103 protein-coding genes and 1 pseudogene (1 of these 104 cut by a window edge) are annotated in these 114436 nt (G+C 70.2%); 49 read left to right on the top strand and 55 right to left on the bottom strand.

Annotated elements, in window-relative coordinates:
- Positions 1–329, bottom strand: the 5' end (the start) of a protein-coding gene (locus tag ABD810_RS09880) for a HalD/BesD family halogenase (RefSeq protein ID WP_344937063.1). The gene continues 484 nt to the left of window position 1, outside the view; 329 of the gene's 813 nt are visible here — the first part of the coding sequence; the start codon lies at positions 327–329; its stop codon lies off the left edge, out of view.
- A gap of 161 nt (positions 330–490) precedes the next feature.
- Here ABD810_RS09880 and ABD810_RS09875 point away from each other — a divergent pair, with 161 nt between their 5' ends.
- Both ABD810_RS09875 and ABD810_RS09870 read left to right on the top strand, forming a co-directional pair.
- Positions 491–1444, top strand: coding sequence for a LysR family transcriptional regulator (locus ABD810_RS09875; RefSeq protein WP_344937061.1), 954 nt, complete (start codon positions 491–493; stop codon positions 1442–1444).
- Between the two features lie 37 nt (positions 1445–1481).
- On the top strand, positions 1482–1799 hold the full coding sequence (locus tag ABD810_RS09870; RefSeq protein ID WP_344937059.1) for an aromatic amino acid lyase: 318 nt from the start codon (positions 1482–1484) through the stop codon (positions 1797–1799).
- Between the two features lie 89 nt (positions 1800–1888).
- On the opposite strand, the gene ABD810_RS09865 is transcribed toward ABD810_RS09870, so the two are convergent.
- Positions 1889–4876 (bottom strand): DUF7824 domain-containing protein, encoded by a 2988-nt coding sequence (locus tag ABD810_RS09865; RefSeq protein WP_344937056.1) that lies wholly within the window; start codon positions 4874–4876, stop codon positions 1889–1891.
- The gene (locus ABD810_RS09860; RefSeq protein ID WP_344937054.1) at positions 4873–6222 is read right to left on the bottom strand and encodes an SWIM zinc finger family protein; all 1350 of its coding nucleotides are present in this window, start codon (positions 6220–6222) and stop codon (positions 4873–4875) included. The genes ABD810_RS09865 and ABD810_RS09860 overlap by 4 nt, the downstream gene beginning before the upstream one ends.
- 193 nt (positions 6223–6415) lie before the next feature.
- Here ABD810_RS09860 and ABD810_RS09855 point away from each other — a divergent pair, with 193 nt between their 5' ends.
- Positions 6416–7195 (top strand): DUF72 domain-containing protein, encoded by a 780-nt coding sequence (locus ABD810_RS09855; protein WP_344937052.1) that lies wholly within the window; start codon positions 6416–6418, stop codon positions 7193–7195.
- Positions 7196–8065: 870 nt separating this feature from the next.
- Here ABD810_RS09855 and ABD810_RS09850 read toward each other — a convergent pair.
- Entirely contained in the window at positions 8066–8440 is a 375-nt protein-coding gene (locus ABD810_RS09850) for a hypothetical protein (protein ID WP_344937050.1), read from the bottom strand.
- A gap of 108 nt (positions 8441–8548) precedes the next feature.
- Between ABD810_RS09850 and ABD810_RS09845 the strand changes: the two genes are divergently transcribed.
- Positions 8549–9304, top strand: coding sequence for a GntR family transcriptional regulator (locus tag ABD810_RS09845; protein ID WP_344937048.1), 756 nt, complete (start codon positions 8549–8551; stop codon positions 9302–9304).
- Positions 9305–9457: 153 nt separating this feature from the next.
- Here ABD810_RS09845 and ABD810_RS09840 read toward each other — a convergent pair whose 3' ends face one another.
- Positions 9458–9709, bottom strand: coding sequence for a helix-turn-helix domain-containing protein (locus ABD810_RS09840; protein WP_344937046.1), 252 nt, complete (start codon positions 9707–9709; stop codon positions 9458–9460).
- Positions 9710–10372: a DUF2975 domain-containing protein gene (locus tag ABD810_RS09835; protein ID WP_344937044.1), complete on the bottom strand. Its 663-nt coding sequence runs from the start codon at positions 10370–10372 to the stop codon at positions 9710–9712.
- A gap of 159 nt (positions 10373–10531) precedes the next feature.
- Here ABD810_RS09835 and ABD810_RS09830 point away from each other — a divergent pair, with 159 nt between their 5' ends.
- The gene (locus tag ABD810_RS09830) at positions 10532–10849 is read left to right on the top strand and encodes a hypothetical protein (protein ID WP_344937042.1); all 318 of its coding nucleotides are present in this window, start codon (positions 10532–10534) and stop codon (positions 10847–10849) included.
- Positions 10850–10880: 31 nt separating this feature from the next.
- On the opposite strand, the gene ABD810_RS09825 is transcribed toward ABD810_RS09830, so the two are convergent.
- Positions 10881–11603, bottom strand: a complete 723-nt coding sequence (locus ABD810_RS09825; protein ID WP_344937040.1) for an ATP-binding protein — start codon at positions 11601–11603, stop codon at positions 10881–10883.
- Positions 11604–12022: 419 nt separating this feature from the next.
- On the opposite strand from ABD810_RS09825, the gene ABD810_RS09820 reads away from it, so the two are divergent.
- Positions 12023–12844 carry a helix-turn-helix domain-containing protein gene (locus ABD810_RS09820; RefSeq protein WP_344937038.1) on the top strand — a complete coding sequence of 274 codons (822 nt, stop codon included), beginning with the start codon at positions 12023–12025 and terminating at the stop codon, positions 12842–12844.
- On the top strand, positions 12835–13047 hold the full coding sequence (locus ABD810_RS09815) for a DUF397 domain-containing protein (protein ID WP_344937037.1): 213 nt from the start codon (positions 12835–12837) through the stop codon (positions 13045–13047). The genes ABD810_RS09820 and ABD810_RS09815 overlap by 10 nt, the downstream gene beginning before the upstream one ends.
- A 360-nt stretch (positions 13048–13407) precedes the next feature.
- Here the strand turns inward: ABD810_RS09815 and ABD810_RS09810 are convergent, their stop codons facing one another.
- Positions 13408–14313 carry a helix-turn-helix domain-containing protein gene (locus ABD810_RS09810; RefSeq protein ID WP_344937035.1) on the bottom strand — a complete coding sequence of 302 codons (906 nt, stop codon included), beginning with the start codon at positions 14311–14313 and terminating at the stop codon, positions 13408–13410.
- A gap of 140 nt (positions 14314–14453) precedes the next feature.
- Positions 14454–14690: a DUF397 domain-containing protein gene (locus tag ABD810_RS09805; RefSeq protein ID WP_344937033.1), complete on the bottom strand. Its 237-nt coding sequence runs from the start codon at positions 14688–14690 to the stop codon at positions 14454–14456.
- A 263-nt stretch (positions 14691–14953) separates the two neighbouring features.
- On the opposite strand from ABD810_RS09805, the gene ABD810_RS09800 reads away from it, so the two are divergent.
- From ABD810_RS09800 to ABD810_RS09785, 4 genes are all read left to right on the top strand, one after another.
- Positions 14954–15499 (top strand): ATP-binding protein, encoded by a 546-nt coding sequence (locus ABD810_RS09800; protein ID WP_344937031.1) that lies wholly within the window; start codon positions 14954–14956, stop codon positions 15497–15499.
- Positions 15500–15643: 144 nt separating this feature from the next.
- Positions 15644–16468 (top strand): SAM-dependent methyltransferase, encoded by an 825-nt coding sequence (locus tag ABD810_RS09795; protein ID WP_344937029.1) that lies wholly within the window; start codon positions 15644–15646, stop codon positions 16466–16468.
- Between the two features lie 194 nt (positions 16469–16662).
- Positions 16663–17898 (top strand): multidrug effflux MFS transporter, encoded by a 1236-nt coding sequence (locus ABD810_RS09790; protein ID WP_344937026.1) that lies wholly within the window; start codon positions 16663–16665, stop codon positions 17896–17898.
- 355 nt (positions 17899–18253) lie between these two features.
- Complete coding sequence (locus tag ABD810_RS09785; protein WP_344937023.1) at positions 18254–19015, top strand: sirohydrochlorin chelatase; 762 nt, start codon at positions 18254–18256, stop codon at positions 19013–19015.
- 27 nt (positions 19016–19042) lie between these two features.
- On the opposite strand, the gene ABD810_RS09780 is transcribed toward ABD810_RS09785, so the two are convergent.
- Both ABD810_RS09780 and ABD810_RS09775 read right to left on the bottom strand, forming a co-directional pair.
- Entirely contained in the window at positions 19043–20500 is a 1458-nt protein-coding gene (locus ABD810_RS09780; protein WP_344937021.1) for a glutamate-cysteine ligase family protein, read from the bottom strand.
- 69 nt (positions 20501–20569) lie between these two features.
- Positions 20570–24082 carry an indolepyruvate ferredoxin oxidoreductase family protein gene (locus ABD810_RS09775; RefSeq protein WP_344937019.1) on the bottom strand — a complete coding sequence of 1171 codons (3513 nt, stop codon included), beginning with the start codon at positions 24080–24082 and terminating at the stop codon, positions 20570–20572.
- A gap of 289 nt (positions 24083–24371) precedes the next feature.
- On the opposite strand from ABD810_RS09775, the gene ABD810_RS09770 reads away from it, so the two are divergent.
- From ABD810_RS09770 to ABD810_RS09755, 4 genes are all read left to right on the top strand, one after another.
- The gene (locus tag ABD810_RS09770) at positions 24372–25493 is read left to right on the top strand and encodes a hypothetical protein (RefSeq protein WP_344937016.1); all 1122 of its coding nucleotides are present in this window, start codon (positions 24372–24374) and stop codon (positions 25491–25493) included.
- Positions 25494–25775: 282 nt separating this feature from the next.
- Entirely contained in the window at positions 25776–26618 is an 843-nt protein-coding gene (locus ABD810_RS09765; RefSeq protein WP_344937014.1) for a hypothetical protein, read from the top strand.
- Between the two features lie 137 nt (positions 26619–26755).
- Positions 26756–28480 carry an L-arabinonate dehydratase gene (gene araD, locus ABD810_RS09760; RefSeq protein WP_344937012.1) on the top strand — a complete coding sequence of 575 codons (1725 nt, stop codon included), beginning with the start codon at positions 26756–26758 and terminating at the stop codon, positions 28478–28480.
- A gap of 93 nt (positions 28481–28573) precedes the next feature.
- Positions 28574–29260 carry a GntR family transcriptional regulator gene (locus tag ABD810_RS09755; protein ID WP_344937010.1) on the top strand — a complete coding sequence of 229 codons (687 nt, stop codon included), beginning with the start codon at positions 28574–28576 and terminating at the stop codon, positions 29258–29260.
- 80 nt (positions 29261–29340) lie between these two features.
- Here ABD810_RS09755 and ABD810_RS09750 read toward each other — a convergent pair whose 3' ends face one another.
- A complete protein-coding gene (locus ABD810_RS09750) occupies positions 29341–30087 on the bottom strand; it encodes a ribonuclease activity regulator RraA (RefSeq protein ID WP_344937008.1) in 747 nt (248 codons plus the stop codon).
- Complete coding sequence (locus ABD810_RS09745) at positions 30084–30989, bottom strand: dihydrodipicolinate synthase family protein (protein ID WP_344937006.1); 906 nt, start codon at positions 30987–30989, stop codon at positions 30084–30086. The genes ABD810_RS09750 and ABD810_RS09745 overlap by 4 nt, the downstream gene beginning before the upstream one ends.
- Before the next feature lie 105 nt (positions 30990–31094).
- Between ABD810_RS09745 and ABD810_RS09740 the strand changes: the two genes are divergently transcribed.
- The 7 genes from ABD810_RS09740 to ABD810_RS09710 all read left to right on the top strand — a co-directional run bounded on the left by ABD810_RS09740 (position 31095) and on the right by ABD810_RS09710 (position 38310).
- Positions 31095–32180 carry a LacI family DNA-binding transcriptional regulator gene (locus ABD810_RS09740; protein WP_344937004.1) on the top strand — a complete coding sequence of 362 codons (1086 nt, stop codon included), beginning with the start codon at positions 31095–31097 and terminating at the stop codon, positions 32178–32180.
- Between the two features lie 49 nt (positions 32181–32229).
- On the top strand, positions 32230–33444 hold the full coding sequence (locus tag ABD810_RS09735; RefSeq protein WP_344937002.1) for an extracellular solute-binding protein: 1215 nt from the start codon (positions 32230–32232) through the stop codon (positions 33442–33444).
- Between the two features lie 31 nt (positions 33445–33475).
- Entirely contained in the window at positions 33476–34582 is a 1107-nt protein-coding gene (locus ABD810_RS09730) for an ABC transporter ATP-binding protein (protein WP_344937000.1), read from the top strand.
- Complete coding sequence (locus ABD810_RS09725; protein ID WP_344936998.1) at positions 34582–35481, top strand: ABC transporter permease; 900 nt, start codon at positions 34582–34584, stop codon at positions 35479–35481. Before ABD810_RS09730 ends, ABD810_RS09725 begins: the two co-directional genes overlap by 1 nt.
- Before the next feature lie 52 nt (positions 35482–35533).
- The gene (locus tag ABD810_RS09720; protein ID WP_344936996.1) at positions 35534–36385 is read left to right on the top strand and encodes an ABC transporter permease; all 852 of its coding nucleotides are present in this window, start codon (positions 35534–35536) and stop codon (positions 36383–36385) included.
- 81 nt (positions 36386–36466) lie between these two features.
- The gene (locus ABD810_RS09715) at positions 36467–36952 is read left to right on the top strand and encodes a DUF732 domain-containing protein (RefSeq protein WP_344936994.1); all 486 of its coding nucleotides are present in this window, start codon (positions 36467–36469) and stop codon (positions 36950–36952) included.
- 179 nt (positions 36953–37131) lie between these two features.
- A complete protein-coding gene (locus ABD810_RS09710) occupies positions 37132–38310 on the top strand; it encodes a TIGR03118 family protein (protein WP_344936991.1) in 1179 nt (392 codons plus the stop codon).
- A gap of 378 nt (positions 38311–38688) precedes the next feature.
- Here the strand turns inward: ABD810_RS09710 and ABD810_RS09705 are convergent, their stop codons facing one another.
- The 4 genes from ABD810_RS09705 to ABD810_RS09690 form a co-directional block, all read right to left on the bottom strand.
- On the bottom strand, positions 38689–40005 hold the full coding sequence (locus ABD810_RS09705; protein WP_344936989.1) for an extracellular catalytic domain type 1 short-chain-length polyhydroxyalkanoate depolymerase: 1317 nt from the start codon (positions 40003–40005) through the stop codon (positions 38689–38691).
- 343 nt (positions 40006–40348) lie between these two features.
- Entirely contained in the window at positions 40349–41386 is a 1038-nt protein-coding gene (locus ABD810_RS09700; RefSeq protein WP_344936986.1) for a LacI family DNA-binding transcriptional regulator, read from the bottom strand.
- Positions 41387–41732: 346 nt separating this feature from the next.
- Positions 41733–42335, bottom strand: a complete 603-nt coding sequence (locus ABD810_RS09695; RefSeq protein ID WP_344936984.1) for a hypothetical protein — start codon at positions 42333–42335, stop codon at positions 41733–41735.
- Positions 42336–42337: 2 nt separating this feature from the next.
- Positions 42338–43105, bottom strand: a complete 768-nt coding sequence (locus tag ABD810_RS09690) for a bestrophin-like domain (RefSeq protein WP_344936982.1) — start codon at positions 43103–43105, stop codon at positions 42338–42340.
- Positions 43106–43422: 317 nt separating this feature from the next.
- Here ABD810_RS09690 and ABD810_RS09685 point away from each other — a divergent pair, with 317 nt between their 5' ends.
- Genes ABD810_RS09685 through ABD810_RS09675 form a run of 3 tightly spaced genes read left to right on the top strand, consistent with a single transcriptional unit; the run spans position 43423 to position 45837 of the window.
- A complete protein-coding gene (locus ABD810_RS09685) occupies positions 43423–44661 on the top strand; it encodes a sensor histidine kinase (protein ID WP_344936980.1) in 1239 nt (412 codons plus the stop codon).
- Positions 44652–45293, top strand: coding sequence for a response regulator (locus ABD810_RS09680; RefSeq protein WP_344936978.1), 642 nt, complete (start codon positions 44652–44654; stop codon positions 45291–45293). Before ABD810_RS09685 ends, ABD810_RS09680 begins: the two co-directional genes overlap by 10 nt.
- 16 nt (positions 45294–45309) lie before the next feature.
- Positions 45310–45837, top strand: a complete 528-nt coding sequence (locus ABD810_RS09675) for a hypothetical protein (protein ID WP_344936975.1) — start codon at positions 45310–45312, stop codon at positions 45835–45837.
- A 117-nt stretch (positions 45838–45954) separates the two neighbouring features.
- Here ABD810_RS09675 and ABD810_RS09670 read toward each other — a convergent pair whose 3' ends face one another.
- From ABD810_RS09670 to ABD810_RS09610, 13 genes are all read right to left on the bottom strand, one after another.
- Positions 45955–47433 (bottom strand): PQQ-dependent sugar dehydrogenase, encoded by a 1479-nt coding sequence (locus tag ABD810_RS09670; RefSeq protein ID WP_344936973.1) that lies wholly within the window; start codon positions 47431–47433, stop codon positions 45955–45957.
- Positions 47434–47696: 263 nt separating this feature from the next.
- Positions 47697–50999 carry a PQQ-dependent sugar dehydrogenase gene (locus tag ABD810_RS09665; RefSeq protein ID WP_344936971.1) on the bottom strand — a complete coding sequence of 1101 codons (3303 nt, stop codon included), beginning with the start codon at positions 50997–50999 and terminating at the stop codon, positions 47697–47699.
- A 104-nt stretch (positions 51000–51103) separates the two neighbouring features.
- Positions 51104–52252 (bottom strand): sugar phosphate isomerase/epimerase family protein, encoded by a 1149-nt coding sequence (locus ABD810_RS09660; RefSeq protein WP_344936969.1) that lies wholly within the window; start codon positions 52250–52252, stop codon positions 51104–51106.
- A 429-nt stretch (positions 52253–52681) separates the two neighbouring features.
- Positions 52682–53476, bottom strand: coding sequence for a GntR family transcriptional regulator (locus ABD810_RS09655; protein ID WP_344936967.1), 795 nt, complete (start codon positions 53474–53476; stop codon positions 52682–52684).
- A gap of 90 nt (positions 53477–53566) precedes the next feature.
- Positions 53567–54331, bottom strand: a complete 765-nt coding sequence (fabG, locus tag ABD810_RS09650) for a 3-oxoacyl-ACP reductase FabG (RefSeq protein ID WP_344936965.1) — start codon at positions 54329–54331, stop codon at positions 53567–53569.
- A gap of 9 nt (positions 54332–54340) precedes the next feature.
- Positions 54341–55342 (bottom strand): phosphotransferase enzyme family protein, encoded by a 1002-nt coding sequence (locus ABD810_RS09645; protein WP_344936963.1) that lies wholly within the window; start codon positions 55340–55342, stop codon positions 54341–54343.
- Positions 55343–55350: 8 nt separating this feature from the next.
- Complete coding sequence (locus tag ABD810_RS09640) at positions 55351–56079, bottom strand: microcompartment protein (protein WP_344936961.1); 729 nt, start codon at positions 56077–56079, stop codon at positions 55351–55353.
- The gene (locus tag ABD810_RS09635) at positions 56072–56356 is read right to left on the bottom strand and encodes a BMC domain-containing protein (RefSeq protein WP_344936959.1); all 285 of its coding nucleotides are present in this window, start codon (positions 56354–56356) and stop codon (positions 56072–56074) included. The genes ABD810_RS09640 and ABD810_RS09635 overlap by 8 nt, the downstream gene beginning before the upstream one ends.
- A 52-nt stretch (positions 56357–56408) precedes the next feature.
- Positions 56409–56657, bottom strand: coding sequence for a EutN/CcmL family microcompartment protein (locus ABD810_RS09630; protein WP_344936957.1), 249 nt, complete (start codon positions 56655–56657; stop codon positions 56409–56411).
- Positions 56657–57166: a hypothetical protein gene (locus ABD810_RS09625; RefSeq protein ID WP_344936955.1), complete on the bottom strand. Its 510-nt coding sequence runs from the start codon at positions 57164–57166 to the stop codon at positions 56657–56659. Before ABD810_RS09625 ends, ABD810_RS09630 begins: the two co-directional genes overlap by 1 nt.
- A complete protein-coding gene (locus ABD810_RS09620) occupies positions 57163–57786 on the bottom strand; it encodes a BMC domain-containing protein (RefSeq protein WP_344936954.1) in 624 nt (207 codons plus the stop codon). The genes ABD810_RS09625 and ABD810_RS09620 overlap by 4 nt, the downstream gene beginning before the upstream one ends.
- Before the next feature lie 2 nt (positions 57787–57788).
- Positions 57789–59414, bottom strand: a complete 1626-nt coding sequence (locus ABD810_RS09615) for an aldehyde dehydrogenase family protein (protein WP_344936952.1) — start codon at positions 59412–59414, stop codon at positions 57789–57791.
- Positions 59411–60676 (bottom strand): class-III pyridoxal-phosphate-dependent aminotransferase, encoded by a 1266-nt coding sequence (locus ABD810_RS09610; RefSeq protein WP_344936950.1) that lies wholly within the window; start codon positions 60674–60676, stop codon positions 59411–59413. Before ABD810_RS09610 ends, ABD810_RS09615 begins: the two co-directional genes overlap by 4 nt.
- A gap of 359 nt (positions 60677–61035) precedes the next feature.
- On the opposite strand from ABD810_RS09610, the gene ABD810_RS09605 reads away from it, so the two are divergent.
- From ABD810_RS09605 to ABD810_RS09595, 3 genes are all read left to right on the top strand, one after another.
- On the top strand, positions 61036–62556 hold the full coding sequence (locus ABD810_RS09605; protein ID WP_344936948.1) for an APC family permease: 1521 nt from the start codon (positions 61036–61038) through the stop codon (positions 62554–62556).
- A gap of 124 nt (positions 62557–62680) precedes the next feature.
- Positions 62681–63427, top strand: coding sequence for an SDR family NAD(P)-dependent oxidoreductase (locus tag ABD810_RS09600; RefSeq protein WP_344937573.1), 747 nt, complete (start codon positions 62681–62683; stop codon positions 63425–63427).
- A gap of 203 nt (positions 63428–63630) precedes the next feature.
- Positions 63631–64896 carry a C39 family peptidase gene (locus tag ABD810_RS09595; RefSeq protein WP_344936946.1) on the top strand — a complete coding sequence of 422 codons (1266 nt, stop codon included), beginning with the start codon at positions 63631–63633 and terminating at the stop codon, positions 64894–64896.
- A gap of 62 nt (positions 64897–64958) precedes the next feature.
- On the opposite strand, the gene ABD810_RS09590 is transcribed toward ABD810_RS09595, so the two are convergent.
- The 13 genes from ABD810_RS09590 to ABD810_RS09530 all read right to left on the bottom strand — a co-directional run bounded on the left by ABD810_RS09590 (position 64959) and on the right by ABD810_RS09530 (position 80839).
- On the bottom strand, positions 64959–65783 hold the full coding sequence (locus ABD810_RS09590) for an HpcH/HpaI aldolase/citrate lyase family protein (protein ID WP_344936943.1): 825 nt from the start codon (positions 65781–65783) through the stop codon (positions 64959–64961).
- Positions 65783–66955 (bottom strand): CaiB/BaiF CoA transferase family protein, encoded by a 1173-nt coding sequence (locus tag ABD810_RS09585; protein WP_344936941.1) that lies wholly within the window; start codon positions 66953–66955, stop codon positions 65783–65785. Before ABD810_RS09585 ends, ABD810_RS09590 begins: the two co-directional genes overlap by 1 nt.
- On the bottom strand, positions 66952–68811 hold the full coding sequence (locus ABD810_RS09580; RefSeq protein WP_344936938.1) for an SUMF1/EgtB/PvdO family nonheme iron enzyme: 1860 nt from the start codon (positions 68809–68811) through the stop codon (positions 66952–66954). Before ABD810_RS09580 ends, ABD810_RS09585 begins: the two co-directional genes overlap by 4 nt.
- A 943-nt stretch (positions 68812–69754) precedes the next feature.
- Positions 69755–70630 carry a ribokinase gene (gene rbsK, locus ABD810_RS09575; RefSeq protein ID WP_344936935.1) on the bottom strand — a complete coding sequence of 292 codons (876 nt, stop codon included), beginning with the start codon at positions 70628–70630 and terminating at the stop codon, positions 69755–69757.
- A 234-nt stretch (positions 70631–70864) separates the two neighbouring features.
- On the bottom strand, positions 70865–72256 hold the full coding sequence (locus ABD810_RS09570; protein WP_344936933.1) for an ADP-ribosylglycohydrolase family protein: 1392 nt from the start codon (positions 72254–72256) through the stop codon (positions 70865–70867).
- Entirely contained in the window at positions 72253–73410 is a 1158-nt protein-coding gene (locus ABD810_RS09565; RefSeq protein WP_344936931.1) for an ADP-ribosylglycohydrolase family protein, read from the bottom strand. Before ABD810_RS09565 ends, ABD810_RS09570 begins: the two co-directional genes overlap by 4 nt.
- Complete coding sequence (locus tag ABD810_RS09560) at positions 73407–74378, bottom strand: ADP-ribosylglycohydrolase family protein (protein ID WP_344936929.1); 972 nt, start codon at positions 74376–74378, stop codon at positions 73407–73409. The genes ABD810_RS09565 and ABD810_RS09560 overlap by 4 nt, the downstream gene beginning before the upstream one ends.
- A gap of 149 nt (positions 74379–74527) precedes the next feature.
- Positions 74528–75490 (bottom strand): ADP-ribosylglycohydrolase family protein, encoded by a 963-nt coding sequence (locus ABD810_RS09555; RefSeq protein WP_344936927.1) that lies wholly within the window; start codon positions 75488–75490, stop codon positions 74528–74530.
- Positions 75487–76803 carry an ABC transporter substrate-binding protein gene (locus ABD810_RS09550; RefSeq protein ID WP_344936925.1) on the bottom strand — a complete coding sequence of 439 codons (1317 nt, stop codon included), beginning with the start codon at positions 76801–76803 and terminating at the stop codon, positions 75487–75489. Before ABD810_RS09550 ends, ABD810_RS09555 begins: the two co-directional genes overlap by 4 nt.
- A 43-nt stretch (positions 76804–76846) precedes the next feature.
- Positions 76847–77665, bottom strand: coding sequence for a carbohydrate ABC transporter permease (locus ABD810_RS09545; RefSeq protein WP_344936923.1), 819 nt, complete (start codon positions 77663–77665; stop codon positions 76847–76849).
- Position 77666: 1 nt separating this feature from the next.
- Positions 77667–78599, bottom strand: coding sequence for a carbohydrate ABC transporter permease (locus ABD810_RS09540; RefSeq protein ID WP_344936920.1), 933 nt, complete (start codon positions 78597–78599; stop codon positions 77667–77669).
- Positions 78596–79609, bottom strand: a complete 1014-nt coding sequence (locus tag ABD810_RS09535) for a LacI family DNA-binding transcriptional regulator (RefSeq protein WP_344936917.1) — start codon at positions 79607–79609, stop codon at positions 78596–78598. The genes ABD810_RS09540 and ABD810_RS09535 overlap by 4 nt, the downstream gene beginning before the upstream one ends.
- 273 nt (positions 79610–79882) lie before the next feature.
- Positions 79883–80839: a GNAT family N-acetyltransferase gene (locus ABD810_RS09530; protein WP_344936915.1), complete on the bottom strand. Its 957-nt coding sequence runs from the start codon at positions 80837–80839 to the stop codon at positions 79883–79885.
- A gap of 109 nt (positions 80840–80948) precedes the next feature.
- Between ABD810_RS09530 and ABD810_RS09525 the strand changes: the two genes are divergently transcribed.
- Both ABD810_RS09525 and ABD810_RS09520 read left to right on the top strand, forming a co-directional pair.
- The gene (locus ABD810_RS09525) at positions 80949–81293 is read left to right on the top strand and encodes a spore germination protein GerW family protein (RefSeq protein WP_344936913.1); all 345 of its coding nucleotides are present in this window, start codon (positions 80949–80951) and stop codon (positions 81291–81293) included.
- Between the two features lie 47 nt (positions 81294–81340).
- Positions 81341–82306 (top strand): magnesium transporter CorA family protein, encoded by a 966-nt coding sequence (locus ABD810_RS09520; protein WP_344936910.1) that lies wholly within the window; start codon positions 81341–81343, stop codon positions 82304–82306.
- Here ABD810_RS09520 and ABD810_RS09515 read toward each other — a convergent pair.
- Positions 82284–83459 carry an ROK family transcriptional regulator gene (locus ABD810_RS09515; protein WP_344936907.1) on the bottom strand — a complete coding sequence of 392 codons (1176 nt, stop codon included), beginning with the start codon at positions 83457–83459 and terminating at the stop codon, positions 82284–82286. The genes ABD810_RS09520 and ABD810_RS09515 overlap by 23 nt on opposite strands.
- 113 nt (positions 83460–83572) lie before the next feature.
- On the opposite strand from ABD810_RS09515, the gene ABD810_RS09510 reads away from it, so the two are divergent.
- From ABD810_RS09510 to ABD810_RS09490, 5 genes are read left to right on the top strand one after another with little or no spacing between them, the layout of a single operon-like run.
- Positions 83573–84517 carry a glutamate ABC transporter substrate-binding protein gene (locus tag ABD810_RS09510; protein ID WP_344936905.1) on the top strand — a complete coding sequence of 315 codons (945 nt, stop codon included), beginning with the start codon at positions 83573–83575 and terminating at the stop codon, positions 84515–84517.
- Between the two features lie 13 nt (positions 84518–84530).
- Positions 84531–85175 carry an amino acid ABC transporter permease gene (locus ABD810_RS09505; RefSeq protein WP_344936903.1) on the top strand — a complete coding sequence of 215 codons (645 nt, stop codon included), beginning with the start codon at positions 84531–84533 and terminating at the stop codon, positions 85173–85175.
- Between the two features lie 31 nt (positions 85176–85206).
- Positions 85207–86082 (top strand): amino acid ABC transporter permease, encoded by an 876-nt coding sequence (locus ABD810_RS09500; protein ID WP_344936901.1) that lies wholly within the window; start codon positions 85207–85209, stop codon positions 86080–86082.
- A 49-nt stretch (positions 86083–86131) separates the two neighbouring features.
- Entirely contained in the window at positions 86132–87070 is a 939-nt protein-coding gene (locus ABD810_RS09495) for an asparaginase (RefSeq protein ID WP_344936899.1), read from the top strand.
- A 27-nt stretch (positions 87071–87097) separates the two neighbouring features.
- Complete coding sequence (locus tag ABD810_RS09490; protein ID WP_344936897.1) at positions 87098–87844, top strand: copper homeostasis protein CutC; 747 nt, start codon at positions 87098–87100, stop codon at positions 87842–87844.
- Positions 87845–87905: 61 nt separating this feature from the next.
- On the opposite strand, the gene ABD810_RS09485 is transcribed toward ABD810_RS09490, so the two are convergent.
- Positions 87906–88586 carry a TetR/AcrR family transcriptional regulator gene (locus ABD810_RS09485; protein WP_344936895.1) on the bottom strand — a complete coding sequence of 227 codons (681 nt, stop codon included), beginning with the start codon at positions 88584–88586 and terminating at the stop codon, positions 87906–87908.
- A 189-nt stretch (positions 88587–88775) separates the two neighbouring features.
- Between ABD810_RS09485 and ABD810_RS09480 the strand changes: the two genes are divergently transcribed.
- Positions 88776–89147 carry a DoxX family protein gene (locus ABD810_RS09480; RefSeq protein WP_344936893.1) on the top strand — a complete coding sequence of 124 codons (372 nt, stop codon included), beginning with the start codon at positions 88776–88778 and terminating at the stop codon, positions 89145–89147.
- Between the two features lie 31 nt (positions 89148–89178).
- Here the strand turns inward: ABD810_RS09480 and ABD810_RS09475 are convergent, their stop codons facing one another.
- The 5 genes and pseudogenes from ABD810_RS09475 to ABD810_RS09455 form a co-directional block, all read right to left on the bottom strand.
- Positions 89179–89610, bottom strand: coding sequence for an SRPBCC family protein (locus ABD810_RS09475; RefSeq protein ID WP_344936891.1), 432 nt, complete (start codon positions 89608–89610; stop codon positions 89179–89181).
- Between the two features lie 94 nt (positions 89611–89704).
- Complete coding sequence (locus ABD810_RS09470) at positions 89705–89911, bottom strand: SAM-dependent methyltransferase (RefSeq protein ID WP_344936889.1); 207 nt, start codon at positions 89909–89911, stop codon at positions 89705–89707.
- Positions 89912–89914: 3 nt separating this feature from the next.
- A pseudogene (locus ABD810_RS40990) lies at positions 89915–90047 on the bottom strand (SAM-dependent methyltransferase); the annotation flags it as partial.
- A gap of 67 nt (positions 90048–90114) precedes the next feature.
- Entirely contained in the window at positions 90115–90348 is a 234-nt protein-coding gene (locus ABD810_RS09460) for a hypothetical protein (protein WP_344936885.1), read from the bottom strand.
- A 47-nt stretch (positions 90349–90395) separates the two neighbouring features.
- Positions 90396–90527 (bottom strand): hypothetical protein, encoded by a 132-nt coding sequence (locus ABD810_RS09455; RefSeq protein ID WP_344936883.1) that lies wholly within the window; start codon positions 90525–90527, stop codon positions 90396–90398.
- A gap of 438 nt (positions 90528–90965) precedes the next feature.
- Between ABD810_RS09455 and ABD810_RS09450 the strand changes: the two genes are divergently transcribed.
- Positions 90966–91535, top strand: coding sequence for a hypothetical protein (locus ABD810_RS09450; protein WP_344936881.1), 570 nt, complete (start codon positions 90966–90968; stop codon positions 91533–91535).
- Between the two features lie 592 nt (positions 91536–92127).
- Here the strand turns inward: ABD810_RS09450 and ABD810_RS09445 are convergent.
- From ABD810_RS09445 to ABD810_RS09435, 3 genes are all read right to left on the bottom strand, one after another.
- Positions 92128–92691: an MBL fold metallo-hydrolase gene (locus tag ABD810_RS09445; protein WP_344936879.1), complete on the bottom strand. Its 564-nt coding sequence runs from the start codon at positions 92689–92691 to the stop codon at positions 92128–92130.
- 220 nt (positions 92692–92911) lie between these two features.
- Positions 92912–93115 (bottom strand): DUF397 domain-containing protein, encoded by a 204-nt coding sequence (locus ABD810_RS09440; RefSeq protein ID WP_344936877.1) that lies wholly within the window; start codon positions 93113–93115, stop codon positions 92912–92914.
- Entirely contained in the window at positions 93081–93929 is an 849-nt protein-coding gene (locus tag ABD810_RS09435) for a helix-turn-helix domain-containing protein (RefSeq protein ID WP_344936875.1), read from the bottom strand. The genes ABD810_RS09440 and ABD810_RS09435 overlap by 35 nt, the downstream gene beginning before the upstream one ends.
- A gap of 173 nt (positions 93930–94102) precedes the next feature.
- On the opposite strand from ABD810_RS09435, the gene ABD810_RS09430 reads away from it, so the two are divergent.
- The 6 genes from ABD810_RS09430 to polX all read left to right on the top strand — a co-directional run bounded on the left by ABD810_RS09430 (position 94103) and on the right by polX (position 103754).
- Entirely contained in the window at positions 94103–94549 is a 447-nt protein-coding gene (locus tag ABD810_RS09430; protein WP_344936873.1) for an ATP-binding protein, read from the top strand.
- Between the two features lie 307 nt (positions 94550–94856).
- Positions 94857–95831 carry an aldo/keto reductase gene (locus tag ABD810_RS09425; protein ID WP_344936870.1) on the top strand — a complete coding sequence of 325 codons (975 nt, stop codon included), beginning with the start codon at positions 94857–94859 and terminating at the stop codon, positions 95829–95831.
- A gap of 159 nt (positions 95832–95990) precedes the next feature.
- Positions 95991–100262 carry an nSTAND1 domain-containing NTPase gene (locus ABD810_RS09420; RefSeq protein ID WP_344936868.1) on the top strand — a complete coding sequence of 1424 codons (4272 nt, stop codon included), beginning with the start codon at positions 95991–95993 and terminating at the stop codon, positions 100260–100262.
- A 284-nt stretch (positions 100263–100546) separates the two neighbouring features.
- Positions 100547–101599 carry a hypothetical protein gene (locus ABD810_RS09415; protein WP_344936865.1) on the top strand — a complete coding sequence of 351 codons (1053 nt, stop codon included), beginning with the start codon at positions 100547–100549 and terminating at the stop codon, positions 101597–101599.
- 99 nt (positions 101600–101698) lie between these two features.
- Positions 101699–101986, top strand: a complete 288-nt coding sequence (locus ABD810_RS09410) for a hypothetical protein (protein WP_344936862.1) — start codon at positions 101699–101701, stop codon at positions 101984–101986.
- 82 nt (positions 101987–102068) lie between these two features.
- Positions 102069–103754 (top strand): DNA polymerase/3'-5' exonuclease PolX, encoded by a 1686-nt coding sequence (gene polX, locus ABD810_RS09405; protein ID WP_344936860.1) that lies wholly within the window; start codon positions 102069–102071, stop codon positions 103752–103754.
- A 237-nt stretch (positions 103755–103991) separates the two neighbouring features.
- On the opposite strand, the gene ABD810_RS09400 is transcribed toward polX, so the two are convergent.
- Positions 103992–104762, bottom strand: a complete 771-nt coding sequence (locus ABD810_RS09400; protein ID WP_344936858.1) for a FadR/GntR family transcriptional regulator — start codon at positions 104760–104762, stop codon at positions 103992–103994.
- Between the two features lie 143 nt (positions 104763–104905).
- Between ABD810_RS09400 and ABD810_RS09395 the strand changes: the two genes are divergently transcribed.
- The 4 genes from ABD810_RS09395 to ABD810_RS09380 all read left to right on the top strand — a co-directional run bounded on the left by ABD810_RS09395 (position 104906) and on the right by ABD810_RS09380 (position 109214).
- A complete protein-coding gene (locus ABD810_RS09395; RefSeq protein ID WP_344936856.1) occupies positions 104906–106183 on the top strand; it encodes an ABC transporter substrate-binding protein in 1278 nt (425 codons plus the stop codon).
- Positions 106184–106346: 163 nt separating this feature from the next.
- Complete coding sequence (locus ABD810_RS09390) at positions 106347–107174, top strand: carbohydrate ABC transporter permease (RefSeq protein ID WP_344936854.1); 828 nt, start codon at positions 106347–106349, stop codon at positions 107172–107174.
- A complete protein-coding gene (locus ABD810_RS09385; protein ID WP_344936852.1) occupies positions 107174–108001 on the top strand; it encodes a carbohydrate ABC transporter permease in 828 nt (275 codons plus the stop codon). Before ABD810_RS09390 ends, ABD810_RS09385 begins: the two co-directional genes overlap by 1 nt.
- Position 108002: 1 nt before the next feature.
- Positions 108003–109214: a mandelate racemase/muconate lactonizing enzyme family protein gene (locus ABD810_RS09380; RefSeq protein WP_344936849.1), complete on the top strand. Its 1212-nt coding sequence runs from the start codon at positions 108003–108005 to the stop codon at positions 109212–109214.
- 11 nt (positions 109215–109225) lie between these two features.
- Here ABD810_RS09380 and ABD810_RS09375 read toward each other — a convergent pair whose 3' ends face one another.
- Positions 109226–110701, bottom strand: coding sequence for a lectin (locus ABD810_RS09375; protein ID WP_344936847.1), 1476 nt, complete (start codon positions 110699–110701; stop codon positions 109226–109228).
- A 590-nt stretch (positions 110702–111291) separates the two neighbouring features.
- On the opposite strand from ABD810_RS09375, the gene ABD810_RS09370 reads away from it, so the two are divergent.
- A complete protein-coding gene (locus ABD810_RS09370) occupies positions 111292–112680 on the top strand; it encodes an extracellular catalytic domain type 1 short-chain-length polyhydroxyalkanoate depolymerase (RefSeq protein ID WP_344936845.1) in 1389 nt (462 codons plus the stop codon).
- Positions 112681–112873: 193 nt separating this feature from the next.
- Positions 112874–114325: a lectin gene (locus ABD810_RS09365; protein WP_344936841.1), complete on the top strand. Its 1452-nt coding sequence runs from the start codon at positions 112874–112876 to the stop codon at positions 114323–114325.
- Positions 114326–114436: the final 111 nt, after the last annotated feature.

Here is a 114436-nt window from a genome sequence, read left to right as displayed (position 1 = left end):
ATCCGGTCCCAGGCGATGGCGTTCTTGGAGGAGTGCTGGAGCAGGGCGTGCTCCGGGCGGGTCTCGTCGATCGCCTCGAAGTAGACGTTGTGCACATCGTCGGTCCGGTAGGCGATGTCGCGCTTGCCGGTCGCCTCGGTGACGAGCCGGTCGACCGCCTCCTGCCGAAGGAAGCCGGGAAGCTGGCAGGCACCCCGCGCCCGAAGGTCCGCGCGAATGGCGTCGAGCATCGCCCGGCCTTCGGAGCCGTCGAGACGGTCGATCGGGTAGCGGTCCAGGTCGATGATGCCGGCGGGGGTGAGCACGTTCGCGGTGGCGGCGGGGGTCACGGCGTTCCTCCTTCGTGGGCGTGCGGGCACGACCCTGAATGTGGGTGTCCTGGCACGGCCCTGAAACTCAGGGCTTACCTGGCACGACTGTGAACGACCACCGTCTATTACGACAAATCCAGCTATTTCTAGGTTTCATAAGCGAATGACATAGTTGCACCATGTCGTCATGGAGCCGCATCGAGCTGCGCTACCTCAGCGCGCTGGCCGCCGTCGCGCGGGAGCGGTCGTTCAGCCGTGCCGCCGAGACGCTCGGCTACACGCAGTCCGCGGTGAGCCAGCAGATCGCCCGGCTGGAACGGATCGTCGGGCAACAGCTCGTCGAACGACCCGGCGGGCCGCGGCCGGTCTCTCTCACGGCCGCCGGCGAGCTCCTGGCGCGGCACGCCGAGTCCATCGTCGCCCGTCTTGCCAGCGCCGCCGCCGACATCGACGCGCTCGCCGAGGGACGCTCCGGCGTGCTGCGGGTCGGCTGCTTCCAGAGCGTCGGCGTGCGGATCCTGCCCAAGGTGCTGCGGCGGTTCTCGGCCGCCTGGCCACAGGTCGAGGTACGGCTCACCGAACTGCCGGACGACGGCGGCCTGCTGGCCCAGGTGGAGCACGGCGACCTGGACCTGACTTTCATGACGTTCCCGCTGGTCCCTGGGCCGTTCGAGGCGGTCGAGCTGCTCGACGACCCATACGTCCTGGTCATGCGCGCCGGCTCCGAGCCTGCCGGCCGGTCCTCTCCCCTGCCACTCCAGCTGCTCACCGGACTGCCGTTGATGACGTACAGCCCGCTTCGGGAGGCGAACCTGGTCGAGAACCGGCTCGGCCGGCCCGACCTCCGGGACCAGATCGTGTTCAGGTCGAACGACAACGGCACCCTGCTCGGCCTAGCGGCCGAAGGGGTGGGCGCGGCGCTGATGCCCTCGCTGTCGGTCGACCCTGAGCGACCGGGCATCAGCGTCCTGGACCTTGACGGCGTGCCACCTCGCGTCGTCGGTGTCGCCTGGCACCGCGACCGCTACCGGATCCCCGCCGCCGACGCCTTCGTCGGCTTCTGCCACGCCGTCGCGGCAGAGGAGCGGCACGCGCGGACCCCCGCGGGCGGCTCACGGCCGCCCCACGCGTAGCGGCAGACGGCGACCAGATGCTGAGAAGTCCCGGCCGGTGTGCAACACGGCGTACCCGGCCGCGCTGGGCCATGCCGTCCTTTCCCGTGGCGTGGAGGAGCACGCGAGCTTCGCCTCCCAGTCGGCCCGGCAGACCCTGCAGGCGGCGACCTCCTACCGTCTGGTGCTGGCCTGCGAACTGGTGGCGGTCGTACGGGCGCTCCGCCAGCGGGGCCTCACGCCCGCCCCCTCCTCCCCCGTCGGCGCGGCCTTCGCCCAGGCGGCCGCACTGCTCGACCCCCGCGACGAGGACCGCCCGCTGACGGACGACGTCCACACCGCCGCTGCCCTCCTGGACACCCTCGCCGCGACCTGACCGGCCTCGACGTCCACACCGCCGCCGCCCTCTTGGCCAACCCTCGCCGCGATCGACCGGCCTCATGGTCCCCGGGCGGGAACGAAGGGTCAGGAGCGCGTGAGGTGGTCGTGCAGGCGGCCGCATTCCCGGGCGAACATGCTGGTGGTCCTGCGACCGGCGACCGCCGCGACCTCGGGGATGGCGCCCCGGACGCCGGCCCGGGCCGCGACCGTGGTGGCCAGCTCGACGAGCTTGACCAGGCCGCCGCGCGCATGTTCCCCGTCCCGGGGAAGCAGGGCGGGGAGCAGCGTTCGCAGGACCTGCCAGACCTGCTGGTGCGCTCCCCGATCGGCGGCCTCGGCGAGCGCGTTCACGACATGCTGCCGCTTGAGCCACGTCCACCTGACGAGCAGCCCGAGCTGGACGCCCAGCGTGGACGCCGGGAGATCGCCGCGCGCCGCCATCGTCAGGAAGACCGACACCGCGTCGCCGGGCTTCTTCTGCGCCAGGAAGTACGCCAGCACGAGCGCGGTCGCCTCCCCCGCCGGACCGTCGGCCGCGGCGAGCATGGCGGCGTGGCCGGGATAGACGCCGGGCCGGTTCCACTGGTACAGCAGGTGCGGCAGCAGGTTGACGGCCACCACCTCGCGGTGTGACGGCAGGATCGACGGCCACCAGCCCATGTGACCGCCGTGGTCGTCCCAGCTCCACTTCGCCGGTTCACGGAGCAGCTCGTCGATCAGGTGCAGTCCGGTCGGTGCGGCCTTCAGCCGCGGGACCAGACTTACCTGGCCGACCTGGGCGGGCGGGCGCTCGTCGATGTAGTGCTCTTTCATGCCTTCGCTGTAACTCCAGCGGACCCCGGCTTCCGGATCCGGCAGGCCCCCGTCGGCCAGCCACCGGGCCGCCGTGCGACCCGCCTCGGAGGTCAGCCGCTCCGCCCGGGCCGCCGCCTCGGGGTGAGCCCCGCGCGGCAGGCGCAGCAGCGCTTGCTGCAGGTCGGCGGGGAGGGGCACCGCGTGCGCCGCCTCGCACTCCTCCAGCCGGGAGACCAGGACGTCCGGGTCGAGCGTCCCGGTGGAGAGCGTGGGTGTGGCCAGCAGGACCGGTGGCAGCGTCCCGGATTTCAGCGCGTCCAGGATCTCCGCGCACCTGCGCAGCAGGAACAGGTGCGGAGGCGACACCTTCCGGGGGCTCGGCAGCCGGTCTCGTGGTGCCTCGGGGACCGGCCGGGGCTTGCGGGAGCGGAACGGCGAGGCGTACCCCGTCCAGGAGAAGGACACCAGGCGGGTCTCCTCGGTGTCGTACTCGGCCGGCGGATCGCCCGCGCGCGCGGCGTGCGCGGACGTCATATTACCGGCCTGTTCGAGCCCGCCGAAGATCTGCCCATGAAGCCCGGCGGGCAGGACGGCGGACGTGAAGCCCTCGTCGTCCTCCTCCACGATCTTCTCTTCGCCGTCTCCTTGGTTCCCCTCGGCGTTGCGGGCCATCGCGGCGAAGAGGACCGCCGCCGATGAACGTCTTCCCTCGTGGTACGGCTCGGGTCGCTCGACCGGGACTCCGGGGTCGGTTCCCGGCGTGATCAGCTCTCTGGCCATCGCCGCACGCCAGTAGTCGACGCTGGTCCACGTGCGCATGTCGTACAGCTGGGAGTAACTGGAGCCGAACGCCGCGCCGAGCGCGACACGCAGGCCCCGCACGTCCTGTCCGGCGAGACGGACGAAGCCGGCCAGCCATCGTTCGCCGTCCTGCCATTCCCAGGATGTCCAGCCGAGTGCCTCCATCGCGGCGGGGGTGGCCGGGACGGCCGCGAACGCGCCGACCGCCGGTGGCGCGGGGAGAGGCGGGGGGATGTAGGGCGGGGTGGTGGCCGGGACGGCCGCCGCACCGCCGAAGACCGTGACAAGCCGCTCGCCCAGCGCTGGGGGCAGCGCCGGGACGGCATCCCTGATCGTCTCGGCTCCCAGCGGGCTGAAACGGCCGGCGTGCTTGAGCGCCAGCATGGCGGCCCTGTGCTGAACGTCGTAGGACTCGTGGTGGAAGGCGGTGACCAGCGCGGGCGCCAGGTCGTCGGCCTGCTCCGGCGCCTGCCGCGCGGTCTGGTCGAACCAGGTCAGGCCCGCCCGCACCAGCGTGGCCTCGGCACGGAACAGCAGCCCTTCGAGCGCCTCGGCCACCTCGGCGGGATTGTGGGCTTCCAGCCGCCGAACATGGCGCAGGGCGAGTTCGGCGACCGGCCCCGGCGCGGCGGGCAGCAGCCGCAGGTAGTCGCGGCGCCGCGCCTTCACCTCGGCCGCGGACGGCTCTAGCAGCCCGTGGAGGCGGACGAAGAACCGGAGGTCCTGTGCGTTCCCCCCACGCAGGAAACGGCCCAAGCAACCGTCGAGCAGCGACGCCCGGCCGACCGCACCGGACTCCGACAGCTCCCGCATCGTGCGCAACCAGGGCGAGATCGGGTCGGTCCGCTCGTGCTGCAACGCCCTGCCGACGCCCTCGGCCTCGAAGATCCGCGGTAACAGTGCCGGCAGCAGCGGGTCGGGATCGGAGCCCACCCCGGCCGACACCCAGGCCACCACCAAAGGGTCGTGCTGAGGCGGCTCCACCCCGGTGTGCCGCAGCATCGCCAGCGCGAGAGGGACCCCGGCGTCGCGAGGTCCGCGAAGTTTGACGGCGAGCCGTTCGGCGAGCTCGGCCTGCCACTGCGCGGGGCGGTGGGCGAGGAGCCGGACGACCGGCGCGGGGTCGCCGAACCCGGGGCGGCGGGCGAAGATCCGCCAGGTCGTGAGATCGCGGCGGGTCACCCACGAGGCCACCGCGGTGACGGCGCTCAGCGTCCCGGCGCCGGCCAGCCGCATCAGATCGGCCCAATCCTGCCAAGGCTCGTGCTCAGGCTCGTGCCGGCCGCGCCGCCTGCGCTCCTCTCTCCATCGTTGCTGCTGGAGGGTCTCGGCGCGGGCACGCAGGAAGGGAATGTGGCCGCGCAGCTCCCCGGCGACGAGCTTCCGCTCATGGTCGTCCAACTCGACGAGCCGGTCGATCAGCTTGCCGGCGTCCCCGGCGTCGATGAGGACGCGGATCTCGTCCCAGGCGGTCATCGCAGGGCTCCTTCGGTGTCGTGTACGGCGATGCGGGCGGCCAGCACGTGCTTGCAGGGGCCCCGGGACCCTCGGCGATCGAACCACCAGGGACAGGTGCACGAGCCGGTCTCCAACCCGACCTCGTAGACCCCGCCACCGGTGGTCACCCGCGCCGTGCCGGAACCGGCGAGCCGTACGGAACCGGCGGCCACCAGCGCCCGGGCGGCGGCCAGGCGCGGGTTGAGGGTCTCGACGTGCTCGCGGTCGTAGGGCAGCTCGCGGTGGAAGTGGCCCGCCTCGGCCAGGTCGTACCCGACCTTGCCGGCCGTGCCGAGCTGGGTCAGCGCTGCCCTGACCCGGGCGGGGGTCAGCCCCGACCGGTCGGCCAGCAGGCCTGTCTCCACGGTGGGCTCGAAGTTGAGCAGCATGCCGATCACGTCCGCGTCCGCCTCGGCGTCGTCGCCGGACAGATCGGCCAGCACCGCGCCCTCGCCGGAGAAACCCCGCCAGGCCTGCGGCGACAGGACCAAGGTGTACCGCATGCCCGGCAGTTCGAGCTCCCACGCGCTGGAGACGACCTGATCCTGTACGGCGGGGCCGTACACGCGCAGCTTGGTGGCGAAGCGCAACAGCGGGTGCAGCGTGGCCAGCCGCCCGACACCGGCCAGGCACACCGCGCCTCGCGCCGGGGCCGTGGTCACCCGCAGCTCACGGCCCGACGGCACCACCCAGACGCCGGCCGTGGCCTTCTTGGGCAGGCCGCGCAGGAAGCGGACGGCCGCCATGCCGGCCGGCTCGGCGCGCAGGTCGAACCCGGACGCGATCACCTGGACCTCGGCGAACCCGCGCAGCCACCGCTCGGGCAGCGGCACCTTCTTCTCCACCACCGCGCCGTTGAGCGTGGTGACGGCCAGCTCGTCGGCGCCTACGCCGAGGTGCAGCGGGTCACGTCCGCCGACACGGGCCAGCGCCTCGCGTAGCGGGCCGTTGACGTCGACGTTGGTCGCGCCCCGGTCGAACACCTCGCCGTCGAGCGCCGCTCCGAGCAGGTCGAGCCGGGCGTACACGCCGCCGCAGGCGGAGAACGACTCCAACCGCAGCCGCTCACCGTCGCAGGTGATCACCGGATCGCGCGTCCGGCCGCTTCCCGCCGCGCGCGGCTGGTGGTAGCGCGCCAGCGCCACATCGGCCACGGCCAGCAGCGCCGCCGCGGCCGGAGCCGCCTGGGTGACCACCCCGCTGAAGAACCTGGGGCGGCCGGCCAGCCCCGTGGCCGTCCGCCCGCCCGAGGTCGCCAACCCCAGTCGATCCCCCACCAGCGTGGAGGGCCCGGCGTAGGAATACGCCTGTACCGTGTTCGTCATGGCACGGACGCTAGAGATCCACACCGACAAAGCCGTGGACCGTCGGAGTCCCCCCGGCCTGTCCGGGAACACGCGCCAGGCGAGAGGGCCGGTCAACCGCTCGGCTCGCGGTACCGACGTGTGAGAAAGGCAGCATGACCGGCACCCCGCCGGGCATGGCCCTTGGGGAGCGGAGTCGAGGGGCGGAGCTCTCATGTTGCTCGTTGGGACGTCGGGCTGGCAGTACCTCCACTGGCGGGACGTGCTCTACCCGGCCGGGCTGCCGCAGAGGCTGTGGCTGGAGCGGTACGCCGAGTGCTTCGACACGGTCGAGAACAACAACGCCTTCTACCGGCTGCCACCCCGCGAGACCTTCGAGAGCTGGCGCGAGCGGACGCCGGACGGCTTCGTCATGGCGGTCAAGGCGAGCCGTTTCCTGACCCACATCAAGCGGCTCAAGGAACCTGAGGAGCCGGTCCAGCGGTTGATGGCCGCCGCCGAAGGTCTCGGTCCCAAGCTCGGGCCCATCCTGATCCAGCTCCCGCCGAACCTGCGGGCGGAGCCTGAGCGGCTCGACGCGTGCCTGCGGTGTTTTCCCCGCCACGTGCGGGTCGCCGTCGAGCCGCGGCACCCCTCCTGGTGGACCGACACCGTCCGGCAGGTGCTGGAGTCGCATGGCGCCTCCCTGTGCTGGGCCGACGTCCTCGGCCGGCCGCGCACCCCCTTGTGGCGGACCACAGGTTGGGGGTACATGCGATTCCACCAGGGGCGCGCCCGGCCCTGGCCGATGTACGGCGACACCTCGCTGCGGTCCTGGCTGCACCGCATCGGCGAGGAATGGGACCGCGACGACGACGTGTACGTCTACTTCAACAACGACCCCGGCGGCGCCGCCATCCACAACGCCGTACGCTTCGCCGAACTCGCCCGCGCGGAGGGCCGGCCAGTGAGCCGGACACCGACAGACCTGCCCGAACCCGAGGATCCGGCCTGACCCTGATTCTCGGGTTGTGCGGTATCCGGCCCGTGGTCATGGTCCTCGCCTAGGCTCGGACTGTCAGGCGTGGGCGGCCTGTTGAGACGCGGATTACTACCGAAGCATTGAAAATGGCCGATGCTTGACATGATCGAGGCGGTGCTGAGTTCAGGCCATCCCGATCGCGTTTCCATGAACGAACTTGCCACGCTGGTGCCCGAACCGATGCGCGCACGAGTTCACCGGCTCCTTGGTCCCCAGCCCAGCCCCCGGATCGCGCGGCTGCCACGGTGGACCCGGCAGGAAGCGGAAGCGCTGACATCTCCCGGCACACCGGTTCCGCAACTCCGGGAGATGGACGACGGCACTTCACAAAGAGCCCTGGTCCAACCCCAAAGCAGACCGCCGCCCGCCGGAACGATCAACCTTGTCCCGGTACGAGCACGGCCGACCGTACGAGGGCGTCATCGGCACCGGCCGCGCAGGCAGGGGTACGCGGGGCGCGAGCCCCGGCCGCGCGGGCAAGGCTTCCCGGGGCACGAGCGCCGTTGGTGGCCGTGGGCGACGCGCCCATGCGGACCGCTCGGCCTGGAGCACAAGGTCGCGCCGCTCGGCCTCACGCATGAGGTCGCCCACCTCGGCCTCCCGCATGCGGTCGCGCAACTCGTCGGCGGTGCCGGCCTGAACCATCAGGGGCTCGCACGCGGCCCAGACCGCGGCGGCATAGAAACGACGCGCACCGAGCCCATACCAGACGGCCCAGGCGGGCTCCATCTGGTCCAACTGCCGCGCGGCGGCCCGCTCGGCCGGATCCCAGCACCTCGGGCGAACGCGAATCACGGTCCCGCTCCGCCGGTGCCGTCGCGCTGTCCCGTCCTGGTATCGCGATCAGTCATGCGAAGCCCGTCTCGGGGGGAGAAGAACCCAGGCGATGTGTCCTTGGCCCGCGATCTGCTTGCTGCCGAACTCGGCGACTTCCTGGGAGAGGTCGGCCCATGAGGTACGGGCGGTGCCATCAGAGGCTGGAGCGCCCGGATCACGAATCTCGATGACGAGATTCGTCGCCAAGGGAATGACACGAAGGTGCAGTTTCTCCGATGCGGGGGTGTGCCGTATGGCGTCGGCCATCAATTCTCTCGTGATCCGTACGGCGAGTTCTGCCTGGTCAGGCTGGACACTGCCGATGATGGCGCTCATCCAGGCGCACGCGGCGTCAACAGCCGCCGGTTCACCGGGCAATGACTGCTGGAACGGCTCGATCACGAGACTACCGCCATGCTTCCTAGGCAGATTGATAGCTTCATGCACAGCTTGCAACCTGCATAGGCAACCCGTCAAGCTACTCGGGTGGATCACGAAACCGATCGGCCTGTGTACGTGCGCATCGCCGACGCGCTAAGGGCTCGCATCCTTTCCGGCGAGCTCACCGAGGGAGATCGGCTGCCTTCGTCGCCCGAGATCGCCAAGGTGTACGGAGTGGCGCGCAACACGGCATCCGACGCCTTGGGCCTGCTGGTCACCGAGGGGTTGGCGGTCGCACGTCCGGGGTCGGGTACCTACGTCCGCGCCCGGCCACAGCGACGCCGACTCGTGCGCAACTGGCACCGGAACGCGGTGGGCGGCAGTCCGTTCGCCCAGTCGATGACGGACTACGCGCAACGCGGGTCGTGGGACTACGAAAGCCGCACCTCTCGCGCCTCGGTCGACGTACGCGAACGCCTTGCGCTGCCCACGCCGCAGAACGACGAGCCGGACGTGATGTTCACCAAGTATGTGTTCCGTGGTGACGGTGAACCCGTGCAGCTCAGTAGCAGCTGGGAGCCGCTGGCGTTGACACGCGGTACACCGATCGTGCTGCCTGAAGACGGCCCCCACGCCGGCCGTGGAGTGGTGGAACGCATGCGGCAGATAGGGGTGAACATCACGCACGCGGCCGAGGTGGTCTCGGCTCGTCAGGTGCTCGCCGAGGAGGCCTCAGCGCTCGACATCGCACCAGGGGCGATCGTGCTCACCATCGAGCGCACGTACTACGCCGACGCGCGCCCGGTCGAGACCGCCGACATCGTGATCCCCGTCGACCGGCACCAGGTGGTGTACGGCACCTCGATCTGGGACAACCCCCAATAAGTGGCATGCACGCTGCCGAGCGTGTTTCACCTACGCAAGACCCAGGAGAAGCCCGTAGGCCACCACGGGCTTCTCCTCGTACGAGTCAAGGCCGGAGGCGGTGACCGGAAGCCGGACGAGGGACCGGATGCCGTTCAACCCGGAGAGGTCGCGCTACTCGCCGGGGATCCCGCCTCCTCCGTTGGAGGTGTAGCGGAGGAGATCGCCGGGCTGGCAGTCCAGGACCTCGCACAGGCGGGTCAGGGTGGAGAACCGGATGGCCTTGCCCTTGCCGGTCTTGAGGATCGACAGGTTGGCGATGGTGACCTCCACCCGATAGGAGAGCTCGGTCAGCGTCATGCCACGGGCGGCGAGCAGCTCGTCCAGCCGCACCTCGATGCCTCCCGCCGACTCTCCTGGTGGCACTCAGATCGTCCCTTGCAACTCGTCCAGCATCTCCAGGCCCCGCCGGATCACCTCGGCCACGACGAACCCCCCGACACCGGCCGCTAGCCCGAACAACGGCGAAACGATCGTACCGGGGATCAGGTAACGGTCCTGGAGCAGGATATGGGCGGCCGCGGTCTTGGCGACGAAGTCGAGCGCGACCGCCACCAGGGACCCCAAGACGAGCACCTTGCCGATACGGCGCAGAAGGATCACCGTCCTGAAGGAGAACAACGCGTTGTCGCGGAAGCCGCCTGGAAGGGTGATCCGCGACAGCCAGAACAGCGCGAGGAACACGGTCAGGGCCGTGGGCAGCCACGTGAGGACGAACAGCGCCGCGATGGTGACCCTGTCACCGGGGTTGTATGCCGTCACCTCGACCATCGTCCGCACGACCTGCGTGCCGGGGGTCAGCCCTCCGTCCAGATCGGCCTCGACCTCGGCCGGCCACAGACCCGGGAAGCCGTAGTCGACGTTCGTCCCGCCGCCCTGCAGTGCCAAGACGACCGTCGCGAGGAGCCCGCTGAGCAGTGCCAGGCCACTGCCGATGAGCAAGAGTACGACGACGCCGTGCAGGCGCCCGAACCACCGGTTTCCCGCCACCACGGCGGGCACCCCGCTCCGACCCGGCGACACGTTCACCCGAACCGCCCCCTTTCATCGTTTATCAATGAACTCCATTCAAGGTAGACATCGAAAAACGATAAGACAAGCCCCCCGTGGACACTCCCGACCACTCGCTGAACGATGAGCCCGACGTATACGGTTCGCCGGTCCGTGTACGCCGGGACAATCTCCGGCATGGAAGCGAAGGACATGGGGTCGCGTATCGACAGGTCCCTCTTTCTGATGACGATCTTCTGGCTTAGCGCGCCACTCTGGGCAGCGCTGAGCCTGTGGCTGTTCGTCGGCAGGGTCAGCGCCGGCCACTCGCCGGGCCCCGACGTTCACGAAGTGCTGCTGAGGCTGACCACGTTGGCGGTGGGTGTGGGCATCCCGGTCATCGGACTGCTCGTGGCGCTGAGGGGCAGAAGAAGGTCATACGCCGTCCTGTTCGCGGCGGCTCTGCTCGTGACCTTCCTTGCCGCATGCGTCGTCACGCTGCTGTTCGTCGTCTGACTCGCGCACCGCGACGCCGGGCGGGGAAGACTTACGGGGAAAGGTGCCACCGGGCCCATACGATCTTGCCGGGGGTGCGGACGAGTTCGGTGACGCCGCATTCGTGGGCGAGCGCCGCGACGATGACCAGGCCGCGACCGTGGACGGCGTCCGTGCCCAGGTCGAGTAGGCGCGGTTGCCCGGGGCCGTGGTCGGTGACCTGGACGCACAATCGGCCGGACTCGGTGCTGATGGAGATGGCGACCGGGGGCCGCCCGTACGCGATGGCGTTGGCGAGCAGTTCCCCCACCACCAGGACGACATCGTCGGCAAGGTGCCGGAGGGTCCAGCCGGTGAGCGTCTCGTTGACCATGCTCCGGGTCTTGCCGACCATCGACAGGTCGCAGGGCACGTCCCAGCAGACGACACGGGAGCCGTCCGGCGTTTGTGGCATGGTGGCTCCTCCGAGGGGATGCGGTGCTCGCAGAGGTGGGTGGGGGTGTCGCCCGTGCCCTTCGGCCTCGCGCATCAGGCCACGTAGCTCGTCAGTGGTACGGGCCTGAACGATCAGGGGTTCCGGCACGGGCCCGATGGCGATGGCGTAGAAGCACCGCGCGCCAAGGCCGTACCAGACGGCCCAGGCGGGCTCGATCTGGTCCAACTGCTGGGCGGCGGCTCGCTTGGCCGGATCCCACCGTCGCGGGTGGACATGAGTCGCGGTTACGCCACGCCGGTGCCGCCCGCGCCGCCGTGTCTCGGTATCGCGCCCGGTCATGTCATGACCCCGCCCGGGTACGGCTGGCGCCCGCCGTACGAGATCCGCGCACTCGGCAGCCGGCCTCGCCGGTACGGCACGGTGACAGCCGTCGCGGGGTAGCGGAGGGGTGACATGTCCGTGTCCGGCAGACGGAGGGGCCGATCGTCGTGGCGATGCTTTTCCGCTCTCTTGACGACCATTCTTATCCCCTCTTATCCAGACATAGCTGACGCTTTTTGCCACAGGACCACGGCACTCTCATCAATACGTGTGAGAGAGCACCTTCGGCCCTTCACCTGCTCTCGAAAACCCTTCACAGAGTGCCTCCGACCAGCTACCTTGTGCACCAAAAGGCGGAGCACATTGCGGGACAGTTTGTACTGCCGGTGTGCTCGCTGTGCTGAAGGAGTAGCGATTTCTCGCCGGACGGAGCCAGCATGTACGCACCCCCCGAGCCCGACCCGGGCGTTAAGCCACTGGTTTTTCTGGGCGCCGAGATGCGCAAGCGCCGAATACGGGCGAATTTGACCCAAGACCGCCTGGCCGAAATCATCCAGTTCAGCCAGAGCCTGGTCGGCTTCATCGAACGCGGCGAGCGCACGCCGAGTCAGAACTTCATGCAGCGCTACGACGACGCCCTCAACGCGGGCGGCGAGCTCGTCCGCCTGTGGGCGCACCTGACCCGGGGCGCGAGCCCCAGATGGTTCCGCGACTGGCTGGAAGTCGAGCAGGAGGCCCACACCTTGCATAGCTGGGAACCGCTCGTCGTACCAGGCCTTCTACAGACGGAGGACTACGCTCGGGTGGTCATCAGCGGTGAACCTGGGATAGCAAGTGAGCAGGTGGAAAACGCTGTGCGGGCCCGAATGGAACGCCAAGCGATCTTGTCTCGCTCTACCCGGCCGATGCTTTGGGTTGTGTTGGACGAAGGCGTCTTGCACCGCCCGATCGGCGGTGGGGATGTCATGCGTCACCAACTCGAACGTCTCTTGGAGGCGATCGAGTCGCCACGGACGGGCATCCTGGTAGTACCCCTGGTTCTCGGAGCAACTACGGGAGTCTCCGGAGGATTTATTATCGCGCAACTTCCAGGAGGCACGGATACGGTATATATCGAATCCGCGACCCACGGGCACGTGACGAATCGGCCGGAAGATGTCGAGGCCATCCGCGCTAGGTACGACAAAATCCGAGCCGAGGCACACCCGCAGCATGTCTCGATCAAGTTGATCAGAGAGGCGCAGAAATCATGGACCTGAGCGAAGAACTACAGACGGCGACCTGGCGTAAGGCCACCAAGAGCGCATCAAACCAGGGCAACTGCCTGGAGATTGCTCCGCTGTCAGGTGGACGGGTTGCTCTGCGGGACACCGAGGCCCTAGAGAAGGCGCCCTTCGTGGTGAGCGCAACCGTCTGGGACGCCTTCATCGACGGGGCGAAGAAGGGCGAGTTCGACTTCTAGTCCTACTCCAGTCGTGCGGGAAGCCCGTCGGCCCCTGCCACGGGCTTCTCGTTCTAATGAGCATGCGATGCCACGGATGTTCACCGGGCCGGCACCGTACAACGGCGACGACTTCGCCGCACCCCACCTCACCACCGGCACTCGACACCAGGGTCCCCCGGACTCACGTGCGACCTTCACAAGTCGACACGGATCACGCGGGACCGGATCACGGTAGGAATATCGGCGCGGGTATCGGATCAAGCGACCGTCGTGGGCATCTGCTCCGACAGCTACATCAGTGGCCTGTCGCCGGCCGACTGCGTCTTCGTGGCCACACTCCTCCTCGCGGGGAGAGGGCGGCCACGCAGGGCGCCGGGGTCAGAGTTCGCCGAGGATGCGGGTGAGGGCCTTCTTGGTGTCGGACACCGGGATGGCGTCGATGCACAGGCGCTCCATGACCGCCTGGTAGCGGTCGAGGTCGTCGCGCTTGTCGAGGTAGATGGCGCTGGTGAGCTGCTCGAGGTAGACCACGTCGGGCAGGTCGCGCTCGGAGAAGCGCAGGATGCTGAACGGCCCGCCCGCGGCCGCGTGACCGCCGGCGCTGAACGGCATCACCTGCACGGTGATGTTGGGGGAGGCGATGACCTCGATGAGGTGCCTGATCTGGCCGCGCATGACCTCCGCACCGCCGAGCGGGCGCCGCAGCGCCGCCTCGTCGACCACGGCCCACAGGTGCGGGGCGTTCGCCCGGCCGAGCAGCTTCTGCCGGGCCATCCGCAGGTCGACCCGTCGCTGGAGCTCCTCCTCGGTCCCGTCGGGGTGGCCGAGCAGGACGACCTCACGGGCGTACTCCTCGGTCTGGAGGAGGCCGGGGACGAACTGCACCTCGTAGCTGCGGATCCGGGTGGCGGCCTCTTCGAGCCCGACGTACGCCTCGAACCAGTTCGGCAGGACGTCGTCGTAGTTGTGCCACCAGCCGGGGCGGTTGGCCTGGGCGACCAGGGACAGCAGCGCGTCGCGCTCGCTCTCCTCGGTGACGCCGTAGAGGGTGAGCAGGTCGGCCACGTCGCGCGCTCGGAAACTGACCCGTCCGAGCTCCATGCGACTGATCTTGGAGTGTGAGGCCCGGATGGAATGACCTGCCGCTTCGAGGGTGATGCCGCGGTTCTCACGCAGGCGGCGGAGCTGTGATCCGAGGAGGATCCGCAGGACCGTTGAGCTGCCTCGTTCCCGAGCCATCATGTTGAGCGGGGTCTCGTCCCCTTCGGCTCGGGCTGTGATCATTTTCATTCCTTAGACGAGCGGTACGGTCTCACTTCTCGCGGTCACAGAGAAGTTCACGATACCCCCGAACCCCTAATCCGGATATACCCCAATATCACCCTTAGGCTACGATTTCCCACACTCCGTAGCTGTTCTATCCGTCAAAGTGCCAGGTCATCGAAGTCGCCGTTCTTGGCCGCCTGGATGAAGGCGGCAATTTCCCCACGGCTGTAAATCAGGGCCGGACCTGCCGGATGCCGGCTGTTCCTGACGGCGACGTCCCCGCCCGGCAGGGGCGCCACCTCGACACAGTTGCCGCTCGGATTGCTGTAGGCGCTCTTACGCCATCGCGCTCCCTCGATCGCGGACGCGGCCATGCCGTTGGAGATCTCGTCCATCTCGTCTCTTCACACATCCCCGGAAAACGACGAACCCTGACATCCGTCTCCACAGGCCTCTCACTGGTGCGAGGACCCCAGACAGGTGCTTCCACCCTCAAGCGTCAGCATACCTCTGTGCGTTTGCACGTGCATCGGTACTTGCACCTGCACACTAAAAGGGAGCAATATGGTCAAGCAGTTCACTCCACCTTGGGATCGACCTAACCTCACAAGGCTCACCTATGACTGGGTACGGGACACATCGGACTAAACCCACACGGGTGGGCGACGACACGTGGGAGGGCTGGCTGGCGGCGCTCGACCACGTGCTCTCCCCGGCCGGTCCCTGGGCGGTCGAGGGCGGCGACCAGAACCCCGAGCGGCTGCAACTGGCGCTCTGCGAGCTCCGCCACGACCGGTACGCGGCCCGCACCGCACGCGGGTTCACCACCACCACACTGCGCAGCTGGGGACTGGACGAGCTGGTCGACGACGCCGAGCTGGTCATCGGCGAGCTGGTGATCAACGCACTCCGGCACGGGCTCGGCAACCGCGCCACCGTGTTCTCCGGCCACCCCGTCCGGATCATCCTCGCCCTCACCGACGAGTCACTGATATGCGTGGTCACCGACCCCAGCGACGAGTGCCCGACGCCACGCGACCCCGACTTCGGCTCCGAGGGCGGGCGCGGCCTGCAGGTCGTCGCGGGCATCAGCCACCGATGGGGATGGGCTCCCCTCGGCTCCCCCGGCAAGGCCGTCTGGGCCGGTTTCACCCTCCCCGGCAGCTCGCCCCACCCGGTGAGGCACCTCGAGATTTGCTACTAACGCCATCGAACCCGTACGGCAGCGTGCAGACTGTAATCAGTTCGTACCGCTGAAACCGTCGCCATCCGAGCCGGCGCTCCGTGAAAGACGGCTATCGTCTCCCCACCAGCGCGCACATTCGGCTTCCGGCGGAACGGGGGGATCATGATGGCCCACTCCAAACTCGAACGTCTCGGTTTCGATCCGACGATTCCCAACGAAGCCCGGATGTGCGACTACTTCATCGGCGGCAAGGACAACTTCGCCGCCGACCGCGAGGCCGCGCGACGGGCGCTCGAGCTCGCGCCTGAGCTGCCCATGATGTGCCACGAAGGCCGCCGGTTCCTCAGCCGGGCGGTGCGCTACCTGGCCGGCGCGGGCATCCGGCAGTTCATCGACATCGGCTGCGGCCTTCCCACCCAGGGCAACGTCCACGAGATCGCCCAGGAGGTGGCCTCCGACTCCCGCGTGGCGTACATCGACAACGATCCGGTCGTGGTCGTGCACGCCCAGGCTCTGCTGGAAGACGACAAGCAGACGGCCGTCATCGAGGCCGACGCGCGCGACCCCGATCAAATCCTTGGTCACCCTCGCCTGAACAACCTGATCGACCTGCGCGAACCGGTCGCGGTCCTGCTGCTGTTCACGCTGGTCACCATCCCCGAGGACGAGCTGGCGGCCCACATCGTGCGGCGCTTCCGTGACGCGGTCGTCCCCGGCAGCCACCTGGCCATCGCCCACAGCGTCTCCGACCTGCGTCCCGAGACCACCGCCAAGCTCGCCGCCCTCTACCAGGACGACGGAGTCGTCTCCGGCCCCCGCCGCGACCAGCTCCGCAGCAAGGCCGACATCGAGCGGCTGTTCGAGGGCCTGTCCCTGGTGGAGCCCGGCGTGGCCTACCTTCCGGAGTGGCGCCCGGACCCCGGAGAGACGTACACCGGACCCGGGACGATCTGGGCCGTCGGCGGCATCGGCCGCAAGGACGCCTGAGCCGCGTCCCGCCCCATCACCCCTCCGCCCCGCACCGGGCGGACAGCCGGCACCGCGGCGCGAGCCGCGCCCGCCTTCCGGTCGTCCCAGGTCACAGGCGTAGCCTGACAGGAACACGGCCCTGGAGACCACGAAGGCCCCCGCCGGTACCAGCGAACCGGCGGCGCTCGTCCCACCGCCCGATGGGAGCCGTCATGTCCGCTACCACCACCGTCAGCGCGCCCAGAACGACCGCCATCTCCCCCGTGCTGATCACCGTGCTGGGCCTGCTGTCGGTGTTCCCGCCGTTCGCCCTCGACATGTACCTGCCGGCCTTCCTTCCCATCGGCCGCGACCTGCGCGCCTCCGCCACGGGGGTGCAGCTCACGATCACCGGCCTCCTTCTCGGGATGGCCGCGGGCCAGTTCGCGGCGGGGCTGCTCTCCGAGCGCTTCGGCCGGCGGACGCCGCTGCTGGTGTGCCTCGCCCTGTGCACCGCCGCCGGGGCCCTGTGCGCCATCGCCCCGACCATCGGGGTGCTGGTGGCCGCGCGGTTCGTCCAAGGGCTCACCGGCTCCGCCGGAATCGTGATCGGCCGTGCCATCGTCTCCGACACCGCGCGCGGGCGCGAAGCCGCACGTATCTTCGGCCTCCTGATGGGCATCCTGGGCGTCGCGACGGTCGTGGCCCCGCTGGCCGGCGGCGTCCTGACCGGCCTGGTGGGCTGGCGCGGCGTGTTCACGGCGCTCGCCCTGCTGTCGCTGCTGATGTTCCTCGCCGCTCTGGTGGCGATTCCCGACACGCTGCCCGAGCACCGGCGCGGCGCCGGGACCGCCCGGGTGGTGCGCGGCCTGCTCCTCGACCGTGGCTTCCTCGGGTACGCCCTGGCGTTCGCCCTGGCGTTCGGCGCCCTCATGGCCTACGTCGCCGCGTCCCCCTTCGTCCTGCCGAACCTTCTCGGCCTGTCCACGGCCACGTTCTCGCTGGCCTACGCCCTCAACGCGCTGGGGCTGCTCATCGTGAGCACCCTCAACGCCAGGCTGGTGTACCGCTTCTCACCGCACCGCCTCCTGCGGACCGGGCTGGCCATCCTGTTCGTGGCCGCCGCCGCGCTGGCCGTGCTCTCCCTCACCGGACGGCTCACCGAGGCCACGTGCCTTCCGCTGCTGCTGGTCGCCGTCTCCTCCCTCGGGCTGGTGCTGGGCAACGCCTGCGCCCTCGCGCTCGGACGCGCGCCCGAGGCCGCCGGGGCGGCCTCGGGGCTCATCGGGACCCTGCAGTACGCCTTCGGGGCGCTCGTGGCACCGGCGGCGGGCGTGCGCGGCGACCGGAGCGCGCTTCCCATGGCCCTGATCATGGGTGCCTGCGCGCTGCTGGCACTTGTCGCACCGGCGTTCATGAAGGGGTCGCCGGCGGCGAGACCTGGCCGTTCGAGGGTCTTCGAGGACTGACGACGCCGGCCGCCCACCCGCCGAGAGAGGTCCGAGGCGAAAAACTTTTCCCGATCCCCGGCGCGAATATGTCAGCGGTCCACCGCACCGGGGCACCCGGAGGTGGGCCGACGGCCCCACGATGATCTCGAACGATTACGGACCGTTCGTACTCGGCCGCTGACAGAGACCAGATATGTCAGTGATGTCAGCGGAGGCTGATCAGTATCCGCCCGCGCGTCGCAGCAAATCGGACTCATCTTTTGCCACATACCCCGTAAAATCCGCCGATGTGAACGATGGTCATCACGCTCCACAGGAGCTCCCGGTCCGTGAACGCTCGTTCCGGACCAGCTCCGGCCGGCACCGGCGGCCGGTGCCGGCGCAGTTACCTCCGGACGCGCCCGCGCTCGTGCTCGCCGCGCCGGGCACCGCCGGCGACGTTCCCGCGGCCATCAAGACCATCGTCAGCGTCGATCATCCCCAGCTCGACGTGCGCCTGATCCATCTCGGCGACGCCAAGACCAGCCTGGCCGAGACGCTCACCGAGTGCGCCGCCGACCGCCCCAAGGAGGCGCCGGCCGCGATCGTGGTGCCCCTGGTGACCGGGCCGCACCAGCAGGTGTACCGCGCCATCCGGGAGGCCGTCGCCGAGAGCGACGTCATGACGACCATCGCCGACCCGCTCGGGCCGCATCCCCTGCTCGCCGAGGCGCTGCACGTCAAGCTCTCCGACAGCGGCCTCGCCCGGGCCGACCGCATGCGCCTGTTCAACATCGCGGCCCCGGTGGACGGGATCATCGTCGCCACCGTCGGCGGCCAGGAGGCGGTACGCGCGGCGGACGCGACGGTCGTCCTGCTGGCCGCGCGGCTCACACTCCCCGTGGTGGCCGCCTCGCTGGACGCCTCGCCCGGCGTCGGGGACGCCGCCCAGCGGCTGCGCAACATCGGCGCCTCACGCCTGGCCCTCGCCCCGTTCCTCATCGGCCCTGAGATCGACCTCCACAAGATCACAGCGGCGGCGGATTCGGTGGGCGCGGGATGCGCCGAGCCTCTCGGCGCGCACAGCGCGGTGGCCCAGCTCGTCGCGCTGAGCTATGGAAGCTCCCTCACGAGCGTCGACCCCGACCACCAGTAGATCCGTCCGGCGCCGCCGTCCCCGCCCCTAGGAGGGGTCGGGCCAGGTGTGCACCGGCTCCTGGGTAAAGGCGAGCTCGCGGTAGCGCGTCAGCATGGCCGCACGCGCCCCCGGCTCCCCCTCCAGCGAGGCCAGCGCCCTGCGCTGCCAGATCGCGCCCGTGCGGCCCAGCCGCACGCGCGACTCGATGATCGAAAGGAGCCGGGACGCCTCGGCCTCCTCCACCCCCGCCGACGCCAGTCCCGCGCGGGCCACCGGCAGCAGGTCGACGATCAGCTCGGCGGCCGGCACGCTCTCCGTACGGCCCGGCCAGGCGAGCGTCGCGTCCAGCCCGTTCCTCGCGGCACGGTAGAAGTTGCGGTAGGCGTCGGCGAAGGAGAACCCGCCGATCCATTCCGGCACGGCCGCCATCGCCACCACCAGGCCCAGCAGGAACGCCGCGTTGGCCGTCATGTCGACGCAGGTGGGGCCGGCCGGCAGGGCGCGCAGCTCGACGCGGAGATGGCCGCCGTCCGCGGGATCGTAGACGGGCCGGTTCCACTGCCACACCGTGCCCTGGTGGAGCCGCAGCTCCGCCAGCCGGGGCACCCCGCCGGCCCGTACGACCGCCAGCGGGTCCTCGTCGTCCATCACCGGCATGACGGGCTCGTACTCGCGGACGCTGTGCTCGAACAGCTCTTCGGCGCCGCTCACCCAGCCCGAGCCGAAGCACACCCGGCCGTCCACGCGCCACGGGCGTTCCATGTCGCGGTCGTCCGCCGATGCCTCGAACAGCGCGATGCGGGTCTCCTCCCACAGGTCACGGCCGAGGAAGGCCGGGGAGTTGCCGCTGACGGCCAGCACGGGGCCGATGGCGAGCTGCGCGGCGTTGTAGACGCGGGCGAAGTCCGCCGGAGGCGTGCGCAGGTGGATCTGCCAGGAGGTGTTGGCGCTCTCCAGGATGACGTCCTCGACCTCCAGCTCCAGGCGCTCGACGCCGTGGATCTGGACGCGGAACGGCTCGGCGCGGACCCGCCGGATGCCGGCGCTGAGTGCCCGGTAGCGGGTCTCGTCGCTCATGGCGTCGCGGGTGAAGTCGAACTCGGTGAGCGTCGGCAGGATTCCGATGGGCACCACGTGGCCGCCCTGCGAGCGCGCGGCCTCGTCGACCATGAGCATCATGTCGCGCGCCTCGCACTCCAGCGCCGTGAAGGGCCGGCCGGCCAGCGGCAGAGGGGTCAGGTTCACTTCGAGGTTGAAGCTGCCGAGCTCCAGGACCACCCGCTTGTCGGCGGCGGCCGCGCGGACCTCCTTGTTGCGGCGGAGCGGGCGGCCGTCCTGATCGATCAGGAACAGCTCCAGCTCGGCGCCGATGGTCGCGGGTCCGGCACCGAATCCGGGCCTGCCCAGCAGCTCGCGCAGGGCCGCGACGGAGTCGTTCAGGCGCTCTCCGAAACGCCCGTACTCCGCCTCGGAGAACCGCTCCTTGGCTACTTGCTGTCCCATCGTGTCGTCCCCCACAGGTGGTGGTCTCGATTTTCCTCCTCCCTGTCCTGGCGGGCCGGTTTCATGCCTCTACCTCGCCTCCAGCGGCGGCGCGCCCTCGACTCCGTGGCGGTCCGGGGGGCGGCGGAGCTCGGCGAGCCGCTGCCGGTAGCGGGCGACGCTCGCCAGCTTCACCTGTTCGTACCCTCTGACCAGGTCGGGCAGCGTGGCCAGCTCCACCGCGAGCGCGTGGGTGTCCGGGGCCAGCCCGGCGAGACACTCGTCGACGGCGGCGACGTACTCCCCGGCGAGCTCCCTCTCGACTCTACGGACCTGGGCACGGCCGAAGGGATCCCAGGGGGTGTCCCGCAGGCCGCGCATGGCGTACAGGAGCCGGAACGCCGGGCGGAACCAGGGCCCGAGGGAGATCTTGCGGCGCATCCCGAGCGCCCGCAGCAGGGGCGGGTGCAGGCGCCAGCGCACCTTGGCCCCCGCGCCGAAGCGCTCCTCGACGCCGGCGCCCACCGCCGGGTCCAGGCAGAGCCGCGCGACCTCGTACTCGTCCTTGTACGCCATCAGCTTGTGCAGGTGCCAGGCGACGGCCTCGGCGAGCGTGGTGGCGTCGGTGACCGCGGCCTCGGCCTCCCGGACCCGTGCGACGACTTCGGCGTACCGCGCCGCGTAGCGGAGGTCCTGGTAGGCGATCAACTCGGGCACGCGCACGGTGAGCAGCCGTTCGAGCTCGCTCCCCGGCTCGGCCTTGACCAGATCGATCAGTGCACGCGCCCGGCCGCCGGCCGCCTCCGCCCCGGCACCGGGCGTGGTGGCCGCCTCCGCCGGGGTCGCGGCCGGCGGATCGGAGGCGGCGGGGAGACCGTGGACGGCGTGCCTGCCGAGCCGGAAGGCCCGCACGTTGGCCGCCACCGCGACGCCGTTGAGCTCGATCGCCCGCTCCAGCGACGCGGCGGACACCGGCAGCGCCCCGGCCTGGTAGGCGGCGCCGAGGAGCAGCAGGTTGACGTACTGGTCGTCGCCGAGCAGCCGCGTGGCGAGGGCGTGCGCGTCCAGCACCACCGAGGCCTCGCCCCGGGATCGCGCCAGGACGCGCCGCACCACGCCGTCTGGCTCGGGGAAGGCCAGGCCAGGGTCGGCGACCATCCGCCCGGTGGGGACCTCCGCCGTGGACAGCACCGCGATCGTCCGCTCCGGCGACGCCACCGCGAGGTTGGCGGCGTCCCCCGCGACGAGCAGGTCGGCGCCGAGGTAGAGGTCGCAGCCCCGTTCGGCGATCTTGTTGGACTGTTCGACCGGCTCGGCGGTGATCGTCAGGTCGGAGACCACCGCTCCGCCCTTCTGCGCCAGGCCCGTCTGGTCGAGCCCTCTCACGTGCTTGCCGTCCAGGGTGGCCGCGACCGCGATGATCTGCGCCAGCGTGACCACGCCCGTGCCGCCCACCCCGGTGATCTTCATGGCGAACCGGTCGGCGGGGACCCGCGCCGCGGGCTCGGGCGGCTCCTCCCGCGCCCAGCTCTCCGCGTCCCGCACTCGGGCGGCCGTCCCGCCGCGCGAGGCGCCCCGCGCCGGGGTGACGGTGAGGAACGAGGGGCAGTCGCCGTCCAGGCACGAGTAGTCGACGTTGCAGCTCGCCTGGTGGATGCGCGTCTTGCGGCCGAACTCGGTGTCCACCGGCTGCACCGACAGGCAGTTGGACTTCGCCCCGCAGTCGCCGCAGCCCTCGCAGACCCGCTCGTTGACGACCACCCGCGTGGCCGGGGCCACCGCCTGCCCGCGCCGCCGCTTGCGCCGCTTCTCTGCCGCGCACTCCTGGTCGTGGACGAGCACGGTCACGCCGTCGACCGCGGCCAGCGTCTCCTGCGCCTGGACCAGCAGGTCGCGGTGCCATACCTCGGCACCGGGCGCGAGCCGCACACCGCGGTACCGGGCCGGGTCCTCGGTCGTGACAATGATCTTCCGTACGCCTTCGGCGGCCAGCAGGCGGGTGATCTCGGGTACGGGCATCCCGCCGACGGCCCGCTGCCCGCCGGTCATGGCGACCGCGGAGTTGTAGAGCAGTTTGAAGGTGATGCGGCTGCCTGCCGCCACCGCCGCCCGTACCGCGAGGCTCCCGGAGTGCAGGAAGGTGCCGTCGCCGATGTTCTGCACGAGATGGTCGCGGTCGAGGAAGGGCGCCATGCCGATCCACTGCGCCCCCTCGCCGCCCATCTGGGTGAGCCCGCCGACCTCCCCGGCCTGGGCCTCGTCCATGAAGACGACCATGGTGTGGCAGCCGATCCCGGCGCCCACCAGCGTGCCCTGCGGGACCTTGGTCGAGCGGTTGTGCGGGCAACCCGAGCAGAAGTACGGCGTGCGCGCCATCAGCGGGATGGTCTCCCGGCTCGCGCGCGGCGGCGGCTCCACGCCGAGGCGGGGGGCCAGTCTCCTGGCGATCAGGTCGGGCCCCAGTTCGCCGCCTGCGGAGAACAGCGGGCGGCCGGTCTCGCCCGTCTTGCCGAGGACGGCCGGCCGGTCGGGAACGGCGTACAGCAATTCCTTGATCTGCTGCTCCACGAACGGGCGCTTCTCTTCCACGACCACGATCTCGCGGAGCCCGGCGGCGAACTCCCTGACGGTCCGGCCGTCGAGGGGCCACGGCATGCCCAGGCGGAGCAGGCGGACGCCCCGGCGCGCCAGTTCCTCGTCGTCCAGGCCGAGGATGGCGAGCGCCTGCCGCAGGTCGAGGTAGGTCTTCCCCGCCGCCACCAGCCCGATCTCGTCCCCGGGCCGTCCTGCGGTGACGCGGTTGAGCCGGTTCTCGTGCCCGTAGGCGCGGGCGATCTCCATGCGGGCGTAGTAGGCGGAACGCTCGAGCTCCAGCGGCACCGGGGTGAGCATGCGGGCCGTCGGCACGTGCCGGTACGGCCGGCCGTCGAAGAGCACCTCGGGCAGCACCGGCTCCGGCCTCATGGCCGGCAGGTCCACCGTCGCCGACCCGTCCGCCACATTGGTCACGATCTTCATGGCCGTCCAGAGGCCGCTGTGCCGGGACAGGGCGAACCCGTGCAGTCCCAGTTCGAGGATGTCGGCCGGGTCGGCCGGGTACAGGACCGGCAGGAGCAGGTCGGCCAGCGCCGCCTCGGACGCGGAGGCCACGGTGGAGGACTTCGACACCGGGTCGTCCCCGACGAGCGCGACCACACCGCCGTTGCGATGGGTGCCCGCCAGGTTGGCGTGCCGGATGGCGTCGGTCGCCCGGTCGAGCCCCGGCGCCTTGCCGTACCAGATCCCGAAGACCCCGTCGTGGCGGAACCCCGCCAGGGTGGCGGCGATCTGCGTCCCGCCGACGGAGGTGGCGGCCAGTTCCTCGTTGAGCCCCGGCCGGTGGATGACGCCGTGCTCCTCCAGCAGCGCGCGGGTGCGTCCCAGTTCGAGGTCGTAGCCGCCCAGCGGGGAGCCCTGGTAGCCCGAGATGAATCCGGCGGTGTCCAGCCCCGCGCCCCGGTCGCGGCGCCGCTGGTCGAGCGGCAGCCGAGCCAGTGCCTGGATGCCGGTGAGATGGACACGGCCCTCCTCGCGGCCGTACCGGTCCTCGAGCCGGAAACTCACGTGCGCCTCCTTGTATCCGCTACACCCACCATCCTCCTGGTCTGCCCGCGGGCGAATCGGATGATCCACAGAAAGGTACGCGCTTCTTGGAGCCGAAGACCCCTTGACAGGCCGACGACCCGGCGAGCGGAACCCGTTCCGGTGCCTGGTCGGCGCCGGAACCGCCCCGCGCCGCGGTCCGCACGCCACAGTGGCGGCCACTCGGGCCATTGACTCCGCCCAGCCGAGTCGGTATGCCTGGACAACGCCATTTGTTGGGTGAGGGCCCCTCGTGCGGAGGCGATGGCAAATGCGGGTGCTCGTGCACGCATACCCGTGGGACGTGATCGGCGATCCGCTGTTCACCGGACGGGTGCAGGCGCTGGGCTGCGACGGGGTGAACCTCGCCGCCGCCTATCACACGGTACGGGCCGCGACGCCCTGGCACCCCGAGCGCGCGTATCTCGACGCACGGCATTCGGCCCTCTACCGGCCGCTCCGCGAGGAGGCCTGGGCCGGCAGGCGCCTGGCGCCCGCAAGGCCCGGCTGGATGGACGACCCCGACTCCTTCGGTACGGCCGCGCGGACGCTCACCGACGCGGACATCCCGGTGACGGCCTGGATCGTCCTGACGCACAACTCCCGCCTTGGCGAGGCGCACCCGGACGTGAGCGTGGTCAACTGCTTCGGGCAGCCGTATCCCTGGGCGCTGTGCCCCTCGCACGCCGAGGTGCGCGACTACGCCGCCACGCTCGCCGCCGAGGCCGTGCGCGACGTTCCCCTGGCCGGGGTGCTGCTGGAGGCCTGCGGGCAACTGGGGGCCGACCATGGGGGCCACCACGACAAGACCGACGGCGCCTACGACGCGCGGGCGCGGCGGATGCTGTCGGTCTGCTGCTGCGCGGCCTGCCAGGCGTCCTGGGCGGCGCGTGGCCTCGACCCGCGGCGGGCGGTGCGCGACCTGCGGGCCGCCGTGCGCTCCCGTGAGCACGACCTCGACCCGGCCATGGCCGCCGCGCTCCTCGCCGTACGCCACGAGGCGGCGGACGAGCTGCGCCACCAGGTCATCGGCGCGGTGCCGGGGCGGCGGGTCAGCCTGCACGCCTCCCCGGACCCCTGGGCCACCGGCGCCAACCCCGGGCTCAGCCCGAACGCCGGCAAGGAGGTGGACACGGTCGTCGTGCAGTGCTGGCCCACGGGGCCGGAGTCGCCCGACCGGGTGCGGCTGGCGCACCACATGTTGCCCGACCAGGTCGCGGTGGGCGCCTACGTGACCGTGCTGCCGCCGGTGCGGCCGGAGGAGCCGGCGCCGCACGTGCGGCGGCTCGTCGAGGCGGGGGCGAACGAGATCCACCTCTACCACGCGGGCCTGGCCGGCCCCGCCCGCCACGGCCTCCTGGCCGACGCCGTACGCGCCGCCACCACTGCCTGACTCCGCCACACCGGACGGGACCCGCGAGGCCGCGGGGGCCCGAAATTCACGCCGGGCGCCGAGATCCCTTCTTCAGCATGTGACAGCCCCGGTGAGCTGGCGGAAGACCGCGAGCCTCGCCCCATGGGCCCTATGAACGCGGGCGGCCGCCCCGAATCGGCCGAGAAGAAGTCAGTGCCCGGGGTGTGATGACCCGCGCCAACGGGGTATGGCAGGACACTCCCATGTAACACCGACAAACCAGCAGGGACACAAATCAGCCTCAATTAGATGGAGGACCTGGTGACGTCACCAACCCCCGACAAGCCGAACGAACGATCGTCGATCGGATCGGGCAGGTCACGCGGCCGCGTCCCACGCCCACTGATCGTGGCCACCACCGTCGCGCTGCTGACCTCAGGCGGCATCGGTCTGGCCGCCGCGGCGGCCGCGACGCCCACGCCGCCTCCGACCGGGACGCCGACCCCTACGCCGACGATCAGCGAGACGCCCACCGACATCCCCACCCCGACCCCGACCGACACCTCCACCGAGCCTCCGGCCGAACCCCCCGCTCCGGCCCCCACCGTGGTGCCGCCCCTGGGGGCCTGGGCGTTCACCGGAGCGCTGCACGGCGACCTCGTCGTGCCGGCGAAGCCGCGCTGCACCTTCGTCACGCTGTTCGTCCAGACCGGGGAGGCGACCGCCGTGGCGGAGGACTCGGTCACCGTGCGCAGCCAGGACGGCTACGAGAGGACGTACACGATCGCCGAGTCCACTCGCACCATCGCGGGCCGGTGGGGGAACAGCGAGGTCCGGCAGGGTGACTGGGTGTCGGTCAGCGCCCTGACCGAGGGCGAGACGGCGACGGCCGCCTACATCATCGATCTGTCACGGCCCAGCAGGAACATCTGGCGGGGCCACGGCTACTGGTACTCCAAGCAGTGGCCCGTGGGCACGGCGAAGTGGCGTACCCCCAAGCCCTGCCCGACGCCGACCCCGACCATCACGCCGACCCCCAGCGTCACGCCCACCGTGACGCCCACCGACACCGTGACGCCCACGGTGACCCCGACCGAACCGACCACCGAACCGACGCCCACGGTCACCCAGACCGTGACCGCCGACCCGACTCCAACCCCCTGAGCGCTCGGCGCACCCTTCCGGGCCGCTAGCGCCCGGAGAGCCGGGGTCCGGCGCCTTCGCCGAACCCCGGCATCCCAGATCCGCGCCTCACCAGTCTCTTTCGCTATCGTGATATATCAGGATATCGAGGAGGACTCGTGCAGCGTCTGACCCCTGAGCAGTTGCGAAGCCATCGCTGGTACGGCACCGAGAGTCTCCGGTCCTTCAGCCATCGCGCGAGGACCCGCCAGCTCGGCCTGTCCGCCGAGGAGCACCTGGGCCGGCCCGTCATCGGCATCCTGAACACCTGGAGCGAGCTCAACCCCTGCCACATCCACCTGCGCGAGCGCGCGCAGGACGTCAAGCGCGGTGTCTGGCAGGCGGGCGGCTACCCGGTGGAGCTTCCGGTGATGTCGCTCTCGGAGACCTTCCAGAAGCCGACGACCATGCTCTACCGCAACCTGCTGGCCATGGAGACCGAAGAGACCCTGCGGTCCTATCCCGTGGACGGCGCGGTGCTCATGGGCGGGTGCGACAAGACGACGCCCGCCCTTCTCATGGGCGCCATCAGCATGGACCTTCCGGCCATCTTCGTACCGGCGGGCCCGATGATCCCCGGCGCCTTCCGCGGCGAGGTCCTCGGCAGCGGCAGCGACATGTGGCGCTACTGGGCCGACAAGCAGGCGGGCCTGGTCGACGAGGCCACGATGAGCGGGGTGGAGGAGGGCATCGCCCGCTCCCCCGGCCACTGCATGACGATGGGCACCGCCTCCACCATGACCTCGGTCGCCGAGGTGCTCGGCATGACCCTGCCGGGGGCCGCCTCCATCCCCGCCGTGGCCTCCGCCCACAACCGGATGGCCGCCGCGAGCGGCAGGCGCGCCGTCGACATGACATGGGAGGACCTGCGCCCCTCCCGGATACTGAACGCCGAGGCCTACGCCGACGCCGTCACGGCCGTCCTCGCGCTCGGAGGGTCCACCAACGCCGTGATCCACCTCATCGCCATGGCCCGCCGCAGCGGCGTGGACCTGACCCTGGACCACTTCGACGCGGCGTCGCGACGCGTTCCCGTGCTCGCCGACCTGCGGCCGAGCGGGGCGTACGTCATGGAGGACTTCTACCTGGCCGGCGGCCTGCCCGCGCTGCTGCGCCGGATCTCCGACCTGCTCCACCTCAACCGGCCGACCGTGACCGGACGAAGTCTGGGTGAGGCGATCGAGGGAGCCGAGGTGTACGAGGACAAGGTCATCCGCACGCGGGACGACCCGCTGTCCGCCGAGGGCGGTCTCGCGGTCCTGCGCGGCACCCTGGCCCCGGGCGGCGCGGTCATCAAACATGTCGCCGCCGAACCGCGCCTGCTCAAGCACACCGGCCCGGCGGTGGTGTTCGACGGGCACCGCGACCTGATGCGGCGCCTCAACGACGAGAGCCTGCCGATCACCGCGGACTCGGTGCTGGTGCTGCGCGGCGCGGGGCCGCGCGGGGGCCCGGGAATGCCCGAGCACGGCATGCTTCCCATCCCGAACCGGCTGCTCAAGATGGGGGTCCGCGACATGCTGCGCATCTCCGACGCCCGCATGAGCGGCACCAGCTACGGGGCGTGCGTGCTGCACGTCACCCCGGAGTCCCACATCGGCGGGCCGCTCGCCCTCGTCCGCGACGGAGACCCCATCACTCTGGACGTCGAGGCCCGCCGCCTGTCCCTTGAGGTGCCCGAGGAGGAACTGGCCCGGCGCCGCGCGGCCTGGCGCGCCCCCGAGACGGTGTTCCGCCGCGGCTACGGCACCCTCTACGACGCCCACATCCTCCAGGCGGACGAGGGCTGCGACTTCGACTTCCTGGCCGGCGCGGGAGGCGCTCCCGAGCCGGACACCGAATAGGCGGCCGCCTTTACAATGTAGATCATACGACCGGGTTGTGACTCGAATGACCGATGCGAGCGGCGGGTGCGCGAAGATATACCGGTGTACAGCATGTCAGAGGAGCCGGTCCTGCGGCCGGTCGCGCGGTCGACCACGCGCACCGATCTCGTCTCCGACTCGATCCGCGCGGCCATCCTGTCCGGCGGGATCAAACCCGGCGAGACCCTGGTGGAGCGCAGGCTCGCCGAGCAGCTCGGGGTGTCCAAGACGCCCGTGCGGGAGGCCCTGATCGGGCTGGCCTCCACGGGGCTCGTGGTGATCAGCCCCAACCGGGGGGTGAGCGTGCGCGTGCTGGGCGTCGCCGACCTGCGCAAGGCCCAGGAGGTGCGGCTGCTGCTGGAGCCCTGGGCGGTGGCGGGATCCACCCGGCTGGGCCGTCCCGAGACCGTCGAGGACGCCCGGGTGGCCCTGGAGGAGGCGCGCGAACTGCTGTCGGGAGAGGACCCGACGGCGCTCAGCCTGGCCAACCGCCGCTTCCACCGCGCGCTCTACTCCGCCTGCGGCAACGAGCTGGTCACCACCCAACTCGACAACCTCCAGGACCTCACCGCGCTCGGGACCGTCACCGTGCTCTGGCGGCACTGGCCGACGTGGCGCGAGGAGTTCGCCGAGCACGAGAACATCCTCGCCGCCGTGGAGGCGGGCAACGCCTCCCTGGCGGAACGGCTGACCAGGGCGCACGTCAAGCGCTCCGTCACCCATCTGGCGCGCAACCCCGAGCAGGCGCCCCAGCACTGACCGCGAGCAGGCACGCCGGCGCCGGCCACGAGCGTTCCCCCGGGTGCGCCGTGCTCGGGCGGCCGGTCGTGCCCCCGGCGTCAGCCCGGGTTCTGGTCCCCGCCGGCCGAGGAGCGGTAGCGGCGCAGCGTCTCCTCGTCGGGGGGGTAGGTGCCGCGCAGCGGGGCGCCGGCCTCGACCTCCCGCTGGATGAAGTCCTCCAGCCGCTCCTGCTCCAGCGCGTCGCGCGCCACCTCCGCCGCGAGATGGCGCGGCACGCAGACGACGCCCTCGGCGTCCGCCACGATGATGTCACCGGGGTAGACCGGCACCTCGGCGCACCCGATGGGCACCTGCAGGTCGACCGCGTGGTGGTGCGCGAGGTTGGTGGTCGCGCACACCCCGGCGGCGAAGGCCGGGAGCTCCAGCTCGGCGAAGAACGGCGAGTCGCGTACCGCCCCGTCGGTGACCAGGCCGGCCGCGCCCCGCCGCAGCAGGCGGGTCGCGAGGATGCCGCCGATCGAGGCGGCACGGGTCTGGCCCCGGCAGTCCATGACCAGCACCTGGCCCGGGCCCACCGACTCGACCGCGAGCCGCTGGGGATGGTCGTAGTCCTTGAAGACCGACAGCACGTCGAGGTCCTCACGGGCCGGGATGTGGCGCAACGTGAACGCCTCCCCCACCATCCGGGTACACCCCGGGTTGAGCGGGCGCAGCCCCGCCAGGAAGGTGTTGCGCAGCCCCCGGCCGAACAGCTGGGTGGTGACCGTCGCGGTGGACACCCGCCGCAGCGCGTCGAGGACCTCCGGCCCGACGACCTCGCGTCCGGCGCCGCCCTGGGGCGTCACGCGGCACCGACCGGCAGTCGCAGGGAGCGCAGGACGGCCGTGACCTCGTCTCGCTCGGAGTCCGGCAGCGGTGAGATCGGCGGTCGCACGTCCCGGCGGCAGACGCCGAGCTGGGCCAGCGCCTCCTTGAGCACCGACACGTTGTTGCCGTTGCCATGCCGGGCCCGGAGGTCCTCGATGGGCTTGAGCAGCCGCCAGAGCTCCATCGCCCCGCCGGTGTCGCCCGCCTGGAGCCGGTCGAGCAACCGCAGCGACAGCTCGGGGAGGATGACGACCAGACCGGAGGTGTAGCCCCGCGCCCCGCCTGGCCAGTAGAACGGGGCCCAGCTCTCGGCCAGCCCGCAGACCCACGTCACCTCGGGAACCTCGGCCGCCATCTCGGCGAACCGCACCGGGTCGGGCACCGCGTACTTCACGCCCACCACGTTGGGGCACGCACCCGTCAGGTCCTTCAGCGCCTTCGCGGTGATCAGCGGGGAGCGGAGGTAGCACACGACGCCGAGCCCGGGCACCGCCTCGGCGACGGTCCGGTGGTAGTCGACCCAGCCCTGCTGCGACTGGTAGGGATGCACGGGCTGGTGCACCATGACGGCGTGCGCCCCGAGGCCGGCCGCCTCGGTCGCGAGCCGGGCGGCCCGCGCGGCGTCGTGCCCCACACCGGCGATGACGGTGGCCCCGCCCGCCGACTCCACGGTCAGCGCCACCACACGGTTCAGCTCGGCGTCGGACAGCGAGTAGAACTCGCCGGTGTTCCCGTTCGGCGTGACGGCGCCGATGCCCGCCGAGACCATGCGGGACACCACCGCGGTGAAGGCCGGCTCGTCGACCCGCCCGAGCCCGTCGAACGGTGTCACCGGCACGGACACCACCGACGCGAGCGCCTGCCTGACGTCATCGAGCATCGAGATCTACTCCCTCGTGAGCGGCTACTGAGATCTGGTATATCAGTACATCGTCGTGCTGACCTATTGACATATTTCACAATCGTTTTCATTCTGGTGTGCGCCATGACTGACGCGCCCGAGTCCCCCGTCGCCCCCCGGCCGAGCACGATCCATGCGGTCGCGGCCCTGGCCGGGGTGTCCCCCTCGACGGTCTCCCGTGCGCTCAACTCCCCCGACATGGTGCGGCAGGCCACTCGTCAGCGCGTGCTCGCGAGCGTCGAGCGGCTCGGTTACCAGCCGAACCGTGCCGCCCGGTCGCTGGTGCTCGGCAGGACCGCCACGCTCGGCCTGATCGTTCCCGACATCGCCAACCCGTTCTACGCCCCGTTCGTCAAGGTCGTGCACAGCCACGTGCGGGAGGCCGAATACGCCCTGTTCCTCGGCGACACCGACGAGGACCTGGCCACCGAGGTCGCGCTCGCGCGCGCCATGGCCAGGCAGGTGGACGGGCTCCTGCTGTGCTCTCCCCGCATGCCGGGAGCACGGCTTCGGTCGATCGCCGCCACGGTCCCCCTCGTCGTCGCGAACCGGCTCAGCCGTACGGTCCCCTCGATCGCGATGGACTTCGGGCCCGGGATCGGCCAGGCGGTCATGCACGTCCACGCCCTGGGCCACCGGCATTGCGTGTTCCTGTCCGGGCCGCGCGACTCGTGGTCCAACCAGCAGCGGTCGCGCACGTTCGCCTCGGCCTGCCATCGGCTGGGCATCGAGCTCACGGTGCTCGGGCCGTACGAGCCGTTCTTCGGCGGTGGTTACCGCGGCGCCGACGAGGCGCTGGCCACCGGGGCGACCGCGATGTTCGCCTACAACGACCTGGTGGCCCTCGGCGTCATGTCGCGCCTCGCCGCGCGCGGTGTCCGGGTGCCAGAGGAGATCAGCGTGATCGGCTTCGACGACATCCCCATGGCGTCGATGACGTCTCCGCCCCTCACCACGGTGGTCATGCCGATCGCCGCCGTGGCCAAGGCCTCCGCCTCCATCCTCCTCTCCCTCCTGGCCGGCACCGTTCCCCGGCGTCCGGCGGGCAAGGAGCTGGCGACGCGCCTCGTCATCCGCGATACGACCGGAACCGCCGCCGTCCCGTCCACGCGCAGCGTGGTCCCCGGGCGCGGCGGGACGGAGAGAGGGACCGCACGACCCCGATCGTGAACATCCGCTCGCGGCACCGCCGCGGCGTGTCGAAGGAGGATCACCCCCCATGAGATCTCCCAGATCATCCGTCCTCACCGGCTGTCTCGTCCTGGGAATCGTCACCGCATGCGGCGCGCCCGAGGCCGGCGGCGGCTTCGTCCCCGAACCCGCCGCCGGTGACGTGAAGATGCCCGGCGAGGCGGTGACGCTCAACATCGTCGACGTCGCGGGCAACCTGCAGCTCACGCAGCAGATCTTCGACAACTACAAGGCCCAGCACACAGGCACCGTCAGCAAGATCACTTATACGAAGGTGACGGCCCCCGAGCTGGCAGGCAAGGTGAAGGCCCAGCAGGACGCCGGCAGCCTCGACATCGACCTGGTCCTCACCGGCACGGACGGCCTGGCCGCCGGCCTGGAGCAGAACCTCTGGGTCGACCTGGCGGGCAAGTACCAGGACAAGCTGCCCGATCTGAGCACCTACCTGGAGCCGGCCGCCAAGATGCAGGAGCTCGCCCAGGGCAAGGGCGTCATCGTGACGTACTACCCCTCCGGCCCGCTCATCGAGTACAACCCCGCCACGGTGCCCAACCCGCCCAAGACGGCCGAGGAACTGCTCGCCTGGGCCAAGGAGCACCCGAAGAAGCTCGAGTACGCGCGGCCCGCGAACTCCGGACCCGGCCGCACCTTCCTCATGGGGCTGCCCTACATCCTCAAGGACAGCGACCCGAAGGACCCGATCGCCGGGTGGACCAAGACCTGGAAGTACCTCAAGGACCTCGGCGAGAACATCGAGTACTACCCCACCGGCACCTCCCAGACGATGAAGGAGCTGGGTGAGGGGACCCGCGACATCATCCTCACCACCACCGGATGGGACATCAACCCGCGCGTGCTCGGCCAGGTGCCGAAGGACTTCAAGACCCAGACGCTGGAAGGCTTCACCTGGGTGACCGACGCCCACTACATGGTCGTCCCGAAGGGCATCTCCGGTGAGAAGCTGGCCGTGGTCCTCGACCTGATGAAGTTCGCGCTGACCCCGCAGCAGCAGGCGATCACCTACGACAAGGGCTACTTCTACCCGGGCCCGGCGGTGAAGGGCGTGACCATCGACATGGCCCCGCCGGAGAGCCGGCAGGCGATCAAGGACTTCGGCAGGCCCGAGTACGACGAGCTCATCGAGCAGAACCCGAAGGCCGTCCCGCTGGACGCCAAGGCGCTGGTCGCCGCGTTCGACCAGTGGGACAAGGAAGTCGGCGGCGACAAGGTCAAGAAGTCGTGAACCAGCGAGCCGGCACCCCTGCGAGGACCAGGTGACACACGAAGCCGTACTCCCCGGCAGGCCGAACGGCGGCTTCCAGGCGCTGCGGATGGACGGGGTGTCCCGGCGGTTCGGATCCACCACGGCTCTGGACCGCCTGGACCTCACGATCGAGGGGGGCGAGTTCCTCGCCCTTCTCGGGCCGTCGGGCTGCGGGAAGTCGACCGCCCTGAACTGCCTCGCGGGGCTGCTCCCGCTGACCGGGGGCAGCATCTGGCTGGACGACGAGCGCATCGACGGCCTGCCCCCGGAGAAGCGGGGTTTCGGGATGGTGTTCCAGAACTACGCGCTCTTCCCGCACCTCACCGTGCGCAAGAACGTGGGGTTCGGGCTCGCCATCAGGGGCGTCCCGAAACCCGAGATGACCCAGCGCGTGGACGAGGCACTCGCGCTGGTGGAGCTGGCCGACCAGGCGCACAAGCTGCCCGGCCAGCTCTCCGGCGGACAGCAGCAGCGGGTGGCCATCGCGCGGGCCGTCGTCATCCGTCCCCGCCTTGTGCTGATGGACGAGCCGCTGTCGAACCTCGACGCCAAGCTGCGCCTGCAGATGCGGACCGAGATCCGCAGGCTCCACCAGTCGCTCGGCCTCACGACCGTCTACGTGACCCACGACCAGGAGGAGGCGCTGGCGCTCGCCGACCGGATCGTCGTGCTGCGCGGCGGCCTGGTGGAGCAGATCGGAACCCCCGAGCAGGTGTACACCTATCCGCTCAACACCTACGTCGCGGGCTTCATGGGCTACCGGAACCTGCTGGAGCTGCCGGTGGCCGCCCACGAAGGCGATGAGGTGGTCCTGGCCGAGCCGGGCCTGCGGCTCACGGGCCGGGCGCAGGAGCGGTTCACCGGCACCTCCGCCGTCGCGGCCATCCGGCCGGACGACTTCACGGTCGGCCCGCGCCAGTCCAACACGGTACGCGTGAGCGTCGAGGTCGCGGAGTTCCACGGGCGCGAGATGGCCGTCGAGGGGATCACCGAGTCGGGGAGGGTCATCCACTTCCGCGTCTCTGACCGGGTGCGTCCGGGCGAGAAGGTGGAGCTCGGCGTCCCGCCCGACCGCGTCCTGGTCTTCGGCAGCGGCGTCCCGGACGGCCTGACGTGATGGCCACCGCGCAGCCCGCGACCCTCGTGCTGCGGCACCGGCTGGCCGAGCGCGGCATCGACCGGGTGCTGCTGCTCCTGATCCCGGCCGTCCTCGTCCTCCTCGCGCTGTTCCTCTACCCCATGCTGTACGGGGTGGGGCTGTCGCTCCAGCCGCGCGCCGGGGGCGGGATGCTCGCCAACTACCAGGCCTTCTTCCTCGACTCCTATCAGAGCGGGACGATCTGGAAGACCATGCGGCTGGCCCTTCCCGCCGCCCTGATCAACGTGGGCGCCGCGGTGCCGATCGCCTACCGGCTCCGCGGCCGGTTCCGGGGGCGGCGGCTGCTCACCGCGATCCTGGTGCTGCCGGTGACGCTCGGCACCGTGCTGGTCGCCGACGGCCTGCTGCGCTACCTCGGCCCCAAGGGCTGGTTCAACCGGGTGCTCCTCGACCTCGGCATCGTGGACGAGCCGGTCCGGCTGATCTACAACTACTGGGGCGTGCTGTTCTCGCTGCTCATCACCGGCTTCCCGTTCGCCTTCCTGCTCGTGCTGTCGTACATGTCCGGCATCGATCCGACGCTGGAGCGGGCGGCGGCGACGCTGGGCGCCGGACCGTGGCAACGGGTCAGGCACATCACGCTGCCCCTGCTGGCGCCCGGCCTCGCCACGACGTTCATCCTCGCGTTCGTGCTCGCCTTCTCGGTGTTCCCGTCCGCCAACCTCGTCGGCGAGCCCGCGAACGAGACCCGTGTCATGGCGATCGCGGCCTACCAGGCGGCGTTCGAGAAGTACGACTACTCGATGGCCGCGACGATCGCCGTCCTCATGGGCGTGTTCGAGCTGCTGGTGATCGCCCTGGTGCTGCTCTGGCGCGGGCGCTTCTACACCGGGACGACGGGAGGCAAGGGATCATGACCGTTCGGGCCCCGCACCGCTCCGGCAGGCGATCGAAGGGAGATGGGGGCGCGTGACCGTACCGACGCCGCACCGCGCCGGGTGGCGGCAGCCGTACGCCTGGATCGTGTGGGGCGGCGTGGCCTTCTTCCTGCTGAACCTGGCCGCGCTGATCCTCTCCGTCCTGGTGAACTCCTTCGCCGTGAACTGGTTCGGCACCTGGTTGCCCTCCGCCCTCACCACCGCCTGGTACGCCGACGCGTGGCAGGAGTTCGGGCTGGCCGACGTGCTGCAGGTGACGCTGCTGGTCGCCCTGGCCGTGGTCGGGCTCGCGCTGCTCCTCGGGGTCCCCGCGGCGTACGCGCTGGCGCGGCGCGACTTCGCGGGCAAGCGGCTGGTGATGCTGCTCCTCCTGCTCCCTGTGCTCCTGCCGCCGATCACCTATGGCATCCCGCTGGCGACCGTCCTCTACAAGTTCCACCTCGCGGGCACGATGTTCGGGGTCATCGCGGCCAACCTGGTGCCCGCGCTGCCCTTCGTGGTGCTGGTCATGACGCCGTTCATCGAGCAGATCGACACCAACATCGAGTCGGCGGCCCGCATGTGCGGCGCCCGCACCCGGCAGGTCTTCGCCCGGGTGCTCGTGCCGCTGCTCATCCCGGGCATCCTCGCCGCCGGCATCCTCGTCCTGGTCCGCACGGTCGCGATGTTCGAGCTCACGTTCCTGGTGTCCGGTCCCGACAGCCAGACGCTCATCGTCGCGCTGTACAGCGCGGCCTTCACGCCGGGCATCCGGGCCGCGCAGGCGATCGACGCGATGGCGGTCGTCTACACGCTGCTGTCCTCCGCGCTGCTGGTGCTGGCGCTCATGTTCGTCAACCCGACCCAGATCGTCGCCCAGGTCAAGGAGGTGACACCCGAATAGGGCCGTGGCCTTCAGCGGTATGCCCCCATATTCCCCCATTTCATGGGGAAGGTGGAGAAGATCCGCGTACCGTGATGAGGCATGCGTACCGAGGCCCGCCGGGAGTGGCACGGGGACCGGGAACCGCCGCCGGGCGCCGCGGTGAGCCGGCGCTTCGCGGCGGGGCTGGCGGCCCTGGGCACCGCGGTCGCGGCCGTCGTCTTCCTCGCGGTCACCCTGGCCCTGAAGCCGGCGGCGCCGTCGCCCGCGCCCGAGGGCTCCCCGCCCAGCACGACGGAGCCCGCCAAGGTGACGCAGGTGACCGAGCCGGTCAGGCACGAGCGACGAGCGTACCTCGCCGCCCTGCGCAAGATCAATCCCCTGTTCGTGCGCGGCTACGGGGACGAGGCGGTCCGCCGGGGCGTCGCCGTCTGCCGCGACATCGCCAGGGGCCGGTCTCGCGAGGTGGTGTACGCGAACACCGGGAAACGGTTCACGACGGGCGCGTTCGTCATCGGCGTGGAGCAGATCCCCCTGATCGTGACGGCGGCCAACAAGTTCATCTGCCCCCGCCTCAGCCTCCGGTAGGGCCCCTGCGGGCACGTGCTGAGCTGGCTCTTCACCGGCGGCGCCGGGCGCTTCCCCTCTGGCGGAGGCCCCGGCGCCGTCCCGCTTCTCACGAACGGATTACAAATCGCTTTGAACCGGGTCTCGGGGTGCCGCGTACCTCCGTCCGTACGCACATGCAGACGACATTTGGAGGCCTGATGCGGCCACGCATCGTCACGCTCTGCGCTGCGGCACTCGTCCTGGGCATTTCCACCGGCACGATCCCGGCGCACGCTGAGTCCCCGCAGTCCAAGGAGTCCACCAAGACCACCAAGACCACCAACACGCGCTTCACCGAGATCCCCCTCATCTCGGACGTGGCCGGCAAGGCGGACGTCACCGACCCCAAGCTCGTCAACCCTTGGGGTCTCGCCATGGGCAAGACTCTGTGGGTCTCCAACGCGGGCACCGGTTCGGCGACGGTGTACTCGGGCGGCGCGAGCCAGCTCACCAAGGAGAAGACCGAGGTCGCCATCCCGGGCGGCACACCGACGGGCCAGGTCTTCAACGGTGAAGAGGGCTTCGAGATCTCGAGCAAGGGCGTGTCCGGCCCGGCGACGTTCATCTTCGCCAGCCCCAGCGGTGCCATCACCGGCTGGAACGCCGAGGTCAACCCGAGTAGCGCCATCATCGCGGCGTTCACCCGCAAGGCCGACTACAAGGGCCTCGCGATGATGCGGACCAACCGCGGGTCGTTCCTCCTCGCGGCCGACTTCGCCCACAACCGCGTCCATGTCTTCGACGACGACTTCAGCCGCGTACGGCTGTCGAGGTGGGCGTTCCGCGACCGCGGGCTGCCCAGCGACTACCACGCCTTCAACGTCGAGATCGTCGGGAACGCCGTCTACGTCGCCTACGCCAAGTGGGACCCCGAGACCGGCAAGTCGATCGCCGGCAAGGGCCTCGGCTTCATCAGCCGGTTCACCCCTTCCGGCCGGTTCGCCGGACGCGTGGCCGCCCGAGGCGCCCTGAACGCCCCGTGGGCGATGATCAAGGCCCCCCAGGGCTTCGGCAACTACGCCGGAGCGCTCCTCGTCGGCAACTTCGGCGACGGCACGATCAACGCCTACAGGAACGGCCGCTGGCTCGGCCCGCTTCGCAAGGCCGACGGTAAGCCGGTCTGGGCCGAGGGCCTGTGGGACCTGGAGCGCGGAACCGCGGAGAGCGGCGGCGAGAACGCCATCTGGTTCTCCGCCGGCATCCAGAAGGCCCAGCACGGCCTCGTCGGCCTGATCATGCCGGCCGACGCCGCCAACGGAACATCGACGCCGCGCCCCTCCTCGAGCCCCACGAGCTCGGCCAGGCCGACCGAATCCGCTCCGAACTCGTCTTACTGACCGAAGGGAGGTGGGCGACCACCGAGCTCCTCGACGCGAGGGCTCCTTCCAGCCGAGGATTCACCATCGTTCCTAGAGAGCAGTACGACCCGCCCGAATGAGCGGAAGTCGGCTGCGGGGTGGCGCGCCCCGCAGCCGGCTTTCGGTTGTTCGGACATCCCGCCCCGCAGGTGTCCGACCCACGAAACGGTGACCTCTCCTAAGCCGCGCGGCTCGCCAAACGGTGACCTCTCGTAAGCCGCCCGGCTCGCCAAACGGTGACCTCTCGTAAGCCGCGCGGCTCGCCAAACGGTGACCTCTCGTAAGCCGCCCGGCTCGCGAAACGGTGTCCTCAGCCGAGGGCCCGGATCGCGAAGCCGTAGTGGTCCTGGGCCGCCGTCAGCCGACGGTGCAGTTCGTACCGTTGAGGCTGAAGGAGGCCGGCCTGCCGGTGCCGCCGGTGTGGGTCGCCTGGAAACCGAAGCTCGCCGAGGTCCCCGGGGCGATCGTCGCGTTGTGAGCGACGTTCCTGGCGGTCACCTGGCCGCTCGCCGGCGAGATGGTGGCGTTCCACGCCGAGGTGACCGTCTGCCCGGCCGGCAGGGTGAACTGCAGGGACCAGGTGTTGACGGTGGAGCCGCCGGTGTTGGCGACGGTGACCGCGGTGGTGAAGCCGTTGTTCCAGGTGTTCATCGTGTAGGTGACCCGGCAGGCTCCGGTCCCCGGCGTCGGGGTGATCGACGGGGTCGGTGTCGGAGTCGGGGTGATCGACGGGGTCGGCGACGTGGTGGGGCCGCCCGTCAGGCCGAAGAACTGGATGGCGGCCGCGGCCATGCCGCTCGTGGGGAGGCTGTGCCCGACGCCCTGGATGCTGATGGCCTCGACGGCGACATTGGTGCCGGTGCCGCCGTAGCGGGTGCGCGTCCAGTTCGACTGCGGACGGTCGGTGAAGCTGGGGGTCTGGCTGAGCCCGTGGACGTTGGTCCACTGCTTGATCTCTTCCTGGAAGTTCGGATAGCGCAGCGTGCTGTCCTCGGTGCCGTGCCACACCTGCATGCGAGGACGGGCGCCGCTGTATCCCGGGTAGGCCGCGCGCACGAGGTCCCCCCACTGTTGCGGGGTCCTGACGATCGTGCCGTTCGCGCAGGCGCTGTTCCAGCTGGAGCCGTCGGTGGTGGCGAAGCATCCGAACGGTACGCCCATGAACGCCGCGCCGGCCTTGAACACGTCCGGATAGTCGCCCAGCAGGACGTTCGTCATCATGGCGCCAGAGGACGCGCCGGTGACGTACACGCGACCGGGATCGGCGTTGTTGCGCTGCAGAACGTACCTGACCATCGAGACGATGCTCACCGGGTCGCTGCCGCCGTCATGCCGCAACGCCTGCGGTGAGGAGACGTCGAAGCAGGAGCCGCTCCTGGTGGCGGACGGGTAGATGACGATGAAGCCGTACCGGTCGGCGAGGGACGCGAACTCCGTCCCGGAGTAGAAGGCCGGGCCCGAGCCGGTGCAGTAGTGCACGGCCACCACGATCGCCGGCCGCGCGGCCACCGTGTCCGGTACGTACAGATGCATCCTTAGGTTGCTGGGGTTGGTACCGAAGTTGGTCACCTCGGTCAGCGACGCGGGCGACGCCGGGGACGCGGTGACGAATCCCGCGATGATGAACATCGCGACGGCTGCGACTGCGCCCAGCAGCGTGGTTCTCATCCTCATACGATGTCCTGCTCTCCGTCGTGGGCCGCATGTCGGCTACGACCCGTTGAAACATTCCGGAGTATCAGCCGGAATGTTTCAACGCACAAGCGCCTGGCAAGACCGCCCGGGAGACAGGGCGAGGACCAGCAAGGCACCGGGAAGGTAGCGGGAGAACGTTGAAAGTTTCGGCGGCAGGCACGTCATATTCCTGGCGCGGCCGTGGTGTTCCTGGCGCGGCCGTCGTCTCCTCGGCGCGGCCGTCGCGTGCCTGGCCGTCGCGTGCCTGGCCGTCGCGTGCCTGACCGTCGCGTGCCTGACCGTCGCGTGCCTGACCGTCGCGTGCCTGGCGTGCCCGGGTCGGTCAGACCTGGGAAGGCGGGGCCGTGCTCTCCCGGACGACGAGCGTGGTGGCCAGCTCGACACGGTGCTGATCGGAGGGTTCGCCGTTGGCCAGGGACAAGATGAGCCTGGCCGCGGTGGCCCCCATCTGGACCAGCGGCTGCCGCACGGTCGTCATGGGCGGCCCGGCCCACCGCGTGAACGGCAGGTCGTCGAACCCGACGACGCTCAGGTCGGCGGGTATCCGCACGCCGGCCCGCCTGGCGGCCTCGTACACGCCGAACGCCTGGAGGTCGTTCGCGCAGAAGATCGCGGTGGGCGGGTCCGGCAGGCGAAGCAGCTCACCCCCGTCGTGCAGCCCGCCCTCGACGTACAGGGTGCTGACCCGTACGAGATCGGGGTCCACCGGCACGCCCGCGGCGTCCATGGCCGCGCGGTAGCCGTCGAGCCGGGCGCGGCAGCACGGCCACTGGACCGGCCCGCCCAGCATGGCGACGCGCCGGTGGCCGAGATCGAGCAGATGCCGCGTGGCCGCCATCCCCCCGCTCCAGTTGGTCGCGCCCACCGACGGGGTCTCGTGCAGTGGCTCGCCGGTGGGATCCAGCACCACAAGGGGGATCGAGCGGGTGGCGAGCTGGGACTGCTGCTGGACGGTCAGCTCGGAGAAGACCGCGATGACACCGGTCGGGCGCCTGGCGAGGACCTGCTCGGTCCACGCCTTGCCGGGCGTGAGCCGGCCCTGCATCTCGGTGAGCACGACGGCCAGCCCCTGCTCGCGCGCGACCTGTTCGACACCGCGGATGATCTCGAGCGCCCAGAGGCTTTCGAGCGCATGGAAGACCAGCTCGAGAATCGCTATGGACGGGCTGCTCTCCCGCCGGCGGTAGCCGTGTTCGCGCAGGACGGCTTCCACCCGTTGCCTGGTGCTGAGAGCCACACCGGTCTTGCCGTTGATGACCCTCGACACGGTCGGAGGGGACACACCTGCCAGATGGGCGATCTTCACGACGGTGAGTTCCTGCCGCTCCGCCCCTTCCCTGCCGAGGCTTCCGCCCGTCACGGTCATCGCCTCAGTTTAGGGAAGGAGCGGACGCAGGGCACGGGCGATGCCGATGGGATCGTGGACGACCTCACCGATCAGGGTGGTAACACGGTTCGGCGTGCCAGGCGGGGCCTCACCGAGGAACAGCCACGCGCCTCACCGGACCGCCGGCCACGAAGGGCACCAAGGACACCAAGGACACCAAGGACACCTGGCCTGGTCACCTGGTCACCTGGTCACCTGGTCACCTGATCACCGTGTCACCTAGGTCCCTTAGATCACTCGGGTTAGATCACTTCGGTCACCTAGGTCACCCAGGATCACTTGGGTCACTTGGGTCACTTGGGTCACTTAGTCAGTTGGGTCACCGAATGGTGCCGAACGCCAGGCCCGCGGCGAGGGCGATCACCAGCGACAGGACGACCATGACCATGACCGAGGCCATGGGGCTGCTGCGGCGGTGCGGCGCCTGCGCCCGCAGCTCACGGACCAGGACGGTCGGCGTGACGGCCGACGGTGCAGGACGGTGCTCCACCGGAGGTCGCGCCGGCTCGGCGGTCCGCGGCGCCTCCGGCGGCCTCTGCGCGGCCGGGACGACGGGAACCGCCGGGCGGACCGGCGGCGACGGCGCCCGGGTGGGGGCCGGTGCCGGTGCCGCTTTCGTCGGCGCCGGGCTCGGGCTGGACGGGGGCGTCGGCGTGGGAGTGGGGGTGGGCACCGGTGCGGGTGCCGGCGGTGGATACGCCGGCCGCCGGCAGATCGGCGGGTACCCCCCGATGCTGATCCCGACGCGCAGGCTCACCACGACCTCCACGTCGAGACAGACGGTGATGCCGGGTACGACGGCCAGACGTTGCGGCTCGGGATCGGGGACCGCCGCCCACGCGGGCGCGCTTCCCACGACACCCGCCAGCGACAGGCCCGCGAGGGACGGCGCCAGGAGCGCCGCCAGGCGAGGAACGGCCACGGTCACCCGCTCCAGGGGATCCGCTGGAACTCCGTCAGCGCGGCCCGGAAAGCATCGGGCTCGACCGACAGACCACTGGCGAACACATGGGAGATCTGCCAGGTGAGGAAGATCCCGAACCCGAGCATCGCCGACATCACCACCAGGGGCACGAGGGTCTTACCGCGCGGCCGGGCGCCCGCCAGGAACGGGTAGAGCAGGACGATCAATCCCGTAAGGATCGTCAGAGGGAGCACGCCCGCCGGAGGCGTGGCCTGCGCGTCCGCCCCTCTCTGGCGGCGGGCCGCCGACAGGGCCTTGACCTCCTCGATCACCTCGCTCTTGGCGGCCTTCTCCTCGTCGCCCTTCACGACGAGCCCCGCCGTCTGTGTGCGCAGCGAGTCCAGGCGCGTCGCGCCTTCCAGGCTGAGCTGGCCGGAGGCCATGAGCGGCCATTCCTTGGTGAGCACGAACCCGACGTAGTCGCGCACCTGCTGCTGGACCTGGGCGCCGGCGGGGGCGGGCAGCCGGGCGGCCGACCAGTATGCCTCCACGGCCGCCTGGCTCTCGGTGTAGGTGTTCTGGCGCGCGGCGTCGGCCGTGGTCCACGGCACGACGATCGCGATGGCGAACACCAGCAAAAACAAGGACGAGAGCATCGACCCCGCATGGCCCGCGGTGGGACCGTTCGGCGCCAGGTCCTCGGTGCCGCTGCCGAGCCTGCGGAAGATAAAAGCGGCTGAGGCCACCACGCCGACCGCCGCTGCCACTGCGAGTACGCAGACCAGCATGACCATCTCCATAGCTTCGTATTGACAGGGACGCCCTGCCATTGCCGATCGCATGCCGTCACATAGCTATCACATTAAGTAATCACCATGGGAGCGCATTCGACAGATGTCCGTGAATTGCGGGAGACCCCCGGCCACGGAAGACGGAACCCGGGGACGACGGAGCCCGAGGGGCGGAGGATGCTGCCCGGGACCGGAGGGTGGTGGAGGGTTTGGGGGGTGGGCTGGTCGGGAGGGGTGGGGTGGGGTTTACCCCACCCCCGTTCGGGGTGCCTTACCCATGTCACCCGACATGTCGTGATATCTACCGTGGTCTCATGAGCAACGCCGTGGTGCACACCCCCTGGGACAGGATGCGGGCCCACTGGTCGGCGCGATCCTGGCTTCGCACTTTCCATGTGGTGACCGGCGTCCCGGTCGCCCTGCCGGCCTGCTGCGCGATCGTCGCCCTTTTCACGGTGTCGGTACTGCTGATCTGGACGATCGTGGTGCCGTTGATCGGGCTGCTGCTGATCTTCTGGTCGGTGCCGCTGTTCACGGCGTTGCAGCGGGGCAGGTTCGCCGCGTTCCTCGGCGTGGACATCCCCCCGGTGCCGCGCCGTCCCGGCACCGGCAATCCCATGAAGCGGCTCCTGCTCGACGTGCGGTCGAGGAGCACCTGGCGGCAGCTCGCCTACCACCTGCTCGCGCCGCTGATCAGCGTGATCGGGTTCCTCGGGGTGGTCCTCGCCTGGTCGGGGGGCCTGGTCGCGGCCGCCTTCGCAGTGCGGCTGTGGGCCGTCGGCGGCACCTGGCGGAGCGCGCCCCTCGCGCTGCTCGCCCTGGCCCTGTTCGTGGCGGGGCCGTGGCTGGCGCAGGCGACCGCCACACTCGACCTGATCGCCGCAGAGGCCCTGCTCGGCCCGAGCCTCAGCGAGCAGCTCGCCCAGCGGGTCGAGACCCTCCAGGAGAGCCGCGCCGAGGTGATCGACGCCGCGGACGCCGAGCGCCGCCGCATCGAACGCGACCTGCACGACGGCGCCCAGCAACGGCTGGTCTCCCTCGCGATGAACCTCGGCATGGCCCGTGCCGCGTTCACCGACCTGCCGGCCCCCGCCCGGGAGGCGATAGCGCAGGCGCACGAGGAGTCCAAACAGGCGCTGAAGGAGCTTCGCGACCTTGTGCGCGGCCTGCACCCCGCCGTGCTGAGCGACGAGGGCCTGGACGCGGCGCTGTCCGGCCTCGCCACGCGGGCCCCCTTCCCGGTACGGCTGCGCGTCCAGGTGCCAGAACGCGCGTCTCCCGTCATCGAGGCGGTGGCGTTCTTCGTGATCTCCGAGGCGCTGGCCAACGTCGCCAAGCACGCCCAGGCGTCCGGAGCCGAGGTCACGGCCCGCCGTGACGGTGACCTGCTGCGTCTGGAGGTCGTCGACGACGGCCGCGGCGGCGCGGAGCCCGGCGGCGGGACCGGGCTGCGCGGCCTGGCCCAGCGCGTCGGCTCGGTTGACGGGAGACTGAGCATCCACAGCCCGCGCGGCGGGCCGACGACGATCAGCGTGGAGCTGCCGTGCGCGTAGTGCTCGCCGAGGACTCCGTCCTCCTGCGGGAAGGGCTTGTGTGGATGCTCGGCTCGGCGGGGATGGAGGTGGTGGCCGCGGTCGGCGACGCGGAGTCGTTGCTGCGCGCCGTCGACGAGCACCTGCCTGACCTGGTGGTCACCGACGTGCGCATGCCGCCCACCCACTCCGACGAGGGCCTGCGCGCCGCCCTGGTGCTGCGCCGCCAGCGGGCCGGGCTGCCGATCGTCGTGCTCTCGCAGTACGTCGAGGAGCGGTACGCCACCCAGTTGCTGTCCACCGAGACCAGCGGCATCGGCTATCTGCTGAAGGACCGGGTGGCGGACGTCGCCGAGTTCGTCGGCGCGCTGCGGCGGGTGGCGGCGGGCGGCACCGCCCTGGACCCCGAGGTCGTGGCCCAGCTCCTGCTGCGCCGGCACAGCGACCCGCTCGACCGGCTCACCCGCCGTGAGCACGAGGTGCTGGCCCTGATCGCCGAGGGAAGGTCCAATACCGGGATCGCCGATGCCCTGGTGATCAGTGAGGGAGCGGTCGGCAAGCACATCAACAACATCTTCACCAAGCTCGAGCTGTCGGGCGCCGACGGGGACCACCGCAGGGTGCTGGCCGTCCTGCGCTTCCTGAACATCTGAAAGAGGCCGCGAATCGATGCGCAAGACCATCCGGACCTGCTGGATCGCCACGGGCGGGATGCTCACCACCCTGGCGGTGGGGGGCATGGCCCTCGGGGCGTGGGCCACCATCGACCTGCCTCGCGACTACGACTTCACCTTCCCCGGCTCCTACGACTCCGCCGACCTCGGCCGCCAGACGATCGAGACCTCCACCGTCACCTACGCGATCACGACGCCACTGGTCATCGTGGACGCCACCGGAAGGGTCGAGGTCCGGGCGGCCCCCGGCGTCGCGGGACGGCTCACCGTCCGGCGGGAGCTCACTTGGCACGACGGCGACCGGGAGTTCAGCGAGACCTGGCAGGACGGCAGGACGCTGCGCGTCAGCCTCGCCTGCCGCGGTCCGGACCTGCCCGCCGAGCCCTGGTGCAAGGCCCGCTACACCCTCGCCGTGCCGCCGGGGGTCAAGCTCATGCTGGCCACCCCCCGGGGACTCGCGCCGTGCCCGCTCACGACGTCCGAGGCCGGCTGTGACCCGCCGACGCCCCGGCCGGTCGGCTGACCGGCGTCAGCGGCCCGGACGGAATGGGCCGGGCGGAATGGGCCGGGCGGAATGGGCCGGGCGGAATGGGCCGGGCGGCCGCCGTCCCGTGCCGGACGGCGACCGCGGGACGGTCGGTCAGGTGGCGGTGCAGGTGATGCTGGACGGCACCGTGTTCGTCCCGTTCGCCGTGAACCCGGCGGTGGCCGTGGCGTTCTGGGCCAGCGTGCCGTTCCACTCCGCGTTCCGTATCGTCACGTTGGCGCCCGACTGGGTGTGCCTGCCGCCCCACAGGGAGGTGATCTGCTGGCCGCCGGGGAAGGCGAAGGTGACGGACCACGACGTGATTCCCGCGGTCCCGCTGTTGCGTACCGCGATCTCCGCCTGGAACCCGCCCGACCACTGGCCGGTGATCCGGTAGGTCGCCGTGCAGGCTCGCGGTCCGCCGGTCGGGGTCGGCGTGACGGTCGGGGTGACCGTGGGGGTGACGGTCGGGGTGACGCTGATCGTGGGCGACGCGGTGACCGTGGGGGTCGAACCCCCCGCCGGGGGGACGCGGATGATGCGGTCATCCGAGGAGGCCGGGGTGCCCCTGCCGTCACGGTTGCTGGTCGCCACCCACAGCCATCCGTCCGGCCCGACCGCGACGGTGCGCAGCCGTCCGTACACGCCCTGGAACTCGGCGACCGGTGTGCCCGCCGTGCCGCCGGAGGTCACCGGCACGGCCCACAGCCGCGTGCCGCGCAGCGCCGCCGCGAACAGCGTGCCGTTGGCGTACGCCAGCCCGCTGGGCGACGCCTCGGCCGTCGTCCAGACCACGATGGGGTTGCGGAAGGACGAGTTGGTGCACATCCCCTCGCAGGTCGGCCAGCCGTAGTTCCCGCCCGCGACGATGAGGTTGATCTCGTCCCAGGTGTTCTGGCCGAACTCCGTGGCGAACAACCGGCCTTGCTGGTCCCAGGCCAGTCCTTGGACGTTGCGGTGGCCGTAGCTGTAGACGCGCGAGCCGGAGAACGGGTTGCCGGACGGCACTCCGCCGTCGGGGAGCATGCGCAGGATCTTGCCGCCCAGGCTGTTCAGGTTCTGCGCGTTGGCGGTGGTGCCGGCGTCGCCGGCGGACACGTACAGCATGCCGTCCGGGCCGAAGGCGATGCGCCCGCCGTCGTGGAACGAGGCCCGGGGGATGCCGGACAGGATCACCTGCTGCGTCTGCGGGGCGTTCAACCGGAACCGCACCACCCGGTTGTCGGAGGAGGTGGTGAAGTACGCGTACACCCACTGGTCCTGGGCGTAGGTGGGCGAGACCGCGATGCCGAGCAGCCCGCTCTCCCCGTTCGGTGAGACGCCGGGCACCGTCGCGACCGCCACCGGCGAGGATCCGGGGCGCACCTGCATGATGCGGGCGGTGTTGCGCTCCGAGACCAGGGCGCTGCCGTCGGGGAGGAACGCCATCCCCCACGGCACCTGCAGGCCGGTGGTGGCGACCTGCGCGCGGGTGAAGTCGAAACCGCCGGTGACCTGGGCGACGGCGGCGGGCGAGTTGGCCACGACGAGCGCCACCGCCGCGGCGACGGCGGAGATGACCACGGCCAGAGCCGAGATGAAGCGCTTGCGCATCACACTCTCCCTACCAAATGTAAGGACCGCTGTCAGATCCAGACAAGCCCGACCGTATCGACCGTCCTTCCGCCGGGGCAAACATCGGCGGCGACCGGAAGGGCGGGCCGAGCCCGTGGCCTGGGCATCAGGCCGCACGGAGGTGCGTACGGGGATCGGCCCGTGAGGAAACTTTCATCGAGGGACGGGTCTGACGGCGCCCGCCCGGTCGGGGTGCGGGGGTGAAGCACGCCGGCCTCTCCCCCGCACCGCTGTCAGGTCGGTCAGCCGCGCAGCCGCGCGATCAGCGCCTGCGCGTCGCGGACGAGCACGTCGCGTACCGCCTTGTCGGTTACCCTGCGCCGGTCTCGGGCGAGGTCGGCGAACCGCTCGAGCGCCTTGATGGCGCTCTCCGTCCTGCCCCTGTCCGCCTGCTTCTTGGCCTCCGCCAGCTGCGAGGCGAGCGAGTCGCCCTTGACCGTGCCCGCCGCCTTGAAGGTGGCGAGGAGCGCGCTCACATCGGTGAAGGAGGTCGTGACCTGGAAGGTGACGGTCTGCGTGGTCGTCTGCCCGGCCTTGTCCTTTCCTGTGACGGTCAGCGTGTGCTCGCCAAGGGCCGGCCGCCACAGGGCGAACGGCTCGCCGGAGGTGAGCTGCCGGTCGCCGATCGCCGCCGTCACGCCGGCCACTCCGGACGTCGCGTCGGACGCCGCGAAGACCGGAGTGATCGACGCGGAGTCGCCGTACGTCTTGGGCTCCACCCCGCTCAGCGACACGGTCGGGGCGGTCTTGTCGATCCGCACCGTGACCGTGCCGGCCCGCGAGACGTTGCCGCCGTTGTCGGTCGCCCGGTAGCGCACCTCGGTCGTGCCCTCGGTGGCCAGGGTGATCGCGTTGGCGGCGTTCGACCAGGTGGTGCCGCCGTCGAGCGAGTACTGCCGGCTCGCCACCGTGCCGTCGTCGGTGGCCGTGACCGTCAGCGTGACGTTGCCGGTGTACCAGCCGTTGTCTCCGTTCGGCTGGGCCGGGGCGAGCGTCGCGGTGACGGTCGGCGGCGTCGTGTCCCCGGCCCCGTCACCCTGGAAGGTGAACGCGTCGACGTCGGCCCCGCCGGTCGAGGTGACGTAGAGCTTGCCACTCCCCTCAGGCGCGTTCTCGAGCGCGGTGTCGACGGTCTGCCAGCCCGCTCCCGCCGGCACGGCGACCGTGGCGAACGGGTCCGCCGTCGGGGAGTTCCACCGCAGGGACAGCGTGCCCTCGCCGGAGGCGCGGGTCCGCACGGCGGTGATGTTGGTGAAGTCGACCGGGTCGTAGGCGATCCAGTCTCCGGCGTCGAACGAGGTGATCTTCGCCAGGGCCGACGCGCTCTCGTCGGCGGTCCTCGTGACACCACTGCTGGTGTCCGCGTGCTCGGCCTGCAACTGGTTCGGGTTGAGGATGAGCGTGGCCTCCCCGAGCGCTCCCGGGATGGCGCCGGCGCCGTTGTCACGGTAGCTCACGACGACGACGCCGAAGATGTTCTCGGTCTCGCCGTGTTCGGGGGCGTTGACCGGCGTCGGCCACGCCCCGGAGCAGCCCGTACCGGTGGTCTCCGGGTGGGCGTGGACGTCGTGGCCGAGGCCGAACGTCCACTGGACCCGGCTGCACACGGGGGTGTCGCCGTCCTCCGCGTCAGAGACCCTGATCTGGAATGGCACCGCGTCGCCCCAGGTGAAGAAGGCGCCGTTCCCGGGGGTCTGGATGGTGACCTCCGGTGCGGTGTTGCCCACGGTGATCTCGATCGAGGTGAGCCCGAACCTGCCGCCCGCGTCGGTGACCCGGAGGCGGGCGGTGTACTGGCCGAGATCGGTGTAGGTGTGCGACGCCGTCACGCCTGTGGCGTCGAAGGTCCCGTTCCCGTCGAAGTCCCACTCATAGAGCAGCGTGCCCGGCTCGGAGTCCCTGGACGACTCCGCGCTGAACTCGACGGTGAGGGGAGCGGCGCTGCTCGACGTCCGATCGACGGTGATCTTGGCTTGGGGCGTCTTGTTCCCCTCGGCGTAGTCGATGCGGTAGAGCCCGGCGTCGGGGTTGGCGCGGAAGAAGCCGTCGCCGTAGTCGAGCACGTACAGCGAACCGTCCGGGCCGAATTCGATGTCCATGGGACTGTCGGTGATCGGCATCACCATCGACTTCAGCGCGCTGTTCGGCAGGAAGTGCTCGAGCTTGGTCACGGGCCCGTCCGGCGCCGTCACCGTGAACGCGGCGAGGTAGTCCTGGGAGAACTCCGCGAAGAAGAACTTGCCGTCCCAGTACTCCGGGAACTTCGTGGACGAGGGGTTCGCCGGGTCGTAGTGGTAGACGGGGCCGCCCATCGGACCCTGGCCGCCCTGCGTCTCGAAGTCGGTGAGGCCGGCCCACTCCGCGGGCTGGTGCGTGTTGTTGTCGCCGTAGTACAGATCCGCCGGGGTCGCGGGCGGCAGCGTGTCCACACCGGTGTTCCACCGGGAGGTGTTGGCCGGTCCCGCCGCACAGTCGAACCACGCACGCGGGGTCGCGGTCGCGAAGTTCCAGTCGTTGTAGTTGAAGTTGTTCCCTGTGCAGTACGGCCAGCCGCTGTTCATCGGCTTGTCGATGGGCGTGACGTTCCATTCGACGTAGCCGAGCGGCCCCCGGGCCGGGTCCGGCGCGCCGGCGTCCGGGCCGTAGTCGGCCCACGACACCGTGCCGGTCTGCGGGTCGACGTCCATACGGAACGGATTGCGGACGCCGGTCACGAAGATCTCCGGCCGGGTCCTGGCGGTTCCCTGGGGGTACAGGTTGCCGTCGGGGACCGTGTAGGTACCGTCCTCCGCCACCGTGATCCGCAGGATCTTGCCGCGCAGGTCGTTGCTGTTGCCGGCGCCCCGGCGCGAGTCGAACCCGGGGTTCATCCCCGGCGCGTCGTTGTTGGGCGCCATGCCGTTGGCGCCCGGCGTACCGGCCGGGGTGTTGTCGCCGGTGGCGAGGTAGAGATTGCCGTCGGCGTCCCAGTCCATGTCACCCGCGACATGGCAGCACTGCCCGCGCTGTGTCTCGACCTTGATGATGACCTGCTCGGTGGACAGGTCGAGGGCGTCGCCGGTCCATCGGAACCGGGACAGCTGGTTGTAGCCCTTCCACTGGTTCCAGTACGTGTCGTCCGCTCCGGCGGGCAGCGAGTTCGGCGCGGACCCGGTCGGAGTCGTCTGCGGGTACGGCGCCGTCATCGTCTTCGGCGCGTAGTAGAGGTAGACCCACTTGTTGTCGGCGAAGCCGGGGTCGAGCGCGATCGTCTGCAGACCGTCCTCGGAGTTCGCGTAGACGGGGATCGTGTTGATGATCTTCGTGACGCCGGTGGCGGCGTCGGTCAGCCGTATGTCGCCGTTACGCGCCGTGTGCAGGACTCGCTTGTCGGGGAGGACGGCCAGGTCGATCGGTTCGCCGACGTTCTTGGTCAGTGTGATCTTCTCGTAGTTCGACCAGTCGGTGGGGGCGGCGGCATGGGCGGGTGCGGCGCCGAGCCCCGCCAGGGGCTGTAGTAATAGGGCGGCCAGGAGGCCGCCGAGCATCGTCCGAGTACGCTTCACTTTCCTGCGCCTCTTCTTGGGGGGTGTCGGGACGAGGCGGGCCGCCACGCGTGTCGTTGCAGTGGGTGCCGATCACGTGGCGGTCCGCCGAACTCTTCGAGTCCTCAGCCGCGCAGTGCGGCCATGTTGTTGTAACTGAGCTCGGCGTACTGCAGTGACTGGCCCGGGTTGGCCGTGCCGCCGGGGGCGTTGTCCTGCTCGTACATCGGGTTGTGCGAGCCTCTGGCCCCCACGCATCTGAAGAACGTGGCGTAGTCGATATCGCCGGTGCCGAACGGCACCATGTCGTAGCCGTTGGCCGTCGCAGGGTTGGACTTGCCGTCCTTGGCGTGGAACAGCGGGAAGCGCTTGGTGTTCGGCCGGACGACCGACAGCGGGTCGAAGATGTCGGTCTGCACCGAACCGTCGGGCGCGGTGAAGGTGCGGTGCTTGTACTGGGCGACGTGCGCCCAGAAGATGTCCATCTCCAGGAAGACGGTTCTGCGGTCGCTGATCTGGAGGAAGTACTCCAGCCTGCGGATCCCCGACGAGCGGGTGGGTCTGCCCTGCGCGTCGAGCGGGCCGCTGTCGAGCAGGAAGCTGTACGCCACGTCGTGGTTGTGCGTGTAGAGCTTGATGCCGGCGTCGCGGGCGATCGCGCCGAGCTGGTTCCACTTGTCCGCGGCGACGTCCCAGTCGGCCTTGTAGGCGCTGCCCGTGGGGTCGTTGCCGGTGCCCATGTGCTCCATGCCGAGAATCTGGGCGATTTCCAGGTGCTGCTTGAAGCGGTCGAGGTCGGGCTGGGTGAAGGGCCACGAGCCGGGGATGAAGCCGTGGTTGCCCTGAGCTCTGAGACCGTTGTCGTCCAGCCAGCCGCGCAGCAGCCGGGCGCCGTCGACGCTCTCCAGACTCGCGCCGCCCTCGGAGTTCGCATGCTGGTTGTAGCCGGCGAACTCGACCTGGCGGTAGCCGATCCGGCCGAGCTCCTCGAACACCCGGCGGAACCCGGAGGGCAGGGGCGTCGAGTTCGGGTCGCGCGAGATCGCGTCCCGAACGGTGTAGAGGATGATGCCGCGCCTCCGCGGCGGTATCAGGACGCCGTTCGGGTGGTTGCTCGTGGCCGCGTGAGCCGCCGGCCCGATCGCCCCTGTGGCGGTCACGGCCGCCACCGCCGTCGCGACCCCCGTGGTGGCCGCGAGGAACTGGCGCCGGTTCAGCCCCAGCCCACGGCGCAGGGCACCGCCGACCTCGATCTCTTCTTCGTATGCGCTCATCTTCTGTACCGCCGCCTTCCACGCGGGTGTTCATGCAGGGCGTGATCCCTGTGTCACGGCGGAGCTGGTGATCGACTCCCTTCCGTCGCGCGGCGGCAGGCCCCCGCGGCGTCCTGCCGCGGGATGCCGCCGAATCGGCTAACTCCGGCCGCTTGGAACTGTGCAGAGAACCTGGCGTGAAGTTACGCGCCTTTTGCCGCCTTTGGAAGACCTTTTCCTGGTATGTACCGCGACTTTCTCTTATGAGTGGACAAAGTCCCTGCTAGAAGCCGTCGGCCATCACTCCGGCGACCATCTCGCCTCGCCCGGAGCGCATGTTTCGCCGTCCCGGCATCGGCTTTTGCCGGTCTTTCGGCAGAAGTTCCGCTCACCACAGAAGGCGCCGCCGGCTGGACGGGTGCCGCCGCGATGGACGACGTGCCGGTTCTCTCAGCGGGGCATGTGGTGCAGGTCGATCAGGCGGCCCCGGCCGCGGGCGGAGTCGGCGGTGCCGGCCGCCCCCTGCGTACGGACGAGGATCCTCGTACGGTCCGCGCGGAACAGGTCGTGGGAGAACTCGAAAGGGCTGCCCGACCCGTCGAAGGTGGTGCGGGTGATGGCGAGCAGCGGTATGCCGAGCGGCACGTCCAGCACCGCGGCCTCGTCGGGGCCCGCGGGCACCGCCTCGATGCTCTCGATCGCCTCCACCGGGCGCACGCCGTACCGCTCGGCGAGCAGGTCGTAGATCGAGCCCCCAAGCGGAAGCTCCAGCAGGCTGGGGAACCGGAGCGCGGGAAAGCGGGCGTTCTCCAGGGACAGCGGCTGCCCGTCGGCCAGCCGGATGCGCACGATCTCGGTGACCAGGTCGCCGGGGTCCACGGCGAGCGAGGCGGCCGTGGCGTCGTCGGCGGCGACGATGCCGGCGCTGACCACCCGCGAGCCGGCGGTGAACCCCTGCTCGCGAAGCAGCGCGGGCACGCCGATGACGCTGGACAGATCTCGTTCGATCTTGGACTTGCTGACGAACGTGCCGCCGCCGCGGCCGGGGACCCTGCGGACGGCCCCGAGCCCTTCCAGCGCGCCGAGCGCCTGGCGCAGGGTCGACCGGCTCACGCCGAGCCGGGCGGAGAGCTCGCGCTCGGAGCCGAGCCGCCGGCCCGGCTCAAGCTCGCCCGCCGAGATGAGGGCGAGGAGCTCCCGCCTGGCGGCCTCGACCGCGCTCTCATCCCCCTGGTCCCGTGACACCTCATCACCTTTCTGACCATGGCTCCGAACCAGAGCACGTCTCGCCATGGGGCCGTACCAGACCAGAGCCTGGAGGATCGCCCGATTAGATCACATGACGCTCAGCGACTCCTGCGATTCGGGGAGGATCTGACCGCCGTCCACCACCAGGGCATGGCCGGTGATGTAGGCGGCCTCCTCGGTGGCGAGGAACAGGCAGGCGTTGCCGATGTCCTCGACGGTGCCGAGGCGCCTCAGCGGGATCGCGGCCTCCATCCCCCGCAGGTACTCGTCCCCGTGCTCGACGAGGCTCTCGGTCAGGATGTTGCCCGGCAGGACGGCGTTGACCGTGATGCCCTTGGGCGCCAGCTCCATCGCCGCGCTGCGCATGAAGCCAAGCTGCGCGGCCTTGCTCGCGCCGTAGTGGGACCAGCCGGGGTACCCGGTGACCGGCCCGGTGATCGAGGAGGTGAGGATCACCCTGCCACGCCCGGAAGCCTGCAACGGGGCGAGGCACGCTTGCACGCACAGCATGGTGCCCTTGACGTTGACCGCGAGGACGTGGTCGATGTCGGCCTCGACCATGTCGGTGAGCCGCTTGTCGGGGAAGATCCCCGCGTTGGCGCACAGCACGTCCACGCCGCCGTGCCGCTGGACCGCGGTCCTGGCGATCCGCACGCAGTCGTCCGGCCTGGAGACGTCCGCGGCCAGGTGGGAGACGCCCAGCTCCTCGGCGGCGGCCCTGGCGGTCTCCTCATCCCTTCCCACGATCAGCACCTTCGCGCCGGCCGCTTTGAAGACCTTCGCGATGCCCTTGCCGATGCCCTTGGTGCCGCCGGTGACGATGACCGAACGTCCGGCCACTGAGGTGAACATGGGACTCCTTTAAAGTGATCCGGTGAGATAGCGTTCGGCCAGCTCGCAGCTGCCCTCGGTGTAACCGGCCCCCAGCTCGCGGGCGACGTCGACCGCGGTGTGGGAGCCGATCCAGGCGACGAGCAGCAGCCGGCGGAACATGACGAAGGTCCAGATCTCGTCCTCGTCGTCCCTGGGGAGGTCGAGGACGGTCCGGTAGCCGTGGACCCAGGAGTCGATCATCTGGGGCACCTGCGGGTAGTGCTCGATGAAGCTGACGGCGGCGCCGAGGTCGTACAGGTACCAGCCGAGACCGCAGTCGTCGAAGTCGATGACGGTGGTGCCCGCCGTGCCGTCGACGAGCAGGTTGGCCAGGCGCAGGTCGGCGTGGATGAGGCCGTAGCGCTCCGGTCCCTTGCCGAACCGGGCCAGCCGGTCGCGCAGGGTCCGCTCCAGCCGGGACAGCACGGCGGCCGCCTCGCGGTCGACCCCGACGCCGTCCTGCCACCGGCCCCAGCGGGGCGCGGGCCCGAACGCGGCCTGGTCGTCCCAGTGGAAGCGGGTGAAGGCGGGCGGGCGTGGCCAGCGCCTCGCGTGCAGGTGCATGCGGGCGGTGATGGCGCCGAGCGGTCCGAAGTGCTCGACCAGGCGGTCCTCACCGGGCTCGGCGCCCGGGACGAACTCGAACATCACGCAGTCACGCGGCGGCGCGCCCGGGTCCTCGACGGTGACGATCCTCGATCCGTCGAGCGCGGGCAGCACGGCCGGGGTTCGCACGCCGGCCTCGTCGCGCAGCGCCGACAGCCAGTCGAGCTCCGAGGCGATCGCCTCGGGCGAGTGGTAGCCCAGCCGGTGGACCCGCAGGACCGTACGGGCGCCCGCGTCCGTGACCAGGAAGGTGGCGTTCTCCGACACGTTGATGAGCGCGACCTGCGCGTCCGGCGAGACGTCGTAGTGCCGCAGCGCCCGCCGCGCGACCCGCTCGACGCGGGCGAGCACGTCGTCGCCTCCGGAAAGGTCGTGGGCCTCCATGAGTTCTCCTACTGGTCACGGCCTTCGACCGCCGAAAGCACGCGGGTGATGGCGTCCCGCGCGGTACGTACCGACTCCGCCGGGCCGCTGAGGTAGAGACGGCCCGCGGATCCGATCATCTGCACGTCCACGAGCGTGATGTCCGGGGCCGCCTTCTCCGCCTCGTTCGCCGCCACGGTGGCGAACAGCGCGGGGGTCATCTCGCAAACGAGGAGCGTCTCCCCCGGAAGGACCATCGAGGCCTGCCGGTTGCGGTTGACCAGCACCGCGTGCTGGTCGGTGATGTCCTCGATGACGTCGGTGTAGAGGACGCGGGGTTTGAGCTGGTCGGCCGGTGACGCGCCGATGCCGTCGAGGATGGCCCGCCCCGCCCGGCGCACGTCCTCCAGCGAGGAGCCGTGGACCTCCAGCACGCCGAACTGCCGCTCGACGAACAGGATCCCCGGCTCGACGGATGGCACCGAGCGCAGTGCGAGGTCGATGACCCGCTCGATCGCGAGGCCGGGGGCCACCTCGACGATGAGGGCGTGCTGCCCCTCGTACGGCGGGTACCCGCGGGCCCGCGTCGGCGCCGCCATCGCCGCCGTGAACTGCCGCCGGAGGTTCTCGATGAGCAGGTAGACCCGCAGTTCCGCCGAACGGCGTCCCTCGGATTCGCCTGCGGCGGCGGGGACGGGCTTCGCGGCACGGGAACGTGACCGCGTCGGGGTGCTCACCGGCCGGGGGGTGTTACTCACCGGCCGAGAGGTTGAAGCCACGTGCCAGGTCGGCGTGCGGGCGCGGGATGACGTGCACGGAGACGAGCTCGCCGATGTTGGAGGCGGTCTCGGCCCCGGCCTCGGTGGCGGCCTTGACCGCACCGACGTCACCGATCACCGTGACCGCCACCAGGCCCGCGCCCACCTGCTCGCGGCCCACGATCGTGACGTTGGCGGCCTTGACCATGGCGTCGGCGGCGGCGAGCGCGGCGACGTACCCTCTGGTCTCGATGAGGCCGATCGCATTGTTTGCCATTACTGCTCCTTGTATCACTTATGCGGGGATATGTCGGGGTATGCGGGGAAGATCATCCCGGGATGTCGTCGATCGAGCCGATGATCAGGGCGTCGATCGGCGGGGACTTCGCCCCGGGGAACCAGGACGCGGCCACCGAACCCTGGACGACCAGGACCCGCTCGCCGATACCGCTGCCGAGCACGTCGAAGGCGATCAGGCGCGAACCCCCGTCGAGCTCGACTTCGAGGAACGCGCCACCGGGGATCCCCTCGATCCGCCGGGTGGCCCAGACACTGGATGTCACCGTGCCGCGCAGCATCAGCCCTCCCTCTCCACGACGACGCCGCACGCTCGCACCCGTTCCTTGGCCAGCGGCGTGAGCAGGGCCCGGCGTCCGAGGACCAGCCGGGCGCCGGCGGCCGCGGCCTCGGCGACATGCCGTTCGGTGACGGCCCCCTTCTCATGCCGGCGCACCGCCCCCTCCGCGCCCGCGTGTACGGACGGCGCGGCGCCGGCCGTACGCTCCACGTAACCGGGAGGGGCGCCGGCCGTGCGCTCCACGGCGATGGGAGAGGGGTCGAGGCGGAACCTCAGCCGCCCCTCCCGCAGGTCGGTGGCGCGCCCGGGATCGCGGGCGAGGTCGAGCACATGCAGGGCGAAGGCGTTGAGGTCGTCGTCATCTCTGATCGCGACCGGTCGCGCGCCCTCCCCGGCCCGTACGGCGTCGCGCAGGGCCGGAAGCAGGTCGCGCACGACCTCGCGGACCAGGGCACGCAGCTCGTCGTGGGGAACGCGAGCGTCGTCCGGGTGATCTCGGGTCGTGCTCATGCGCGGCTCCAGGATGAGGCGGCCGCGCCGTCCAGGGCCCGGCGGGCGGCGTCGGCGGCCTGCCGCACATCGGACTCGCGGCCGGACAGGTAGACCCGGCCGGTCGCGCCCATCATCCGGTAGTCGACGACCTTGATCTCGGCGGCCTTCTCGGCCTCGTTGACCGCGAGGATGGCGTACGAGGCGGGCTGGCACTCCAGCACGAACAGCGACTCGCCCGGCAGCGCGAGCGACCCTAGCCGGTTCCTGTTGATGAGGAAGGCGTGCTGGCCGTCCAGGCTGGACACGATCTCCGAGGCGAGGATGCGCGGGGGCACCGCGTCGGCGGCGGTGGCGCCGAGCTCGCCCAGCACCGCCTCGGCGGCGGCGCGCACCTCGCCGATCGGCCCGTGGAACTCCAGGTAGCCGAACTGCCGCTCGACGACCAGGATCCCCGCCTTCACCTCGGCGTGCTTGAGCGCCACGTCGGTCAGCGGTTCGATGTCCAGGCCGGGGGCGATCTCGATGATCTGGGCGGCCTGGTTGAGCCGTGGCAGCGCGCCGCGCATCCAGGTGCCGAGGTAGCACATGGTCTGCGGCTGCAGTTGGTCGATGAAGATGAAGGAGCGCAGCTCTGCCATGGTCAGGGCCTCACCAGGGTCGCGAGCTCTTCGAGGATCAGCCGCCTGATCTCGTCACGCAACCGGTCGTCGCCCGCGCCGGGCGACGCGGGGCCCGTACCGGCCGGAGCGGGCCGTGCGGAGGGGGCGGGAGCCGTGCGGGCGTTGGACGCCCGCGGGTAGGCCGGGACCTGGCCGCCGGGCGGTGACCACGGACTCAGCCTGTCGAAGTCGCCGAACGGCGCGTCGACGTGGTAGGCGACCTTGGTCCAGTTGACCAGGTTGCCCGGCTGGAGGTTCTCCCCCGCCGACGAGCCGCCGACGAAGCCGGTGCCGATGGTCATGGAGATCGGCAGGTTGGTGTCGATCCCCGAGGCCCCCGTGCTGTTGCCCGCGTTCACCGAGATCCGCAGGACCGGGACGGCGGCGCCGAACTCCATGATCGTCGCGCTGTCGGTGCTGTGGACGGCCGCCGAGTGGCCCGCTCCGGAAATGCGCAGGACGGCCCGCGCGGCGTTGATGCCGCGCCGCGCCGAGGGGACGCGCAGCAGGGCGAGCACCGGGCAGAGCTTCTCGTGGGCCAGCGGTTCCTCGGGAACGGCCAGGTCGATGGGGGCGAGCAGCACCTTGGTCCCGGCGGGCACCCGGACCCCGGCCTGCTGGGCGATCCACGTCGCGTCCCTGCCCACGAAGCGGGTGTCGAACGCGCCGCCGGGGAACAGCGCCTCGCGCACCCGGTCGCGCTCGTCGCCGGACAGCAGGTGGGCGCCGCGCATGAGCGAGACCAGCCGGTCGGCGATCGCGTCCTCGGCGATGAGCACCGACTCGTTGGTGCACAGGATCGAGTTGTCGAAGCTCTTGCTGGCCACAATGTGGCGGGCGGCCGACTCCAGGTCGGCCGTGCGGTCCACCAGCACCGGGACGTTGCCGGGGCCGACGCCGAGCGCCGGGTTGCCGGACCGGTAGGCTGCGCGGACCACCGGCGACCCTCCCGTCGCGACGATCACGTCCACGCGGGGATCGGCCATCATCTGCTCGATCATGGGCAGGGCCGGCTCCTCGATGACCTGGATCACCCCGTCGGGAGCGCCCGCGGCGACCGCCGCCGCGGCCAGCGTGCGGGCGGCGTCGGCGCAGCACCCCTTGGCCATCGGGTGCGGGCTGATCACGATCGCGTTCCTCGTCATCAGCGCCAGCAGGATCTTGAAGTAGACGGTGGCGACCGGATTGGTCGAGGGGGTCAGGGCGAACACCACGCCGGCCGGCCGGGGGATCGACAGGATCCTCTCGGCGGCGTCGGCTCGCGGGGACACGTAGTCGTGACCCGCGTAGGCGCCGGCCAGGCCCGCCGAGCAGGCCATGTTCTTCAGCGCCTTGTGCTCGGCCACGCCGAAGCCGGTCTCGCGCACCGCCCACTCGGCGTAGCGGACGGCGTTGTCCGCCGCCACGCGGGCGACCGCCGCGACGATCCTGTCCACCGAGGGCCTGTCGTAGCGGGCGAACGCCCGTACGGCCCACCGGGCGCGCTCCAGCATCACCGGACCCTGACCGGCCGAACGGCTCGCGCCGGTGTTCACGGCGCCGTCCGCGGGCCGGTTCACGGTGGCGTTCGCGGTGGCGTTCGCCGGGTCGGTCACCGGGCGGTTCACCGGGCCTCCTTCGCGGCCCGCGCGATGGCGACGGCCGTACGATCGAGCAGTTCCTCGGCCAGGGACGGGTCGAGCAGGATGCCGGGCTTGTACTGCAGCACCCGGGGATCGAGGGTCGAGAAGATCGCCCAGACGCCGTTCTCGTACAGGTGCCTCATGACGTACTTGGCCCCCTCGGGATGGTCGAACTCCAGGCCGATGACCAGCCCGTTCTGCCGGATGCCGGTGAACCAGCCGGGATCGTCGGCCTGGATGGCCGCGAGGCCCCGGCCGACCAGGTCGCTGATGTAGTGCACGATCGAGCGCGTCTCCGGGCGATTACAGATCTCCAGCGTCTTCAGCGCGGTCACGCAGCCCAGTTCGGCGCCGCCGAAGGAGGCCATGTGGGCGAATCCGTCCTCGGTCAGCCATCTCGCGCAGCGCTCGCTGACGAGCACGGCGGCGATGGGGTAGAGGCCGCCGGAGATCCCCTTGCCGGTGACCAGGATGTCGGGCCGGATGCCGTGCTTGGTGATGGCCCACAGCTCGCCGGTCCGCATGAGCCCGGTCTGGACCTCGTCGGCGATGTACAGCGCGTCGTAGGTCTCGCAGAGCCGCTTGACGCCCTCCAGATAGCCGGGATCCGGCAGCGGGAAGCCGTACGTCGCGGGGATCGTCTCCATGATCACGGCCGCCACGTCACGGTCCCGCAGGGCGGCCTCCATGGCCGCCAGGTCGTTGAACGGCACGTGGACGAACTCCTCCGGCCGGTCGGACAGGAAGAGCTTGGAGAACCGGTCGTCGCCGGTGCCGACGGCGAGCCCGGTGTGGCCGTGGTAGGCCTTGACGATCGAGACGATCTTGCGCTTGCCGGTCGTGTGCCGCGCGGTCTTCAGCGCGATGTCGATGGCCTCGCCGCCGCCGCTGGCGTAGATCACCTTGCTCAGGCCTTCAGGCCCGGTGGTGATCAGCGCCTCGGCGAGGGCGGTACGGGCAAGGGACGGGAAGTGGTGGTTGCCGATGTCGAAGTGGTCCATGGCCTGCCTCAGCGCGGCGAGGACCTCGGGGTTGCGGTGGCCGACGTTGTAGGTGCCGCCGTTGAGGTGGACGTCGATCAGGCGCTTGCCCGAGACGTCGTACAGGAAGTAGCCCTCCCGGCGGTCGATGACCAGGGGCACTCCCGAGTCGATCCAGAATTGGGTCTTCCCCGGGTTCCAGTACGCCGAGGACTTCTGGAGAACCTCGTCCTTGGACGCGTAGGAGAACAACCCGTAGTCGAGCATCCTGGTCCCATCGATTCGGTCTATCAATCGGTAGGACCGAATACTTTCCCAGGCCGACCTTAAGCGTCAATGGTTGGACTAGTGAGGTTTTGGAAACCCGAAAGGTATTGCTTGGGCTAGCCGATAAATGGCAGCATTTGCGCATCTCGCGTGACTTCACCCACGTCGAGGGCACCATCAGCAGGAGGCCCACCGGTGCGCATGGCCGACGAGAGACCACCGCGTCCCGCGTTCCTCGCCGTCCGACGCCCCGGATCAGGCTCATTCGGTCTGCTCACGGCCTTCCTGCGCGGCTGTCCTCCCCTACGCCGGCCCTCGCCATCCCTGTACGACGCTGGTTCCCCCCGGAAGGCACAGCCTTGAGCACCACTGAGAACAGAGCCGCGGGCCCTGAGGCCCCCGGCGTGAACCGCCTCCGCAAGAACGCCGTCGGCCTGCTCGGCGTCATCTTCATGGCGGTGGCCACCGCGGCCCCCATCACCGCCATGACCGGTAACGTCCCCATCGCGCTGGGCTTCGGCAACGGCCTCGGCGTCCCGGCCGGCTACCTCGTCGCCACCATCGTCCTCACCGTGTTCTCGGTGGGGTACGTGGCGATGGCCAAGCACATCACCTCGGCCGGCGCCTTCTACGGGTACATCTCCCACGGTCTCGGCCAGGTGGCAGGCATGGTCGCCGGCCTGCTGGCCACCATGGCGTACGTCGTCTTCGAGGCCTCGATCATCGGCTTCTTCGCCTACTCGGCCAACGACACGTTCAAGACGCTGGCGGGCGTGGACGTCCACTGGCTGTGGTTCGCCTTCCTCGGCCTCGCGCTGAACGCCGCCCTCACCTACTTCGACATCAACCTGACCGCCAAGGTCCTCGGCGTCTTCCTCATCACCGAGATCCTCATGCTGGGACTCACCGCCACCGTGACGCTGTTCCACGGCGGCGGCCCCGACGGGCTGATGGCGAACTCCCTCAATCCGGTCGGCGCCTTCGGCACCAACGGCCTGGCGGCCGGCGCCGTCGGGCTCGGGCTGTTCATGTGCTTCTGGTCGTGGGTCGGCTTCGAGTCCACCGCGATGTACGGCGAGGAGTCCCGCGACCCCAAGAGGATCGTCCCCAAGGCCACGCTGGTCTCGGTGGTCGGCATCGGGCTGTTCTACACCTTCGTCTCGTGGATGACCGTCGCGGCCGGCGGCGTCAAGGCCCCCGAGATCGCGGCCAAGGAGTTCGCCGGGGTCTTCTTCAACCCCACCAGGGACCTGATCGGCGAATGGGCCGTCGACCTGTTCAAGATCCTGATCATCACGGGGTCGTTCGCGTGCTCGATGGCGTTCCACAACTGCGCCTCGCGCTACCTGTACGCCCTCGGCCGCGAGGACCTGATCCCCGGCATGGCCCGCACCCTCGGGCGCACCCACCCGCGGCACGGCTCCCCGCACATCGCCGGTTTCGTGCAGACGGCCATCTCCGTCGTGCTGGTCCTCGCGTTCTTCTTCGCGGGCATGGACCCGTACGTCCACATGTACACCCTGCTGGCGGTGCTGGGCACGCTGGCGATCCTGATCGTGCAGTCGCTCTGCTCGTTCTCGGTCATCGGCTACTTCCACGTCAAGAAGAAGCACCCGGAGACGGCCAACGTGTGGCGCACGCTGGCCGCGCCGCTCGCCGGTGGCCTGGCGATGCTGTACGTGGTGTTCCTGCTCTTCCAGAACCAGGAGGCCGCCGCCGGGCTCGCGTCCACGAGCCTGCTGTTCAAGCTCATCCCATGGATCGTGCTCGCCTTCGCGGCGCTCGGCGTGGGCATGGCCCTGTACTTGCGGGCCAAGAACCCGCTGAAGTACGACATCATCGGCCGCATCGTGCTGGAGGACACCGTCGAGCGCGACTGACCACACACCCTCGGACCAGAAGCGGATGACCGTCTCGTACGACCCCGGCGCCGGCCCGGCCGGCCTCGCGGCGACGCCACACTGCCCCATCTCACCGGCCCTGCCGCCTGCTACGCTCCGGCGGATGAGCGGACGAGCGGTGCTGGTCACCGGCGCATCAAGGGGCATCGGGCGGGCCATCGCGACGGCCTTCGCCACCGGCGGCGACCGGGTGGCCATCCACCACCGCGGCTCCGCGGACCTGGCCGGCCGGCTCCTCGCCGAGCTTCCCGGAGAGGGCCACGTCGTGGTCCAGGCCGACATCGCCGACCCTGCCCAGGTGCGGCGTATGGCCGACGAGGCGGCGGAGGCCCTCGGCGGCCTCGACGTGCTGGTCAACAACGCGGGCGTCTTCTTCCACCACCCGATCACCGAGGTCTCCTACGAGGAGTGGCAGGCCGCGTGGCGGGAGACGCTGGACACCAACCTGGTGGGCGCGGCCAACCTCACATGGTGCGCCGTGCGGCACATGTCCCGTGGCGCGAGGATCGTCAACGTCTCCTCGCGCGGCGCCTTCCGCGGGGAGCCGGACGGCCCGGCCTACGCGGCGAGCAAGGCGGGCCTGAACGCCCTCGGCCAGTCGCTGGCCATCGCCCTGGCCTCCCAGGGCATCGCCGTGGGCACCGTGGCCCCGGGCTACGTCGAGACCGACATGACCAACGAGCACCTGAAGTCGCCGCGGAGTGACGCGATCCGCGCCCAGAGCCCCTTCGGCCGGGTGGCCCGCCCGGAGGAGATCGCCGCGGCCGTGCTCTACCTGGCATCCCCCGAGTCCGAATGGGCAAGCGGCACCATCATCGACCTGAACGGCGCCTCGTACCTGCGAAGCTAGGCGCCACGGCCACCCGCGGCCAGGCGCTAGGGCCGTCCACCCGAGGGGCCACCTCACCCGGCGGCCGGCGAGGCGGCACACCTTGGCGGACGGCGATGCGGCACGCCCCGGCGGACGGCGATACGTAAACCGCCCGATGCGCGAAGCCGCCGGAGGTTCTACGGTCTGCGGCGTCGAGAGCCCCTTCAGAGAAGGTGAGCCCCATGCGCGTGCTGACCGTGTTCCTCTCCGCCGTCCTGCTTGCCACGACGGTCGCCACCCCCTCCGCGGCGGGCTCAGCCGCGGAGAGCACGAAACCACCGCCCGGCACGGCCAAGGTCGTCTACCAGCGGGCGTCCTTCGCCGCCGGCGCCCCCGAGGGCGTCAGCACCGGTGGCGGCCTGGCCTTCGCCTCTCCGGTGGGGACCACCTCCTACACCGACGCGCTGGGCACCAAAACCTGGGAGTACGCCCGCTGGACCGGCCAGGAGCGGCAGATCGGCTTCGCCGCCACCGAGCTGGTGGCCTCCTGGACCGCCGACACCCCCGCCGGAAGCTGGCTGCAGGTCGAGATGCGCGGCCGCCACACCGCCGGACTGACCAAGTGGTACGTGATGGGCCGCTGGGCCTACGGCGAGGCCGACATCCAGCGCACCTCGCTGGCGGGCCAGTCCGACGCCGACGGCACCGTCTCCGTCGACACCTTCGTCGCCGCGGCGGGCAAGGCGATCACCGCCTACCAGTTGCGCGTCACGCTGCACCGCACGCCCGGCTCCACCGTGACGCCGCGCGTCAGGACCCTCGGCGCGATGGCCTCCGCCGTACCCGAACGCAAGACCGTGCCGGTCAGCCCCGGCGGCCGCGCGTGGGGGACCGAGCTCAACGTGCCCCGCCGCTCCCAGAACGTCCACCAGGGCCACTACCCCGAGTGGGACGGCGGCGGCGAGGCGTGGTGCAGCCCGACCTCGACCACCATGGTCCTCGGCTACTGGGACAAGTGGCCGAGCGCCCAGGACACCTCCTGGGTCGACCCCTCCGACCCCGACCCGGAGGTGGACTACGCCGCCCGGTACACCTACGACCACGCCTACGAAGGCGCGGGCAACTGGCCGTTCAACACCGCCTACGCCGGCCGCTACGGCCTGGACGGGTTCGTCACCCGGCTGCGGTCGCTCACCGAACTCGAACGCCTGATCGCCGCCGGGATCCCGGTGGTCACGTCCCAGTCGTTCAAGGCGAGTGAGCTGCCCGGCGCCGGTTACAGCACCAACGGCCACCTCATGGTGGTGATCGGCTTCACCGCCACGGGTGATGTGATCGCCAACGACCCCGCCTCGCCGAGCAACGACGCCGTGCGCCGGGTCTACCCGCGCGCCAACTTCGAGAACGTGTGGCTGCGCAGCTCCAGCAGCGGCGGCATCGCCTACGTCATCCGCCCGCCAGGGCACGCGCTGCCCGCCACGACACCGGGGCTGCCCGCCAACTGGTGACCCTCCCGGGTGCGGCGGGCGCCCATGGGCCTCGCCGCACCACGGCCGGAGCGCGCAGGACGCTAACCGGTCATGGTGGGGGTGGTCGCCGGGGTACGGACGGCGTCGGTGAGGACGCTTCTGGCCTGGCGGACCACGGCCTCGTCGACGAAGCGGCCGTCGGGGAGGGCCACCGCGCCCACTCCGGCGGCCGCCACGACGTCGTTGGCGGCCGAGACCTCCTCCCCCGTGGGGCGGTAGGCGGCCTCGATGACCGGGAGCTGGGCCGGGTGGATGGCGGCCCGCCCGCGAAAGCCCAGCGCCCGGCCCACGCGGCAGGACTCGGCCAGGCCTTCGAGGTCGTGGATGTCGGTGTAGACCGACTGGACGGGCGCGGGCAGCCCCGCGGCCCTGGCGGCGACCACGAGCCGGGAGCGCGCCCAGGCCAGCCCCGCCTCGTCGCTGATGCCGAGGTCGGCCCGCAGGTCGGCCTCGCCCAGGCCGACGCCGGCCACCGCCGGATCGGCCGAGGCGATCTCGTAGGCGCGCTCCAGGCCGAGAGCCGACTCGATGAGCGGGTGCAGCTCGACGCCGGGCACGGCCCTGGCGATGTCACGGACCTCCTCGGCCGACTCGACCTTCGGCACCCGGATGCCGGCCGTTCCCGCGCACAGGCCGCCGATGGCGTGCAGGTCGACCTGGCCGTAGGTCGTACGCATGTCGTTGACGCGGATCTGGACGCGTGGCTGCGGCGTGGCCAGCAGCGCGACGACCTCGGCCCGGGCCATGGCCTTGTTGTCCGGCGCGACGGCGTCCTCCAGGTCGACGATCACCACGTCGGCGGGGCCGGCGAGCGCCTTGGCCACGAGCGCGGGCCGGTCGGCGGGCGCGTACAGCCAGGTCAGCATCAGACCACTCCCTTGTCACGCAGTGCTTCGATATCGGAGGCGGACAGACCCATCTCGGCCAGGACGCCGGCGGTGTCCGCGCCGTGGGGGCGGCCGGTCCAGCGGATGCCGCCGGGGGTGTCCGACAGCCGGAACATGACGTTCTGCATCCGCAGCGGCCCGAGCTCGGGATCCTCGACCGTGGTGACGGCGTCCAGGGCCGCCAGTTGCGGATCGGCCAGCACGTCACGCACGTCGTAGATCGGCGCGACCGCGGCCTGCGCCTCCTCGAACGCGGCGAGGACCTGCTCACGGGTGCGCGCGCCGATCCACGCGGCGACGGCCTCGTCCAGCTTGGCGGCGTGCTCCACCCGTCCGGCGCCGGTGGCGAACCACGGCTCGGCGATGTACTCCGGCCGCCCCACCAGGCGCATGACGCGCTCGGCGATGTTCTGCGCCGAGGTCGAAACGGCGACCCAGGAGCCGTCCGCGCACCGGTAGGTGTTGCGCGGCGCGTTGTTCACCGAACGGTTGCCGGTGCGCGGCGGCACGATCCCGAGCTGGTCGTAGATCGTCGGCTGCGCTCCGAGCACGGTGAGGATGGGCTCGATGATCGACATGTCGACCACCTGCCCAGAGCCGGTGGACTCACGCGCGCGAAGCGCCGCCATCACCGCGTAGGCGGTCGCGAGGGCGCAGATGCCGTCGGCCAGGCCGAACGGCGGCAGGGTCGGAGGCCCGTCCTGCTCCCCGGTCATCGCGGCGAACCCGCTCATGGCCTCGGCGAGCGTGCCGAACCCCGGCCTGCCGGCGTACGGGCCGAACTGGCCGAACCCGGTGACACGGGCCAGCACCAGGCGCGGGTTGGCCTCGCGGAGCCGGTCGTAGGAGAGGTTCCACCGCTCCAGCGTCCCTGGCCTGAAGTTCTCGATGACGACGTCGGCGTCACGCGCCAGCGCGACCAGCAGGTCCTGGCCTTCGGCCGTCGAGAGGTCGAGGGTCATGGCCCGCTTGTTGCGGCCCAGCATCTTCCACCACAGGCCACCGGGCCCGTGCCCGCGTGAGGGGTCGGGCTTGGCCGGATGCTCGACCTTCACCACCTCGGCGCCGAAGTCACCGAGCAGCATCGCCGCCATCGGTCCGGCGAACAGCGTCGCGAGATCGAGGACGCGGACGCCCTCCAGGGCTTTCATCGGTGTTCCTCCATTTTGGGCGCTTCGTCTGGGTGCGCTGGGGTCACGGTTTTCCGGGCGGCTCGCTCCGCATGCGTCGCTTCCGCCGCTTGCGCCGCCTTGTCGCCCGCCGGGACCACACAGCGGAAACCGATGTTCGGCGACCGTTCGAGCTCGGGGTGGGTGCGCAGCAGCTTCAGCGTGTACGCGGAGGGCTGCGGGCCGGCGTCGACGTACCACTCCGAACCGGTGGCTCCCGCCTCGCCGCCGCCCTTGAGCATCACGAAACGGGTGCGCCCATCCGTGTGCTCGCTCTCGGTGAGGTTCCACACGAGGGGCGAGAGCCGCACGAACCCGGCGGACGCGGCGGCGGCCTGCCATTCGTACTCGGTGGGCAGCCGGGTACCGGCCCACGCGGCGTACGCACGAGCGTCCTCCAGCGTGACGCCGGTCACGGGCGCACCCGGGGCGTCACGGTCCGCCGCCGGCACGGACGTACCGGAGTCGCCGGCGGCCGGGCCTCGGTGACCACCCGGCCACCTCTCGCGGTCCCCGCCCGGCAACCCATCGCGGTCCCCGCCCGGCAGCCCATCGCGGTCCCCGCCCGGCAGCCCATCGCGGTCCCCGCCCGGCTGCCCTTCGCGGCGGCCGCCGGGATGGCCGGTCGCAGCGGTGAACGCGGCGTACTCGGCGTTGGTGACCTCCCGGGGCGCCACCGTGACATTCTCCACCCGCACGTCGCGCGTGACGGTGCGCAGGGCGTGCAGCCGGGGCGGCAGGGGCTTCCATTCGTCCACGTACGGCGCCTCGCCGTCGAAGCCGCACTCCCGCTCCCGGTAGGTGACGCCGAACGTACGGGGCTCTCCTGTCAGGGGGTACGTGCGCACGGGCGGGCGCGCCGGGAACGAGGTGTCGCCGGTCCAGCGCGCCCGTTCCGCACGCTGCCGTACGAGCAGATCGGCGATGTCCGGAGTCACCTCGGGCACGGCGAGCACGGCGGTCACCCCTCGGGCGGGCACGGCACCGGTGAGCCCCGCGCCGAGTTCCTCTCCCGCCATCAGGTCGAGATAGCGCAGCCCCGGTCGCGGCGCGACACCGATCAGCGGCCCGGTGTACGGCTCCTCGGACCGGTTGACGATGGTCCAGAGCGTGACATCGCCGTCCCGCCAGCGGGAGGCGGGGAGCGAGGCGGCGGCCTCGTCGGCCAGCGGCGTCCACTCCCCCGTGGCGAACAGGTCCGCGAAACGGCGCTGCACGGGCAGCATGGCGCGCAGAAGCGCACGGTCGCGGGGGTTCCAGCCGGCCCAGGAGCCGAAGACGTTCTCCCACACCAGGATGCCGCAGCCGTTCATGAAGGCCGAGTGCAGCTCTTCGGAGTGGTCCCGGTGCCAGCGGCGGGTGTGGTGCAGCATGTGCCGCCGCTCGAACCACTTGGTCTTGACGACACCGGGTACCGAGGAGTCGGCGAACCACTGGGCCCAGGACATGGCATGGTCCCTCACCCGGTCCAGCGGGACGGCGGACTCGCTCTCCAGGGCGACACCGAGCTCGGCGAGCCAGGCGTCCCCCGCTTTCAGCGTGTCGAGGAACAACCCGTCCGCGGCGAAGCGCCCGACCAGCTCGCGGACCGCCTTCTGGTGGTCCTCGGGCCGGGTGCCGGTGTCCCAGGGGTTGTAGTCGAGCATGACTTTCACGCCACGGGCACGCAGGGCGGCGACCAGGCCATCGATGCCGGGAGCGTCCCGGTAGAGGTCGAACTGGTTACGCCCGTCGATGCCGATGACCGGGTAGGCATGCCACAGCACCACGGCGTCGTACCCGCCGAACTCCCGCTCTCCGTGGTTCAGAAACCGGTCAGGGGTGAACTCACGTGTCACCGGGTCCCACAACACCGAGTCCCACACCCAAGCGACACAAACCGAAAAACACCTCCCCACCCACCGACCCCCCAAGCCACCGTCCAACTCCCCCGAGCCACCCAACACCCCCTGCCCTGAGCCACCCAACACCCCTCGCCCCAAGCCACCCGACACCCCCTGCCCTGAGCCACCCGACAACTCCCCCGTCCCACCCGACACCTCCCGGCCCGAGCCACCCGACACCTCCCGGCCCGAGCCACCCGACAGCCCCCGGCCTGAGCCACCCCAAAGTCCCCGGCCCGAGCCGCCCATCTGGCCGTATGGCGAACCGTCGTAGGCGAGCCGTGCTCGTGCCTCCGCCCGCCATCGGTGCAGGGCCTCGCGCCAGGCGTCCCGATCGGCGGGGTCGTCCGGCGCGGCAAGGATCTTCGCCCGATCAAGGACGGAAAGGTCGGCGTCCGGCTCCAATGGAACCCGGGTGGGCAGATCAACGGCTCTCGGCCCCGGCCGAACGACCCCCGACACGAACCCGGCCCCGTCCACACGACTGTTCACCGGCTCACCCGCCGTACGACGGCGCCGACTTCACCGCACCCCGTCCCGCCGCCCCGGCGCCGAAATATCAACGTCCCAACCGCGCACCCAAGGGTCGGCCAGCACCCCGCCACCCCAACCGAGCACCCCAAGACCACCCACGACCCCACCACCCCAACCACGCACCCAAGGGTCGGCCAGCACCCCGCCACCCCAACCGACCACCCCAAGATCACCTGGGACCCCGCCACCCCAACCGACCACCCCAAGACCGCCCACGACCCCGCCACCCCAACCGAGGACTCCAAGATCGCCTGGGGTCTTGGCACCCCGACCAGGCGCTCCGGGGTCGGCTGGGGCGGTGTCACCGGGGGTGCCAGGGCGGTGCCGGTGCGGTGGAGTGTGGGTTCGGTGGGGAGTTGGGGGGTCATCGGAGGGAGGCGTCGATTTCGTGGCGGGTGGGCATGGAGGTGCTGGCGCCTGCTCGCTGGACAGACAGGGCGGCCGCGGTGGTGGCGAAGCGCAGGGCCTCCTCATGCGGGCGGCCCTCGGCGCGGGCCACGGCCAGCGCGCCGACGAAGGTGTCCCCCGCCGCCGTGGTGTCGACCGCCTTCACCGGTACGGCCGGCACGCGCAACCGCTCGCCGGTACGCGACCCGTACAGCGCGCCCTCCCCGCCAAGGGTGATGACCGCTTCGGGGACCAACTCCAGCAGCGCCATGAGCGCCTCCTCAGGACCGGCGAGGCCGGTGATCGCCGCGGCCTCGATCTCGTTGGGCACGATGAGGTCGACGGCCGCGAGCAGTTCGCGCGGCAACTCCTGAGCCGGGGCGGGGGTGAGGACCACGGGCACCTTCGCCTGGCGGGCCGCCGCCACCACGGCCTCCATGGGCAGTTCGAGCTGGAGCAGCAGCGCGTCGGATCGGGCGATGACGGCGAGATCCTCCGTCGATACGCCCGTCACGGCGCCGTTCGCACCGGGTACGACGATGATCGAGTTACCGCCGTCGTCGTCGACGACGATGTGGGCGATGCCCGAGGAACCGGGGACGACGCGAAGGCGGCTCACGTCGACGCCCGCCGACTCCAGCGTCCCGCGCATGACCGGGCCGAAGGCGTCGTCCCCCACGGCGCCGACGAACGCGACCTCCGCACCCGCGCGAGCCGCGGCGATGGCCTGGTTGGCACCCTTACCGCCGGGGATCGTGCTGAACGCCCGGCCGGTCACGGTCTCGCCACGCCTGGGCGCGATCGTGGTGTAGGCGACCAGGTCCATGTTGGCACTGCCGAAAACCGAGATCATGATCCGTCCTCTCGCGCGCCTGTCATCCATACGACGATCACCACGCCCCCGCGCCGATCACGACACACCACCCCGGCTGGACGTGACCCCTCACCCGGCCTCACCGTCGAGCCCTCGCGCCGATCACGACCGCCCACCCCGGCTCACCGTGACCCCTCGCCCGGCCTCACCGTCGAGCCCTCGCGCGCCGATCACGACACCCCACCCGGCGCCACGTGGCGACTCGGCCCGCTGTCATCGTTGGGCTCCTAGGGCCAGGGTGCGGTGGGTGAGTTCGTCGAAGCCGATGCCGTCGAAGCCTCCCACGCTGCTGGCCAGCCGGTTCTTCAGCACCCATTCACGGGGTACGCCGGACGCGCCGAGCAGGCCGCCCGCGATCGAGCCGACCGTGGCGCCGGCCGAGTCGGTGTCCCAGCCTGCGGCGACGGCGCCCGCGATGGACGCCGTGAAGTCGCCGCGTCCATGGGTGAGAGCCGCCGCGATCAGTGCCGCGTTGTTGATGGTGTGCACCCAGTGCAGCCCGCCGTGGCGCTCGTACAACCGGTCCACGACCCGCTCGAAGTCCGGTTCGGACCTCGCGTCCGCGACCGCGTCCCGTACGGCTCGCGCCAGCCTCGACTCGGCGGGGACGACGGAAAGGCCCGCGGCCACGACCTCGTCGACCGCCGAGGCCAGGTCGTCCGACTGTGCCACAAGCGACCACGCGCACATGGCGGCGACCATCATGGCGCCGTAGACGCCGTTGGCCGTATGGCTCAGCCGGGCGTCCCGCCAGGCGAACTCGGCCGCCGTACGCGGGTCGCCGGGATTGACCCAGCCGTACACGTCCGCCCGGATGAGCGCGCCGATCCATTCCCTGAACGGGTTGTGCCTGGTCGCCGTGTGCGGTGGTTCGACACCGCCGAGCAGGTTGCGGTACGCCACCCGCTCGGCGGTGAAGACGCGGCCGGCGGGCAGTTCGTCGAGCCAGATCGCGGCGACGTCGGCGGTGGTGAAGTCGCGGCCGTAACGCTCTAGCAGGGAGAGCGCGAGGAGCGGGAAGTTGAGGTCGTCGTCCTCGGGCACGCCGTCGACGTTCTCGGCCAGGGAATTGACGGCGCTGCGCCTGTTCCACGGCCAGCGGGCGGCCACGTCGTCCGGGAGCCCGGCGGCGGTGAACCAGCCGCGGATCGGCCAGTTGCCGGTGGCCTCCGCGATCCGCCTGATGCCCTCACGGGGGATCTTCTCCACCGGCTTTCCGAGCACGCAGCCGGCGGCACGTCCGAGCCACGCGCCGAGCAGCCGCTCGCGCAGGCCGTCACCGGCGGCGTTCCCGGGTGAAGGGCGTCTCTCGGAGTTACCCGGAGCACCGGCCGCGATCGAGTCGAGATCGGACGGCTCGGGAAGCGGGGACGGGATCGCCGCCAGCTCGTCAAGAAGCTCGACTGCCAAAGCACGCAGCCGGGGTGGGGGCGGCTCGGGTGAGGCCCCGGCGCGTGGCGGCGCGTCGTGCCCTCCCGCGGCGTGCCACCGTGCCGCGATGGCGGCCACCTCCCCCGACCGGCCGTCCTCAACGGCCTGGCGCAGCTCATGACCCACCAGGTCCTCGGGCTGCACCCAGGTAAGCCGCACCAAGCGGCCGGTCATGCGGTGTCCCCGGTGAGGGTGGTGAAGGCGGCTTCGTGGGTGCGGCGGGTGGTGAGGTCGTCTTGGTGGATGCGGCGGGCCACTTCGGCGATGGACACGCCGGGGGCCACCAGGTCGATCCTGCTGGCCCGTGCCACCGGGTCGAGCCACTCGGAGGGCACGGCCTTGGCGCCGGCCAGGGCCCCGGCGATCGCGCCGCCCATGCTGGCGATGGAGTCGGCGTCCCGGCCGTAGTTCACTCCGCCCAGCACCGTCTCGCGGTAGTCGCCCTTGGCCATGACCAGGAAGGCGAGCGCCAGCGGCAGTTCCTCGATGCTGTGCACACGGCTCGGCCGCCGGGCGCCGAGTCCCTGGTCACGGTAGGTGTCGGCCACGGTGTCGTACGGCGCGACGGCCTGGCGCAGCGCGCCGAACGATCGCTCCCAGTGGCCGAGGCCGCGGGCCCGCTCGCAGACGGCCTCGATCGCGGCGCGCGTGCCGTCCCGCGCCAGCCGCAGGCAGGTGGCGACCACCGAGTCGGCGCTGGCGCCCGGGCGCATGGCCTCGGCGACGGCGGCGGCGAGCACCCCGGCGGCCTCGCGCCCGTAGCTGGACTGGTGGGCGCCCGCGAGGTCGACGGCCTCGGCGTAGGCCCCGTCGGGATTGGCGGCGTTGACGATGCCGACCGGCGCCATGTACATCGCGGCGCCGCAGTTGACGATGTTGCCGACGCCCGCCTCACGCGGGTCGACGTGGCCGTAGTGCAGGCGCAGGACCAGCCACTTCTCGGCCAGGAACACCCGCTGCAGCGGCAGCGCCTCGGCCTCGAGCTCGGGGATCCAGCGCTTCTCCCCCATCATCTCGGGCACCAGGTGCTCGGCCGCCGCGTACGCGTCCAGGTGGCGGCCGGCCTTCTCGTACACGCGGATCAGCGCGTGGGTCATGAGGGTGTCGTCGGTGACGTGGCCGTCGCCCTTGTGGTACGGCGCGATGGGGCGCGCGTTGCGCCAGTCCTCGAAGTAGGGCGGGACGATGCCCGTCACGTACCCGTCGTAGCGTTCCCGGATCTGCTCGGGCGTCCAGCCCTCGGTGGCGCCGCCGAGCGCGTCACCGACCGCCGCGCCCGTCACACATCCGACGGCCTTGTCGGTCAGCAGGTCCTCGAGCGGCGTCATGCCAATCCTCCAGCGATGTCGATGAGATCCGTTCCGGCCAGGTCGGGAAGGCCGCAGCCGGTCAGCGTGCGCGCCGCGGCGCGCCAGCCTTCGGGCAGAGTGTCGTAGCCGGTGAAGGCTCCGGTGAGCGCGCCGGTCAGGGCCGGGGCGGAGTCGGCGAGCGAGGGCAGGCAGGCGGCTGCGGGCACGGCGGCGCTCAGCGCGCCCCCCGACACCTCCGCCAGGGCGAGGGCGACGGCGACCGTCTGCGCCGCCGCGACCCCGTAGCTGTAGACATGGTCCAGCAGGGCCGCGTCGAGGGCGGGGACCGCCGCGAAGGGGTCACCGGCCGCGCGTGCCACGGCGAGCGCCGTCCTTGTGGCATGGCCGATCGCGGTGTCGTCGGGGAGTTCGGCCAGCGCCGCCTCGACGGCCGTGGCCATCGGCAGGCCCGCGACGAGCTCGCCGATGGCCGCCGCCATGGCCATGGCGGCGTGGACGCCGTCCCCGGCGTTGGTGACCGAGGCGTCGGCCCGCGGGTCCGCCCCGATCGCTCCGAAGGCGACGGCTCGTACGGCCGCGGCGTCGTCGAAGAAGTGCGGGTTGTCGTGCCCGCTGGCCGGCGGCGGCTTGCCGGCGGCCAGGTTGTCCAGCGCCGAGCGCACCGAGATCCGCACCCGCAGGTCGGATCGCCCGGCGAGCCTGCCGAACGCCTCGGCCCGGTCCTCGCCGATCGTCAGCGCGGTCCAGGCGAGCCACTCGGCGTCGTCGGACGGCCCGATGGCCAGCGGTTCTACCGGCTGGTTGAGCGTGAACGGCACGGGCAGCGTCGTGACCCGGTGTTCCTCGGCGAAGCCGTCCAGCTCTCGTTCGAGTCTCCTGCTCCAGGGCGCGAGCAGGGCGGATCGGTGCCGCGCCGACGGCCATCCGGCCGCGTCCCCGATCGCGAGGCCGATGAAGGCGCCCCGGATCCTGTCCCCCGATGACATGTCTCTCCTCTATCCCTCAGACCGGCTCCGCGAACATTCCGGACACCCGCCGCCCGCGACGGCGGGGCCGTGCCCCGGCCCGTGCACCGCGAGTCACGACACTTCTCCGGACACCCGCCGCCCGCGACCTCCGGGCCGTGCGCCGCGCGTCACGACGCTTCCCCGGTCGCCGCCACCAGCTCCGCCGCCACGTCCAGCACGTGCCGTCCGGCGACGACCGGGAGGCACCGGCCCGTGACCGGGCCGATCTCCCTGGCCCAGCGTTCCGGTACGGCGTGCTCGCCGCGCCCCGCCCCTGCGAGGGCGCCCGCGATGGCCGCGGTCGTGTCGGCGTCCCGGCCGAGGTTGGCGGCGGAGACCACGGATTCCTCGACCTCGCCGGATCCGAGGAGGTACCCGGCGAATGCGAGGGCGACCGCCTCGGGAGCGAGGTCCGTCCAGGGGTAGTGGCGGACGACCACGGCCGCGTACAGCTCGTCGACCGAGCCCCCGGCCACGGCCGTGACCGCGGCCCGCAGGTTGCGGGAGGTCCAGGAGTCCTCGGGGACCGCGGCGATCCCCGCCTCGACGACCTCGCCGGGCGCGGCGCCGGTCATCGCGACGGCCACCGCCGCAGCGACCGCCTGGCCGCCGTGAACACCCTCGCCACTGTTGCCGACCACGCCGTCGACCGCCACGAGCCGGGCCGCCTCGCCGGGGTCGCCGCCGGCGAAGATCCCGTACGGCGCGGCGCGCATGGCGAGCCCGTCCGACCATCCGTGCTGGTGCCACAGGCCGGACAGCGGCGGCTCCAGGCCGCGGCGCAGTGCCTGGACGGCGCCGAGTTCGGAGAAGCCCGCTCCCCGCATCGGGCCGTCGATGCGCGGGATGATCTGCTCGCGGTATTCCCTGGCGACGTCGGCCGAGGTCAGCGCCGCGCCGTACTTGCACAGCAGGGACGAGGCGAAGATGGTGTACTCGGTGTCGTCGGTGCCGCCCATGCCCGGCTCGATCTCGGTGAGGCGTCCCCAGCGCCGGGCGATCTCCTCAGGAGTCAGGTTCTCGGCGGGCCGCCCGAGGGCGTCGCCGGCCGCCAGTCCGAGCAGGCACCCCCGGGCGCGGGTCAGCTTCACTTGTTGTACCGCTCCAGCACCTTGTTCCCCTCGTCGACGAGCGTCTTCGCCGCCTGGTCGAGGGTGATCTTGTTCGCGAAGTACTGCTGCAGCGTCGGCGTGGCCACTTTGCTCTTCCACTCGTCGAACCCGTTCACCCGCAGGTACGGCGCGACGACCAGGTTCTTGGCGGAGGCGGTCGCCACGTCCCAGCCGTTCTCGCCGGTGGTCATGGACGGGTCGCTCGCGGCTTTGGTGCTGGTCGGCAGCAGCCAGTCGCCCTTGGCGAGCTTGGCCTGGTTGGCGCTGTTGAGGAAGAAGGAGATGAACTTGGTCGCCTGGTCGGGGTACTTGCTGTCGGCCGCCACGGACAGGGTCTGCGAGGTGGCGCCCTGTTCGGAGGTGGTGCCCTTCAGCGGGGGGATCGTGATCCACTCGAAGCCGGACGGCGCCTGCTCCACGACCTGCTGGCGCAGGTAGACGCCCGCCGGGAGCAGGGCGTACTTGCCGCCGTAGAAGCCGGGCAGCGGGTCGGCGGTGCCCATGCCGAGCGCGGAGGGGTCGGCCGACCTGTCCTTGTAGAGCTGGTCGTGGATGCGCTGCAGCACCTCACGCTCCTCGGGACCGACTTTGACGGTCGCCTTGGTGCCGTCGGTCTGGAAGAACGTGCCGCCGAAGTTCAGCCCGAGGTTGAGCACCTTGTTGACCGGTGACTTCAGCGGCCAGGCCACCCCGAAGGTGCCGTCCTTGGTGAGCTTCTTGCTGATGGCGGCGAACTCGTCCCAGGTCCAGGGTTCCTCAGAGGTCGGGATGCGCACCTTCGCGGCGTCGAGCAGCTTCTTGTTGGCGATGATGACCTGCGACTCCTGCAGGAACGGCACGCCGTACACGCCCTGGCCGCCCTTGCCGTCGCCGAAGGTGACGGTGTCCCAGGCGGGCTGGGGGATGTCGCTCCTCAGGTCGGCGGGCAGCTTGCCCGACAGGTCCATCAGGTAGCCGCGTGAGGCGAAGCCGGCGAGCGCCGGGGAGTCGTCGTGGATGACGTCCGGCGGGTCGCCCGCCTCGAACGAGGTGACGAGCTGGTCGTTGACGTTGTCCCAGCTCCCCTGGACGTATTCGACCTTGATGGCGGGGTTGGCCTTGTTCCACTCGTCGACGATCTGCTTGTTGGCGGCGATGGACTCCTTCTGCCATGCCAGGCTCAGGAACTTCAGGCTCACCGGCGCGTCGGCCTGGCCACCGCCGTTGCCACCACCGGTGCCGCCGGACGAGCAGCCGGCCGTCAGCGCGACGATCGCGGCCGCCGCCACCGCGAGTGCGGTTCTGGTACGCAAGAGATTCTCCTATCGGGGGGTGCCATGCTTGCCGGGAGTGGCGTCATCCCTTGACGGCGCCGGTCATCAGGCCTGATCTGAGCCGTCTCTGGATGATCGCGAAGAACACCAGGCTCGGGATCGTGGCGAGCAGCGAGGCCGCCGCGAGCGGGCCGAGACGAACGACCCCCTCCGCGCCGGTGAACTTCACCAGGGTCAGCGGCAGGGTCGCCACGTCGGGATCCTTGAGGACCACCAGCGCGAACAGGAACTCGTTCCACGAGGAGATGAAGGCGAACAGCGCCGTGGCGACCACGCCGGGGGCCAGGAGCGGGGCCACGACCTTCACCAGCGCGCGGACACGGCCCGCGCCGTCGACGGCCGCCGCCTCCTCCAGCTCGCGCGGCACCGAGCGCACGTACCCCTGGAGCATCCACAGCGCGAACGGCAGCGTGAACGTGACGTGCACGATGGTGAGCCCGGGGAGCGTGTTCACAAGGTCGAGGCGCCGCAGCACCATGAACAGCGGGATGATGATCAGGATGAACGGGAAGACCTGGCTGACCAGCACCCACCCCACCGCGACCCTGTTCACGAGCGAGCGGTAGCGGGCCATCGCGTACGCCGCGGGCAGGGCGAGCACGACCGTGAGCAGGGAACTGGCGACCGCGACGACCAGGCTGCGAAGCGCGCTGCCGACGATGTCCTGCTCGGTGAACGCGGCGGCGAAGTTGGACGGCACCGGGTGGCGCGGGATCCACGTCGGGGTCAGGCTCGCCATCTCCTGTGAGGTCTTCAGCGCCGTGGACAGCAGCCAGACCAGCGGGAACGCCAGGAAGATCACATAGCCCAGCAGGGCGAGGTACTGCAGTGGCCTGCGCATGTCAGTTCGCCTCCCGCATCTGCCGCCCGATATAGAGCCCCAGCACCGCCAGCACGACGATCACGATCGCGACGCCGAGCGTGGCCGCGTATCCGAAGAAGCCGTACCGGAACGCCTCCTCGTACGCGAAGAGCATGGGCAGGCGGGTCTGCCCTCCCGGGCCGCCCTGGGTGAGGACGTAGACCAGGCCGAACTGGTTGATGTTCCACACGAAGTCCAGCGAGGTGATCGTCACGATGATCGGGCGGAGCTGCGGCAGGGTGATGCTCCAGAAGCGGCGCAGGGAGGAGGCCCCGTCCATGTGGCCGGCCTCGTGCAGTTCCTTCGGCACGTTCTGCAGCCCGGCGAGCAGCACCACGGTGGTCTGCGGCATGCCCGTCCAGATGCCGACGACGATCACCGCCGGGAGCGCGATGGAGAAGTCGTTGAGCCAGTCGACGTTGTGGCCGAGCAGCCCGAGGTCCTGCAGCACGCTGTTGAGGATTCCGGCGTTGGGGTGGTAGACCAGCCGCCACATCAGGCCGATGACGACCGGTGGCATGGCCCACGGCACCAGCACCAGCACCCGTGCGAACGACCGGAACCGCAGGTTCTCGTTGAGCAGCAGCGCGAGGCCGAGCGAGGCGGCGAACTGCAGCACGGTCACCGAGACCGCCCAGATCAGGCCGATGCGGAACGACGACCAGAAGTCCCCGTCGGACAGCAGGTCGCCGAAGTTCGCCAGGCCCACGAAGGAGGTCACGGCGTTGCGCCCGGATCTGGCGTCGGTGAAGGCCAGGTAGATGCCGTAGAGCAGCGGCCCGACGCTGAAGACCAGCACCGGCACGAGCGCCGGCAGCATCAGCATGAACGTCTCGCGCCCCTGCCGGTCCTTCCTGTTCCTCCTGCGGCCGCCCGTGGCGGGCGTGGTGGTCCTCTCGGCCGTCAGGGTCATGACGTCTCCTCCCCCATGGTCGAGGCGCGGGTGACGAGCCGGGGTTCGACGGTGACCACGCGGGGTGCGCGGTCGGCGCCGTTCAGCCGGTCGAGCAGGAGCTCGGCCGCGGCCCGGCCGCGTTCGGCGGAACCGAGCGAGACGCTGGTCAGCGGGGGCCAGGCGAGCGTGGCCAGGTCCGTGTCGTCCATGCCGGCGACGGCGACCTGCTCGGGCACCCGCAGGCGCTCGCGCCGCAGGACGTCGAGGGCGCCCAGCGCGATCAGGTCGTTGGCGCACAGCAGCGCGTCCAGGTCCGGCACGCGTTCGATCAGGCGGGCCGCGGCCCTGCCTCCCTCGGGGCGGTAGAAGTCGCCCACTTCGACCAGGTCCGGGTCGTACGGCAGGCCGAGGGCTTCCAGCGCCTCGGCGTAGGCGGCCGAGCGTGCGGCGCCGGGAACGGTGTCGAGCGGGCCGTTCACGAAGCCGATCCGCCTTCGGCCCAATTGGTGAAGGTGCTCGACGGCGAGGCGGACGCCCTTGCGCGAGTCGGTCCGCACGTTGTCGACGGGGGTGCCCTCGGGGACCGAGCCGATGATCACGATGGGGGCCCGGGCGGCGGCGAACATCTCCAGGTGCTCGTCGGTCACCCGCAGCGGGATCATGATCAGCCCGTCGATGTACCGCTCGCCCAGGCCGCGCAGCACGTCGATCTCGTCGGCCGCGTCCACGTTGGTGGAGTGCAGGACCAGCCGGTAGCCGGCCGCCTTGAACACCGGCTGGATCTCGCGGATCATCGCGAGATACACCGGGTTGCCTATGTCGGCCATCGCGAAGCCGACCTGGTTGCTGCGCCGCGACTTCAGCGACCGGGCGGCGGAGTTCGGCACGTAGCCGAGCTCACGCGCGGCGCTCATCACGCGGCGCTCGGTCTCGGCCTTGGTGGGCAGGCCGTTGAGCACGCGCGACACCGAGGCGATCGACACGCCGGCGCGCCGGGCGATCGTCGTGATCGTCGGCCCCTCAGTCACCTGTCACCTCGGTCCTCGGAAACGGTAAACGTTTACAGTCGGCCTCGCAAAAGCACTGAAAACGTTTACGGAGTTAGGCCATGTAACAGCTACCTGACGTCGACCGTCAAGTCACAATCGGGTAAACCAGGACAGAACCGACGCGTCGCTCAGTGGTCGCGGGTCGGGGGTCGGGGGTCGGGGGTCGCGGGTCGGGGGTCGCGGATCGCGGATCGCGGATCGCGGATCGCGGATCGCGGATCGCGGATCGCGGATCGCGGATCGCGGATCGCGTCAGACCGTACGGCGCCAGACGTCGATGGCCAGCACCGGACGCATGCCGACGGACAGGTAGAGGTCCAGCGCCGGGGAGGTGTTGCCCGCGTCCACGTGCAGGTACGTGCCGGCCCTGCCGCGGCGCACGTCGGCGGCGAAGGCGTGCTTGAGCAGCAACCGGCCGAGACCCCTTCCCCGGAACTCCGGAAGCACCGACAGGATCCGGACGTACCCGCAGTTCTCGTCGGCGGCGAACATGTCGGTGCCGAGCAGCATCGCCGCCGGACGGCCGTCCACCTGGGCGAGGAGCAGCTGTGACCAGTCGTGGGTGCTGGAGGAGTCGAAGTCCTCCTTCCACTGGTCGTACTCCTTGGGGACGAACCCGAAATGCTCGGCGAAGCCCTCCTGGTGAATGCGGTGGGCCGCCCGCGTCAGCTCCTCCGAGCCCGCCGCCGGGAGGACCGTGACACCGGGAAGGGAACCCGGGTCCACCTCCCCGTGGTCGGCCCGCAGCCGGTGGAAGCTGGTCGCGGGCTCGAAGCCGTGCTCCTTGGCCAGCGCGCGCTTGGCGGTGTCCTGCCGGTAGATCGCCAGGTCGACCAGCGCGTGCGGATGCCCCAGCTCCACCGCGATCTCGCGGGTGCGTTCCAGCACCGACTCCCACAGCCAGCGGATGACCGCCGCGTCACGGGCATAGATCTCGACGTCGAGGCCGGCGGAGGTGCCGTGCCGGTAGATGTGGCCCCAGCCGGCCAGGTCGGAGTGGTCCCCGCGCCGGTACACCAGCCAGCCGTCACGGCCGGGGTCGAAGCCCGGCTCGGCCAGCGCGTCGGCCACGTCGTCCTCGGTCATGTCGGGGTGGCCGAGCACCTCGATGTCGCAGGCGGACACCAGCTTGTGCACGGCCGCCGCGTCCCCCACGCCCGGCCGCCGGATGTCGTACTCGTCCATGACGGTGTTCGTCGTCTCGTTCACCTCTCCGTTGTACCTTTCGCCGCTTGCCGGGCACTGGGCGCCCGTTTGGATCCCGCGCCGCCTGGAGGATGATGGCGTCCGGCACGATCATTCCTGAATGGAGGCCGACATGGAACTGCGGCAGTTCTTCGAGCACCTGTCCGGGGCCCAGCGGGTGTACGGCGAGCCGTACGAGAAGGACGGCACCACGATCATCCCGGCCGTCGCCATCCGCGCCGGAGGCGGCTACGGCAGCGGCAGCGGCAAGCAAGAGGGGTCCGGGGGCGAAGGTGAGGGCGGAGGCGGCGGAGCGATGGCCCGCCCCGTCGGCGCGTACGTCATCAGGGACGGCAAGGTGTCGTGGGAGCCGGCCATCGACGTCAACCGCATCGTGTTCGGTGGCCAGGTGCTCTGCGGGCTCGCCCTCATCGTGTTCGCGTTGCGTGCCGGCCAGGCGCGCGCACGCCGGAGGTAGGCGCCCCGGACGCCCTCGCCGGTGGCACGGGACTAATGTTGGCGTTCATGGTCCGCACCCGCCTTTACCGCGACGGCGTCCTGGAAGCCGAGGGGTTCCCGATCGCCGACGTCTCCGACCACGTCAAGGACCCGTCGGCGACCGTTTGGTTCGATCTGCTCGCTCCCAGCCCCGAGGAGCTCGCCGTCATCAGCGAGGAGCTGGGGCTGCACCCGCTCGCCATCGAGGACGTGCTGCACCCCCACCAGAGACCCAAGCTGGACGTCTACGACAGCCACCTTTTCCTCACGGTGTACGCGGTGAAGCTGGGCGAGGACGGGGAGCTCGGCCTCACCGAGGTGTCGGTCTTCGTGACCCGCAACGCCCTGGTGACGGTCCGGACCGACGACACCTGCGACATCGACGCCGTGGTGGCCCGCTGGGACGCGAGCCCCGGGCTCGCCAAGCACGGCGTGTCGTTCCTGCTGCACGCGCTGCTCGACTACGTGGTGGACGGCCACTTCGACATCGCGCAGGCGCTCGACGACAAGGTGGAGGATCTGGAGGACCAGCTCTTCACCGAGCGGCCGGGCGACGGGCGGGCCATCCAGCGGGAGATGTTCGACCTGCGCAGGACCACGGTGCGGTTCCGCCGGGTCGTGGTGCCGATGCGCGAGGTGGTGAGCACCCTCATCCGCCTCGACGTGGTCGGGGAGGGGATGGGGCCCTACTACCAGGACATCTACGACCACGTGCTGCGGGTCTCCGAGTGGACCGAGTCCCTGCGCGAGCTGGTGGGCAACGTCTACGAGACCCACCTGAACCTCCAGGGCTACCGCATGAACGACATCATGAAGCGGGTGACGAGCTGGGCCGCCATCATCGCGGTACCCACCTTGATCACCGGGTTCTACGGGCAGAACATCCCTTTCCCTGGCTTCGAACGCGTGAGCGGCTTCTGGAGCTCCAGTCTTCTGATCATCGTGGTCTCCTCGATCCTCTTCCTGGTCTTCAGGAAGAAGGACTGGATCTGACCGGGCTCGCGGAGCGGCTGACGGCCTCCTCCACCCAGGCGCCCGCGAGCACCACGTCGAGCAGCAGCGATCCCGCGCCCAGGATGGCGGCGTTCGGCCCCGCCCGGGTGACGTCGATCTTGAGGTCGCGCGTGGCCAGCGGCAGGCAGCGCTCGTAGACCGCGCCTCTGATCGCGGCGATGAGCTGCTCGGCCGCCGACAGGCTGCCCCCGATCACCACCGCGTCGGGATTGAAGAAGTTGACCAGCGCGGTCAGCACGTCGCCGATGAGCCGCCCGGCTCCGCGTACGAGGTTGGTGGCCTGCGGCACGCCGTCGGCCGCCAGCGCGACGATGTGCGAGGGGTGCTCGACCTCGATGCCCTGCTCGGCGAGGGCGGAGATCAGCGCGGCGCCGCTGGCGTACGCCTCCAGGCAGTCGGAGCGCCCGCACGAGCACATCACCGACCGGTCCGCGAGCACGCGGACGTGGCTGATGTCCCCCGCGGCCCCGCGCCCGCGGTGCAGCCGGCCGCCCGCGATGATGCCGCAGCCGATGCCGGTGCCGGCCTTGAGCACCATGAGGTTCTCGCAGCCGGGCCAGGCGAGGTACTCACCCGCCGCCATGAGGTTCGCGTCGTTCTCCACCAGGATCGGGACGCCGAACCGGTCGGCCAGGTGCGTGCCGACGGGGTACTCGTTCCAGCCGGGCATGCGTGAGGGCGAGATGACCGTGCCGTCGGCCGGGTCGACCGGGCCGGGTACGCCGATGCCGACGCCCCGCACCGGCAGCCCGCCGCCCTGCGCGGCCACCAGCTCCTCCAGCCGGGCGCCGACCCAGTCGAGCGTGACCTGGGCCCCGGCCGCTATGTCGCAGGAATGCTCGACGATGGCGAGCGGGGTACCGCTGAGGTCGACCAGGCCGAGCCGGGCATGGTGGCTGCCGAGGTCGGCGATCGCGAGCAGCCCCGCCTCGGGGGCGAGCTTGAGACGCCGGGGACGCCGGCCGCCCCTGGACAGCCCCGCGCCCTCCTCCTGCAGCAGCCCGGCGTCGATCAGCTCCTCGACCCGCAGCGACACGCTCGACGGAGCGAGGCCGGAGTGCCTGGCGAGCTCGGCGCGCGACTCGGCGTGACCCAGGGCGACGAGACGGAGAAGCTCACCTTTGCCTGCCACAGGGAGATGCATACCATGACTTGACTTAGTGCGGCAATCGATTGACTTAAGCCGACATCGACCTCTATCGTCCGTAAAAAATTCGATTCCGAATGAAGTCGGATGGTAAAACGATGAGCCTGTCACTCACACGCCGCGTGGCGCTGACCGTGGTGACCACGTTGTCGCTGGCCGGGGTGGCCGCCTGTTCGGGAAGCGGCGGCTCGGCCGCCGTGCCTCCCGGTGCCCCGGGTGACTCGGGGACCAAGGCGGCCGACGCCTTCGCCGGCGCTCCCGTCGCCGCCGCCTCGGAGATCCTTCCTGGCTCGACGATGGAGAAGATCAAGCAGCGTGGTGAGCTCATCGTCGGCGGCTCGCTGGACGCGCCCCTGCTGTCCCAGCAGAACCCGGTGACCGGCGAGGTCGAGGGCTTCGACGCCGACCTGGGCAAGCTGCTGGCGAAGTACATCATCGGGCAGCCGAAGGTGAAGATCGTGAACGCGGCGTCGGAGACCCGGGAGGCGTTGCTGTCCAACGGCACCGTCGACGTGGTGTTCCAGACCTACACGATCACCCCGGAACGTGCCGAGCAGGTCGCCTTCGCCGGGCCGTACTACACCTCCGGCCTGGCCGTGGCGGTCAAGAAGGGGACGACCGGGATCACCAAGCCGGAGGACCTCGACGGCAAGACGGTGATCGCGGGCGCGAACACCCCCGCGATCCCGGCGATCAAGAAGGCCGCCCCGAACGCGAAGATCGTCACCTTCGGCAGCGACCCCGAGTGCGTCCAGGCGCTCAAGCAGGGCCGGGGCGTCGCCTACGTCCAGGACCAGTCGCTTCTGGTCGCCGACGGCAAGAACGAGCCCGAGCTCCAGGTGGTCGGCGAGCCGTTCACCACGGACCCGTACGGCATCGGCCTCAAGCACGGCGACGACCAGATGAAGAAGTTCGTCAACGACTGGCTGAAGAAGACGCAGGACGCCGGCCTGTGGCAGCAGGCGTGGAAGAACTCGATCGGCACGGTCGTGCAGGGCGAGGCGCCCACGCCGCCGGCCATCGGTTCGGTCCCGGGCTCCTAGGCGCCACCCTCCGATGGACGCCCTGTTCGGCAACCTCCCGGCGATGTGGGAAGGCCTGGTCGTCACGCTGCAGCTCACGCTGCTCGCCTTCGTCGGCGCCTTCGTTGCCGGCGTCCTGGTGGCCACGGCGCGGGTGAGCCCGGTGCCCGTGCTCCGCGCCGCCGGGACGGTCTACGTCGAGACGCTGCAGAACATCCCCCTGCTGGTGCTGCTGATCCTGGCCGTCTTCGGGCTGCCGGAGATCGGGGTCCAGGCGGGCCTGTTCACCACCGCGGTGGTGGTCATCGCGTTGTACCAGGCCGCATACGTGGCCGAGGCGCTGCGATCGGGGATCAACTCGGTCGCGGCCGGGCAGGGCGAGGCGGCCAGGGCGCTCGGGCTGGGCTTCGCCGGGTCGCTGCGCCACGTGGTGCTGCCCCAGGCGTTCGGGACGGTCGTCCAGCCACTCGGAAACATCTTCATCATGCTCACGATGAACACCTCTCTCGCGGCGGCGGTCGGCGTGGTCGAGCTGACCGCCGCCGCGAACCGGGTGAACCTCATCGAGGCACAGCCGATCCCGATCTTCGTCGGGGCGGGCATTGCGTACATGCTGCTGTCGTCGGTGGTCGGGTTCGTCACCGGCGTGCTGGAGCGGAAGCTGGCGGTGGCCCGGTGAACCGGCCGGATCACGCGGAGGGAACGGGCCGATGACGGCGAGGAGAACGCCCAGCCGCCTGCTGTTCGACGAACCCGGGCCGCGCGCCCGGCGCCGCATCCGTGCCGCCACCATCGTCTCCGCGCTCGTCGCGATTGGCCTCCTCGCCCTCGCGGTACGCCAGTTCGCCGCCAACGGGCAACTCGACGCGGCCAGGTGGCAGCCGTACGCCACCTGGCCCATGTGGCGCTACCTGCTCAACGGGCTCTGGTCGACCGCGCTGGCGGCCGTGGTCTCCGCCGCGCTGGCCATGGCCGGCGGCCTGCTGCTCGCGCTCGGCCGGCTGTCGCACCGGCGCCCGGTGCGCTGGGCGTCGGGGGCCTACGTCGAGGTCGTGCGGACCATCCCCGCGCTCCTGCTCGTCTACGTGGTGCTGTTCGCGCTGCCGAAGTACGGCCTGGATCTGCCCCTGTTCTGGAAGCTGACGGTGCCGCTCTCGGTGTCCAACGCCGCGGCGTTCGCCGAGATCTTCCGCGCGGGCATCCTGTCGGTCGAGCGCGGCCAGACCGAGGCGGGCCTCGCCGTCGGCCTGACGCGCGGGCAGACCATGCGGCTGATCGTGCTGCCCCAGGCCGCGCGGCGGGTGCTGCCGTCCATCGTCAGCCAGTCGGTGGGCCTGCTCAAGGACACCTCGCTGGGGTTCGTCGTGAGCTATGCGGAGCTGCTGTACAGCGGCAAGGTCCTCGCCAACTACAACCACCTGTTGATTCAGACCTACATCGTCGTAGCGCTGATCTATCTGGTGGTGAACGCGTCTCTGTCCAAGCTGGCCCGCACGCTCGAAGCCCGGCAGACCGGAGGGACACGCCGCGCCAGAGCCGCGGGCATCAGGCCACCGGCGGCACCGGAGGCCGCGCTGCACGCCTGATCTCGTTCTTCCCGTACCACCGCTCAACTGCTCGACGAAAGGCAATCAGATGTACGCGCGCCTGGCGGAAGTCGTCCGCTCCGGCTTCACGGAGAGTGTCCATTTCGGCAGCGTCGCCGGGCTGGCACCGGACGGGACCCTGGCGCTCTCCCTCGGCCCCGTGGACGAGCCCATGCTGCCGCGCTCGTCCGCGAAGCCGTTCCAGTCCCTGGCCTGCCTCTCCTCCGGCGCGGCGCTGTACGGCTCGCGCCTCGCGATCGCGGCCGGAAGTCACACAGGGGAGGACTTCCACGTCACGCTCGTCGGCAAGATGCTTGACGAGGCGGGCCTTGGACCGGACGCGCTGCGCTGCCCCCCCGACTGGCCGGAGGACCAGGCCACGCGGCACGCCCTGATCCGGTCGGGCGAGGACAGGAGCCGCGTACGCATGAACTGCTCGGGCAAGCACGCGGCGATGCTGATGGCCTGCGTGGCGTCGGGCTGGGACACCGCGTCCTACCTCAACGTCTCCCACCCGATGCAGCGCCGGGTCCGTTCGGTCATCCAGCGGCTGTCCGGCGAGAAGAGCGCGCACACGGCGGTGGACGGGTGCGGCGCTCCGCTGTTCTCGATGTCCCTCACCGGGCTCGCGCGGGCCGTACGGGCGCTGGCGACCGCCCGGCCGGACACCCCCGAGCGCGCGGTGGCCGACGCGATGCGGTCGTTCCCCGAGTTCGTGGGCGGCACGGGGCACCCCAACACCGAGTTGATGCGCGCGCTGCCGGGTTCGGTCGTGAAGGGCGGCGCGGAAGGCGTGCTCGTCGCCGTCACATCCGAGGGACACGCGGTCGCCGTCAAGGTCATCGACGGCGGCCCGAGAGCCACGTCCGCGATCGCGCTGGCGGCGCTGGCCGCGCTGGGAGCCGACGTCACCGGGGCCGAGTCCTTCGCCACGATCCCGGTCCTCGGCGGCGGCCGCCCCGTCGGCGAGATCCACGCCACCCTCTGACGCAAGCCGCACTTCCTAAGGAACCAGATGAGCCTCACCTACGAGATCTGCGTCGACAGCACCCAGGCGGCGCTGGCGGCCGAGCGGGCCGGCGCGCACCGTGTTGAGCTGTGCGCGGCGCTGTTCGAGGGCGGCATCACGCCGACCATCGGCACGGTGGCGGCGACGCTCGCGGCCGTGTCGGGGATCCGCGTCCACGTGATCATCCGGCCGAGGGGCGGCGACTTCATCTTCGACGGCCACGAGGTCGCCGCGATGGAACGCGACGTCGCCGAGGTGCGCGACGCGGGAGCGCACGGTGTCGTCATCGGCGCGCTGACACCGCAGGGGATGGTGGACCGGCCGGTGTGCGAGCGGCTCATCGCGGCGGCGGGCGACCTGCCGGTGACCTTCCACCGCGCGTTCGACATGACGGTGGACCCCTACGACGCCCTCGACACGCTCGTCGGCCTGGGCGTGCGGCGCGTGCTCACCTCCGGCCAGGAAAGCTCGGTGCTGGAGGGCGCTCCCCTGATCGCCTCGCTCGTACGGCACGCCGGCGACCGCATCACCGTGATGCCGGGCGGAGGCGTGACCGAGCGGAACATCGGGCGCATCGTCGCCCAGACCGGCGTCAGCGAGATCCACTTCGCGGCGCTCACCGGCGAACCCAGCCCCGCCGTCCACCGGAACCATCGCCCCTTCATGGGCGGCGAACTACGGCAGCCCGAATACCTCAGGCAGATCACCTCAGCCGGCCTGATCTCCGACGTCATGCGCGCAGCAGGCTCCTGACCCCCCGAGCCTCGGGAACATCAGCCGGTACGTGTGCCGGACTCGCCGAGGCTCGCAGACCTCAGCCGGTACACGTGCTCGATCCGCCCAGGCTCACCATGGCCTGGTAGACCTCTTCGGGTCGCATGGGCGGCTCGGGCAGTGGACGGGCACGGCCGGCCCGGAAGGCGTCGAGCATCAGGCCGAGGTGGCGCCGCCACGCCCTCGGGCAGACGGCCTTGGTGGCCTCGCTGACGCGGGTGTTGGACCACACCACGAACGCCAGGTCCTCCGCCGTGACGTCGGGCCGGACCACACCCTGCTCCTGCGCTCGCTCGACGATGCGGCGGCTCAGCTCGTAGATGTGGCCCTGGGTGCGCTCCATGCACTCCGCGTGGGGAAAGCGCATGGACGCCAGGTCGTTGAAACCCCGGTCGCCGGCCTGAAGCTCGCAGAGCTCCTCGAGGTAGAAGGCGAACGCCTCCCAGGCGTCGTCCATGACCAGGGCCTGCTCCGCGCGATCGACCAAGGCGCGCAGCTTGTCGACGAATATCGCCTCGACCAGGTCCATGCGGGTGGGGAAGTTGCGGTAGAGCGTGCCGATGGCCACTCCGGCCTGCCTGGCGATCTGTTCGAGCGGGGCGTCGATGCCTTCCGAGGCGAAGATCGTTCGGGCCGCGGCCACCAGGGCGTCACGGTTACGTTGCGCGTCGCGGCGCAGGGGCCGCGGGCTCGTGGTGGGCGCGTGCTCATCGAGCGACATATCCCTAGTGTAACGAACTCGAGGGCACCCTCGACTTCTATGCTACGCTCCTGAATCAAGGTGACCATCGGCCTACGCAGCGCAGCGCGTACCAGCTCAGCGACCCCTTGCCACAACACTTCCTCCAGGCGGCCACGGCCGGGCCCGCCTGGACGGCATACCCCCTCCCGGCCGCTCGAAGGAGACCCTGTGAACGTCTTCCTGTGGGTGCTTCAAGTACTCCTCGCCCTCATGTTCGGCGCGGCCGGCGTGCTGAAGACCACCCAGCCCAAGGAGAAGCTCGCCAAGAACATGGGATGGGTGGAGGACTTCTCCCCCAACATGGTGAAGTTCATCGGCGCTATGGAGCTTCTCGCCGCCCTGGGCCTGATCCTGCCCGCCGTCACCGGCATCGCCCCCGTTCTCACCCCGCTCGCGGCGACCGGACTCGCGGTGATCATGGTCGGCGCGATCATCACCCACGTCCGCCGTCACGAGCCGCCTGTGGCGCTCGTCAACGTCGTCCTGCTGGCCCTCTCCGCCCTGGTCGCCTGGGGCCGCTTCGGCCCCTACCACTTCTGACCCCTCCCCGTGAAAGCAGGACGGGCACGAGTCACTGGAAACGGGCCTTCAGCACGACCATGCCGCTGCCGAAGACGACGTTGCGCACGAAGTCCTCCAGGTGCCTCTCCTCCTCCGGTGGGCAGTTGAACGACACCGACCACTTGATCGTGGCCCCTCCGGAGGCGGCGGGCGACACCGCCAGCATCGCGTGGTAGTCGCTCATGGGCAGCGCGGTCTCTTCGAGAGTGTACGAATAGGACCGGTCGGCGTCGGAGAATGCGGTGAGCCGCTCCCGCACCACCGAGCCGTCCGCGATCTCGAACCTGCGGACGGCACCTACCGCCTCGGGCCCATGCCCCTCCTCGATCACGCTGGGCGGCATCGCCGGGTGCCAGGCGCCCAGCCCGTTGAAGTCGCGCAGCAGCGCCCAGACCTCTTCAGGTCGTGCGTTGACGGTCGCGGTTGTGGCTATCTCCGGCATGACTCTCCAATCGAGCGGGTCGTCCAAGGTGAGTACGAGTGGTGCACGGCGAGCGGGCCTTCGATCCGGCCCGGCGCGATCAGGTTGTCGGGGGTTACGGTTTGCGGCCCACGGCGCAGAAGCCGTCGACTTCGTCGGGGGTGCTGAAAGGAGTCGCCTCGAAGCGCCACCGCGTCAGGGACACAAGGCCCGGCTCCACCAGCTCAAGGCCGTCGAAGAAGCCGCCGATCTCCTCGGGGGTTCGCAGGTTGTAGGGAACCGCGCCGCCCTCGTTGTAGCGTCGCCGGGCCTCGGTGAGCATACTCGTCCCCGGCGGCCCGGTCGGCGGGATAGTTGTCCTTTCCGCCCAGCCAGTAGTTCCAGATCCGCGCCGAGTGCGGAACAGAGATGTCGATCTCAGGTAACTTCCGGCCAGCGGTTGGCTTCTCATCGCTCATGAGGACATCTCCTGATGCTTTTTACGTCCTACCAAGATAGGCGCGCGACCCCGCCGGCAACCGGTAGTCACGGATCTTGGAGCCCGGATGTCCACGATCGGTCGGCCCCGCGTCCGTCCTGGATCGCGTTCCACTCCTCGTCGGACATGACCGGGGTACCGAGAGACCGGGCCGCCTCGTCGAGGTCTGCTCGGGTGAGTCGCCAGCCATGTATCAGGCCCTCGGCGAGCCTTCGCTGCCGCTCGCTCTGCACGATGAGGGCGACGGCCGCCCGTACCCGCTCCACCGTTATCCGGTTCACACGACAATGGTCCTTCGGGCGGTCCGCGTGCGCATCACCGACTGCGATCACCGGCGTTCCTCCTCCGCCACCGTCTCCGCGACGGTCGCCCCCAGGGACTCGGTGTTCTCCAGCGCCCGGCTCAACCGGTGAGCGGCCCACGCGGCGGGGTGCCGCCGCGATCGTTCAGGGGCGAGCATGACCACCACCGCCCCGGCGTGCCCGAGAGAAGATCATGGCTCGAAGGTAGAAATATCCGGATAATTACGCAAGAAAGTTTCGCGTTGTTGCTCAATGTTGTTACCGCCCGGCCATGTCATTGAATGGGACAGAAAGGCCGGACAGAAAGGGGAGTCCATAAAGAATGGGACATCCGGAACGCTTTACTCATACGCCGGGGACGTCCGGAAATTCCTACCCTGAACGGCGGAACATCCCGATCGCGTCCGCTTGAAGGATGGGACGCCGGAAAAGCGTATGCGGAAAGACCCCACGGCCTTGCCCTTTCTCGAAAGGAAGGTGCCACGACGACGCGCGGGTGACCAGCCCGGTACCGGCTGAAGGAACCTTCCGGGTCGGGCGGCGGTACTAACGGCGATGTGATCGTGCCCGAAGCCCGAACCAGGAGGCGGCCGCCGTTGAGAAGTACACGCCACCCGCTCGTGTGTCTGTCCGTGGTGCTCGGCATCGGTGCCGGCGCCGCCGGCTGTTCGGCGCAAGCCCGTCCGAACACCGCGACATCGAACACCACGACACCGAGCACCACGACACCGAGCACCACGACACCGGGGGCCGGGACACCGGGGGCCGGGACACCGGGTACCAAGGGGAAACCGTGTGCCGTCACCCGTGGCTCCGACCGCCGGAGCCGTCCTCCGAGCGAGGTTCTCCGGCAGTCCCCCGACCACGGCCAGTGGTTCGGCGACGGCGATCTGTGGGTCTCCCTGCCCGATCCCGCCTACCGTCCCGAGCGGGTACCTGAGGGCTACGGGATGAAGATCGGCTGGTGGCGGCTGGCCGAGGGACGGCTCAAGCTCAGCGCGACCAGGATCGACGAAGACAAGGGGTCCGCGACCGTCGACGTCCCGTCCGGGTACGCGCCGACGGGGCTACAGCCCACAGGGGTGCTGTTCTCGCAGGCGGGGTGCTGGCGCGTGACCGGCTCGCTCGGCTACACGAAAGTGCGGTTCGTCGTCGCCGTGCGATAGCGCATCGCCCGCCCGGCACGGCTACGCGACCGCCGGCACGCCCTCTGGGACTCCTTGTCAGGTGTGCGGTAAGGGGTCCGCGCCTGTTCGGCTGTGATCGATCTGGCGCTCACCGGCCAGGGGGTTATGAACGGATCGTCGTGTCGTTGAGCAAGCACTTGCTCGATCGGTCACACCGCCGAACCGCTCATCATCAAGCTGGAGATGAAGGACGGGTTCCACGACAACCGGGGCCGGGGGCCCGACGAGCTGGACACGGTGTTCCGCGACCGCCTCGGCGGTGCCATGATCACCCCGGCCGCGCTCATGCAGGGTCACCCCACTCCCGACGACGGGGCCAGAGCGGATCTCCCCCACCCTGGACACCTACAACCCCACTCCCGAGCAGGCCCTGGCCCGCGCACGGATGCTGGGCTGCCTGGGCGCGACCGTGGTGTCCAGCGACTGGCGCAACGTCCCCGGCCGGCAGGGCCCCCACGACCGCACCTGCTGCTAGCCGGCGTCCTGTGGCTCCACCTCGTGACGACCTGGTACCCCTTCACGTCCACGCTCGGGTCATTAGGAGGCCGGATCCGCCCGGCTCGTTGAAAGCTCAGCGGGCGGTGTCCTCGACCGGGACGAACGGTGAGCCGTGGCCCGGGATGATCAGGCTGGGGCGTAGCGCCAGCAGTCGCCCGCGCGACGCCCTCAGCTCGTCCAGGTCCTCGGCGAGCGGGTCCTCGGCCGGTCCGTCGGCGTTCCACCACAGATGCGTCGCGGCCACCAGGCCGTCGTCCGTCTCGGCGAGTGTGGTGATGTCCTGCCGGGTGTGGCCAGGGGTCCGCATCAGTCGCACCGCGGCGGAAAGCTGGAAGCCGTCAGCGTCCCGGCGCTCCCAGACGTCATCGTGGTAGATCGCCCAGTGGTCGTGGAAGCGCGCCCGGGGGAACAGCGCCGCGTTCAGCGTGTGGTCGGGGTGGTGGTGCGAGAACACCACATCGGTCACATCCTCGGCCCCGATGCCCAGGCCCGCGATGGGGTCCAGGATGAGCCGCCGGTCGGCCACCATCCCCGGGTCCACGACGGCGACCACATCGCCATCGAGGATCAACGTCACCGTACCGGCGACCCGCTCGCCGACGTATCCCTCTGTCAGGACTTGAACGGTCGCGGTCACCACTATCCCTATCTGCCTTGGAGCCATCGGTACGGGGACCCATTCCCTCACAGCCGCCCCGCCACTCCTCTCCTCTCCCCGGCATCACGCGTTCCGGCTCGGGCATGGGTGAACAAGCTCTCTGCCGGCACTCCCGTCGGTCCGGAGCAGACCCGCCCAGTGACCTCGGCCGCGGCCGGCCGCGGCCGGCCGAGGTCACTCCAGAACGGCCTGTGCGCGTTCAGGCGGACAGGTCTCCCCGCTTGAGGCCGCGGACGAACGCCGACCAGCCGCTCGGGGTGCAGGCGAGGGAAGGTCCACCGGGGTTCTTGCTGTCACGCACGCCGACGACGCCGGGCAGGTTCGAGGCCACCTCGACACAGTTGCCCTGGTCCGCGCTGAAGCTGCTCTTACGCCACCGTGCGCCCCGAAGATCTTGCGTCACTTTCGTTCACCGCTTCCTGTATGACTCGGAGGGACTGGCTGAACGGGACGGCCTCGGACCGGAGCGCGTCGTACCGGCGCACCAACTCGGCGATCAACCGGCGATCGTCGAAGGTACGCCCGAACGGCTGGGCATCGGTGTAGGCGGCATAAGGGGACCCGTTCCGTTCGGCGATGAGGAACCCGCCTGCCACCCCGCAGTGGGCGCGCACCGTAGACGGCACGATCTGAATCGTCACCTCGGGATGCCGGGCGATCTCAAGCAGGTACATTAGCTGCTCAAGCATGATCTTCGTATCCCCGATCACCCGCCGGATCACGGCTTCGTCGATCACCACGTTGAGCACGGGCGGCCTGTCGCGGTGAAGGATCGCCTGCCGCTGCATGCGGTTCGTCAGCCGTCTTTCCAGCTCATCTTCCGAGATGCCGGGGGTCGCGGCGATGATCTCCCGTGCGTACGCCTGCGTCTGGAGCAGGCCGGGGACGATGGTGGGCTCCCAGTTCCGCAGGCCGGTGGCATCCTGTTCCTCCTCCAACCACGGACGGAGGTAATCCGGGACCTTGTGCCAGGTCGTGGCCATGTAGAGCCTAAGCATGGTGCCGTCGAGGCCGAAGACCCGGTCGCAGAACTCCGCGAACTGTTTGGACGGCGGCCGTTTGGCCTGCTCCACCATGTTCACCATGGAGTCGGAGTATCCGATGCGCTGGGCGAGCTGCCGCTGGCTCATCTCGGCCGCGTTCCGGTAGCGGCGAAGCTCGTAGGCGAACAGGGCACGTGGGGACTCGTACGGATCCACGTCGTGGTCGGGGGGCATGGTTCACCTGCCTCTCGAATAGGGCGCTTGGCTGCGTTCACCGCACCGCCCACAACATTTGTGGTCACGGCGTGCAGGTGATCGGCTACCAACAGTAGTGAGCTCTCGGCATTCTGTGAAGGCGAAGTCCCGACGACGACCGGTGTTTTCCCGGCGAACGAAAAGGCGAGCCGATGATGACAGGATTCCTGCTCGGCGTTATCCATCTGGCCGGTTCTCCGGAGTCGGTGTCCCATGCCCGCGAATACGTGAGAGCGAAACTCGGCGAGCGTCATCCCGCACTCGACGACGTGGTCCTCCTGGTTTCCGAGCTTGTGACGAACGCCGTCGTCCATTCCGATTCAAGGAACGGCGGGACCGTCACCCTGGCGCTCGCCGACCACCAGGAACTCGTGCACGTCGACGTGGTGGACGCCGGAGCGGAAACGGCCCCGCACTTGGGCGGCGACGTGCTCGCCGAGGGCGGAAGGGGCCTGATGCTCGTCGACCTCATCGCCCACCGATGGAACGTCCATGAGGACGGCCACGGCCGCACCGTCTGGTTCGAAGTGAAATACCGGCCCGGCGGCGAACACCGCCCCGGTGACGCCCCACCCATCCCTTGGCAACGCGAACCGTGACACCGCCCATGGACGGGAGCCCGGTAAGACCGGCATACAGACCGGGGCGGCGGTAAGGCGAATACCCTAGGAAACACCTAGTGGCACTTCCCCCTATTCCCTCACCGCCGCCCCATCCATTCCTTGACGATAGACTTTCGGGGCCGTCGACGCCGAGAAGACCCGCGGAAGCGGGAGACGACGGCGTGCCCAATGCGATCCCCTTGTCGCGGTGCCGCGGCGAGTATGCGTAGCGTGGAACCGATCCCCAGCAAGATGTCCAGATAGCCTGGCCTGTGGCGAATAACTAGCGTCCGTGGAGGTTCTGGTGGAGTACGTACGCTTGGGCAGTACCGGCATGAAGGTGTCCCGGATCTGCCTTGGAATGATGAGCTATGGAGACCCGTCCAAGTGGCAGGACTGGGTGCTGGACGAGGAACGCAGCGAACCCCTGGTCCGCAGGGCCGCCGAAGCGGGCGTGACCTTCTACGACACCGCAGACGTCTACTCGGTCGGCACCAGCGAGGAGGTCACAGGGCGGCTGCTCCGCAAGATCTTCCCCAACCGGGAGGACTACGTGCTGGCCACCAAGGTCTTCTTCCCCGTGGGCCAGGCGACCAACGACAGCGGGCTGTCGCGCAAGCACATCCACGCCGCGATCGACGCCTCGCTCAGGCGCCTGGGCACCGACTACGTCGACCTCTACCAGATCCACCGCTGGGACGACCACACGCCCATCGAGGAGACCATGGAAGCTCTCCACGACGTGGTGCGCGCGGGGAAGGCCCGCTACATCGGCGCCTCGACCATGTACGCCTGGCAGTTCGCCAAGGCCCAGCACGTCGCCGAGGTCAACGGCTGGACGAAGTTCGTCTCGATGCAGAACCACTACAACCTCCTCTACCGCGAGGAGGAGCGCGAGATGGTCCCGCTCTGCATCGACCAGGGGGTCGGGATGATCCCGTGGAGCCCGCTGGCGCGCGGCCTGGTGGCGCGGGCCGGTTCGGAAGAGCAGGGGACGACCCGCGCGAACACCGACGGCCGGATCACCGCGCTGTACGGCGGACCCGGCGACGCGGCGATCCTCGCCCGGGTCGCCGAGATCGCCGCCGAGCGCGGGGTGCCCGCGGCGCAGGTCGGCCTGGCCTGGCTGCTCGCCCAGCCCGGCGTCACCGCCCCGATCATCGGCGCGACCAAGGAGAAGCACCTGGACGACGCCGTCGCCTCCGTCGCCCTCACCCTCTCCGACAAGGAACTGGCCACCCTCGCCGAACCCTACGTAGACCGCCCCGTGGCCCACTGAGACTCCCGGACAAGCCCGTCCGCAGGACTAGAGGCTCAAGTCACGTCACGTCGACCGGTACCCTGCTGAGCTTCGTGAGCGTGCGGGAGCTGTAGCGGAAACAGCCGGCACGGCGATATCCGGGTACCAGCACTCTCCGAACCCGGTTGGTGACCTTTGATGGCTGCCGATGCCGAGCGACCGCGCGATGATCCGGTGCGCGGGGTCCGGCAGGAGGCGCGAGAGGGCGTGGCGGTCGCGCTGGCCCGGGTATCAGCGGCCGGGCTGGCCAGGATGACGCCTCCGGCGCTGCTCGCCCTGCTGTCCGCCGGCGCACTCACCCCGCTGGCGCTGGTGGCCCCCGACCAGGCCGGACTGGCCTGGCTCGGCGTGGCGACCGGGGTGGGCACCAACGTGCTCAGCCAGGTGATCGGCAACGGGGTCGCGGCGCTGCGCCGGCGTACCGCGGCGAAGGAGCCCGCGGCGCGTGAGGTCGAACAGGAGCTAGCGGAGCGGATCGAGGACATACTCGCCACCGACACCGCGCAAGCCCGGCAGCTGCGTATCGCGCTCGCCGCGGTGCTACGCGAGATCGATGCGGCGAGCATCGCGCTGGAGCTGGCCGTCGACAGCGGCAACCGCACGCTGCAGACGCAGATCAACGCCGCGTTCGTCGCGCTGAGCGGCGAGTTCGCCGAGTTCGGCTTCCTGCTCACCGGCATTGACCGCGCCGCCAGCGAGATCCAGCGCACCCTGCTGCGCCAGGACGCCGAGCGCCGCCACGACCGCAGCCGCATGCGCATGCAGTCCGCCCAGCTCATGCTCATCCGTGAGGAGCTGGCCCTGCTCAGGCGGGACCGCTCGGCCGGCGCCCATACAACGCGGTGGGACCAGGGGAGCCCCTACCGGGGGCTGTTGCCGTTCGAGGCCGACCACGTCCCGATCTTCCACGGACGCGAACAGGTCACCCGCCTCCTGCTGGGCAAGCTGTCCGAACGGCTGAGCGAGCAGAGCGTGGTGATGGTCACCGGCGTCTCCGGCGTGGGCAAGTCGTCGCTCCTGCGTGCAGGGCTGCTGCCCGCGCTGGCCAGGGAGATGCTGCCCGTCGCAGGCTCGGCCCGCTGGCCGTGCCTGCTGCTCACCCCAACCAGGGCGCCGCTGGAGGAGCTCGCGGCGCACCTGGCCGCCCTGAGCCATCTGGACCCCGTCACGGTACGCCGGAGCCTGGCCGACCACCCCGCTGACGCTCACCTCCTCCTACGGCAGGCCGTCCTGGCCTCCGATGCCGGCGAAGCGGCGCGGATGGTGCTTGTGGTCGACCAGTTCGAGGAGGTCTTCACGCTCGTTGAGGAGAGCGCCCAGCGCGAGGCGTTCATCACCGCGCTGACCAGCATGGCCACCACGCCCATGGGCCCCGAGGCGCGAGCTCCCGCGCTGGTCGTCATCGGTGTCAGGGGGGACTTCCTCGACCGCTGCGCCGCTTACCCGGTCCTGGCCGAGGGGTTGCAGGAGGGCCAGGTCGTGGTGGGCCCGATGACCGAGCCCGAGCTGCGCAGCGCCATCACGAGTCCGGCGGCCGCCGCCGATCTGCAGCTGGAGCCCGGCCTGGCGGATGCAGTGCTGGACGAGCTCGGATCCCGCGACGGCTACGGCGCGGGCGTACTGCCGCTGCTGTCACAGGCGATGCTGGCCACCTGGGAGAACCGCGAGGGCGACCTGCTGACCGTCCGCGGGTATGGACGGGGCGGCGGTGTCTGGCAGGCCGTGCAGACCAGCGCCGAGGCGGTCTTCTCGGGGCTGACGGAGGAGGAGCGGGCCACGGCCAGGCGGCTGTTCCAGCGCATGACCGTGGTCTCGGGCGACGGACGGCTCGCCCGGCGTCGCTTGCCCAAATCGCAGCTCGGCGAGCCGGTCGCGGACGCGGTCGTGGACGCCTTCGCCACCAAGCGGCTGATCGTCGTGCACGGCACCACCGTGGAGATCGCCCACGACTGCTTGCTACGTGCCTGGCCGCGGCTGCGTGAGTGGCTGGAGGACGACCAGGCAGGCCGGATCCTGTACGGCCAGCTGCTTGCCGACGCGGGCGACTGGGAAAGGCACGGCAGGGACTCCTCGTTCCTCTATCGCGGGACCCGGCTGGCCGCAGTCCGGCAGGCGCGCGCGGGGTGGGAGGCCGATCCCGGGCGCTATCCACCTCTCGAACGGACCGTGGCGGAATTCTTCGCGGCCTCCATCCGTGCCGCCGGCCATCGCAGGCGCTGGATCCGCTTGGGAATCGCGGTCTTGAGCGGGCTGACGCTGGTCGCCTCGATCGCCGCGGTGGCGGCCGTGCGGTTCGCCGGCGAGGCGGAGAACCGGAGCCTTCAGGCGCTTTCCAGGCAGTTGTCGACGCAGAGCACCGTCCTGCGTGACACGGACCCCGTCGCCGCCGCACTGCTCGCCGTCGCCGCCTGGCGGATCGCCCACACCGACGAGGCGCGCCACAGCATGCTCAACGCGCTGGCCGCTCCCTCGCGCGGCGTCCTGGCCGGGCACGCGGGCAGGGTCACGTCCCTGGCCTTCAACCACGACGGGAACATGCTGGCCAGTACGGGCGAGGACCTGACCGTACGGCTGTGGGACGTCGGCGCACGCAGGCAGATCGGCGACCCTTTGCCCGGCCACAAGGACATCGCGGGGAAGCTGACGTTCAGCAACGACGGCACCACCCTGGCCGGTAGCGGCGACAACGGAGTGGTGCTGCTCTGGGACGTCGCCGCACGCAAGCAGATCGGGCGGCTCGAGCACGGGGGCGGCATCGAAGACCTGGCGTTCAGCCCGGACGGCGGCATACTGGCCACCGCCGGGAACGACGGCACCATACGGCTGTGGAAGGTCTCCTCAGGCAAGCAGATCGGGCAGCCGATGCGCCACGGCAGGTCGACGGTCTACGCGGTCGCGATCGATCCCGGCGGCGAGGTCGTGGCCGGCGCCGGGAACGACGGCACCGTGAGCCTCTGGAACATGGTCACCCATAAGCAGATAGGCCGGCGGATCGCCGCCACCGGCTACCAGACCGTTCAGGACGTCACCTTCAGTCCCGACGGCACCATGCTGGCCACCGGCGCGCAGGACGGCACAGCGCGGCTGTGGAGCACCGCCACGCACGAGCAGATCGGTGCATCGATCATCGTCAGCCGCGACAACCAGGTCTCCGAGGTGGCCTTCAGCCCCGATGGGACGACGCTGGCCACCGAAGACTATGGCGGCGGTGTGCGCCTGTGGAGCACCACCACGCATGAGCCGCTCGGCGAGCCCCTGACCGACCCGAACGAGAAGATCTTCGACGTCGCGTTCAGCCCGGACGGATCGATGCTCGCCACCGCGGCGAACTGGATCGACTACGACAACGACAACGACAACGACAGCGGTCACGGGAATGGCGTCGTGCGCCTGTGGGATCCCACCATGTTCCGGCCGACAGGCCCTCCCCTGGCCGGCCCGAACGGCTCGATCGGCTGGGTCGCCTTCAGCCCCGACGGCACCACGCTGGCCACCGCAGGCCGGGCCAAGGCACTCCTGCTGTGGGACCTGGCCGGCCGCAGGCAGATAGGCCCGCTCAGCGGTCTTGGCGATTGGCCCTGGGCCATGGCGTTCAACCACGACGGCACCCTGGTGGCCGGCGCCGCGCGAGGAACCGTGCGGCTCTGGCGCACCGCGACCCGCACGCAGATCGGCGCGCCTCTCGCCGCCACCCGCACCAGCATCCTGGACTTGGCCTTCAGCCCCAGCGGGACCACGCTGGCCGTCGCCGACCAAGACGGCATTGTGGGCATCTGGGACGTCACTACCCGTAAGCGGGTGGGCGCGCCGATCAAGGCCGCCCCTCTGGATGTCCACGGCCTTTCGTTCAGCCGGGACGGCACCATGCTGGCCACCCTGGGCGGGGATCGCACTGCCGCCCTGTGGGACACCGCCACATATCGGCGGATCGGCGACCTGTCGGGGATGCCTACGGTTCATGAGCTGGTCTTCAGCCCCGACGGCAGCACCCTGGCCGGCGCCGCCGAGGACGGTACCGTGCGGTTGTGGCGGGTCGCCACGCGCGTACAGGACGGACCACCCCTGATCGTCAGCCGGACCGTCCAGGCGAGAAGCGTGGCCTTCAGCCCAGACGGAACCGTCCTGGCCACTCGCGACGACAACGGCGTCGTGCGCCTGTGGGACACCATGATGCGCAGGCAGGTCGGTATGCCCCTTACCAGCCGGGGCGGCATCGGCTCGATGGCCTTCAGCCCTGACGGAACCCTGCTGGCCACCACGACCGACGACGACACAGTGCAACTGTGGAACGTCGGATTCCCCGCCGATCCGGTCTCGGCCCTGTGCGCGCTCGCCGCCCGCCCGCTCAGTGAACAGGAATGGCACCAGTACCTGCCGGACGAGCAGCCGTACCAGCGCGTCTGCCCCTGATCTGGAACACATTCACTACCCGGTCCACCTTCACGATGAGCAGGGCTCCGGCCCGGATCAGCAGAGTGTCACCGGATCCACTCTTCGGGACGCTGCCATGGCCCCGACTCCACGCGGTGAGTGCACGGCGGTCGTTCAGGGGTTCACCCGCCGGCCCAAGCGATCATCGCTCCGGGGCGTGCGGCCACTTGAGCGGGCGTAAGGATTTGATAAGAAACGCCGGCGGAGACGGCACTTACGATGATCACGACATCCTCTCGCGCCCTTCCGAAGGGAACTTCCGCATGCGCCAATCCCTCCGCCGTCTCATGGCCACGTCCATCGCCTCGATCGCGACCATGTCCTTAGTCACGCTCACCTCGCCGCAGGCCGCGTCGGCGAGTACGGCGGCGCCCCTCCGCGCCGTCCACCTCGGCACCCTCGGCGGCACGTGGAGCATCGCCCGAGCCATCAACAACCGCGGTCACGTCGTCGGCGACAGCCCGGTGGAGGCGGGGGAAAGCCACGCGTTCCTCTGGAAGAACGGCAAGATGACCGATCTCGGCACGCTCGGCGGCATGACGAGCTTCGCCTCCGGCATCGACGACGACGGCCGCGTCGTCGGCTGCAGCGAGTTGCCTTCGGGCGAGTGGAGCCCCTTCCTGTGGCAGAACGGCACGATGACCGACCTCAACGCACACGGCGCCCCGGGTTACTGTGACGCGGCCGTCGCCCGCGGCCACATCACCATCAGCTTCGCTCCCACCCCCGGCTTCACCGAGTTGCGCGCCGTCCTGCTGTCCGGCGACGTCAAGACCGTCATCGACCTGCGCCCCGGCCTGGTGTCCAACGCCGTCAACGACCACGGCCAGGTGGTCGGCGCCGACAACTACACCGTTAACGAGGACGGCTACCCGCAATCGACGTACCGCGCGTACCTATGGCACAACGGCACCGGCCGTGCCCTCGGCACGCTCGGCGAGATGAGCACCCCCAGCGCGATCAACAATCTCGGCCAGGTGGTCGGCAACTCCGACACGGCCGACGGCGACCGCCGGGGGTTCTTCTGGCACGGCTCTTCGATGACCGCCCTCCCGCTTCCCGCCGACGTGTCCAACGCCGGCGCCGACGCCATCAACGAGCACGGCCAGATCGTCGGCAGCTTCAGCAAGCGTGGTGAGTTCTACGGCTTCGCCGCTCTGTGGCCCACCCCCACCTCCCAGCCCCGCACCCTCCCCGTGCCCGCCCAAGTGAACTCCTCCCAGGCCCACGACATCAACGACCAGGGCTGGATCGTCGGCACCCTCGACTACCACTGGACCACCGGTCTCCGCACGCAGGCCGTCATCTGGCGCTGACCCCCACACCGCCACCCCGCCGCCGCACCACACGATCCCGTCCACCGGAAGGTAAATCGAGCCCACGGCCCGTCGACCGAGTATCAGCGAGGCGGCGCGGTGTCCGCGGGGCTCGGCACGGTCCTGGCCGCCTCGGTGCTGCTGCCGGCCGGCCCCGCGCAGGCCACGCCGTACTCCTGCTACGACCGCTACACCGCGCACTCGTACTCGGTCACCTGCGTGAACGGCACTGGCGAGTACCGGGCCAAGGTGAAGTGCTACAAGATCGGCGGCACCTCGTACGTGACCAGGTACGGTAAATGGCTCCAGACCCACATCGTGGCATGGTCCAACGCCGTCTGCACGAGCAACGAGGACCCCACGTCCGGCACCTGGGAAACCCGCTGACACCGTAGCCTGCGTGAGGGCGACCCGCGGCCCCGCGGGTGGCCCTGCGGGATTGTCAGCGGGGGTCCGTAAGCTGATGCCCATGGGGCGGGCGAACGATGACGCGGCTGCGGCGCTGGAGGAGTATGCCGATCTGTTCGCGATGAGCGGCGGTGACGCCTTCCGGGTGCGCAGTTATCAGAAGGCCGCCAAGGCCATCGCGGGATATCCCGGGGACATCTCCCGGGTGAACGTCCGCGAGGTGCCCGGCGTGGGTGAGGCGATCGCCAAGAAGGTGGAGGAGTTCCTCCAGCGCGGCAGCTTCCACCAGCTCGACGACCTGCGTATTCAGGTGCCCGAGGGGGTGCGGAGGCTGACGCGCGTCGCCACCCTCGGGCCGAAGAAGGCCGTCTTCCTCTACCGCGAGCTCGGCATCGACTCCCCAGAGGCGCTGGCCGAGGCGATCCGCGAGGGCAGGCTGGCGGGGCTCAAGGGCTTCGGGGCCAAAACCGAGGAGAACCTCCTCAAGGGCATCGAGCAGCTCCAGCAGGCCGGTGAACGCGTGCATCTCGGCGTGGCCATGGATGTCGCCGAGCAGATCATCGCCTCGCTCCCGGCCGAGAAGATCGCCTACGCGGGCTCGCTGCGCCGGATGAAGGACACGATCGGCGACATCGACATCCTGGCCGTCGGGCCGGAGACGCTGATGGAGGAGTTCAAGCGGCAGCCGTACGTCGCGGAGGTCATCGCGAGCGGAAACCTGAAGACCTCGATCCGCACCACGCGAGGCCTCCAGGTCGACCTCCGCCTGGTGCCGGCCGAGTCGTGGGGCGCGGCGATGCAGTACTTCACCGGTTCCAAGGAGCACAACGTACTGCTGCGCGAGATGTGCGTGAAGCGCGGCTGGAAGCTGTCGGAGTACGGCCTGTTCGAGGGCGAGACCGTGATCGCCTCCAAGACCGAGGAGGAGATCTACGCCGCCCTCGGCATGCAGTGGGTGCCTCCGGAGATGCGGGAGGACGGCGGCGAGGTCCGGGCCGCCCTGCGCGGAGAGCTTCCCGAGCCGGTGACGCTTGGCGACCTCAAGGGCGACCTGCACACCCACACGAACCTCACCGACGGCATCGCCACCCTGGAGGAGATGGTCGAGGCGGCGGCCGGGCGCGGGTACGCGTACTACGCGGTGACCGACCACGCGCCGAACCTCTTCATGCAGCGCATGACCCACGAGAAGATGCTGGAGCAGCGCGCCCGGCTCCACCGACTTCAAGACGAATATCCGCATATGCGGCTTCTGCACGGCACGGAGCTCAACATCGCGCCCGACGGCACCGTCGACTGGCCCGCCGAGATCCTCCAGGGCTTCGACATCTGCGTGGCCTCGGTGCACTCCCACTTCACCCAGTCCCGCGACGAGATGACCCGCCGGTTCATCACCGCCTGCGAGAACCCCGACGTCCACGTCATCGGCCATCCCACCACCCGTAAGATCGGCAAGCGCCCTCCGGTGGACGCCGACTGGGAGGCCGTCTTCGCCGCGGCGGCGCGCACGAACACCGCGCTGGAGATCGACGCCTACCCCGACCGCGCCGACCTTCCCCCCGACCTGGCACGGCTCGCCCGCCACCACGGCGTGAAGTTCTCCATCGACAGCGACTCGCATGCCGTGCCGCATCTCGACAACATGCGGTTCGGCGTCGGCATCGCCCGGCGCGCCTGGCTCACCACCGACGACGTGATCAACACCTGGCCCCTCGACCGCTTGCTGACCTTCCTCGGCCGCACCTGAGGTGACCGGACGGCTCCCCCGCCGCGTCGCCGTTCTCCCTCAGGCCGGTCCTGCAGCGCCGTTCTCCCTCAGGCCGGTCCTGCAGCGCCGTTCTCCCTCAGGCCGGTCCCGCGGCGCCGGCCCTCCGTTGATCGGCTGTGAGGACGGCGCTCACAGCGGTCCTCTCCGCACGAGGTTCCCCCTGAGATCGCGGACTCCGAAGTCCCAGGGTGCGCAGTCCTCCCTCCGCTCCTGGCGTCAGCGTCGCAAACGCAGGGGATCGCCTGGTCCGTTACGGCGGACGAGCCACGCATCGGTGATGTGCGTGAACATCGCCTCGGCGGCGCCGTCGGGGTCATGGGCGGCGATGCGCTCGTAGACGCGACGGTGGCCGAGGTTCGACGCCACGCACATGGCCCGCTCGGTCTTGCCCATGTACCGGGCGGTGTTGATGACCTGGTTCTCCAGCGAACGCACCACGCCCCGCGCGATGCGGTTGCCGGACGCTTGCATGATCGTGTCGTGGAAGGCCCGGTCGACGCCGGCGTAGGTCACGGGGTCGTCCACGAGCTCGTCCATGCGATCGACGAGCGCACGCAGCCGCTCGACGGTGTCCTCGCCCGCGACGCGAGCGGCGACGTTCGCCATGTCGGACTCCAGCACACGCCGCGTGACGACGACGTCGTCAAGGATCGCGAGGCTCTCATCCACCGCGATGGCCGCCTCGAGGACGAACTCGTCGAGCATGTTCCACATCGCCGGCGCGGTGACCATGGTCCCGGTGCCCTGACGGACCTGCACGAGCCCCTTCTCCTGGAGGATCTTCACGGCTTCCCGGACGACGGTCCGGCTCACCAAGAAGGTCTCACACAGCGCGGGCTCGGCGGGGAGCGGCGTTCCCGGCGGGTGCACTCCGCGGACGATGCGCTCCACCAGCTCCGCTGTCACCGCCCTGGCGAGATTGGCCGGCCGTCGCACCCACGCGGGAGGGATCGCGACACTTTCGGGCGATTCCTGCGATGCCGTCATATTCCCTCCGGCCGCCGCGCACGGCGCCACTGATCTCCGTTGCAGTATATGTCATATGTGTGTTGACGTCAGACGTCATACGAGTTACGTTTCGCCCTAGTTGGCCGGGCGAGCCGGCCGCCCACTGGAAAGCGAACACGTCAATGCGGCAACGAACACTTCTGCCGGTCGTCCTGTTAGCGGGGCTGACCCTGGCCGGCTGCGGAAGCGCCACACGGACCGAGCCCAGCACGACGGGCGAACCCAACAAGGCCGCGAAGATCGTGGTCTGGGACTGGAAGTCCGGTGAGAAGACCGCGGCCACCTACCTCGCGAAGGCGAAGGCCGACTTCGCCAAGAAGCATCCCGGGGCCACCGTCGAATTCGTGGCCCAGCCGTTCGATCAGTACTACACCCTCCTCGGCTCGGCCATCCAGTCCAGCACGGGTCCCGACGTCATGATGTTCAACGGGGGTGGCCAGATCCGCGACCGCGTGAACGCGCTGCTGCCGCTGGACCAGTACGTGGCCGGGGACAAGGAGCGGCTGGCGGGCTGGGACGCGTTCAGCAAGGACGGCAAGGTCTACGCCGCGCCGGTGACGTTGCAGGGTCATCCGGTCTACTACAACAAGACGCTGTACGAGAAGGCCGGGCTTGACCCGGCGAGCCCGCCCAAGACATGGGACGACCTGGTCGGCGCCTGTGCGGCCATCAAGAAGGCGACCAAGGCCGATTGCTTCGCGCTCGGCAACAAGGAGGGCATCGGCATCGAGTTCTTCGTGTCGGGCCTGGGCTCGGGAATCCTGACGCCACAGGAGTACGACGACTGGATCGCCGGGAAGCGCGACTGGAAGTCGCCCAACGTGAAGCGGATCTTCGAGTTGTGGAAGGAGGCCAACGACTCGGGTCTGAACAACAAGGGGGCCAACTCGACCGCGATGTTCAACGACTCCTTCGCGATCTTCGATGCGGGGAAGGCCGCCCACATCATCGGGCTGATGTCCGACGTGGGGCACTGGAAGGACTTCGGCGAGTTCCTGGGGGCCGACAAGGTCGGTGTGATGCCCGCCCCGGTCGTCACCTCCGGCTCCGGCCCGAACATGCCCTACGACGGTGGTATCGGCTACGCGGTCGCCAAGTGGACCAAGGAGCCGGCGCTGGCCGCCGACCTGGTGCGCTCACTCACCTCGACCGGCGCCCTGGCCTCCTTCTCCTCCGACGCCGGCGCGATCGCGTCCGACACCACGATCGACGTGCCGCAGGGCGCCCCGGCGGTCGGCTCGATCGTGGCCACTCTCAAGGACGGCAAGCCCGCCCTGCATGTCGCGTTGTCCTCCAAGACCATCGATCTGATGAGGAGACTGTCCCAGCAGTTGCTGAGCGGATCGGCGACCGTCGACAAGGTGGTGGAGCAGCTGGCCGCTTCCGACAAGGCGAGTTGATCACGTGCCGATCGGAGGTTCGTCACCGTTGGTCCGCCCGGACTCCGCCGGGCGGACCGGCGGAGCGGAAGCCACGCGGCGAACGCGTGGTGGCGCCACCAGGGCCGGTTCTCGCCGGGCCCCCCGCACACTGCGTACCGAGCGCTTCGCTCCATATGTTCTGGTGGCTCCAGCCGTACTGATCATCGTCACCCTGCGGTTGTGGCCGCTGCTGCTGGGCGTCAACTTCTCCTTCACCGGTGACGGTGAGAACAACGGGACCGCGGTCGGGTTCGCCAACTACGTGGAGTTGCTCCAGGATCCGTTGTTCCAGGGCGCCCTGCGCAACGTCGGGCTGCTGGTGCTGCTGCTGCCCGTGGCGGTGGCCATCCCCGGCCTTCTCGCGACGTTCATCTACCTGCGCGTGCCCGGGCACCGGTTGTTCCGGAGCGTCTATTTCTTCCCCGCCGTGCTGTCACCGGTGATCGTCGGTGCGATCTACAACCTCCTGCTCGCCTTCGACGGCCCGTTGAACGACCTCCTCGGGAGGGCCGGCCTCGGCCCGGTCGACTGGCTCGGCGACCCGGGTGTCGCCATGTTCGCGGTCGTCGGTGTGCACATCTGGGCGACGTTCGGCATGGCCCTGGTGGTGTTCCTCGCGGGCTTCGCCACCCTGAACCCCTCGCTCCTGGACGCCGCGCGGGTGGACGGCGCCACGCTGCCGCAGGTCATCTGGCACGTGATCATCCCAGGACTGTCCCGCACCATTCAGTTCGTCTTCGTGACCACGATGATCGGGATGCTGACGTCCATGTTCGGCCTGCTGTACGTCATGACCGCCGGCGGCCCGGAAGGGTCCACCTACCTGCCGGAGTACTACATCTGGCACGAGCAGGGACAGATGAACCGCCCCGCGCTCGCCTCGGCCGCCTCGACGGTTCTCTTCTTCATCATGCTCATCGTGGGGCTGGCGCAGATGAGCGTGCTCCGGCGCTCCGGGAGGGAGGACTGATGCCCGGCAGGCGTTTGAGCAAGTGGGTGGTCGCCGTTCCGATGGCGGTCCTCGCGCTCGCGACGATCTATCCCCTGGTGTTCACCGCCAACGTCGCCATGAAGACCCGGCGGGACTACATTCTCGACCGGTTCTCCCTGACCGGCTCCCTGAACTGGGACAACCTCGTCACGGCATGGACCAGCGTCGGCATGGCACGATACTTCGCCAACTCACTCGTCGTGGTGACGGCCTCGGTGATCCTTCTGCTGCTCCTGGGGTCGATGGCGGGCTTCGCGCTGAGTCAGCTGCCGTTCCGCGGCTCCAAGGCGCTCTTCCTGGGGTGTCTGGCGGCACTGTTCATCCCGTTCCAGGTGATCATGGTGCCGTTCGCCCGGGTCATGGCCGACAGCGGTCTCATCGACACCTACCCCGGACTGATCCTGGCCTACGTCGCGCAGTTCCTCCCCTTCACCGTCTTCCTGATGACCAGCTACTACAAGACCATCCCCCGGGAGATAGTCGACGCGGCCAGGATCGACGGGAATACCGTCTACGGCGTGTACCGGCGGATCATGCTGCCGATGGGGACCCCGGCGCTGCTCTCTGTGGGTATCCTCGACACCTTGTTCTGCTGGAACGACGTGCTCATCTCCCTGCTGATGATGCCGTCGGCCGACCATCGCACCCTCATGGTCGGGGTCACCTCGCTGCGTGGACAGTATTCCGACGACATCCCCACCTTCGCCTCAGGGGTTCTGATCGCCGCCGTACCCGTCTTGATGATCTACCTCTTTCTCCAGCGCCAGATCGCCGACGGTGTCACCGCCGGTTCCACGAAGGGCTGACATGCGTATCACGGGGTATCGCACGTTGACGACGGTTCAGGAATGGGGCCGTCCGGTCGGTGACGCCAACGGTCTGTTCGCCGACGGCGTGGTCACGGTGCCCATCGTCATGGTCGACACGGACGAGGGGATAACCGGCGTCGGCATCGGGCCGCACGGTGGGCTCGACACCGTCTTCGCCGCCATCGAGGGCGAGGATCCGCGTGGCGTGACGGCGCTGTACGACCGCATGCTGCGCCAAACCTTCAAAGCCGGCCACGCGGGAGCGGTGTTCGGGACCATCGGCGCACTCGACACCGCCCTTTGGGACATCAAGGCGAAGGCGGCCGGTGAACCCCTCTGGCGCCTGCTGGGCGGAGGTGACAGACGGGTGCCCGCGTACGCCTCGGGCCTGGATATCGGCCTGACCGACGACGAACTCGTCTCGGTCTACCAGGTCTACGCCCAGTACGGCCTACGGGCGGCCAAGCTCAAGGGCGGCCTCGACATCGAACGGGACCGGCACCGCCTGAACCTGGTGCGGGAGGTCCTCACCGAGGCAGGGCACGGAAGGCGGCCGGGCCTGATGCTCGACGTCAACGAAGCCTGGTCTCGCAAGCAGGCGGTCCGGCACGTCTGCGAACTCGAACGCACCCTGGATCTCACCTGGATCGAGGAGCCCGTCCGGCGGTGGGACGCCGAGGGCCTGGCCGTCGTAGGCAGAGGGATCCGCGCGTCGGTCGCCACCGGGGAGAACCTCACCGGGCTGGAGCAGTACCGGCCGCTGCTGGCCACCGGCGCCGCGGACATCGTCCAGGCGGCGGCGGTCTGGGGCGTCACCCATTTCCTCCGGGTGTCCGCACTCGCCCACGCCCACGATGTACCGGTCAGCCCGATCGGCAACACCCCGGTCGCCCTGCTGCACGCCGCGACGTCGGTGCCGAACCACATGGTCAGCGAGCTGCAGGATCTGGAACCGCCGCTCGGGGTGACCCTCGACCTGTACGTCGAGGACGGCGCGTTCGTCCTCGGGGACGCGCCCGGTCTCGGCCTCACGATCCACGAGGACACGATCACCGCTTTCACCCACCGGTCGAACACTCTGACGGCCGACAGCCCCAACGTCCGTCCGGAGCAAGCCGGCCGGCGGCTGCTGGCGGTGGGGCATGTCGTCCCGGGCCGGCCGGCGGAGGCCGGCGTCGCCCGGGACGAGGTGGCGGGTAGGTTCGTGTGATCGTCGACGGATCAGGTGCGGGTCCAGCGTTGGTTGGCGCCGCCGTTGCAGGACCAGATGACGAGTTTGGTGCCGTTGGCGGTGGCGTTGCCGGGGACGTCCAGGCACTTGCCGGAGCCGACGGCGGTGATGCTCCCGTCGGCGTTGAACCGCCACTGCTGGTTGTTCTGCCCGTTGCAGTCCCAGATGACCACCGAGGTGTTGTCGGCGGTGCCCTGGTTGTACACGTCCAGGCACTTGCCGCCGTAGACCCGCAGCTCACCTGAGCTGGTCGCCGTCCACTGCTGGTTGCTCTGGCCGTTGCAGTCCCAGATCTGGGCCTGCGCCCCGTTGGCCTGCGAGGCACCCGTGACATCCAGGCACCGGCCAGAACCCGCACCCCGGATCGCACCCGTGCCCGGAGAGGGGGAGGGAGAGGGGGAGGGAGAGGGGTCTGGGCTGACGGCGTTCAGTGCGTTGAGGACGGCGGTGTAGGCGGGTTTCTTGTTGAAGTTGCCGTCGAACAATAGGGGCGTGTCACCACTGCGCCAGGAGTATTTGTCGGTGATACCCCAGACGGTGATGCCGGTGCAGCGGGGGACGGCCATGCAAGCCTGCGTGACGCGGCGGTAGGAGTCGGCCTGGCCGGTCCCCGAGCCGCCGATGTCGAGCTCGGTGATCTGCACGTCGACGCCGAGGGCGGCGAACTGCTGGATGTTCTGCTGGTAGTTGCCGGGGACCTGTCCGAAGTGCGACTGCAGGCCGACGCAGTCGATCGGCACGCCGCGCGACTTGAAGTCGCGGACCATGTTGTAGACGCCACGGGTCTTGTTCGCGTTGGCGTCGTCGATGTTGTAGTCGTTGTAGCAGAGCTTGGCGGCGGGGTCGGCGGCCCGTGCGGCGCGGAAGGCCTCCTCGATGAAGCCGTTGCCGAGCCTCTGCTGGAAGATCGAGCTGCGCAGCGTGCCGACCGCGCCGCCGTCGGCGAACGCCTCGTTGACCACGTCCCAGGCCAAGATCTGGCCCCGGTAGTGACCCATCACGCCGTTGATGTGGTTGATCATGGCGTTGCGCAGGTCGTTGCCTTGCAGGTTCTGCACCCAGCCAGGGGTCTGGGCGTGCCACACCAGCGTGTGCCCGCGGATCTTCATGTTGTTGCTCCGGGCGTTGGCGACGATCCGGTCCGCCGAGCCGAAGCTGAAGGAGCCGCGGGAGGGTTCCGTGGCGTCCCACTTCATCTCGTTCTCGGCCGTGACCGAGTTGAACTCCCGGTTCCACGTCGCCACGTACGTCGCGTCATTGAGATGACCCGCCGCCACCGCGGCCCCGTAGTACCGGCCGCTCTGCGCGGCCGCCGCACCAAGAGTGCCGGCGGCGGCATCGACCGGCGCGGGCAGGACCAGCGCCGTGAGCACGCCGAGCACGCCGAGAGCACCGGCGGCGAACGCCCGGCGGGAACCGGCGGATGCTCGCCGCGCTCCAGGCCGGGGTATGGCGTTCACGCCCATGACTGAACCTCCACTCTGAGAGATCGAAGGACGATTCGGTGAGAGATCGAGGGATTCGACGCCGGGTCGCAGCGACAGGACGCATGACGAACGGCGTCACAGAGCACGGCCCCTGCCCGCCACCACCGGATCGACAGGAGACCGCTCGGGGACTCAGTGTGGAAATATGTATGAAACATGTCAAGCGTTCTGGATGACGGGATCACGTCAGAGGGACCGGAGCCACACGCGCGCGCCGCTTCGGCTCTCGTCGCGGCCCGTATCGCGAGAAGCGACCACTAGCTGCGACAACCCGTATAGGAGTGAAATTTTCAGCGCAGCACATCCTCTGGAAGGGGCGCGTGCGCGGCTGGAAACCGTGGTCGAGACCTATGCGACAGGTGGTTTCCCGGATCGATGAGAAGGCTTAAGTCTTGACAGGGTCCGTTCCGTCGTATTAGCTCCGCCGCACCACCACCCATGACCATCCCGGCGATAGGACCTCAGCCTCGATAGCTCTTGTTAGCGCTAACACATACGTGGCCACGACCGGTCGCCCGGCGTGGTCGTGGCCCGGCCCTCACCGCGACCGAGCCGCCACGGATCTCCCGATGACGAAAGGGCACGGCGTGAAACTGACGATCAGAGCCATGCTGGCGACCGCCGCCTCGCTTCTGGTGGCCGCGAGCATGCTCCTGGCGATCCGGCCGGCCGCGGCCGCGTCGCTGACGCGGGTGACGAACTTCGGGAACAACCCAACGAACCTGAACATGTACTGGTACGTCCCCAACAACGTCGCGGCACGCCCGGCGCTACTGGTAATGGTCCACTTCTGCACCGGCTCCGCCGGCGGCGTCTTCAACGGCGTCGGCCATGACTACGTGACCGCGGCCGACCGGTACGGGTACGTCATCGTGATCCCCGAGGCCACCCGCGAGGGGCACTGCTTCGACGTCTCCACCCCGGCCGCACTCAGGCGCGACGGCGGCGGCGACTCGACCGGGATCATGTCGATGGTCGCCTACGCCCGGCAGCGCTACAACGTCGACCCCGGCCGCATCGTGGTCAGCGGATTCTCCTCCGGCGCGATGATGACCAACGTCCTGGCCGCCCAGTACCCCGACGTGTTCACCGCCGCCGCCGCGTTCTCCGGCGTCCCCGCGGGCTGCTTCGCCACCACCAACGGATCCCTGTGGAACAGCCAGTGCTCCGGCGGGAACCTCATCAAGACCCCCCAGCAATGGGGCGACCAGGCCCGCGCCATGTACCCCGGCTACACCGGCCGCTACCCCCGCATGCAGACCTGGCACGGCACCACCGACACCACCCTCGCCTACCCCAACTTCGGCGAGCAGATCAAACAATGGACCAACCTCAACCAGGTGAGCCAGACCGCCGTCTTCACCGACAGCCCCCGATCCAGCCTCACCCGCACCCGCTACGGCGGCACCGGAAACCAGCCCCCCGTCGAAGGACTCAGCTTCGCCGGCTACGGCCACTCCCTGCCCCTTGACGGCATGTTCCCCTACGCCCTCGCCTTCCTCGGCCTCGACGGCACCACGTCACCGACCCCGACCTCCACGCCCACCCCGACCCCCACCCCGACCTCGTCGGGCCCGGGTGCGATCCGGAGCGTGAGTTCTGGCCGGTGCCTGGATGTCGCCGGTGTCTCATCGGCCAATGGTGCGCTTGCCCAGATCTGGGACTGCAACCGGCAGACCAACCAGCAGTGGACGCCGACCACCTCCGGTGAGCTGCGGGTGTACGGCAACAAGTGCCTGGACGTGTCCGGCCTCGGTACCACGGACGGCACAGCGGTGCACATCTGGGACTGCACCGGGGCGAGCAACCAGAAGTGGCGGTTCAACTCCGACGGCACCATCACCGCCGTCGGCGCGAACAAGTGCCTGGACGTGCCGAACAACTCCACCGCCAACGGCACCAAACTCGTCATCTGGTCCTGCAACGGCGGCGCCAACCAACGCTGGACCCGCACCTGACCCCGTCACCACCACGCCGAGAGCGGCGTTCCGGTACCTACGGCGAGGCCGTGCGGTCCCCAGGGCGCGACCGCTCCTCAGCGCTCCTTCCCTCCAAGGAGTAGGAACAATGCAAACCTCATCCGTTCTCTCATCGGGCCGCGCGGACCGCGGACGTCGCCCGCGGACGGCCGTCGCCGCGGGGGTGATGGCGGTGCTCGCGACCCTGTACGCAGGCATGCTCACCTGGGCGGCGCCGGCCTCGGCCGCGGCGGCGCCCCTGGTCAGCGCCGCTTCCCAGCGCTGTCTGGACGTAAGGGGCAACGTCGACACGCCGGGCACCGCGCTGAACATCTGGGACTGCACCGGCCAGGCCAACCAGGCGTTCGAGTTCACCTCCGCGGGCGAGTTGCGCACGTGGAACGGCACACGGTGTGTGGACGCCTACAACAACCAGACCACGCCTGGCACGCAGGTGGTCATCTGGTCCTGCAACGGGCAGGCCAACCAGAAGTGGCGGCAGAACTCCGACGGTTCCATCACCGGTACCCAATCAGGCCTGTGTCTGGATGTGAACCAGGCGGGCACCGCCAACGGCACCGCGGTCATCCTGTGGACCTGCAACGGACAGAGCAACCAGAGGTGGAGCGTCGCCGGAGGCGGCAACCCGACCCCGACGCCCACGCCTACCTCCCCCGGCGGCGCGCGCCCCTGCGACATCTACGCCTCGGGTGGTACGCCGTGTGTCGCGGCGCACAGCACGACCCGGGCGCTCTACGGCGCCTACAGCGGGAACCTCTACCAGGTCAGGCGCTCGTCCGACAACACGACCAGGAACATCGGCGTCCTGAGCACGGGTGGAACCTCCAACGCCGCCGCCCAGGACTCGTTCTGCTCCGGCACCTCGTGCGTCATCACCGTCGTCTACGACCAGTCCGGGAGAGGGAACGACCTGTGGTACCAGGGGTCGAGCGTGGTCCCCGGCTCCCCCCAGAGCAGGCCCGCGACCGCCACCACCGAGTCGCTGGCCGTGGGCGGCAACAAGGCCTACTCGCTGTACATCAACCCGGGCAACAGCTACTGGCGGGACGGTCACCTGACAGGTGTCCCGACCGGCGCCGCGCCCGAGGGCATGTACATGGTGACCAGCGGCACACATGTCAACAGCGGCTGCTGTTTCGACTACGGCAACAGCGAGACGACCAGGAAGGCCGACGCCGCCGGCGCCATGGACGCGATCAACTTCAGCAAGCAGTGCTGGTTCGGTGGATGCTCGGGAACCGGTCCCTGGGTCCAGGCGGACCTGGAGTGGGGGCTGTTCCCAGGAGGCAGCCAGTCGTGGAACCCGAACCAGAGGGCCTTCACCAGCAAGTTCGTCACGGCCACGCTGAAGAACAACGGGACGACCCGGTTCGCGATCAAGGGCAGCAACGCGCAGTCCGGGAGCCTGTTCACTCTCTGGGACGGCGCGCTTCCCCCTGGATACAACCCCATGAAGAAGCAGGGAGCCATCATCCTGGGCAGTGGCGGTGACTGCTGCAAGCCCGACGGCGGCGCCAACCTCAGCGCGGGAACCTTCTACGAGGGCGCCATGGTCGCGGGCTACCCGTCCGACGCGACCGAGAACGCGGTCCAGGCGAACATCGTCTCCGCCGGCTACCGCTGAGCACGACGTCGTTCCCAATCGTCTCCGCCGGCTACCGCTGAGCACGACGTCGTTCCCATCGGACCGGATGATCCGCTCGTGTGAGCGAACGCCGGCCACCCATCCCCCGGG

Source organism: Sphaerisporangium flaviroseum (assembly GCF_039537005.1).
Lineage (GTDB): Bacteria > Actinomycetota > Actinomycetes > Streptosporangiales > Streptosporangiaceae > Sphaerisporangium > Sphaerisporangium flaviroseum.
This window is presented reverse-complemented; position numbering and strand designations above follow the sequence as displayed.

What these genes read in the sequence shown, in the direction of transcription:
- ABD810_RS09525 (WP_344936913.1), top strand. Translation starts at nt 80,949, where the DNA reads ATGGAACTGCGGCAGTTCTTCGAGCACCTGTCCGGGGCCCAGCGGGTG.
- ABD810_RS09865 (WP_344937056.1), bottom strand. Translation starts at nt 4,876, where the DNA reads ATGACCGCCTGGGACGAGATCCGCGTCCTCATCGACGCCGGGGACGCC.
- ABD810_RS09560 (WP_344936929.1), bottom strand. Translation starts at nt 74,378, where the DNA reads ATGTCATCGGGGGACAGGATCCGGGGCGCCTTCATCGGCCTCGCGATC.
- ABD810_RS09830 (WP_344937042.1), top strand. Translation starts at nt 10,532, where the DNA reads ATGGAAGCGAAGGACATGGGGTCGCGTATCGACAGGTCCCTCTTTCTG.
- ABD810_RS09400 (WP_344936858.1), bottom strand. Translation starts at nt 104,762, where the DNA reads ATGACGGCATCGCAGGAATCGCCCGAAAGTGTCGCGATCCCTCCCGCG.
- ABD810_RS09630 (WP_344936957.1), bottom strand. Translation starts at nt 56,657, where the DNA reads ATGCTGCGCGGCACGGTGACATCCAGTGTCTGGGCCACCCGGCGGATC.
- ABD810_RS09435 (WP_344936875.1), bottom strand. Translation starts at nt 93,929, where the DNA reads ATGCCCCCCGACCACGACGTGGATCCGTACGAGTCCCCACGTGCCCTG.
- ABD810_RS09565 (WP_344936931.1), bottom strand. Translation starts at nt 73,410, where the DNA reads ATGACGCCGCTCGAGGACCTGCTGACCGACAAGGCCGTCGGATGTGTG.
- ABD810_RS09370 (WP_344936845.1), top strand. Translation starts at nt 111,292, where the DNA reads ATGACGAAAGGGCACGGCGTGAAACTGACGATCAGAGCCATGCTGGCG.
- ABD810_RS09875 (WP_344937061.1), top strand. Translation starts at nt 491, where the DNA reads ATGTCGTCATGGAGCCGCATCGAGCTGCGCTACCTCAGCGCGCTGGCC.
- ABD810_RS09505 (WP_344936903.1), top strand. Translation starts at nt 84,531, where the DNA reads ATGGACGCCCTGTTCGGCAACCTCCCGGCGATGTGGGAAGGCCTGGTC.
- ABD810_RS09815 (WP_344937037.1), top strand. Translation starts at nt 12,835, where the DNA reads ATGGACCTGAGCGAAGAACTACAGACGGCGACCTGGCGTAAGGCCACC.
- ABD810_RS09755 (WP_344937010.1), top strand. Translation starts at nt 28,574, where the DNA reads ATGTCAGAGGAGCCGGTCCTGCGGCCGGTCGCGCGGTCGACCACGCGC.
- ABD810_RS09570 (WP_344936933.1), bottom strand. Translation starts at nt 72,256, where the DNA reads ATGACCGGCCGCTTGGTGCGGCTTACCTGGGTGCAGCCCGAGGACCTG.
- ABD810_RS09490 (WP_344936897.1), top strand. Translation starts at nt 87,098, where the DNA reads ATGAGCCTCACCTACGAGATCTGCGTCGACAGCACCCAGGCGGCGCTG.
- ABD810_RS09610 (WP_344936950.1), bottom strand. Translation starts at nt 60,676, where the DNA reads ATGCTCGACTACGGGTTGTTCTCCTACGCGTCCAAGGACGAGGTTCTC.
- ABD810_RS09415 (WP_344936865.1), top strand. Translation starts at nt 100,547, where the DNA reads ATGCGCCAATCCCTCCGCCGTCTCATGGCCACGTCCATCGCCTCGATC.
- ABD810_RS09770 (WP_344937016.1), top strand. Translation starts at nt 24,372, where the DNA reads ATGCGGGTGCTCGTGCACGCATACCCGTGGGACGTGATCGGCGATCCG.
- ABD810_RS09545 (WP_344936923.1), bottom strand. Translation starts at nt 77,665, where the DNA reads ATGCGCAGGCCACTGCAGTACCTCGCCCTGCTGGGCTATGTGATCTTC.
- ABD810_RS09725 (WP_344936998.1), top strand. Translation starts at nt 34,582, where the DNA reads ATGGCCACCGCGCAGCCCGCGACCCTCGTGCTGCGGCACCGGCTGGCC.
- ABD810_RS09795 (WP_344937029.1), top strand. Translation starts at nt 15,644, where the DNA reads ATGATGGCCCACTCCAAACTCGAACGTCTCGGTTTCGATCCGACGATT.
- ABD810_RS09740 (WP_344937004.1), top strand. Translation starts at nt 31,095, where the DNA reads ATGACTGACGCGCCCGAGTCCCCCGTCGCCCCCCGGCCGAGCACGATC.
- ABD810_RS09595 (WP_344936946.1), top strand. Translation starts at nt 63,631, where the DNA reads ATGCGCGTGCTGACCGTGTTCCTCTCCGCCGTCCTGCTTGCCACGACG.
- ABD810_RS09780 (WP_344937021.1), bottom strand. Translation starts at nt 20,500, where the DNA reads ATGGGACAGCAAGTAGCCAAGGAGCGGTTCTCCGAGGCGGAGTACGGG.
- ABD810_RS09810 (WP_344937035.1), bottom strand. Translation starts at nt 14,313, where the DNA reads ATGATCACAGCCCGAGCCGAAGGGGACGAGACCCCGCTCAACATGATG.
- ABD810_RS09385 (WP_344936852.1), top strand. Translation starts at nt 107,174, where the DNA reads ATGCCCGGCAGGCGTTTGAGCAAGTGGGTGGTCGCCGTTCCGATGGCG.
- ABD810_RS09690 (WP_344936982.1), bottom strand. Translation starts at nt 43,105, where the DNA reads ATGCTGGTCTGCGTACTCGCAGTGGCAGCGGCGGTCGGCGTGGTGGCC.
- ABD810_RS09470 (WP_344936889.1), bottom strand. Translation starts at nt 89,911, where the DNA reads ATGCTCACCGAGGCCCGGCGACGCTACAACGAGGGCGGCGCGGTTCCC.
- ABD810_RS09715 (WP_344936994.1), top strand. Translation starts at nt 36,467, where the DNA reads ATGCGTACCGAGGCCCGCCGGGAGTGGCACGGGGACCGGGAACCGCCG.
- ABD810_RS09455 (WP_344936883.1), bottom strand. Translation starts at nt 90,527, where the DNA reads ATGCTCGCCCCTGAACGATCGCGGCGGCACCCCGCCGCGTGGGCCGCT.
- ABD810_RS09395 (WP_344936856.1), top strand. Translation starts at nt 104,906, where the DNA reads ATGCGGCAACGAACACTTCTGCCGGTCGTCCTGTTAGCGGGGCTGACC.
- ABD810_RS09710 (WP_344936991.1), top strand. Translation starts at nt 37,132, where the DNA reads ATGCGGCCACGCATCGTCACGCTCTGCGCTGCGGCACTCGTCCTGGGC.
- ABD810_RS09625 (WP_344936955.1), bottom strand. Translation starts at nt 57,166, where the DNA reads ATGAGCACGACCCGAGATCACCCGGACGACGCTCGCGTTCCCCACGAC.
- polX (WP_344936860.1), top strand. Translation starts at nt 102,069, where the DNA reads ATGGGGCGGGCGAACGATGACGCGGCTGCGGCGCTGGAGGAGTATGCC.
- ABD810_RS09645 (WP_344936963.1), bottom strand. Translation starts at nt 55,342, where the DNA reads ATGGAGGCCCACGACCTTTCCGGAGGCGACGACGTGCTCGCCCGCGTC.
- ABD810_RS09495 (WP_344936899.1), top strand. Translation starts at nt 86,132, where the DNA reads ATGTACGCGCGCCTGGCGGAAGTCGTCCGCTCCGGCTTCACGGAGAGT.
- ABD810_RS09420 (WP_344936868.1), top strand. Translation starts at nt 95,991, where the DNA reads ATGGCTGCCGATGCCGAGCGACCGCGCGATGATCCGGTGCGCGGGGTC.
- ABD810_RS09670 (WP_344936973.1), bottom strand. Translation starts at nt 47,433, where the DNA reads ATGCGCAAGCGCTTCATCTCGGCTCTGGCCGTGGTCATCTCCGCCGTC.
- ABD810_RS09500 (WP_344936901.1), top strand. Translation starts at nt 85,207, where the DNA reads ATGACGGCGAGGAGAACGCCCAGCCGCCTGCTGTTCGACGAACCCGGG.
- ABD810_RS09620 (WP_344936954.1), bottom strand. Translation starts at nt 57,786, where the DNA reads ATGGCAGAGCTGCGCTCCTTCATCTTCATCGACCAACTGCAGCCGCAG.
- ABD810_RS09705 (WP_344936989.1), bottom strand. Translation starts at nt 40,005, where the DNA reads ATGAGGATGAGAACCACGCTGCTGGGCGCAGTCGCAGCCGTCGCGATG.
- ABD810_RS09540 (WP_344936920.1), bottom strand. Translation starts at nt 78,599, where the DNA reads ATGACCCTGACGGCCGAGAGGACCACCACGCCCGCCACGGGCGGCCGC.
- ABD810_RS09585 (WP_344936941.1), bottom strand. Translation starts at nt 66,955, where the DNA reads ATGAAAGCCCTGGAGGGCGTCCGCGTCCTCGATCTCGCGACGCTGTTC.
- ABD810_RS09855 (WP_344937052.1), top strand. Translation starts at nt 6,416, where the DNA reads ATGTTGCTCGTTGGGACGTCGGGCTGGCAGTACCTCCACTGGCGGGAC.
- ABD810_RS09600 (WP_344937573.1), top strand. Translation starts at nt 62,681, where the DNA reads ATGAGCGGACGAGCGGTGCTGGTCACCGGCGCATCAAGGGGCATCGGG.
- ABD810_RS09380 (WP_344936849.1), top strand. Translation starts at nt 108,003, where the DNA reads ATGCGTATCACGGGGTATCGCACGTTGACGACGGTTCAGGAATGGGGC.
- rbsK (WP_344936935.1), bottom strand. Translation starts at nt 70,630, where the DNA reads ATGATCTCGGTTTTCGGCAGTGCCAACATGGACCTGGTCGCCTACACC.
- ABD810_RS09510 (WP_344936905.1), top strand. Translation starts at nt 83,573, where the DNA reads ATGAGCCTGTCACTCACACGCCGCGTGGCGCTGACCGTGGTGACCACG.
- ABD810_RS09485 (WP_344936895.1), bottom strand. Translation starts at nt 88,586, where the DNA reads ATGTCGCTCGATGAGCACGCGCCCACCACGAGCCCGCGGCCCCTGCGC.
- ABD810_RS09675 (WP_344936975.1), top strand. Translation starts at nt 45,310, where the DNA reads ATGCGCAAGACCATCCGGACCTGCTGGATCGCCACGGGCGGGATGCTC.
- ABD810_RS09825 (WP_344937040.1), bottom strand. Translation starts at nt 11,603, where the DNA reads ATGACCGGGCGCGATACCGAGACACGGCGGCGCGGGCGGCACCGGCGT.
- ABD810_RS09430 (WP_344936873.1), top strand. Translation starts at nt 94,103, where the DNA reads ATGATGACAGGATTCCTGCTCGGCGTTATCCATCTGGCCGGTTCTCCG.
- ABD810_RS09805 (WP_344937033.1), bottom strand. Translation starts at nt 14,690, where the DNA reads ATGGACGAGATCTCCAACGGCATGGCCGCGTCCGCGATCGAGGGAGCG.
- ABD810_RS09660 (WP_344936969.1), bottom strand. Translation starts at nt 52,252, where the DNA reads ATGAGCGCATACGAAGAAGAGATCGAGGTCGGCGGTGCCCTGCGCCGT.
- ABD810_RS09860 (WP_344937054.1), bottom strand. Translation starts at nt 6,222, where the DNA reads ATGACGAACACGGTACAGGCGTATTCCTACGCCGGGCCCTCCACGCTG.
- ABD810_RS09635 (WP_344936959.1), bottom strand. Translation starts at nt 56,356, where the DNA reads ATGGCAAACAATGCGATCGGCCTCATCGAGACCAGAGGGTACGTCGCC.
- ABD810_RS09735 (WP_344937002.1), top strand. Translation starts at nt 32,230, where the DNA reads ATGAGATCTCCCAGATCATCCGTCCTCACCGGCTGTCTCGTCCTGGGA.
- ABD810_RS09790 (WP_344937026.1), top strand. Translation starts at nt 16,663, where the DNA reads ATGTCCGCTACCACCACCGTCAGCGCGCCCAGAACGACCGCCATCTCC.
- ABD810_RS09685 (WP_344936980.1), top strand. Translation starts at nt 43,423, where the DNA reads ATGAGCAACGCCGTGGTGCACACCCCCTGGGACAGGATGCGGGCCCAC.
- fabG (WP_344936965.1), bottom strand. Translation starts at nt 54,331, where the DNA reads ATGTTCACCTCAGTGGCCGGACGTTCGGTCATCGTCACCGGCGGCACC.
- ABD810_RS09590 (WP_344936943.1), bottom strand. Translation starts at nt 65,783, where the DNA reads ATGCTGACCTGGCTGTACGCGCCCGCCGACCGGCCCGCGCTCGTGGCC.
- ABD810_RS09745 (WP_344937006.1), bottom strand. Translation starts at nt 30,989, where the DNA reads ATGCTCGATGACGTCAGGCAGGCGCTCGCGTCGGTGGTGTCCGTGCCG.
- ABD810_RS09475 (WP_344936891.1), bottom strand. Translation starts at nt 89,610, where the DNA reads ATGCCGGAGATAGCCACAACCGCGACCGTCAACGCACGACCTGAAGAG.
- ABD810_RS09820 (WP_344937038.1), top strand. Translation starts at nt 12,023, where the DNA reads ATGTACGCACCCCCCGAGCCCGACCCGGGCGTTAAGCCACTGGTTTTT.
- ABD810_RS09375 (WP_344936847.1), bottom strand. Translation starts at nt 110,701, where the DNA reads ATGGGCGTGAACGCCATACCCCGGCCTGGAGCGCGGCGAGCATCCGCC.
- ABD810_RS09520 (WP_344936910.1), top strand. Translation starts at nt 81,341, where the DNA reads ATGGTCCGCACCCGCCTTTACCGCGACGGCGTCCTGGAAGCCGAGGGG.